General features: G+C 62.5%; 105 protein-coding genes and 1 riboswitch (2 of these 106 only partly in view). Of the genes, 59 read left to right on the top strand and 46 right to left on the bottom strand.

What is annotated here, in order from left to right; genetic code table 11:
- From D460_RS0101060 to D460_RS32375, 9 genes are all read left to right on the top strand, one after another.
- Positions 1–553, top strand: the 3' end of a protein-coding gene (locus D460_RS0101060; RefSeq protein WP_026282658.1) for a sugar ABC transporter substrate-binding protein. It extends 686 nt beyond the left edge of the window; 553 of the gene's 1239 nt are visible here — the last part of the coding sequence; the start codon falls outside the window, past its left edge; the stop codon is at positions 551–553.
- Positions 554–649: 96 nt separating this feature from the next.
- Complete coding sequence (locus D460_RS0101055) at positions 650–1564, top strand: sugar ABC transporter permease (RefSeq protein WP_018896632.1); 915 nt, start codon at positions 650–652, stop codon at positions 1562–1564.
- A complete protein-coding gene (locus tag D460_RS0101050) occupies positions 1561–2424 on the top strand; it encodes a carbohydrate ABC transporter permease (RefSeq protein ID WP_018896631.1) in 864 nt (287 codons plus the stop codon). Before D460_RS0101055 ends, D460_RS0101050 begins: the two co-directional genes overlap by 4 nt.
- Before the next feature lie 20 nt (positions 2425–2444).
- Positions 2445–4364 (top strand): glycoside hydrolase family 127 protein, encoded by a 1920-nt coding sequence (locus tag D460_RS0101045; protein ID WP_018896630.1) that lies wholly within the window; start codon positions 2445–2447, stop codon positions 4362–4364.
- Between the two features lie 13 nt (positions 4365–4377).
- The gene (ugpC, locus tag D460_RS0101040) at positions 4378–5454 is read left to right on the top strand and encodes a sn-glycerol-3-phosphate ABC transporter ATP-binding protein UgpC (protein WP_026282657.1); all 1077 of its coding nucleotides are present in this window, start codon (positions 4378–4380) and stop codon (positions 5452–5454) included.
- Positions 5455–5545: 91 nt separating this feature from the next.
- Positions 5546–6547: a LacI family DNA-binding transcriptional regulator gene (locus tag D460_RS0101035; protein WP_018896628.1), complete on the top strand. Its 1002-nt coding sequence runs from the start codon at positions 5546–5548 to the stop codon at positions 6545–6547.
- Positions 6548–6782: 235 nt separating this feature from the next.
- Positions 6783–7325 (top strand): sugar dehydrogenase complex small subunit, encoded by a 543-nt coding sequence (locus tag D460_RS0101030; protein WP_026282655.1) that lies wholly within the window; start codon positions 6783–6785, stop codon positions 7323–7325.
- 70 nt (positions 7326–7395) lie between these two features.
- Positions 7396–8991 carry a GMC family oxidoreductase gene (locus D460_RS0101025; protein WP_018896626.1) on the top strand — a complete coding sequence of 532 codons (1596 nt, stop codon included), beginning with the start codon at positions 7396–7398 and terminating at the stop codon, positions 8989–8991.
- Between the two features lies 1 nt (position 8992).
- Positions 8993–10414 (top strand): cytochrome c, encoded by a 1422-nt coding sequence (locus tag D460_RS32375; RefSeq protein ID WP_018896625.1) that lies wholly within the window; start codon positions 8993–8995, stop codon positions 10412–10414.
- Between the two features lie 52 nt (positions 10415–10466).
- Here the strand turns inward: D460_RS32375 and D460_RS0101015 are convergent, their stop codons facing one another.
- Positions 10467–11378 carry a LysR substrate-binding domain-containing protein gene (locus D460_RS0101015; protein WP_026282654.1) on the bottom strand — a complete coding sequence of 304 codons (912 nt, stop codon included), beginning with the start codon at positions 11376–11378 and terminating at the stop codon, positions 10467–10469.
- A gap of 175 nt (positions 11379–11553) precedes the next feature.
- Here D460_RS0101015 and D460_RS0101010 point away from each other — a divergent pair, with 175 nt between their 5' ends.
- Together D460_RS0101010 and D460_RS0101005 are read left to right on the top strand one after the other, a co-directional pair.
- Positions 11554–12246, top strand: a complete 693-nt coding sequence (locus tag D460_RS0101010) for a type 1 glutamine amidotransferase domain-containing protein (protein WP_018896623.1) — start codon at positions 11554–11556, stop codon at positions 12244–12246.
- 94 nt (positions 12247–12340) lie between these two features.
- Positions 12341–13081 (top strand): SDR family oxidoreductase, encoded by a 741-nt coding sequence (locus D460_RS0101005; protein WP_018896622.1) that lies wholly within the window; start codon positions 12341–12343, stop codon positions 13079–13081.
- A 562-nt stretch (positions 13082–13643) separates the two neighbouring features.
- Here the strand turns inward: D460_RS0101005 and D460_RS0101000 are convergent.
- Positions 13644–14075, bottom strand: a complete 432-nt coding sequence (locus D460_RS0101000) for an Lrp/AsnC family transcriptional regulator (RefSeq protein WP_018896621.1) — start codon at positions 14073–14075, stop codon at positions 13644–13646.
- A gap of 137 nt (positions 14076–14212) precedes the next feature.
- On the opposite strand from D460_RS0101000, the gene D460_RS0100995 reads away from it, so the two are divergent.
- Positions 14213–15316, top strand: coding sequence for a saccharopine dehydrogenase family protein (locus D460_RS0100995; protein WP_018896620.1), 1104 nt, complete (start codon positions 14213–14215; stop codon positions 15314–15316).
- Positions 15317–15351: 35 nt separating this feature from the next.
- Here D460_RS0100995 and D460_RS0100990 read toward each other — a convergent pair whose 3' ends face one another.
- The 14 genes from D460_RS0100990 to D460_RS0100925 form a co-directional block, all read right to left on the bottom strand.
- Positions 15352–16356, bottom strand: coding sequence for a C-terminal binding protein (locus tag D460_RS0100990; RefSeq protein ID WP_026282653.1), 1005 nt, complete (start codon positions 16354–16356; stop codon positions 15352–15354).
- A gap of 68 nt (positions 16357–16424) precedes the next feature.
- Positions 16425–16985, bottom strand: a complete 561-nt coding sequence (msuE, locus tag D460_RS0100985; RefSeq protein ID WP_018896618.1) for an FMN reductase — start codon at positions 16983–16985, stop codon at positions 16425–16427.
- 119 nt (positions 16986–17104) lie between these two features.
- Positions 17105–18286 (bottom strand): acyl-CoA dehydrogenase family protein, encoded by a 1182-nt coding sequence (locus D460_RS0100980; RefSeq protein WP_018896617.1) that lies wholly within the window; start codon positions 18284–18286, stop codon positions 17105–17107.
- 107 nt (positions 18287–18393) lie between these two features.
- Positions 18394–19497 carry an LLM class flavin-dependent oxidoreductase gene (locus tag D460_RS0100975; protein WP_018896616.1) on the bottom strand — a complete coding sequence of 368 codons (1104 nt, stop codon included), beginning with the start codon at positions 19495–19497 and terminating at the stop codon, positions 18394–18396.
- Between the two features lie 156 nt (positions 19498–19653).
- A complete protein-coding gene (locus D460_RS0100970; protein ID WP_018896615.1) occupies positions 19654–20736 on the bottom strand; it encodes an LLM class flavin-dependent oxidoreductase in 1083 nt (360 codons plus the stop codon).
- A complete protein-coding gene (locus D460_RS0100965; RefSeq protein ID WP_018896614.1) occupies positions 20733–22457 on the bottom strand; it encodes an ABC transporter ATP-binding protein in 1725 nt (574 codons plus the stop codon). The genes D460_RS0100970 and D460_RS0100965 overlap by 4 nt, the downstream gene beginning before the upstream one ends.
- Complete coding sequence (locus D460_RS0100960; protein WP_018896613.1) at positions 22436–23281, bottom strand: ABC transporter permease; 846 nt, start codon at positions 23279–23281, stop codon at positions 22436–22438. Before D460_RS0100960 ends, D460_RS0100965 begins: the two co-directional genes overlap by 22 nt.
- Complete coding sequence (locus D460_RS0100955) at positions 23278–24288, bottom strand: ABC transporter permease (protein ID WP_018896612.1); 1011 nt, start codon at positions 24286–24288, stop codon at positions 23278–23280. The genes D460_RS0100960 and D460_RS0100955 overlap by 4 nt, the downstream gene beginning before the upstream one ends.
- A 34-nt stretch (positions 24289–24322) precedes the next feature.
- The gene (locus D460_RS0100950) at positions 24323–25972 is read right to left on the bottom strand and encodes an ABC transporter substrate-binding protein (protein ID WP_018896611.1); all 1650 of its coding nucleotides are present in this window, start codon (positions 25970–25972) and stop codon (positions 24323–24325) included.
- A gap of 362 nt (positions 25973–26334) precedes the next feature.
- Positions 26335–28680, bottom strand: a complete 2346-nt coding sequence (locus tag D460_RS0100945) for a molybdopterin-dependent oxidoreductase (protein WP_026282652.1) — start codon at positions 28678–28680, stop codon at positions 26335–26337.
- A gap of 47 nt (positions 28681–28727) precedes the next feature.
- A complete protein-coding gene (locus tag D460_RS0100940) occupies positions 28728–30107 on the bottom strand; it encodes an FAD-linked oxidase C-terminal domain-containing protein (protein WP_018896609.1) in 1380 nt (459 codons plus the stop codon).
- 73 nt (positions 30108–30180) lie between these two features.
- Complete coding sequence (locus D460_RS0100935; RefSeq protein ID WP_018896608.1) at positions 30181–30783, bottom strand: DsbA family protein; 603 nt, start codon at positions 30781–30783, stop codon at positions 30181–30183.
- An 80-nt stretch (positions 30784–30863) separates the two neighbouring features.
- Positions 30864–31838 (bottom strand): NAD(P)-dependent oxidoreductase, encoded by a 975-nt coding sequence (locus D460_RS0100930; protein WP_018896607.1) that lies wholly within the window; start codon positions 31836–31838, stop codon positions 30864–30866.
- A gap of 226 nt (positions 31839–32064) precedes the next feature.
- Positions 32065–32610 (bottom strand): TetR/AcrR family transcriptional regulator, encoded by a 546-nt coding sequence (locus D460_RS0100925; protein ID WP_026282650.1) that lies wholly within the window; start codon positions 32608–32610, stop codon positions 32065–32067.
- Between the two features lie 228 nt (positions 32611–32838).
- Between D460_RS0100925 and D460_RS0100920 the strand changes: the two genes are divergently transcribed.
- The 6 genes from D460_RS0100920 to D460_RS32370 all read left to right on the top strand — a co-directional run bounded on the left by D460_RS0100920 (position 32839) and on the right by D460_RS32370 (position 39339).
- Positions 32839–33771, top strand: a complete 933-nt coding sequence (locus D460_RS0100920; protein WP_245267701.1) for a hypothetical protein — start codon at positions 32839–32841, stop codon at positions 33769–33771.
- 69 nt (positions 33772–33840) lie between these two features.
- Positions 33841–34812 (top strand): quinolinate synthase NadA, encoded by a 972-nt coding sequence (gene nadA, locus D460_RS0100915; protein WP_018896604.1) that lies wholly within the window; start codon positions 33841–33843, stop codon positions 34810–34812.
- Complete coding sequence (locus tag D460_RS0100910; RefSeq protein WP_018896603.1) at positions 34809–36362, top strand: L-aspartate oxidase; 1554 nt, start codon at positions 34809–34811, stop codon at positions 36360–36362. Before nadA ends, D460_RS0100910 begins: the two co-directional genes overlap by 4 nt.
- An 11-nt stretch (positions 36363–36373) precedes the next feature.
- On the top strand, positions 36374–37222 hold the full coding sequence (gene nadC / locus D460_RS0100905) for a carboxylating nicotinate-nucleotide diphosphorylase (protein ID WP_026282649.1): 849 nt from the start codon (positions 36374–36376) through the stop codon (positions 37220–37222).
- Positions 37223–37333: 111 nt separating this feature from the next.
- Positions 37334–38086 carry a metallophosphoesterase gene (locus tag D460_RS0100900; protein ID WP_018896601.1) on the top strand — a complete coding sequence of 251 codons (753 nt, stop codon included), beginning with the start codon at positions 37334–37336 and terminating at the stop codon, positions 38084–38086.
- A gap of 134 nt (positions 38087–38220) precedes the next feature.
- Complete coding sequence (locus D460_RS32370) at positions 38221–39339, top strand: OpgC domain-containing protein (RefSeq protein WP_018896600.1); 1119 nt, start codon at positions 38221–38223, stop codon at positions 39337–39339.
- A 23-nt stretch (positions 39340–39362) separates the two neighbouring features.
- Here D460_RS32370 and D460_RS0100890 read toward each other — a convergent pair whose 3' ends face one another.
- Positions 39363–39878 carry a MarR family transcriptional regulator gene (locus tag D460_RS0100890; protein ID WP_018896599.1) on the bottom strand — a complete coding sequence of 172 codons (516 nt, stop codon included), beginning with the start codon at positions 39876–39878 and terminating at the stop codon, positions 39363–39365.
- A gap of 117 nt (positions 39879–39995) precedes the next feature.
- Positions 39996–40463, bottom strand: a complete 468-nt coding sequence (locus D460_RS0100885) for a hypothetical protein (RefSeq protein ID WP_018896598.1) — start codon at positions 40461–40463, stop codon at positions 39996–39998.
- Positions 40464–40910: 447 nt separating this feature from the next.
- Here D460_RS0100885 and D460_RS32365 point away from each other — a divergent pair, with 447 nt between their 5' ends.
- Positions 40911–41354 carry a DoxX family protein gene (locus tag D460_RS32365; RefSeq protein WP_018896597.1) on the top strand — a complete coding sequence of 148 codons (444 nt, stop codon included), beginning with the start codon at positions 40911–40913 and terminating at the stop codon, positions 41352–41354.
- Positions 41355–41470: 116 nt separating this feature from the next.
- Here the strand turns inward: D460_RS32365 and D460_RS0100875 are convergent, their stop codons facing one another.
- The 3 genes from D460_RS0100875 to D460_RS0100865 form a co-directional block, all read right to left on the bottom strand.
- Positions 41471–42487: an Ldh family oxidoreductase gene (locus D460_RS0100875; RefSeq protein WP_018896596.1), complete on the bottom strand. Its 1017-nt coding sequence runs from the start codon at positions 42485–42487 to the stop codon at positions 41471–41473.
- 1 nt (position 42488) lies between these two features.
- Positions 42489–43673, bottom strand: coding sequence for a M20 aminoacylase family protein (locus D460_RS0100870; RefSeq protein WP_018896595.1), 1185 nt, complete (start codon positions 43671–43673; stop codon positions 42489–42491).
- A 175-nt stretch (positions 43674–43848) separates the two neighbouring features.
- Positions 43849–44748 carry a LysR family transcriptional regulator gene (locus D460_RS0100865; RefSeq protein WP_018896594.1) on the bottom strand — a complete coding sequence of 300 codons (900 nt, stop codon included), beginning with the start codon at positions 44746–44748 and terminating at the stop codon, positions 43849–43851.
- Between the two features lie 119 nt (positions 44749–44867).
- On the opposite strand from D460_RS0100865, the gene D460_RS0100860 reads away from it, so the two are divergent.
- The 6 genes from D460_RS0100860 to D460_RS0100835 all read left to right on the top strand — a co-directional run bounded on the left by D460_RS0100860 (position 44868) and on the right by D460_RS0100835 (position 51229).
- Positions 44868–45800, top strand: a complete 933-nt coding sequence (locus tag D460_RS0100860) for a VOC family protein (protein ID WP_018896593.1) — start codon at positions 44868–44870, stop codon at positions 45798–45800.
- Between the two features lie 143 nt (positions 45801–45943).
- A complete protein-coding gene (locus tag D460_RS0100855) occupies positions 45944–46633 on the top strand; it encodes a hydrolase (RefSeq protein WP_018896592.1) in 690 nt (229 codons plus the stop codon).
- 78 nt (positions 46634–46711) lie between these two features.
- Complete coding sequence (locus D460_RS0100850; protein WP_018896591.1) at positions 46712–46999, top strand: XapX domain-containing protein; 288 nt, start codon at positions 46712–46714, stop codon at positions 46997–46999.
- Between the two features lie 99 nt (positions 47000–47098).
- The gene (locus D460_RS0100845; protein ID WP_018896590.1) at positions 47099–48976 is read left to right on the top strand and encodes an amidohydrolase; all 1878 of its coding nucleotides are present in this window, start codon (positions 47099–47101) and stop codon (positions 48974–48976) included.
- Positions 48977–49196: 220 nt separating this feature from the next.
- Positions 49197–49634 carry a DoxX family protein gene (locus D460_RS0100840; protein WP_018896589.1) on the top strand — a complete coding sequence of 146 codons (438 nt, stop codon included), beginning with the start codon at positions 49197–49199 and terminating at the stop codon, positions 49632–49634.
- On the top strand, positions 49631–51229 hold the full coding sequence (locus D460_RS0100835; RefSeq protein WP_018896588.1) for an MFS transporter: 1599 nt from the start codon (positions 49631–49633) through the stop codon (positions 51227–51229). Before D460_RS0100840 ends, D460_RS0100835 begins: the two co-directional genes overlap by 4 nt.
- 138 nt (positions 51230–51367) lie before the next feature.
- On the opposite strand, the gene D460_RS0100830 is transcribed toward D460_RS0100835, so the two are convergent.
- The 3 genes from D460_RS0100830 to D460_RS0100820 form a co-directional block, all read right to left on the bottom strand.
- Positions 51368–52801, bottom strand: coding sequence for an NAD(P)(+) transhydrogenase (Re/Si-specific) subunit beta (locus D460_RS0100830; protein ID WP_018896587.1), 1434 nt, complete (start codon positions 52799–52801; stop codon positions 51368–51370).
- A gap of 30 nt (positions 52802–52831) precedes the next feature.
- The gene (locus D460_RS0100825) at positions 52832–54406 is read right to left on the bottom strand and encodes a Re/Si-specific NAD(P)(+) transhydrogenase subunit alpha (protein ID WP_018896586.1); all 1575 of its coding nucleotides are present in this window, start codon (positions 54404–54406) and stop codon (positions 52832–52834) included.
- A 310-nt stretch (positions 54407–54716) separates the two neighbouring features.
- Positions 54717–55199, bottom strand: a complete 483-nt coding sequence (locus D460_RS0100820) for an Lrp/AsnC family transcriptional regulator (RefSeq protein WP_026282647.1) — start codon at positions 55197–55199, stop codon at positions 54717–54719.
- A gap of 329 nt (positions 55200–55528) precedes the next feature.
- Between D460_RS0100820 and D460_RS0100815 the strand changes: the two genes are divergently transcribed.
- The 5 genes from D460_RS0100815 to ugpC (D460_RS0100795) all read left to right on the top strand — a co-directional run bounded on the left by D460_RS0100815 (position 55529) and on the right by ugpC (D460_RS0100795) (position 60930).
- Positions 55529–56686: a Gfo/Idh/MocA family oxidoreductase gene (locus D460_RS0100815; RefSeq protein ID WP_018896584.1), complete on the top strand. Its 1158-nt coding sequence runs from the start codon at positions 55529–55531 to the stop codon at positions 56684–56686.
- A gap of 13 nt (positions 56687–56699) precedes the next feature.
- Positions 56700–57584 carry a sugar ABC transporter permease gene (locus D460_RS0100810; RefSeq protein WP_018896583.1) on the top strand — a complete coding sequence of 295 codons (885 nt, stop codon included), beginning with the start codon at positions 56700–56702 and terminating at the stop codon, positions 57582–57584.
- Positions 57581–58438 carry a carbohydrate ABC transporter permease gene (locus D460_RS0100805; RefSeq protein ID WP_018896582.1) on the top strand — a complete coding sequence of 286 codons (858 nt, stop codon included), beginning with the start codon at positions 57581–57583 and terminating at the stop codon, positions 58436–58438. Before D460_RS0100810 ends, D460_RS0100805 begins: the two co-directional genes overlap by 4 nt.
- Positions 58439–58497: 59 nt before the next feature.
- A complete protein-coding gene (locus D460_RS0100800) occupies positions 58498–59703 on the top strand; it encodes an extracellular solute-binding protein (RefSeq protein ID WP_018896581.1) in 1206 nt (401 codons plus the stop codon).
- A 90-nt stretch (positions 59704–59793) separates the two neighbouring features.
- Positions 59794–60930 carry a sn-glycerol-3-phosphate ABC transporter ATP-binding protein UgpC gene (ugpC, locus tag D460_RS0100795; RefSeq protein WP_018896580.1) on the top strand — a complete coding sequence of 379 codons (1137 nt, stop codon included), beginning with the start codon at positions 59794–59796 and terminating at the stop codon, positions 60928–60930.
- Between the two features lie 21 nt (positions 60931–60951).
- Here the strand turns inward: ugpC (D460_RS0100795) and D460_RS0100790 are convergent, their stop codons facing one another.
- From D460_RS0100790 to D460_RS0100775, 4 genes are all read right to left on the bottom strand, one after another.
- Complete coding sequence (locus D460_RS0100790) at positions 60952–61254, bottom strand: hypothetical protein (RefSeq protein ID WP_026282645.1); 303 nt, start codon at positions 61252–61254, stop codon at positions 60952–60954.
- 127 nt (positions 61255–61381) lie between these two features.
- Positions 61382–62482: an alanine racemase gene (locus D460_RS0100785; RefSeq protein WP_018896578.1), complete on the bottom strand. Its 1101-nt coding sequence runs from the start codon at positions 62480–62482 to the stop codon at positions 61382–61384.
- A gap of 16 nt (positions 62483–62498) precedes the next feature.
- On the bottom strand, positions 62499–63959 hold the full coding sequence (locus tag D460_RS0100780; protein ID WP_026282644.1) for a M81 family metallopeptidase: 1461 nt from the start codon (positions 63957–63959) through the stop codon (positions 62499–62501).
- Between the two features lie 20 nt (positions 63960–63979).
- Positions 63980–64465 carry a hypothetical protein gene (locus D460_RS0100775; RefSeq protein ID WP_018896576.1) on the bottom strand — a complete coding sequence of 162 codons (486 nt, stop codon included), beginning with the start codon at positions 64463–64465 and terminating at the stop codon, positions 63980–63982.
- Between the two features lie 110 nt (positions 64466–64575).
- Between D460_RS0100775 and D460_RS0100770 the strand changes: the two genes are divergently transcribed.
- From D460_RS0100770 to yghX, 7 genes are all read left to right on the top strand, one after another.
- Positions 64576–64965: a Rid family hydrolase gene (locus tag D460_RS0100770; protein ID WP_018896575.1), complete on the top strand. Its 390-nt coding sequence runs from the start codon at positions 64576–64578 to the stop codon at positions 64963–64965.
- A 25-nt stretch (positions 64966–64990) separates the two neighbouring features.
- A complete protein-coding gene (locus D460_RS0100765) occupies positions 64991–65851 on the top strand; it encodes a MurR/RpiR family transcriptional regulator (protein ID WP_018896574.1) in 861 nt (286 codons plus the stop codon).
- A gap of 27 nt (positions 65852–65878) precedes the next feature.
- Complete coding sequence (locus tag D460_RS0100760; protein WP_018896573.1) at positions 65879–66655, top strand: SDR family oxidoreductase; 777 nt, start codon at positions 65879–65881, stop codon at positions 66653–66655.
- A gap of 29 nt (positions 66656–66684) precedes the next feature.
- A complete protein-coding gene (locus tag D460_RS0100755) occupies positions 66685–68604 on the top strand; it encodes a beta-N-acetylhexosaminidase (protein WP_018896572.1) in 1920 nt (639 codons plus the stop codon).
- A gap of 10 nt (positions 68605–68614) precedes the next feature.
- Positions 68615–70051 carry a M81 family metallopeptidase gene (locus tag D460_RS0100750; protein ID WP_018896571.1) on the top strand — a complete coding sequence of 479 codons (1437 nt, stop codon included), beginning with the start codon at positions 68615–68617 and terminating at the stop codon, positions 70049–70051.
- 35 nt (positions 70052–70086) lie between these two features.
- The gene (locus tag D460_RS0100745) at positions 70087–71352 is read left to right on the top strand and encodes an MFS transporter (protein ID WP_348625610.1); all 1266 of its coding nucleotides are present in this window, start codon (positions 70087–70089) and stop codon (positions 71350–71352) included.
- A gap of 85 nt (positions 71353–71437) precedes the next feature.
- A complete protein-coding gene (yghX, locus tag D460_RS0100740; RefSeq protein WP_018896569.1) occupies positions 71438–72325 on the top strand; it encodes a YghX family hydrolase in 888 nt (295 codons plus the stop codon).
- Between the two features lie 58 nt (positions 72326–72383).
- Here yghX and D460_RS0100735 read toward each other — a convergent pair whose 3' ends face one another.
- The 5 genes from D460_RS0100735 to D460_RS0100715 all read right to left on the bottom strand — a co-directional run bounded on the left by D460_RS0100735 (position 72384) and on the right by D460_RS0100715 (position 77342).
- On the bottom strand, positions 72384–74111 hold the full coding sequence (locus tag D460_RS0100735; RefSeq protein ID WP_018896568.1) for a penicillin-binding protein 2: 1728 nt from the start codon (positions 74109–74111) through the stop codon (positions 72384–72386).
- 224 nt (positions 74112–74335) lie between these two features.
- A complete protein-coding gene (locus tag D460_RS0100730) occupies positions 74336–75127 on the bottom strand; it encodes an amino acid ABC transporter ATP-binding protein (RefSeq protein WP_018896567.1) in 792 nt (263 codons plus the stop codon).
- A complete protein-coding gene (locus tag D460_RS0100725; RefSeq protein ID WP_018896566.1) occupies positions 75124–75792 on the bottom strand; it encodes an amino acid ABC transporter permease in 669 nt (222 codons plus the stop codon). Before D460_RS0100725 ends, D460_RS0100730 begins: the two co-directional genes overlap by 4 nt.
- Positions 75789–76430, bottom strand: a complete 642-nt coding sequence (locus D460_RS0100720) for an amino acid ABC transporter permease (protein ID WP_018896565.1) — start codon at positions 76428–76430, stop codon at positions 75789–75791. The genes D460_RS0100725 and D460_RS0100720 overlap by 4 nt, the downstream gene beginning before the upstream one ends.
- Before the next feature lie 84 nt (positions 76431–76514).
- Positions 76515–77342, bottom strand: a complete 828-nt coding sequence (locus tag D460_RS0100715; RefSeq protein ID WP_026282643.1) for a transporter substrate-binding domain-containing protein — start codon at positions 77340–77342, stop codon at positions 76515–76517.
- Positions 77343–77584: 242 nt separating this feature from the next.
- Between D460_RS0100715 and D460_RS0100710 the strand changes: the two genes are divergently transcribed.
- The 4 genes from D460_RS0100710 (at position 77585) to D460_RS0100695 (ending at position 81231) form a co-directional block, all read left to right on the top strand.
- Complete coding sequence (locus tag D460_RS0100710) at positions 77585–78310, top strand: UTRA domain-containing protein (protein WP_018896563.1); 726 nt, start codon at positions 77585–77587, stop codon at positions 78308–78310.
- A 10-nt stretch (positions 78311–78320) separates the two neighbouring features.
- Positions 78321–79259, top strand: coding sequence for a LysR family transcriptional regulator (locus tag D460_RS0100705; RefSeq protein WP_018896562.1), 939 nt, complete (start codon positions 78321–78323; stop codon positions 79257–79259).
- A gap of 97 nt (positions 79260–79356) precedes the next feature.
- Positions 79357–80697 carry an LLM class flavin-dependent oxidoreductase gene (locus D460_RS0100700; RefSeq protein WP_018896561.1) on the top strand — a complete coding sequence of 447 codons (1341 nt, stop codon included), beginning with the start codon at positions 79357–79359 and terminating at the stop codon, positions 80695–80697.
- 15 nt (positions 80698–80712) lie between these two features.
- Positions 80713–81231 (top strand): flavin reductase family protein, encoded by a 519-nt coding sequence (locus tag D460_RS0100695; protein WP_018896560.1) that lies wholly within the window; start codon positions 80713–80715, stop codon positions 81229–81231.
- A 5-nt stretch (positions 81232–81236) separates the two neighbouring features.
- Here the strand turns inward: D460_RS0100695 and speB are convergent, their stop codons facing one another.
- Both speB and putA read right to left on the bottom strand, forming a co-directional pair.
- Positions 81237–82193: an agmatinase gene (speB, locus tag D460_RS0100690; RefSeq protein WP_018896559.1), complete on the bottom strand. Its 957-nt coding sequence runs from the start codon at positions 82191–82193 to the stop codon at positions 81237–81239.
- A gap of 127 nt (positions 82194–82320) precedes the next feature.
- Positions 82321–86031 (bottom strand): trifunctional transcriptional regulator/proline dehydrogenase/L-glutamate gamma-semialdehyde dehydrogenase, encoded by a 3711-nt coding sequence (gene putA, locus D460_RS0100685; RefSeq protein WP_018896558.1) that lies wholly within the window; start codon positions 86029–86031, stop codon positions 82321–82323.
- Positions 86032–86148: 117 nt separating this feature from the next.
- On the opposite strand from putA, the gene D460_RS0100680 reads away from it, so the two are divergent.
- The 5 genes from D460_RS0100680 (at position 86149) to D460_RS0100660 (ending at position 89858) form a co-directional block, all read left to right on the top strand.
- Positions 86149–86622: an Lrp/AsnC ligand binding domain-containing protein gene (locus D460_RS0100680; protein ID WP_196809312.1), complete on the top strand. Its 474-nt coding sequence runs from the start codon at positions 86149–86151 to the stop codon at positions 86620–86622.
- 77 nt (positions 86623–86699) lie between these two features.
- A riboswitch (TPP riboswitch) is annotated at positions 86700–86795 on the top strand.
- Between the two features lie 48 nt (positions 86796–86843).
- Positions 86844–87647: a hydroxyethylthiazole kinase gene (gene thiM / locus D460_RS0100675; RefSeq protein WP_026282642.1), complete on the top strand. Its 804-nt coding sequence runs from the start codon at positions 86844–86846 to the stop codon at positions 87645–87647.
- A complete protein-coding gene (gene thiE, locus D460_RS0100670; RefSeq protein ID WP_018896555.1) occupies positions 87644–88279 on the top strand; it encodes a thiamine phosphate synthase in 636 nt (211 codons plus the stop codon). The genes thiM and thiE overlap by 4 nt, the downstream gene beginning before the upstream one ends.
- Positions 88276–89097 carry a bifunctional hydroxymethylpyrimidine kinase/phosphomethylpyrimidine kinase gene (gene thiD, locus D460_RS0100665; RefSeq protein WP_018896554.1) on the top strand — a complete coding sequence of 274 codons (822 nt, stop codon included), beginning with the start codon at positions 88276–88278 and terminating at the stop codon, positions 89095–89097. Before thiE ends, thiD begins: the two co-directional genes overlap by 4 nt.
- On the top strand, positions 89094–89858 hold the full coding sequence (locus D460_RS0100660) for a 3-oxoacyl-ACP reductase (RefSeq protein WP_018896553.1): 765 nt from the start codon (positions 89094–89096) through the stop codon (positions 89856–89858). The genes thiD and D460_RS0100660 overlap by 4 nt, the downstream gene beginning before the upstream one ends.
- Positions 89859–89887: 29 nt before the next feature.
- Here D460_RS0100660 and D460_RS0100655 read toward each other — a convergent pair whose 3' ends face one another.
- The 3 genes from D460_RS0100655 to D460_RS0100645 form a co-directional block, all read right to left on the bottom strand.
- Positions 89888–90736, bottom strand: coding sequence for a carbohydrate ABC transporter permease (locus D460_RS0100655; RefSeq protein ID WP_018896552.1), 849 nt, complete (start codon positions 90734–90736; stop codon positions 89888–89890).
- Positions 90729–91670, bottom strand: a complete 942-nt coding sequence (locus D460_RS0100650; protein WP_018896551.1) for a sugar ABC transporter permease — start codon at positions 91668–91670, stop codon at positions 90729–90731. The genes D460_RS0100655 and D460_RS0100650 overlap by 8 nt, the downstream gene beginning before the upstream one ends.
- 66 nt (positions 91671–91736) lie before the next feature.
- Positions 91737–93047: an extracellular solute-binding protein gene (locus D460_RS0100645; RefSeq protein ID WP_018896550.1), complete on the bottom strand. Its 1311-nt coding sequence runs from the start codon at positions 93045–93047 to the stop codon at positions 91737–91739.
- 210 nt (positions 93048–93257) lie between these two features.
- Between D460_RS0100645 and D460_RS0100640 the strand changes: the two genes are divergently transcribed.
- From D460_RS0100640 to D460_RS0100620, 5 genes are all read left to right on the top strand, one after another.
- Positions 93258–94457, top strand: coding sequence for an ROK family transcriptional regulator (locus D460_RS0100640; protein WP_018896549.1), 1200 nt, complete (start codon positions 93258–93260; stop codon positions 94455–94457).
- A 33-nt stretch (positions 94458–94490) separates the two neighbouring features.
- On the top strand, positions 94491–95591 hold the full coding sequence (locus D460_RS0100635) for a Gfo/Idh/MocA family oxidoreductase (RefSeq protein WP_018896548.1): 1101 nt from the start codon (positions 94491–94493) through the stop codon (positions 95589–95591).
- Positions 95592–95610: 19 nt separating this feature from the next.
- On the top strand, positions 95611–96252 hold the full coding sequence (locus D460_RS0100630; RefSeq protein WP_018896547.1) for a ThuA domain-containing protein: 642 nt from the start codon (positions 95611–95613) through the stop codon (positions 96250–96252).
- A 90-nt stretch (positions 96253–96342) separates the two neighbouring features.
- Positions 96343–96630 (top strand): hypothetical protein, encoded by a 288-nt coding sequence (locus D460_RS0100625; protein ID WP_018896546.1) that lies wholly within the window; start codon positions 96343–96345, stop codon positions 96628–96630.
- 91 nt (positions 96631–96721) lie between these two features.
- The gene (locus D460_RS0100620; protein ID WP_018896545.1) at positions 96722–97396 is read left to right on the top strand and encodes a spermidine synthase; all 675 of its coding nucleotides are present in this window, start codon (positions 96722–96724) and stop codon (positions 97394–97396) included.
- A gap of 1 nt (position 97397) precedes the next feature.
- Here the strand turns inward: D460_RS0100620 and D460_RS0100615 are convergent, their stop codons facing one another.
- From D460_RS0100615 to D460_RS0100605, 3 genes are read right to left on the bottom strand one after another with little or no spacing between them, the layout of a single operon-like run.
- Positions 97398–98195, bottom strand: coding sequence for an aldolase/citrate lyase family protein (locus D460_RS0100615; protein ID WP_018896544.1), 798 nt, complete (start codon positions 98193–98195; stop codon positions 97398–97400).
- Positions 98196–98214: 19 nt separating this feature from the next.
- Positions 98215–99072 carry a TIM barrel protein gene (locus tag D460_RS0100610; protein WP_026282641.1) on the bottom strand — a complete coding sequence of 286 codons (858 nt, stop codon included), beginning with the start codon at positions 99070–99072 and terminating at the stop codon, positions 98215–98217.
- Between the two features lie 55 nt (positions 99073–99127).
- Entirely contained in the window at positions 99128–100501 is a 1374-nt protein-coding gene (locus D460_RS0100605) for an amidase (protein ID WP_026282640.1), read from the bottom strand.
- A 223-nt stretch (positions 100502–100724) separates the two neighbouring features.
- On the opposite strand from D460_RS0100605, the gene D460_RS0100600 reads away from it, so the two are divergent.
- On the top strand, positions 100725–101036 hold the full coding sequence (locus D460_RS0100600; RefSeq protein WP_018896541.1) for a hypothetical protein: 312 nt from the start codon (positions 100725–100727) through the stop codon (positions 101034–101036).
- A 76-nt stretch (positions 101037–101112) separates the two neighbouring features.
- Entirely contained in the window at positions 101113–101550 is a 438-nt protein-coding gene (locus tag D460_RS0100595) for a DUF1810 domain-containing protein (protein ID WP_018896540.1), read from the top strand.
- 9 nt (positions 101551–101559) lie between these two features.
- Here D460_RS0100595 and D460_RS0100590 read toward each other — a convergent pair whose 3' ends face one another.
- Positions 101560–101748: a hypothetical protein gene (locus D460_RS0100590; RefSeq protein WP_026282639.1), complete on the bottom strand. Its 189-nt coding sequence runs from the start codon at positions 101746–101748 to the stop codon at positions 101560–101562.
- Between the two features lie 78 nt (positions 101749–101826).
- Entirely contained in the window at positions 101827–102450 is a 624-nt protein-coding gene (locus D460_RS0100585) for a TetR/AcrR family transcriptional regulator (protein ID WP_026282638.1), read from the bottom strand.
- Positions 102451–102581: 131 nt separating this feature from the next.
- On the opposite strand from D460_RS0100585, the gene D460_RS0100580 reads away from it, so the two are divergent.
- Positions 102582–102791, top strand: a complete 210-nt coding sequence (locus D460_RS0100580) for a hypothetical protein (RefSeq protein WP_018896537.1) — start codon at positions 102582–102584, stop codon at positions 102789–102791.
- Between the two features lie 135 nt (positions 102792–102926).
- Here D460_RS0100580 and D460_RS0100575 read toward each other — a convergent pair whose 3' ends face one another.
- Positions 102927–104873, bottom strand: coding sequence for a methyl-accepting chemotaxis protein (locus D460_RS0100575; RefSeq protein WP_018896536.1), 1947 nt, complete (start codon positions 104871–104873; stop codon positions 102927–102929).
- 451 nt (positions 104874–105324) lie between these two features.
- Between D460_RS0100575 and D460_RS0100570 the strand changes: the two genes are divergently transcribed.
- Positions 105325–106368, top strand: coding sequence for an SMP-30/gluconolactonase/LRE family protein (locus tag D460_RS0100570; RefSeq protein WP_018896535.1), 1044 nt, complete (start codon positions 105325–105327; stop codon positions 106366–106368).
- Positions 106369–106417: 49 nt separating this feature from the next.
- Here D460_RS0100570 and rhaI read toward each other — a convergent pair whose 3' ends face one another.
- Positions 106418–107710, bottom strand: a complete 1293-nt coding sequence (gene rhaI / locus D460_RS0100565; RefSeq protein ID WP_018896534.1) for an L-rhamnose catabolism isomerase — start codon at positions 107708–107710, stop codon at positions 106418–106420.
- A gap of 84 nt (positions 107711–107794) precedes the next feature.
- Here rhaI and D460_RS34740 point away from each other — a divergent pair, with 84 nt between their 5' ends.
- Positions 107795–107953 carry a YqaE/Pmp3 family membrane protein gene (locus D460_RS34740; RefSeq protein ID WP_018896533.1) on the top strand — a complete coding sequence of 53 codons (159 nt, stop codon included), beginning with the start codon at positions 107795–107797 and terminating at the stop codon, positions 107951–107953.
- Between the two features lie 3 nt (positions 107954–107956).
- On the opposite strand, the gene D460_RS0100555 is transcribed toward D460_RS34740, so the two are convergent.
- Positions 107957–110053: a bifunctional rhamnulose-1-phosphate aldolase/short-chain dehydrogenase gene (locus tag D460_RS0100555; RefSeq protein WP_018896532.1), complete on the bottom strand. Its 2097-nt coding sequence runs from the start codon at positions 110051–110053 to the stop codon at positions 107957–107959.
- 199 nt (positions 110054–110252) lie between these two features.
- On the opposite strand from D460_RS0100555, the gene D460_RS0100550 reads away from it, so the two are divergent.
- From D460_RS0100550 to D460_RS0100540, 3 genes are all read left to right on the top strand, one after another.
- Positions 110253–111062 (top strand): DeoR/GlpR family DNA-binding transcription regulator, encoded by an 810-nt coding sequence (locus tag D460_RS0100550; RefSeq protein WP_018896531.1) that lies wholly within the window; start codon positions 110253–110255, stop codon positions 111060–111062.
- A gap of 50 nt (positions 111063–111112) precedes the next feature.
- Positions 111113–112108 (top strand): rhamnose ABC transporter substrate-binding protein, encoded by a 996-nt coding sequence (rhaS, locus tag D460_RS0100545; RefSeq protein WP_018896530.1) that lies wholly within the window; start codon positions 111113–111115, stop codon positions 112106–112108.
- Between the two features lie 71 nt (positions 112109–112179).
- Positions 112180–113104: the 5' portion of a sugar ABC transporter ATP-binding protein gene (locus tag D460_RS0100540; RefSeq protein WP_018896529.1), read on the top strand. 611 nt of this gene lie beyond the right edge of the window; 925 of the gene's 1536 nt are visible here — the first part of the coding sequence; its start codon is at positions 112180–112182; its stop codon lies off the right edge, out of view.

Below are 113104 nucleotides of genomic sequence, written 5' to 3'. Positions count from 1 at the left end.
GATCGTCAAGTCGGGCGCCGTGCCTGCCAGTGCCGCGACCGATAACGGCGTGGACTTCCTGAAGTTCCTCGGCGGCAAGATCGGCCAGCAGAGCCTTGGCGCGTTTGCCATCGGCACCATGATCACGCAGCATCCGGAGCTCGACTTCGGCGTGACGATGATCCCCGGCGTCGACGGCAAGCCGTCGTCCTTTGCCGGCGGCGACAATATCGTCGTCACCAAGGGCACGCCGCATGTCAGCCAGATCCAGAAGTTCCTGGAGTTCGTCTATTCCGAGGAGGGACAGACGATCATGGCCAAGAACGGCAGCCTGCCGACGCGCACCGATATCGCCGAGCAGGTCCTGAAGGGACAGGATCCGCGCCTGCTCGTGGCCGCCGATGCGATCAAGGTCGCCAAGACGCCCTACACGCTGCAGTTCAACGATCTGATCAACAGCCCGAACAGCCCGTGGTCGCAGTTCATCAACGCCGCCATGTTCGGCGATGATGTCGACGGCGCCTTCGCCAACGGTCAGGCCGACATGCAGTCGATCATCGACAGCGCGCAATGATCTCGATGATCTGAGATTAAGGGTCGGGATCATCAGGCGGTCCCGACCCGACACATCGCAATCGCTCGCCATTTCACAAACTGAACGAGATCAACGATGACGACTGAAATCATCTCCGTCTCTCCGAAGCGCAGGCGGCGGCGGAGAGGGGGCTGGCGGGGCGTTGCCTATATCGCGCCCGCAATCGCCCTGGTGACCGTGTTCTTCGTGCTGCCGCTCCTCTTCACCGTGTGGATGAGCCTGCACCGCTGGCCCCTCATGGGATCGCCGCGCTGGATCGGCATCGGCAACTACACGCGCATGTTCAACGATCCGCGTTTCTGGACATCGCTCGGCTTTACCGCGCAATACACGCTTGTTGTCACGATTGCGATCTTCGCGCTGGCGTTTCCGCTTGCCTTCTTCGTCGACAAGCCGCGCCGCTTCGTGTCGGGCTATCGCACCATCATCTTCTTGCCCGTCGTCATCGGCCTGGCTTCTGCGTCGCTTCTGTGGGTCTGGCTCGCCAACGTCGATAGCGGCCTGTTCTCGCCCGTCTTCGAAATGCTCGGCCTTACCCAAGGGCGACGCAACCTGCTTGCGACCTTCGACAGCGCCTTCCTGACGATCATCGTCATGGTTGTGTGGAAGGTGGCCGGCTTCACGATGATCATTCTCCTGACCGGGCTGCAGGGCATTCCATCGGAGCTGACGGAGGCCGCGCGCATCGATGGCGCCGGCGCCTGGCAGCGCTTTCGCCACCTGACACTGCCCTTGATGCGCAGAACCATGGCGCTCGCACTCATCCTGTCAGTCACCGGTTCGATCCTCGCCTTCGACCAGTTCTACATCATGACATCAGGTGGACCGCAAAACCGCATGATCTCGATCGTCTACTACATCTTCAACCAGTCCTTCGTGTCGTTCAATCTCGGCTACGGCGCGGCTCTTTCCATCGCGCTGCTCGTCATCCTGGTGGCGCTCAGCATCGTGCAGCTCTGGCTGCTGAAAGTTGGGGAGGACCGTCCATGACCGGCCGCACAGCCCTTCGCGCCCGCCGCAATGCAAGGCGCGCCACGAGCTATCACGTCGCCGGTGCCGCGATCGTCGTGTTCTTCCTGGCGCCGTTTGCGATCATGTTCATGTCCTCGTTCCGCCCACGCAGCGAAACGGCGCTACCGCCATGGCCGCTCACCGGCATCAGCGAATTCAGCGTCGATGCCTACAGGACGCTCGACACGTTCGGCGCCGGCATCTGGCACCACATGTTCAACTCGCTGATCGTGTCTGTCGCGACGGTGGTGCTCACGGTGGCGATCAGCCTGCTCGCCGGCTACGGCTTCTCGCGTTATCGGTTTCCGTTCAAGAACGTGCTGTTCATCCTGATCATCGCCACCTTGATGATCCCGTTCCAGTCGATCCTGACGCCGCTCTTCATCATTCTCTCGCGGCTGGGGCTCAACAATTCGCTGTTCGGGCTGACGCTCGTCTACGTCACGTTGCAGCTGCCCTTTTCCGTCTTCATGATGCGCAATGCGTTCGACGCGGTGCCCAAGGAGATCGAGGAAGCCGCCCGCATCGATGGCGCGCGCGATCTCGGTCTGCTTGCCCGCGTGCTGTTTCCACTGGTGCTGCCGGGTGTCGTCACCGTCGCGATCTTCGCCTTCCTCAATGCCTGGAACGAGTTCTTCGCGGCACTCGTGCTTCTGTCCAGCAACGAGAAATTCACGCTGCCGGTGCTGATGACCGCCGTGCGCTCATCCAGAATGGGCGCCATCGATTGGGGCGCGGTGCAAGCCGGTGTCGTCGTCATGGTCATCCCCTGCCTGCTCGTCTTCCTGCTTCTGCAACGCTTCTACATGCGCGGCCTGATGGCCGGCGCCGTCAAGTAATTCAAAGGAGAATTTGAAACATGACTACCGAAAACAAGAGCCAGTTCCGCCCGGTCGCCGTTCCCGATGTCGAGCTCAACGGCTTCTGGGGCAAGTGGCAGGATGCGGTGTGCGATTCCACGGCGGCGATCCTGCTCGATCGCTGCGAAAAGGCCGGCATGATCCAGGCGATCGACGTGAACCAGCCGAGCCCGGGCGTCGTCATCCCGATCGACGAGAAGTGGACCGGCTCGACCCAGATGTTCTGGGATTCCGATCTCGGCAAGTCGATCGAAACCATCGCCTACTCGCTCTACCGCAAGCCGAACGCCGAGCTTGAGGCACGCGCCGATGCCATCATCGACATGTATGAAAAGCTGCAGCAGGAAGACGGCTACGTGAACGCCTGGTTCCAGCGCGTGCAGCCCGGCAAGCGCTGGACCAACCTGCGCGACCATCACGAGCTCTATTGCGCCGGCCATCTCATGGAAGCGGCCGTTGCCTATTACCAGGCAACCGGCAAGCGCAAGCTTCTCGACATCATGTGCCGTTACGCCGACCACATGATCACCGTCTTCGGCCATGGCGAAGGCCAGATCCCCGGCTATTGCGGCCACCAGGAAGTGGAACTCGCGTTGGTGAAGGTGGCGCGCGTCACAGGCGAGCAGAAATACCTCGATCTCTCCAAGTTCTTCATCGACGAGCGCGGCCGGCAGCCCCACTTCTTCACCGCCGAAGCCCTTCGCGGTGGCCGTGACCCGAAGGACTACGTGCACAAGACCTATGAATACAGCCAGGCGCATGAACCCGTGCGCGAGCAGGAGAAGGTCGTCGGCCACGCCGTGCGCGCCATGTACCAGTATTCCGGCATGGCCGACATCGCGACCGAGTATCATGACGACACGCTGACCAACGCGCTGGAGACGCTGTGGGACGACCTGACGGTGAAGCAGATGTACGTCACCGGCGGCATCGGTCCGGCGGCGATCAACGAGGGCTTCACCGATTATTACGACCTGCCCAACGACACCGCCTATGCCGAAACATGCGCCTCCGTCGGCCTCGTATTCTGGGCAAGCCGCATGCTCGGCCGAGGCCCGAACCGCCGCTATGCCGACGTCATGGAACAGGCGCTCTACAACGGCGCGCTGACCGGCCTTGCGCTCGACGGCAAGACCTTCTTCTACGACAACCCGCTCGAAAGCACCGGCAAGCATCACCGTTGGGTCTGGCATCGTTGCCCCTGCTGCCCGCCGAACATTGCCCGCCTCGTCGCCTCCGTCGGCTCCTACATGTACGCCGTCGCCGACAACGAGATCGCCGTTCACCTCTACGGTGAAAGCAGCGTCAAGGCGAAGCTCAAGGGCGGCAACGTCAAGCTGACGCAGCGCACCGATTATCCGTGGAATGGCGATATCCGCATCGACGTCGATGTTGACGGCACGGCCGAATTCGGCCTCGCGCTGCGCATCCCCGAATGGGCCGAGGGCGCCTCGCTGAAGGTGAATGGCGAGACGGTCGATCTGGCCTCGTCGGTTATCGACGGCTACGCGCGCCTTAGCCGCGCCTGGAAGAAGGGCGATGTCATCGCGCTCGATCTTCCGCTGGAGCTCCGCCCGCAATACGCCTCGCCGAAGGTCCGCCAGGACGTCGGCCGCGTCGCGCTCGCTCGCGGCCCGCTGATCTATTGCGTCGAGGAAACCGACAACGGCCACGATCTCAACGCCTTCGTCGTTCCGCAAAAGCTCGCCGGTCACCGGACGAAGACGATCGAAGGGCTGAACGGCGCGGTAGCGGTCGAGCTCGACGTCTCCAGGGAAGACGCCAGCGGCTGGAACGGTTCGCTCTATCGCACCCGTCCGGCCGAGCAGGTGCCGGCAACCGTCACGCTCGTGCCCTATCATCTCTGGGACAACCGCGAGCCGGGCGCCATGCTGGTCTGGCTCCAGACCGGGAAGTAGGCCGATGGTCCCGATGGAAACAGCGAGCGTCTCGCTCAAGGACGTGCGAAAATCCTACGGCAGCCTGCCTGTCGTGCACGGCATCGATCTCGACATCAAGGAGGGGGATTTCGTCGTTTTCGTCGGCCCCTCCGGCTGCGGAAAATCGACCCTGCTCAGGATGATCGCCGGCCTGGAGGAGGTGACCGATGGCGAGATCAGCATCAAAGGGCGGGATGTCACCGATCTCGACCCCTCCGATCGCGGCATCGCCATGGTCTTCCAGTCCTATGCGCTCTATCCGCACATGTCGGTGCGGGAAAACCTCGCATTCGGCTTGAAGATGGCAAAGACAGACGCGGCGGAAATCAAGCGCCGCGTCGATGAGGCGGCCGGCATCTTGAAGATCGACCATCTTCTCGATCGCCGTCCGGGCCAGCTCTCCGGTGGCCAGCGACAGCGCGTGGCGATCGGCCGCGCCATCGTTCGCGAGCCTGATGTCTTCCTGTTCGACGAGCCCTTGTCGAATCTCGACGCGGAGCTGCGCGTCTCGATGCGTATCGAGATCGCCAGGCTCCATCGCGAGCTCGGCAACACGATGATCTATGTGACGCATGATCAGACCGAGGCGATGACGCTGGCCGACCAGATCGTCGTGCTTCGAAACGGACGCGTCGAGCAATCGGGATCGCCACGGGAGATCTACGAAAACCCGTCCAACATGTTCGTCGCCGGCTTCATCGGCTCGCCACGGATGAATTTCCTGAAGGCCGTCGGCCAGGGGAGCGGACGTTTCGACATCGCGGCGAAGAGCTTCGAGGATCAGGGGCTGCCGGCAAGCCTTCAGCGCGGAACGGAGTTCATGATCGGCATTCGGCCGGAGCATATCGTGATCGGCGAGGCCGGCGATCGGTCGATCGCCGCGCGCGTCGAGTTCTTCGAATATCTTGGCGGTACGCGCTACATCTACTGCGCGCTTGAAGACGGGCAGAACCTCGTGGTCGAGCAGAGGGCGGGTCCCGATATCGAGCCCGGCGCGGTGATCGCGCTCGATCTGTCGTCCAGCCAGCGGCTGTTTTTCGATGCCGAGGGAGGGCGTCTGCGACATTAGGCCCGCCTTTCCAGGGCGCGCCGCCGCTTGCGCTGGTCGTTGCTATCATCCTAATACGCGGCCGCGTAAGTTTTTCGGGGCCGCGTTGAGCATGAAGTCGAAGTCCAGCCGCGCATCGCACGAGGCGATCGCACTTGCAGCTGACGTGAGCGTCAGCACGGTCGATCGCGTGCTCAACGAGCGCGGCGGCGTTACCGAGGAGAAGGCGCGTCGCGTCGTCCAAGCCGCGGCGAAACTGGGCTTCGTGCGCGTTCTTCCCGAGATCTGGCATACGACGAAGCGCATCGAAGTCATCCTGCCGAAGAACTCGACGCCCTTCTGGCAGTCGCTGGACGAGGCATTCGTGCGCCACGGCGCGGCGCTGCCACGCCACTATGTGCTGCAGCGGACCCATCTCAGGGAGAACGACGTTGCGCTCTGGCGGCGTGCGATCCTGAACCCAGCGGCACCGCGTGCGGCGTTGATCATCGCGGCCGATGCCGGGGCCGAAATGGCGCCCGCGCTGCAGGAGGTCATGGATCGGGGCGAGATCGTGGCGACCTTGACGACGGAGATCCCTGGCCTGTCCGGCCACACCCACAGCGGCATCGACAACGTGGCCGCGGGACGCACGGCCGGCAAGCTGATGGCGGGGCTGCTTCGGCGCGAGGGCGTGCTCGCCGTCCTACCGCCGCACGAGCGGCGTGTCGAGCATACACAGCGGATCGAAGGTTTTCGCCAGATGGTCGCAGACCGCTTCGAGGTACAGGTCCACCCGACCTATGATCGCAACCATCGCCTCTCCAGTCTCGTGACCAATCTGCTCGACCAACAAGGCGTCGTCGGCGTCTACGATACAGGCCATGATTCTGTAGAGATCGGCGAAACACTACGGCGACGTGCCGATCGGCCGGTCTGGATCGCGCATGAGAAGAGTAGCGTTCATCAATTATATTTGAAGACGGGCATTTTGGACTTCGTTCTCGATCAGGATCCCGATCGGCAAGCTTCCCATGCGCTTCTTGATGTTCTCAAGCGGTGCCAGGAGGAAAAATTCAGGCTTGTCCCTGTCCACAGGCCGGAATTGCGCATCTATTGCAGCGAGAATCTCTAGGCTCCGGCACGAAACCAGACAATTGACAATGAGCAAACTTGATGGACTTCCATCAAGGAACGTTGTTGCTGCATTGCGGTCGCCGCATTAGTCCTTTTGTCGCAGTGCACAAGACATCTTGTCGCGGGTGCTGCGAATTCGCCAACGGGCAAAACCAAATTCTCGGACGCGATAACGGCATCGTCGATGCAAATCGAGGTTGCCGTTGTTTCAGGCGTTCGTCGGGACACGGCATATGGAAGACAAATCACTATCAACTTTGAAGCTCGGCAGGCGCAGTGTGCTCGGCCTGGGCATCGCGGGTGTCACAGCTGCCGCGTTCGGCATCTGTCCCGGCGCGGCTTTCGCGCAGGAAGCGATCGACGAGAAGGCCTTCCTGGCGCTTTCGCAGCGCCTGACCAACCGCGCCGCACTCGATGCGCAGATCTCGGCGCGCGCATTCGCGGCCCTTTCGGCCGAGGATGCATCGTTTCCGGCAGCGGCCCTCAAGCTCAGCCAGGCGATGGAGCAAGCCGGTCTCACCGACATGCGCAACTTCAAGGAGTTCGCCGCCGCCCATCCGGATCTGTCGCCCACCGCGATGAAGATCATCTCGGCCTGGTATCTCGGCTACACCGGCACCCCCGAAGGCGAAGCCAATCATGACGATGCCCGCTTCGTCGCCTTTGCCGGCGCGCTGATGTACGAGCCGACCAAGGACGTCACCATCGTTCCCACCTATGCACGCGGACACACCAACTACTGGGTAGAACCGCCGGCAAGCCTCGCTACCGACTAACCCTCCCGCCCCCAATTCAACTCATTGATAAGCTGGCCCCGTCAGGGACCGGCCAGCCCAGGATATTGTCATGGCTACCCAATACGACGCCGACGTCATCGTCATCGGCTCCGGCGCGATCGGCAGCAACGCCGCGCATCTGCTCGCCCAACGCGGCAAGTCCGTCATCATCCTCGAAACGGGTGAGTGGATCCCGCGCTGGAAGATCGTCGAGAACTTCCGCTCCTCACCGCGCAAGAACAACCTCAACGATCCGTATCCGACATTCCCCTGGGCGATGTCGTCCTTCGACAAGGATTACATCGAAAACACCGGCAATTTTCACTACGTCCCCTATCAGTTGCAGCTGGTGGGCGGCACGACGTGGCATTGGGCGGCGGCGACCTGGCGCTTCCTGCCGAACGACATGAAGATGAAGTCGCTCTACGGCGTCAGCAATGACTGGCCGATGGAATACTCCGACCTTGAGCCCTGGTACGACTTGGCCGAGTATAATCTCGGCGTCGCTGGCAGCGATACCGACGATCAGTCCGGCCACGGCGGTGCCGCGCACCCGCCGCGTTCCAAGCCCTATCCGGTCACGGCCGAAGGCGAGACCTATTACTTCCAGCGGCTGAAGGAGCGCATCGGCGCCGAAGGTTACAACTTCATCCACGAGCCGAACGGCCGCACAAACAAGCCCTATGACGGCCGTCCGGCCTGCTCGGGCAACAACAACTGCATGCCCGTCTGTCCGATTGGGGCAATGTATTCTGGCGATGTGCATGCCCGCCACGCGCAGGACGCCGGCGCCAAGATCATCACTGATGCGACGGCCTACAAGCTGGAGAAGGGCGAGGGTGGCAAGATCGTTGCCGTCCACTACCGTTCATCGAAGGGCGCTGATGTCAGACTGACCGCGAAGGCCTTCATCGTTGCGGCAAACGGCATCGAGACGCCGAAGCTGCTGCTTCTCTCCGACGTCGCCAATTCCAACGACATGGTTGGCCGCCACCTGATGGACCACTCCGGCATCAGCCTGATCTTCACCGCCGACGAGCCGCTCTGGCCCGGTCGCGGCCAGGTGCAGCAGGGTGCGATCTTCAAGTGGCGTGACGGCGACTGGCGCGGCCAGCACTCCGCCATCAAGCATGCGCCGCACAACAACGTTCCCAACCGCGACGTCGCCGAAATGCTGATCAAGCAGGGCGTCGTCGGCCCGGAGCTCGACGAGCAGATCCGCCATCTCTCCGCCCGTTGGGTGGTGATCGAAAGCATGTTCGAGACTCTTCCGCGCGCCACCAACCGCGTGACGCTATCGACGACGAAGAAGGATGCGCTCGGTATCCCGACGCTCTCCTTCAACTACGATCTCGACGGCGACGAGTATGTCGAAAAGGCACGCGATCTGTGCATGGAAGACTACGGCACGTTCGTGCGCGCCATGGGCGGCAAGGTCATCAACGACAAGACCGGCTGGCAGAACCATGCCCACGTCATGGGCACCGTGATGATGGGCGCCGATTCCAATACCTCGGTGACCAACCACGAGGGCCGCACCTGGGATCACGACAACCTGTTCCTGTCGACGACCGGCCTCCTGCCGTCGTCGAGCGTGCTCAACCCGACGCTTGCCGGTATCGCGCTCGGCCTGCGCACCGCCGACATCATCTCCAAGGAGGTCTGAGATGCGCAACACGATCCTTTCGCTCTCGGCCGCCGCCGGCGCGCTCGTCTTCTCCGCGATGCCGACCTTCTCCCAGGATGCAGACCTCAAGGCCCTGATCGAGCGCGGACATGCCGTCTCCACCGCGTCCGACTGCATGGCCTGCCACAGGACGGCGGCGCCGGACGGCAAGCCCTTTGCCGGCGGCTACACGATCGCCTCCCCGATGGGCCCGATCGTCGCGCCGAACATCACGCCCTCCAAGGAGTTCGGCATCGGCAACTGGACGGAAGCGCAGTTCACCGATGCGGTCCGAAACGGCGTCGCGCCTCGCGGCCATCTTTATCCTGCCATGCCGTACACCGCCTATCGCGGCATGACGGATGAGGACATCCACGCGCTCTACACCTACCTCACCCACGACGTCGCGCCGGTGGACGAAGCGCCGTCGGCCAAGACGACGCTGCCCTTCCCGTTCAACCAGCGCATCGCGATGTTCGGCTGGAACCTCCTGTTCAACCGCGCCACGCCGTTCGATAGCGCCGCGGTCGCGCCGGGTGCCGCCGAGCGCGGCAAGTATCTGGTCGATGCGCTCGCCCACTGCGGCGCTTGCCACACTCCGCGCAATACCTTCATGGCCGAAGATGCCGGCCAGTATCTCGGCGGCGGCGATGTCGGTGGCTGGCATGCGCCGAACATCACGTCTGATCCGATCAGCGGTATCGGCGGCTGGAACACGCAGGAAATCGTCGCCTATCTGAAGCACGGCAATGCCGTCGGCAAATCGCAGGCGGCAGGCCCGATGGCCGAGGCTGTCGAACACAGCTTCCGCCATATGCCGGATGAGGACCTGACGGCGATGGCCGTATATTTGAAGACGGTGCCGCCGATCCGCGCCGCCGGTCAGACCGTGCCGGCCTTCGCGCACAAGGATCCGAAGCCGGATGATATCGCCAAGCTCGACTACGCGATCGACCGGTCGCCCGCCGCCATGCAGAACGGTTCGTCCGTCGATGGCCAGGAGCTCTATGTCAGCGCCTGCGCGACCTGCCACCAGCTGAACGGCTCGGGCACGGAGGACCAGTTCTATCCGTCGCTGACCAGCAACCGCGCAACCGGCGGCCTGACGGCAAGCAATCTGGTCATGGCGATCGTCGAGGGCATTCACCGCCCGACGAACGACGTCACCGTGGCGATGCCGGCCTTCAAGAACCAGCTGACCAACGCACAGATCGCCGCCGTATCGAACTATGTTCTGGCGCGCTTCGGCAATGATACGCTGAAGGTAAGCGAACAGGACGTCGTCACATTGCGCAATGGCGGGGAGACCCCGCTGCTGATCAAGGCGACCCCCTGGCTGATGTGGGGCGGCGCATGCGTGGCTGCCATTATTGTCATCCTGCTGCTTGCACTGTTCCTGCGCAGGAAGCCGGTCGCGGCCTGATCGAGAAACAAGAAAGCGCCCTTTCGACCCCGTTGAAAGGGCGCTTTCATTTCTATCGCGGCGCGGCGGCCAGTTCGCGTGCCATGTCGGCGATCAGCGTGCGCAGCCAGCGATGCGCGGGATCGTTGCGATAGCGCACATGCCAGGCCATTTCGACCGGGAAGGTTCCAAGATCGACAGGCGGCTCCACCACTCTCAGTCTTTTGTCGTCGGCGAGATGCCGGCAGATCAGGCGCGGCAAGGTCGCGCAGTAATCCGTCGCGGCGATCATCTCCGGCACGGCCAGGAAGTGCGTCACGGACACCGCCACGTCGCGCTTCAGTCCCCGCTCCTCGAGCGTGCGGAACAGGCCAGCGCGCAGCCGCCCGGGCGGCAAGACGTTGACGTGCCGCAGCTTTTCGTAGGCCGCCTTCGTCAATCGCTCTCCCACCAGCGGGTGATCGGCCCTCACCACGCAGGCAAGCCCATCGTCCATCAGATGCTGCACGACGAGATTGTCGGGCGGGTCGGTGATCCGCCCGATCACCATCGCCGTCGTCCCGGAGACCACGCCGGCCTCGGTGAGGTCGTTTCCGAAGGGCGCCAGGCGCAGGCGGATGCCCGGCGCGATTTCCCTGAGCCGTGCCACGATCGCCGGCATCAGCACGAATTCGACAAGACTGTTCGGCGCGATCAGGAACAGCCGGTCGGCCTTCGAGGGATCGAAGTTCTGCTGGCCGCGAACGGCTTCGTCGATGGCGCCCAGCGCCGCGCCGATCACCGGCGCGAGGTCCTGCGCCATCTGCGTCGGCTGCATGCCATAGCGTTCGCGCACGAAAAGCGGATCGCGCATCGTCTCGCGCAGCCGCTTCAGCGCGTTCGAAAGGGCGGGTTGCGTGATGCCGAGCTGTTCGGCCGCGCGCGTCACGTTGCGCTCCTCGAAGAGCGCCATGAAAACGGGAAGGAGGTTCAGGTCATATTGCATCCAGTTATAATCCATTGTGAATAACTGAAATCAACTAAATAAATTTCAAAAATTTCTGGAGCGGGTGCATGATCCGTTTTGTCCAGACAGGGAACAACCTGTCGGCCGGGCGTGTTGATCGCAACACGCGGTCAACCCTTTTCAAGGCTGCGCGCAACGCGGCAAGGAGATCACTATGAAGATCCTGATGGTACTCACCTCGCATGACGAACTCGGCAACACCGGCAAGAAGACCGGGTTCTGGCTCGAAGAGTTCGCCGCGCCCTACTACGCCTTCCTCGAGGCCGGCGCCGATATCACGGTCGCCTCGCCCAAGGGCGGCCAGCCGCCGCTCGATCCGAAAAGCGACGAACCGGATTTCCAGACCGCCGAGACCCGCCGCTTCAACAGCGATGCCGCGGCGCAGAAGGTGCTCGCCAACACTGTTCAGCTTTCGACGGTGAGCCAGGGCGATTTCGACGCCGTCTTCTATCCAGGCGGTCATGGTCCGCTCTGGGATCTGGCCGAGGACAGGAATTCGATCGCGCTGATCGAAAAAATGTATGCCGCCGGCAAGCCCGTCGCCTTCGTCTGCCACGCTCCCGGCGTCCTGCGCCACGTCAAATCGGCCGATGGCAAGCCGCTCGTCGCCGGAAAGAAAGTCACCGGCTTCACCAATAGCGAAGAAGACGCCGTCGGTCTCACCAACATCGTGCCCTTCCTCGTAGAGGACATGCTGAAGAACGAAGGCGGTCTCTATTCCAAGGTTGGCGACTGGCAGTCCTATGCCGTGCAGGATGGCCTTTTGATCACCGGCCAGAACCCGGGATCCTCGGTTGCCACCGCCGGCGTGCTGATCTCCAATCTGAAGGCGGCAAGCAAGGCCTGATCATAGGCCGCTTTCTTCCCCTATTTGCGCTGGCCGCGCGTTCGGCCGGCGTCTCAATTCAACGATCCCAATTCAAGGATACAAGGAGACAATCATGAGCTCGAACATTGAAGGCAAGGTCGTCCTCATCACTGGCGGCAGCTCGGGCATCGGCGCCGAAGTGGCGCGCACGCTGGCGGCCAAGGGCGCCAAGGTCGCGATCGCCGCGCGCCGGCTGGATAAGCTGGAGGCTATCGTTGGTGAAGCCACCGCACAGGGCGGCAATATCCGCGCCTATGGCATGGACGTTACCGACAGGAAGCAGGTTCAGGCCACGGTCGACGCCGTCGTCCGCGATTTCGGCAAGCTCGACGTCATCATCAACAATGCCGGTATCATGCCGATCCGGCCGATGGCCGAGGTCAACACCGACGAGTGGGACGCGATGATCGATGTCAACATCAAGGGCACGCTCTACGGCATCGCCGCCGCACTGCCGCTCTTCCTCGCGCAGAAATCCGGCCATGTCATCAACCTCAGCTCGGTTGCCGGCATCAAGGTCTTCGCACCCGGCGGCACCGTCTATTCGGGCACCAAGTTTGCGGTGCGCGCGATCTCGGAAGGCCTTCGTGCCGAAGTCGGTAGCGCGGTGCGCGTCACGTCGATAGAGCCGGGCGCCGTCGAAAGCGAACTCAAGCACGGCACGACCGGAACCGCCAAGGATGGCGTTCAGCAGTTCTACGAGATGGCGATCCCCGCATCATCGGTGGCGCGCGCGATCGCCTTTGCGATCGAACAGCCTGATGATGTCGATATCAACGAGATCGTCCTGCGCCCGACAGCGCAGGAATTCTGATCGTCCTTCCCTCGGATGATCACAGACGCCGGTTTACCCCGGCGCCTGCTGTGCTTGGGTCGTTAAAAATAGACAGCTTAAGCAAAATTACGCCCTCAATTTTCCCCGCCTCGAAAACCCCGCCCTACACTGTCGGCGTCCCGTCATTGGATACACCGGCAGGCGTGCCGGCGAGCCGGGATCGGCGCTGGGTGTTTGAGGAGGACGCAAGCTCTCTCATCCGGGGTTCGCAGAAAATGGTCTCCCTCCGGTGACGGCGGGTTCCGTCGCAAGACGGGCCCGAGTTGAGCCCGGACGTGCCTGTGAGGCACACATGGTCTCGTCGCGAAGTTGGGCGAGAAGGCAGAGAGACCGGAGTTGCGTTCATAAACCGCCGAACGGGGTGCTGGAAGGCACCATATTTTTTACTCTATCGAGGTGATTTCCAGCGCCCCGTCCGAGCGAAGTGCATGGTGGAGACACGGGCTTTCGGGCGGCGTGGGGATTTGGTGCGTCTGTTCACCGGGAGCCTGGCTGCCTCGGCGAGCGGCCTCGGTCACACAGGTCACGGCTTGCAGCCAGGTTATCGGCTGATCCGCGTCGACAGAATGATGGAGGACAGGGTTCGTTCGACACCGTTGATCGTGCCGATCTCGTCGATGAGCTGGTCGAGTTCGGTGATGGCAGGCGCCACGATGATGGCGATCAGATCGAACGAGCCGCTGACGGAGTGCAGCGTCGTCACCGCCTGGATCTTGCCGAGCGCGGCGACAACCTCGGAGAGCGCCTTTGGCGCGATGGTGATCAGGATGTGGGCCTTGATCAGGCTGGACGAATATTCCGCCGACAGCCTGACACCGTAGCCCGTAATGACCCCCTCGCGCTCCAGCCGTTCGAGCCGCGCCTGCACCGTCGTCCTTGAGAGCGACAGCTTTTTGGCGAGTGCCGCGACCGGTGTTCGGGCGTTTTCGCCAAGCAGGGCAAGCAGTTCCCGGTCCTTGATGGTCAGTTGCATCGGTTTCTCGCACTTCGTCGATCTGGTACGGCACTTTGCTAAGATACTAGCATCGAAATGACAATTTCGACGCTATGAATCAACCAAGCCAAGCCTACACTTATAAAAAACAGATAGGCAAATAGCAGGGGATTCATATGAAGGTCATCGTGGTTGTCGGCGCTGGGAAAATCGGCGGTGCCATCGCTCTGATGCTGGCGGATAGCGGCAGCTACCGGGTCGTCGTGGCCGACCGGGACGAGCAGCAGCTGGCGAAGATCGACCGTCATCCGGCAATCTCCGTCATGGCCGTCGATATCGCCGATCATGCCGCCCTCGTCGACGTGCTGAAGGGCAAGTTCGCGGTGCTTTCCGCTGCGCCGTTCCATCTGACCGGCAAGGTCGCCGAGGCCGCGGTGGATGCCGGCGTTCACTACCTGGATCTGACCGAAGACGTGGCGACGACCCGCATGGTCAAGACGCTCGCCGATGGCGCCGATACGGCCTTCATTCCGCAATGCGGCCTGGCGCCGGGCTTCATCTCCATCGTCGCCAATGATCTCGCCAAGCGCTTCGACAGCCTCGACAGTGTGCGCATGCGCGTCGGTGCCCTGCCGCAATATCCGTCCAATGCCCTGAACTATAACCTCACCTGGAGCACCGACGGGCTGATCAACGAATATATCGAGCCGTGCGAGGCGATCGTCGAAGGCAAGCTCATCAACGTTCCGGCGATGGAAGAGCGCGAGGAGTTTTCGCTCGATGGCGTGACTTACGAGGCTTTCAACACCTCGGGAGGCCTCGGCACGCTGGCGGAAACGCTGCAGGGCCGGGTTCGCACGATGAACTACCGGACGATCCGCTACCCCGGCCATCAGGCGATTATCAAGGCGCTGCTCCACGATCTCAACCTGAAGAACCGCCGTGACGTGCTGAAGGATCTGTTCGAAAACGCACTGCCCGCCACCATGCAGGACGTCGTCGTCGTCTTCGTGACCGTCTGCGGCTGGAAGGACGGCCGATACCTGCAGGAAACCTACGCCAACAAGGTCTATGCCGGCATGGTCGCGGATAAGCGCATGAGCGCGATCCAGATCACCACGGCCGCCGGCATCACGGCGGTGCTCGATCTGCTGGCCAACGGCAAGCTGCCGCAGAAGGGCTTCGTGCGACAGGAAGAGATCTCGCTCGACGACTTCCTCGCCAATCGCTTCGGCCGCGCCTACGGCGTCGAGCCGGCCAAGCGCCGCGAAAACGCCTAACGCCATCGAAGGGCATCAGGCCGTGCGGGAGTGGATTATTCCCGCACGCGATTTCTGAGATGACCTTCCTCCAGCAGGATCTTCACCGTCATCGCCGCGTTGTGGCGCATCTTGATTGCGGCGTGATCGGAGTAGAAGGCGTTGTGGGGGGTGATCACCAGGCGCCCCGCGAGCCAATCGTCCCTGTTGCGCCACGCCGTCAGAAGCGAATGGTTTTGTGGCGGCTCCTCGGCCAGTGTGTCGATCGCGGCTGCCGCCAGATGGCCGGTTCGCAGCGCGGTCTCAAGCGCGTCGAGATCATCGAGCAGCTCGCCGCGCGCCGTGTTGACGAGGATCGCTCCACGCTTCAGCCGCGACAGCGTCTCGGCGTCCAGAAGACCCCGCGTTTCGGCATTAACCGGGCAGTGGAGCGTCACGATATCCGCCTCGGCGAGGAGTTCGTCGAGCCGGTCGACGCGCTCGTAGCCGATCGCCTTTTCATGGCCGCGCGGCTGGCCGAGATCGTAGCCCAGGATGCGGAAGCCGAAAGGCTTGAGGCGGTTGACGACAGCCGTGCCGATCCGCCCGACTCCGATGACGCCGACCGTCGCACGGTTGGAGCGCGCGAGCGGCTTCAGGCTGTGAACTTGCCAGCCGGATGTGTAGCCGCGAGCGCGGGCATCGTGTTCCCACAGCCGTCGGTGCAGCGAGAGCATCATCGCGACGGCGTGGTCGGCCACTTCCTCGGTGCCGTAGTCGGGATTGTTCGCAAACGGGATGCCGGCTGCCGAAAGCGCCGGCAGATCGATCTTCTCATAGCCGACGCCATAGCGCACCACGCCCTTGCAGCGCGCAAGATGGGCGATGCTGCTCGCCCCGAGCCGCGCGCCCCAGACCATGAGCGCGTCCAGACGGGCAAGGCGCTCCGGCGAAAACTGCGTTTCATCTGTGGTCGCGAAGTAGTCGATCTCGACCTCGTCGCCCAACAGCTTCGCCTCGAGGTCAGGCGTGCCGAACATATGGTCGGTGATGCCGACCACGTATTTCCGTTGTCCCGCCATGCCTTGTCCGCCTCTGGCTCTGCCTTGACATCTCGAAGAAACGCATCGCCAGATGCGGTAACGGTCGACTATTCCGCGGCGATCGCCGTGGGTGCGGAGCGGGTGCGCACCAGGGCGGCTGCCTGGATCAGCGCCTGTTCGACGCGGCCAGTGATCGCGGGCGAGGGGGCGCCATCGGTGAAGTCCCGGCTCGAGGCATAGACGGCGGTCGGAACGACAAAGGCCTCGAAGAAGGCGAACAGCGGACGGAGCTGGTGTTCGACCATCAGCGCATGACGGTCGCCGCCGCCGGTCGCCGTCAGAATGATCGGCTTGCCGCGCAGGTCGGCCGGATCGAGCAGGTCGATCACATGCTTGAAGAGGCCGGTGTAGCTTCCCTTGTAGGTCGGTGAGCCGATGACGAGGGCGTCCGCCTCGATGATCGTGCGGATCACCGCCTGGGCCTTGGCATCGAGGTCGGCAATCGAGCGTGCGGTCGCCAGCGCCGGGCCGAAATCCTCGATGTCGAACACCACATGCTCCAGACCCGCGCGCTCAGCCAGCGACGCCGTAACGCTTTCGACGAAGCGCTTGGTGCTCGAGGGGCGGGTGATATTGCCCGAGAAGCCGACAATAAGATCGTTGCTCATCAAAGTTCCTTTCACGGGCCTTCCCGCTTATTCGAGGGGTGCGACTGGCCTGAATGCCGGTCCGCACATGCAGATGTTTCAGGTGCAGGAGGATATCGAGATGCCGCGAGGGCCTCTCGCTATGCCGTCTTGAGCACCGGTACGGCCGGGGAGCGCTCCAAGCGAGCGGCCTCCTCGGCGTCCCATTTCTGATAGGCGGCGCGGCCCAGCATCGAGATCGACGTGTCCTCCTGCGGCGCATGGACCAGCACCGATTGAACGTCCCGGAAATGCCGCTCGATGCCGAGATCGGCATTGAGACCAGGGTTTCCAAGGCCGCGCACGGCGAGCTGGACCGCCTCGGGCAGCTGGCGGCCGGCGATCAGGCGGGCCCGGATCAGTCTTTCGGCAGCGCCATCCGTCGATGCCAGTGCGCCGAAGATGAGCTCGCGGGCGCCGGAAACGAGAAGGTCGATTTCGCCCGAGAGAGTGACGAACCTCTCTGTCCGCGCGATCGGGTGGCCGAGGTTGGTGGGAATGCGTTCATGCGCAAAGCGGATGAAGGCCGATTGCGCGGCTTCGGCGGCGCCGAGATAGATCGCGGTCAGCGCGAGGTTCATCGCGGCGTGAGCGCGGTTATCCTGCTGGGCGACCGACGGGTCGACCAGTTCCAGCGCGTTTTCCGCGGGAACCTCGACATCGATATATTCGACGTCATGCGAGCCCGTTGCGCGCATGCCGAGGCTCTTCCAGTTTTCGATGATGCGAATACCCGGCAGACCGTTCGGAACAACGAATGTCCCGACGCGGGCGGAAAGCTCGTCCGTGTGCGCCCAGACGAGGAAATGGGTTAGCCCATGCGCGCCCGTCACGAAACGCTTGCGGCCGGTGATTGCCCAGCCGTTTGGCGTGCGGCGGGCGACGGTGGCGGGAAGGCCGCCGCGGGCGGGCGAGCCGAGTTCCGGCTCGACGCGTGCGGCATTGAGGAGCAGCGGACGCTCCTTCGCCTCGGCCAGCAGACGCCGATAGAGATCGTCAGGCCAGTGGCTCTTGGTCGCCTGGCCGAGATGATTGAAGATCGTCATGGCGCTGATCAAGGCAACTGATGGATCGCCCCGGCCAAGTGCCGCGAGGATATGGGCGGCATCGCTCAGCGTACCGCCTTTGCCGCCATAGCGGCTGGAAACCGTGCTTTCGAGCAGTCCGGCTTCATGGACGGCACGAATGCCGGTCCAGGGGAACTGGCCCGTCTGATCGGCTTCGGGTGCGGCTTCCGCGAGGATCCGTACAGTGTCATCAAGGGCGATCTGGTTATAGGGCATGCTGAGGCCTTCTGGCTGTCGGAGAGCATCCTCGATATCTCGTGAGGATGCTTTTAAGGCGGACGCTGAAAGAGCTGCGGTCCGGCGCTGTAGCCGGACCGCATGCATCATGCGGCGTTCTTCTTCTTGGCGTTTTCCCGCTCGCGGATGCCCTCGCGCACCAGCGGCAGGATGTAGCGCCCGTAGTCGACCGCATCGTTGAAATTGTCATAGCCACGGATCGAGATCAGGTCGGCGCCGAGGTCGATATAGTCGAGGATCGAATCCGCGATGGTGCGCGGCGAACCCACGAGCGCGGTGGTCGCGCCGCTTGCATTCGTGGCGGTCACCGTCGGATACCAGAGCGCGCGGTCATGCACGTCGCCGCGAGCAGCGATATCGAGCAGGCGCTGCGAGCCCACATTGGCTGGCGGCGTCGCGTTGATCGGCGCGCGCGCCAGGCCCTTCTGGCGGTTGGCGGTCAGCTGATCGAGAACCTTGTGGGCCTTCTCCCAGGCGAGTTCGTCGGTTTCGGCGACGATCGGGCGGAAGGTGACCCAGATGCGGGGACGATCCGTGCGGCCGGCCTTCACGGCTTCGGCGTAAATCCGGTCGATCTGTTGTTTGGTTTCCTTGAGCGGCTCTCCCCAGAGCCCGAAGATGTCGCAGAGCGAGCCGCCGATGCGATAGGCCGCATCCGAGGAACCGCCGAGCGAGATCGGGATGAGACCGTTGGTGGGACGAACGGCGCTGCGGAACTGCTTGAACTGATAGTATTTCCCGTCGAAGTCGAAGGGTTCCTTCGATGTCCAGGCAAGGCGCAAGATGCGAATATACTCTTCCTGCCGCTCATAGCGCTCTTCCTTATTGAGGAAGTCGCCTTCACGCGCCTGCTCATCGTCGCTACCGCCGGCAATGAAGTGGACGACCACGCGGCCGCCGCTCAGCTGATCGAGCGTCGCGAGCGATTTCGCCGCCACGGTCGGATAGACCGTGTTCGGCCTCAGCGCGACAATGATCTTGATGTTCTTGGTATGCGCCAGCACCGTGGCGCCGAGCGTGAAGGGATCGAAGGACGATGAGGAGTAGGGGATAAGGGTGTAGTTGAAGCCGTAGTCGTCAAGGGCGCGTGCGTAGCGTTCCAGAAAGAGCGGGTCGACGGGCGCATCCGGCAGCGGGTGCAGGTCGTTCGACGCGTTTGGAAAGCTTACGCTGATGAATTCCGCAGTCATGGGAGCTCCTTGATGGTGACGGCCAGTGCTTGGACGTTAAGCAGTGGCGAATTGAGAATGAAGAGAGGCATTTCTATTTCTATAGAAAAGATAGAATATTTTGCTGCCGTGCGGCTTTGAGTGAAGGCGGTGGTCGTGATGTGTGTTCTGCCTGGGCTAAAAGCTGGGCGTCCAGCCAAGCGCTGGCGCGACCGTGCGGGAAAGGTCGGTCAACAGCTTGATGTTGTCGGCAAGGCCGAAGGAGGGGGGAAGAAACAGCACCAGCTCATCGGCGGCCGCAAGGCCTGGGTCGTTGAAGACGGCGTCGATCACCTCGTCGGGCGAGCCTTGAAACACCGGCGAGATCCTGAGATTGGCGGGTTGGGTCGGCGGCGCGAGCGCGCCGTTGGGGCGCGATGCGGCAATGCCCTTGGTTCGCCGCTCGAGATCGTAGGCGGCGTATTTCTCGCGCAGTTCGGCGCTGGTTCCGACAAGGATCGAGGCTGCGACGGCGACCGGAGGCGGTTCGGTCTTCCAGAGCCTGCGCCAGGTCGACCGGTAGGCTTCGATGATCCGGGCCTGGTACTGGCCGAAGGTCTCGCCCTCGTCGAGATCGTGCAGCACGGTTCCCGAGATCAGGCCGATGCCGAGTTCCGCTGCCTGCACGGCCGAGCTCAGGCTCGCCGAGCCCTGGCGGATACGCGCCCGCAATGTCGGACTGTGCGGCGTCACCCGCAGCTCGGCGCCTTCAGGGGCACCCTGGCCTGCTTCGGTCACCGTATGAAGCACCTCGCCCGAGATCGCCGCGAGAAACCGTGCCTGGCGGCGCTTGGCTTCGGTGCGCGCATCGGTGTCGGTGGTCCCGAACACGGCGTCGAAGGCGGCGTTCGCGCCGGTGGAGATCGCGAGCTCCAGCCGGCCGCCGATCAGGAGATCCGTGGTGCTCGCCGCTTCGGCAAGCAGGATCGGGTCCTGGTAGCGCATCGGGATCACCGCCGAGCCTAGCGTGATGCGGCTGGTGTGCTGGCCGGCGGCGGCAAAGAACGGAAGCGGCGAGGACAGATAGTGGTCGAAGTGCCGTTGGTAGGCCCAGCCCGATTGGTAGCCGAGCGCCTCGGCCTGCCTGAACAGCTCGATACCATCCTTCAGGCCCCGCGCCGGCCCGGTGTCGTCGCTGAACGACACGCGCGTGTTGAAACCCAGCCGTTGCTTCGGCCGGAAGCCTACAGGCACAGTGTTGGCGGATGCGGCGATGGTCATGCGATTTGCTCCTGACGCTTGACTTGCCGGAGCTTGCCGCGCGGCGCGGGGGCGGCTTCGGCGATCCCCGCGGGGATCGATTCCAGCAGGGACGCGGTGTAGGGATCCTTCGGCGCGCCGAAGATCTCGGCGACCGTTCCATGCTCGACAATACGGCCCTGCCGCATGACCGAGACGGAGTGCGCGAGCTGGCGGACCAGAGCCAGATCGTGCGAGACGAAGACATAGGTCAGGCCAAGCTTTGCCTGCAGCGACAAAAGCACCTCGACGATATCGGCCTGGACGCTGACGTCGAGCGCGGAGGTGGGTTCGTCGAGCACGATGACATCAGGCCTCAGCACCAGAGATCTGGCGATCGCAACACGCTGGCGCTGGCCGCCGGACAGTGCGCCCGGCTTGCGGCCCAGCAGATGTTCGCCAAGCCCGACATCGGCCAGGGCCTCGCGAACGCGAAGGTCGCGCTCCCCAGACGTGCCGATCTTGAACCTGTCGAGCGGTTCGCGAACGAGGTGCTCGACCTTCCAGGTCGGGTCAAGCGAGGTGAACGGGTTCTGGTAGACGAGCTGCAGGTGGCGCCACACGGAGCGCAGCGCGGTCCGGCTTTGACCGGTCACCGTTTCGCCGGCGACGGTGATCGCGCCGCTGTCGGGCTCCTCCAGTCCGAGAAGCAGCCGGATGGTGGTCGTCTTGCCGGAGCCGGATTCGCCGACCAGCGCATGCGTAGTTCCAGCGGGAACCTCGAAGGAGATGTCGTCCACCGCCGTCAGCGTCTTGCCGTCGACCGTGAACCGCTTCGTCACGCCGCCGACGGTAATTTTCGGCGCGCGGCTGCTGTCCTTGAGAAGCGCGAGGCCGGGGTCGCGAAGCCTGGCGTAGCGGTTCGGATTGAGGGCCGGGACGTCGGCATGCAGCTTGCGGGCATAGTCGGATGCCGGCGCGGCGAAGACCGTCGATGTCCTGCCCGCTTCCTGCACGGTACCGTTCTTCAGGACGACCAGCGAATCCGCGCGCTCGGCGGCGATCGCCAGGTCGTGGGTGATGAGGAGGAGGCTGATGTCGAGCTCGTGCTGCAGGCGAGACAGCAGATCGAGGATCCGTTTCTGGATGGTGACGTCGAGCGCCGAGGTCGGCTCGTCGGCGACGAGAAGCGTGGGGCGGGGCAGCACCGCGAGGCCGATCAGCACACGCTGCAGCATGCCGCCGGAAAGTTGGTGCGGGTAGGATTCGTAGACGCGGGCGGGATTGTCGAGGCCGACCTGCGCGAAGGTTTCAAGGATAAGCGCCTTGCGGATTGCCGCATTGGGTTCGTCGGTCAGCGCCGCGGCCTCCATCGCTTGCACGCCGATGCTGCGAACGGGATTGAGCGCGTTGCCCGGGTCCTGCGGCACGAAACCGATCTTGCGCCCGCGAAGCGGCCGGAACTGGCGCTCGGATTGCGCGAGTATGTCCTTGCCGCCGAACACGATCTTCCCATTCGCCGCGCCGCCGCTGGGCAGCAGCCGCAACACGGCGCGCGCGATCGTCGATTTGCCCGATCCGGATTCGCCAATGAGCGCCAGGCTCTTGCCTTGCCCAAGTTCGAAATCGACGCCATGGACGACCTCCTGGCGTCCATAGGACACCGAGAGATTTTCGACGGCCAGGAGCGGTGCCGCGCTGGTCGCGACAAGGGCGTCCTGGTGGGCGATGAAGGCGGTGTTCAGTCTGTTTTGCGAAGCCATCGGCTGATCCTGTTCACAGAGAGGACGGTCGCGATCGTGACGAAAGCGGGTGCATAAACGAGCCAGGGCCATTTGAGATAATCCTTGCCGATCGAGATCAGCAGGCCCCAATCCGAAGCTGGCGGCGGGTCGCCGTAGCCGAGGAAGGCAAGGCTGGCGATGACGAGGATAGACTCGCCGAATTGCAGAACGGCGAGCGGCAGCACCGAGCGCGAGGCGTTCGGAAGCACATGGCGCAAGAGGATGTACCAGCGCGAACCGCCCGCCAGGAACGAGGCCTCGACGAAGGTCGACTGCCGGGTCTTGATGACCTCCGAGCGCGTGACGCGCGCGAAGAAGGCGACGGCCGAGACACCGGTCGCGATGGCGGCGTTGATGGTCTCGAAGCCGATGGCCGTCACCACGATGACTGCCAGCAGAAACTTGGGAATGGAGAGCAACACATCGACCAGCCGTGCGAAGACGATATCGACCCATCCGCCGAGGAAACCCGCGACCAGGCCGATCAGCCCGCCTGCCACGACGCCGATCACGACGGCGACGAGCGCGCTGGAGACCGAAGAGGCGGTGCCGAAGACGACGCGGGCATAGACATCGCGGCCGAGATGATCCGTTCCGAACCAATGCGCGAAGCTCGGGCCCAACAGCTTGTCGGCGGGCACGCCGACAACAGGGCTATGGCTGGTAAACAGCTGCGGCGCGATCGACCATCCGATAACGATCGCGATGATCGCCAATGACAGCACGACGGTGGCAGAGAGGCGCAGAGCGGCGAGCCGACCGGAGCCTGCGTTCGAGAGGGAGAGATTGGAAACGAGGCTCATGGATGCACCGCCGTTGTCGTGCCGAGCGCGCTGTCATCGGCCGTTGTCGGGCGACGCTTCGTGGCCCCGAGGAGTTTCACGCGAGGATCAAGCAGCGGGTAGAGGAGATCGGCGATCAGGTTGACGAGCACGAAGACGACAGCGCCGAGCGAGACGATCGCCTGCAGCACCGGCAAGTCCTGCGTACTCACCGATCGCTGTACCAGACTGCCGACGCCGGTGCGTCCGAACACGGTCTCGGTGATCAGCGAGCCGCCAAGCAACTCGCCTATGGTCAGCGCGACGACGGTGACGACGGGCAACGAGGCGGGCTTGAGGAGATGCCGGACGAAGAGGCGCATCTGGCCGATGCCGCGGCTGCGGGCAACGGCGGCGTATTCCTGCTCCGCTTCCTTGTCGAGATTGGCGATCAGAACTTCGGCGATCTGCGCGGAGACGGGAATGCCAAGTGCGACAGCGGCAAAGAAGGTCGCCCAGGCGCTGTCGGGGTTGATCACCCGGAAGAGGCCGAGCTGGAAGCCGAAGACGTGGATCAGCACCAGACCGATGACGAAATTCGGTACGGAGAGGAAGAGCGACGGAAAGCCGCGTAACAGCCCCTGTCCGAACCGCTTGGGCACGAAGCGGGTGCCGTAGGCGACCGCCATGGCGAGCACCAAGGCGACCGCGAGGCCGGCCGCCGCCAGGATGAGCGTCGAGGGCAGCACCTCGCTGATCAGGGTGGCGACCGGCCTGTTGGAGCGCATCGACATGCCGAGATCGCCGGTCAGGAAGCCGGAAAGCGCGTTCCAAAGCTGCACGATCACAGGCTTGTCGAGGCCCTGCGCGGCGATGATCTCGGCGATCTCTTCTTCGCTGAAGCCGTTCTGCGGGTTGCGCAGGACGCTGGTGATCGGGTCGCCAGGCAGGATGCTGACGACCACGAAGGTGAAGACATAGGCCAGCAGGATGACGACGGCAGCCTGGCCGAGCCGTTTGGCGGCGTAGGTTAGGTAGACATTGTTCATGCCGATGCCTCACATGTTTCAGGTGTCTCGCGCGTCAGCCGACGAGCGAGGCCGTGTAGTAGCTGGCATAGGCGACGCCGTTGTAGACCTCGCCCTTCAGCTTCGGCGACTGCACGTAGATGCGCTGGACGATCTGCGTGCGCGGGATGAAGTAGCCCTGGTCGAGAACATATTGCTGCAGGTCGTCGAGGAGCGGCTTGCGCTCGTCGATGGAACCGGCGCCGGCGATCTTGTCGCGCAGCTCGTTGAGCTTGGTGTCGCGGTCGTCGAGCGCGAACCAGTTCTCGCCGTTGTTCGCGTTCGTCAGGATGCTGGCCACCGTGCCGGCGTCGATGAAGCTGCGCGTCACCTCGTAGGTCGGGACGGCGGCGCCGCCGAACTTCACCTTTTCGCCGAAAGTCACGACGTCATAGGCGCGGATGGCGACCTTCCAGCCAATCTTGCCGAGCTGTTGGGCGATCAGTTCGTCGACGGACTTGGAGGTGGCGAGATAGGGATTGGAATGGATGGTCAGCACCAGCGGCTTGCCGTCCTTGCTGCGAATTCCGTCGGCACCCTTCGCCCAACCTGCCTCGTCGAGCAGCTTTTCGGCCTTCTCGGGATTGTAGCTCAAAAGATCGCTGTGGTCGGTGGCGCCCGGTACGTTGCTCTGGATGAAGGACGTCGCCAGCTTCCAGTCCGGCGTATAGACGGTGTCGATGATTTCCTGGCGGTTGATGCCGGCCTGCAGGGCCTGGCGAACCTTGACGTCGTCATAGGGCGCCAGCTTGGTGTTGACGGCCCAGCCGTTGACGAAGCCGAGATAACGCGGCGTGGCGATGGTGAAACCCTCGTCCTTCAGCGACTTCAATTCCTGGGGAGAGGCGTTGTAGGCGATGTCGGCCTGGCCGGATTGAACCGAGGCGACCCGGAGGGATGGTTCCGACACCAGCTTGTAGGTGATGGAATCGAGGAAGGCGGGGCCGGTGTGGCCGACGGCCTGCGGTCCCCAGTTGTAATCCTTGCGCTTGACCAGCGTGACGTGGTCGCCCTCTTTCCAGCTTTCCACCACAAAGGGCCCGCTGCCGGCGGTCTTGCTGAGGTCGGCCTGCTCAGCTGCCGGCAGCGCGATGCTCTTGGGAGAGATCAGGATCGAGCCGTGATAGCCGAGCGTCGGTATGAAGCCGAGCGTCGGCTTCTTGAAGAAGACCTTCACCGTGCCTGCATCAACGGCCTCGGCGTGGTCATAGGTCTTGGGGAAGAGGCCGATCGGATTGATGCCTTCGTTCTTGCGGCCTGCATACCAGATATCGAGATTGGCGACGACGGCTGCCGCATCGAGCGGCGCTCCGTCCGAGAAGGTCACGCCGCTCTTCAGATGAAGCGTGAATTCGGTTGCCTTGTCATTCTGCTCCCAACGCTCCACCAGCCAGGGGCTGACCTTGCCGTCCTGGTCGACGTAGAGCAGCTTGTCGGTGACGTGGCCCCAGATATGGCCCTGAAAACTGGAGATCGCGCTGTTGTTCGGGATCCAGGTGTCGCCGAGGGAATCGATCAGAAAGGTGATGTCGCCACCCTCGCGCGGCGCGTCGGCGGCCTGCGCGAAACGGGTTGCCGAGGCAACAAGCGCTGCGCCCGCGGCCACGGATGTGGTGATCAGCAGGCGGCGCCGGGAAAGGGAAAGCAGGGAGGAACGTTCGGTCATGGGTGATCCAGATGATGGAGTGATATCTTGGTTATGCGTCGGGTCGCGGAGACGCGCGGGCGCGAGGCCTCGGCTAAGTGCCGCGACTTGTAAGGGTGCATGGGCGATAGGCGCGGGCGTAAAGCCCGGCGTTATCGGGCCGGCATGGTGGAGCACATCGCGCGCTGACCGTGCGTTCTCGTCTTTGTGTCGGTCATCAAAAGCTCCCTCGTTTCGGCTTCAAGTTCATGACCGACAGCCTAGCAGCGCATCCCGCTGGAGAAAGACTAGTTATTCTTTTTCTATGGAATTTATAGATTAATTTGCCGGGATTCTGGATGCTGTATGGATTGGTGTTTCAGGGTGTTTTCCAAGAGCGGACCTCACGTCCGATCGTCGAGCGCGGCCCTGATCGCGGCATCGTCTTCGCGCGCCACGAAGCGCATCGGCTCGAAGATCCGCACCGGCGGCAACGGGCCGTTAAAGCGCTCAAGTTCCACCCGCGTGATCTGTCCAGTCGAGCCCTGCGCGAGCTTCGACGTGCCGATGTCGCGCGTCAGAATATTCGGGTTTCCGTGAATGCACATGGTGGTTTCCGCTTCAGGATCGGCGGGCTCGAACCAGGCGCCGGTCGCAAGCTGCATCACGCCCGGCCGCACGTCGTCGCTGAGGATGGCGGCGGCGAGGCAGCTGCCGCGCCCGTTGAACAGCCTGACGATATCGCCGTCCGAAATCCCGCGCGCGGCCGCATCGGCGGGATTGATCCGGATCGGCTCGCGACCGTCGATCTTCGTCGAGCGGCTGAAGGCGCCGTAGTCCAGCTGGCTATGCAGGCGCTGGTAGGGCTGATTGCAGATTAGGTGCAGGGGGTAGCGGGCTTCGTCCCCGGCCTCTCCTCTCGAGCCCGGGGGATACCATTGTGGATGGCCGCCGCAATCGTCGTAGCCGAAGCGCGCGACCGTCTCGGAGAAGATTTCGATCTTTCCCGACGGTGTCTGCAGCGGGGAGGCGTCTGGATCGTGCCGGAACCCGTTCGCTGGGCCGCCATCGTCGGGCTTTATGGGAAGACGCAATTCGCCCCGCTGCCAGAATGTCTCGAAATCCGGCGCCTCGTGGCCGCCGGCGGCGAGCGCCTGGCGCGTCGTCTCGAACAGAAAGGCCAGCCATTCGCGGCTCGTACGGTTTTCGGTGAAAAGCTCGAACTTGCCGAGCCGCCGCGATATCTCGGCAAAAATCGCGTAGTCGTCCCTGGCTTCGCCAACCGGCTCGATCAGGCGCTTCATCGCGATCATCAGCTGGTCGCGATCCGCAGCACCTATGTCGTCGCGCTCCAGCGTCGTGGTCGCCGGCAGCACGATGTCGGCATGTCGCGCCGTCGAGGTCCAGGCCGATTCATGCACGATGATCGTCTCCGGCCGCCGGAACGCCGCGCGCAGCCGGTTGATATCCTGGTGGTGATGAAACGGATTGCCGCCCGCCCAGTAGACAAGGCGGATATCGGGATAGCGAAGAGCCTGGCCGTTATAGTGAAACGCTTCGCCCGGGCCGAGCAGCATGTCGACGATCCGCGCGCAGGGAATGAAATCGGGCACCGGGTTCTTGAACTGGTTGAGCGTCGGCAGCGGCACGGCGAGAAGCTTCTTGCCGATATTTCCGAGGGCGCCGAGCGAATAGGAATAGCCGCAGCCATCCAGTCCGATTTGCCCGAGCATGGCCGCAAGCACGATCCCCATCCAGACCGGCTGCTCGCCGAAGTCGGCGCGTTGCAGCGAATGGCTGACGGTGATCAGTGTCCTGGATCGCGCCATGGCGTGCGCGAGGTCGCGGATGGCGTCAGCGCCGATGCCGCAGATCGAGGCCGCCCATTCGGCGGTCTTCGGCGTGCCGTCCGCGCGGCCGAGGAGATAATCCTCAAAGCGGTCGTAGCCGACGGTGTAGCGGTCGAGAAACTGGCGATCGCGCAGGTTCTCGCTGACAAGCACATGGGCGAGGCCCAGCATCAAGGCCACGTCGGTGCCGGGAACGACGGGCATCCACTCGGCGTTCACCTCTGACGGAAAATCATCGGCCAAGGGGCTGACGAGCACGAAACGCGCGCCGCGGGCGCTTGCTCCTTTCAGCTTCGGCAGCACGACATGGTTGCTGATGCCGCCGCCGTGCACATCGGCATTCTTGATCGCCATGCCTCCGAAGGCGACGACCAGCTCGCTGCTGCGCTCGATCGCATCCCAGGTAACGCTCTTGCGGTCGAAACTGTCGTAGGGGCCGAGCACATGCGGGATGATGACCATCGCCGCGCCGGAGCTGTAGGTGTTGACGGAACGCACGTAGCCGCCGAGCAGGTTGAGGAAGCGGTGGATCTGGCTCTGCGCATGATGGAAACGCCCGGCGCTCGCCCAACCGTAGGAACCACCGAAGACGGCCGTTGGGCCGAAGCTCTCGTAAACCCGGCGAAGCTCTGCCGCGACGAGATCCGCCGCCTCTGACCAGCTGACTTCGACGTAGTCGTCGGCGCCGCGCCTTTGCGCGTGGCCGGGCCTGCCCTCAAGCCAGCCCCGCCGCACGGCCGGTCGCCTGATGCGCACAGGGCTATCGGCGATCGCTGCCAGATTGCCCAGCAACGGCGACGGATGCGGATCATCAGGATGAGGCTTTATCTCCAGCCGGCCATCGGCCATTCGGCCGGAAAACGCGCCCCAGTGAGAGCTGTGAGGTTTAAACGCATTCATGTCGAAACGCCCTCGCCATCGCGGCCGGTTGAAGAAAAATGCAGGACTTATTTCGCAAGAATCTTGCCGGGGTTCATGATGTTCCGGGGATCGATGGCGCTCTTGATCACGGCCATCAGGTCGACGGCATCGCCGTGTTCCTCGCGCATATAGGCGATCTTGCCCGTGCCGACGCCGTGTTCGCCCGTCGACGTTCCGCCGACGGAAATCGCGTGTCGCACCATCTTCTTGTTGATGGCCGCGACCTCCTCGAGTTCGGCCCGGTTGTCTGGATCGACCGCGAAGACGACGTGGTAGTTGCCGTCTCCCACATGGCCGAGAATGGCCGCGGGCACGCTGCAGGTCTCAAGCAGTTCGCGGGTCTTGACGATGCAGCCGCTGAGTTCCGACACCGGCACGCAGACATCGGACGACCAGCCTTTGGCGTTCGGGCGCTGCGACACGACGGCGTAAAACGCGTTGTGGCGCGCCTTCCAGAGGCGGTTGCGATCCTCTGGCGCGTTGGCCCACTCGAAATCCCGGCCACCATTGTCCTCGACGATCGCCGCGACCATGTCGACCTGTTCCTGGACGCTGGCGGGCGAGCCGTGAAACTCGAAAGCCAGCGTGTCCTCGATCTTGAGCGACAGGCCGGAATAGGCGTTCACCGCCTGGATCAGCCCACGGTCCATCAGCTCCATGCGGGCGACGGGGATGCCGAGCTGCACGACCGCGATCGCGGCTGCGACCGCCTGCTCGACGGTTTCGAATGAGCAGAGCGCCGCGGAGATGGTTTCGGGAATGCCGTAGAGCCGCAGCGTCACTTCCGTGATGATGCCGAGCGTGCCCTCGGAGCCGACGAAGAGCCGTGTCAGGTCATAGCCGGCAGACGATTTGCGCGCCCGGCCGCCGGTGCGGATGATCTGGCCATTGGGAAGCACGACGGTGAGCGACAGCACGTTCTCGCGCATCGTGCCGTAGCGCACCGCATTGGTTCCGGACGCACGCGTCGCGGCCATGCCGCCGATCGAGGCATTGGCGCCGGGGTCGATCGGGAAGAAGAGACCCATGTCGCGGAGATGCGTGTTCAGTTGCTCGCGGGTGACGCCGGCCTCGACCGTGCAATCGAGGTCCTCCGCGCTGACCCGCGAGATATTGGCCATGCGCGAGAGATCGATCGAAACGCCGCCGCGCACCGCTGTCAGATGACCCTCAAGTGACGTTCCGGCCCCGAACGCGATGACAGGCACGCCATCCGCCGCGCAGAGCCGGACGATCTGCGCCACTTCTTCCGTGCTCTCAGCAAACACCACGGCATCCGGTATCGCCGGCGTGTGGTGGGATTCGCCCCGGCCGTGCTGTTCGCGAAGCGCCTGCGCCGTCGAGAAACGGTCGCCGAAAAGCTGCCGCAGTGTTTCGCCGAGCGACGACGGAAGGGTGGGGGACATGATCAACTCCGCAGGAACAGTCTAGGGCAAACAAGTCGGGCCGCACGTCTGTGAAGCCCGGCTTGGTATCGGGTCAGGCGACCAGCCTGTCGCCCTTGAGGTGACGCTCGAGGAAGGGAAGGCTGTCCTGGCCCCAGTAGAGCTCGCCCTCGTAGCGGTAGGTCGGCAGGCCGAAGACGCCGGCTGCCTTGGCGGTTTCGTAATTGGCCTTCCAGACCGCCTGCACGGCCTCGCTCGCCCCCTGCTCGTCCAATGCCGCGCCGTCGAAACCCTCGCCATCGGCGATAGCGCGCCGAACAGCGGCGTTGCCGATATCCTCGCCGCCGGTCCAGAAGGCCTCCTGCAGCGCGCTCGCGAGCTTCAGCCAGTCCTGGCCGTTCTCGATCGCGGCGATCAGCATGAAGCCGGCGGGCGTTGGGTCGGAAAGGGCTCCGCGGTTTTCGAAGTTCAGCACCTTGCCGCGCAGGGCCGCCCAGCGCTTCAGGTCTTTCATCCAGTAGGCGCGGCGCGCCTCCGGGCGGTTGCGCGAATAGATGCCGCCATTGTCCTCGATCAGCGGAATGACATAGGGCTTGATCACGGCATTCTGCTTTGCAGCGAGTTCGGCGAATGGGGCGAGGCCGATGAAGGCCCAGGGCGAGCCGACGCCGAAGAAGTAGTCGATGGTCTTTGTCATTTGGTGTCCTCTGGATGGTGTTGTCGCCGTTGGCCATGGGCCGTGTTGAGTTGCAAACTCATTCCTCCCGCCCTGCGATGTCAGTATCCGCGTGCGGCTACGACGACATCGGTGAGCGTCTCTCCCGCCAGATAACGGTCGAGATTGCCGTGCAGCTTGGCGGCGATGCGCTCCGCATTGTCTTCCGACGACCAGGAGATGTGCGGCGTCAGGCGAATTCTCGGATGAGCATAAAAGACGTGACCTTGTGGCAGCGGCTCGGGCGCGGTCACATCGAGCGTGGCGGCCGAGACCTGGCCGTTGTCGAGCGCTGCCAGCAGGGCCTCGTCGTCGAGCACCTCGCCGCGGCAGATATTGATGACATGCAGACCGGGCTTGGCTGCCGCAAAGATCTCCGCGTTGACCGAGCGCCGGGTGGCCTGCGTCAGCGGCACGGCCAGAACGAGGTGATCGACCGAGCTGACCATCTCTTTCAGCGATGAGAAGAAGTTGACGTTGCCGACTTCCTGCGATGCCTCGCGCTTGACGGCGGAGACGGTCATGCCGAGCGCGTTGAGCTTTTCCGCGGCCCGGCGACCGATCGCGCCGTAACCGTATATGCCGACCGATTTGCCGGAGACGAGGCCGAGCGTGCGCTTCGTCCATTCGTCGGCGGAGCGCGCGAGCAGGCCGTCGAACATCTGCTTTTCGTGGGCGAAGATAGTGGCGACCACATACTCCGCGATTGCCTCGGCCGAAATGCCGCGACCGGTGGTGACCAGCGGTACCTCGAAAACCCAATCGGGAAATGCATCGATACCGGCCGACGCGATCTGCACCCATTTCAGGTTGAACGGCCAGCCATCGGGCTTCCGCCGGGGGGCTGAGTCCCAGCCGCGAAAGAAGGTGAAAAGGAAGTCCGCATCCTTCGGCACATCCCATGCCGGAGCGGTGTCGCAATAGGTGAGAACCTTGGGCCGGCTTGTATGAGCGCTCAGCTTTTCGGCCTGCTTGGGGTCCAGGTTGCAGGCGATAACGGGCGGCCGGTTTTCGGTCCAGCCGGTCTTTGATGACATGATGTGAGCCCCATTGCGCAATTCGTCTTATCGTTCCAATCTACGATGTAGAACGATCGTTCTAGTCGGGGCTATTTATGGCATGAATCGGCTTTCTTCGAAGGAACAGCGTTCCAATTGCTGCTCGCAATCTGGAATATTTTCCGGGTGGTTAGGCTTGGGGTTGCGGCGCGCGCCCTGCGGATCAGGAGAGCGTTGCGTGCGTTTTCCTGCTGGTCGTAGCCGCTCAGGCGTCCGACATGAGATGGGCTGCGATCGACCGGGCGGTCGTGGCTGCTCCAGCCTCGCGCCGCAAGGCGGAACTTGCCAATGCGCCCTCGTAAAGCAGGAGCAGCTGCTCGGCGAGGGCCTCGTCGGGCTTCGGCATCAGGCTGAGGAAGAAGCTCTTCAGAAAGTCCTTGTGACTGCGCGCCGCGCTCTGGATTTTCGCCGATTGTGGATTCTCGATCGCCGCCAGGAAGAAGGCGCAGCCGCGGAAATTTTCCGCGCTGGTCTTCTGCTCGAGGTTGGAAAAGATTTCGAGCGCCGCCTCCGGCCCGGTTCGATCTCCCACCACCTGCGCAAGCTGGTCGCGCACCGCCTGATCGCGCTGCTGCAGATAGGCGACGATCATGTCTTCCTTGTTCGCGAAGTGCCGGTAGAAGGTGACCCTCGTCGTCTGCAGATGCTTGATCAGCTCCGCCATTCCGACGAGATAGGTGCCGTTGGCATAGAAAATGTCACCCAGCCGGGCGAGCAGATCGTCGCGGCTGGACTTTGTCTCCAAAGACATTTCATCGCCTCGCAGCTTCGTTCAATGCAAGGCAGACACTCTTGGAGGTCCAGCCCAAAACGGTCAATACCCGATATTGCCACGGTGTTGGCGGTACGCAGAACGGGGTTCGGACTTTCGCGGCCCTATCCCGATCGTTTGCATCCGGCGTGAACTTGCCTCGCATCGCCTCATCGTGAGAGAAGGGGCGCATCACACACGCCAGCAAGGATACACGCTTTGACCGTCATGCATGCCCATACCGAGCTGATCGCCGTTCTGACCGCGGTCACGGGTGCGGAGCCGCGGGTGATGACGGTTCGTTCGGGCAATGCGCTTCCGTCGGGCCCGTTCGAGCTCGGCCACCGCAGCCTGCAATCGGGGCTGCGCGAGTGGGTGGGGGATCAGACGGGGCATCCGGTGGGATATCTTGAGCAGCTTTATACCTTCGCCGACCGCGACCGGTCCTCGTTCGAAGGCCAAGGCGAAGGCCAAGGCGAGAGCCAGGGCGAGGGCGAAGGGCGCAGGACAATTTCGATCAGCTATCTCGGTCTTGTCCGCGAGCAGGCAGCGCCCGGCGCCGGCAAGCCGGGCTGGCATGGATGGTACGAGTATTTCCCCTGGGAAGACCATCGAAGCGGTAGGCCGGAGGCTCTCCTTTCCATCGCCGAGCGCCTGCGCGAATGGGCGGCGAGCGAGCCATCGCGGCGCGACAATCGCCAGCGCCGGGTCGATTTCGCCTTCGGGCTGAATGGCGCCGCCTGGAACGAGGATCTGGCGCTGCAGCGCTATGAGATGCTCTATGAGGCCGAGATCGTGGCGGAGGCCGGCGCGAAGGCGGATCACGCAACCGGGCGCGCGATGTTTGCCGATCACCGCCGGATCCTGGCGACCGGGATCGCCCGCCTGCGCGCCAAGATCAAGTACCGCCCCGTCGTCTTCGAACTCATGCCGGAGAATTTCACGCTGCTGCAGCTTCAGCGGACGATCGAGGCTTTGGCGGGGTTGACGCTCCACAAGCCGAACTTCCGCCGCCTGATCGATCAGCAGGAGCTGATCGAGGAAACCGGCGGCATGACCAGCGAGACCGGCGGCCGCCCGGCCAAGCTTTTCCGCTACCGGCATGCGGTGCTCGAGGAGCGCGCGCTATCGGGTTCGAAACTTCCTCTCTCCCGCAATTGACATAAACTCGAATCGAGAATATCTATTTGCCCGAGATATACTCATTGCGAGTATAAAGGGAGCAGTAGAATGAATTCGCCGATTTCCATGTCGTCGCTCTATGAGCGCGTTCGCCGAGTCATGCCTGAAGCCGAGTGGCATTCCCACCAGGCGGATGTCGAGGCAATCCTCGAATTGAAGCGCCGGCGCAATGCCGTGATCCTCGCCCATAACTACCAGACGCCGGAAATCTTTCACGGTGTCGCGGATATCGTCGGCGACAGTCTGGCGCTGGCGCGCAAGGCGATTGATGTCGAGGCGGATGTGATCGTGCTGGCCGGCGTCCACTTCATGGCCGAGACCGCCAAGCTCCTGAACCCGGAAAAGACCGTGCTGATCCCGGATATGGCGGCGGGCTGTTCGCTGGCGGATTCGATCACGCCCGAGGATATCGCGCTTCTTCGCCAGGCCCATCCCGGCGTTCCCGTCATCACCTATGTCAACACATCGGCGGCCGTCAAAGCCGCGTCCGACATCTGCTGCACCTCGGGCAACGCCAAGAAGGTGGTGGAATCGCTCGGCGTGCCGAAGGTGCTGATGATCCCGGACGAATATCTGGCGCAGAACGTCGCGCGCGAGACCAATGTGGAGATCATCGCCTGGCACGGCCACTGCGAGGTGCATGAGCTTTTCAACGCGCAGGATGTGCGCGACCTGCGTGAGGCGCATCCCGGCATCATCATTCTTGCGCATCCGGAATGCCCGCCGGAGGTCGTCGCGGAAGCCGATTTCGCCGGGTCGACGGCGGTCATGTCGGATTATGTCGGCGACAAGAAGCCCGCTCGCGTCGTGCTTCTGACGGAATGCTCGATGAGCGACAACGTCGCCGTCGACCACCCGGATGTGGACTTCATTCGCCCCTGCAATCTCTGCCCGCACATGAAGCGCATCACGCTCGGCAATATCCGCCAGGCGTTGGAAAACAATCTCCATGAGGTGACCGTCGATCCCGCGATCGCCGCCGACGCGCGGCGTGCGGTCGAGAGGATGCTCGCGGTATGACCGAGCATCTCGATCAATTCGCCGGACATGTCGCGGTGGTCGGCAGCGGATTGGCCGGGTTGATCACCGCGCTGATGCTCGCGCCGCAGCCGGTCGTGCTTTTGACGCGGGCCGGACTTGGCGGGGAGACATCGAGCGCCTGGGCGCAGGGCGGAATTGCGGCCAGCCTCGGCGATGACGACAGCGTCGAGCTGCATCTTGCCGATACGCTGGCAGCCGGCGACGGATTATGCGACGCCGATGCCGCAGCCGCAATCCTCGGCGATGCACCGCGGGCGATCGCGGCGCTGGAGGCATTCGGCGTGGATTTCGACCGGGGCCCCGATGGTGCCTATCTGCTCGGGCTGGAGGCCGCCCATTCGCGCCGCCGCATCGTGCATGTCGCCGGAGACGGATCGGGTGCGGCGATCGTGCGCGCGCTCGTCGAAAGGGTCCGGCAGACGCCGTCGATCACTGTGGTCGAGGGCGTCGAGGTCCGACGGTTGCTGCAGACGGATGGGAAGTTGTCCGGCCTGCTCTGCGCGACGCCAGCGGGCGCCACCATCATCCCCGCAACACGGATTGTTCTGGCGACTGGCGGGGTTGGTGGCCTCTATGAAGCGACCACGACGCCGACGGGCAATTACGGCCAGGGCATCGTGCTTGCCGCTCGCGCCGGCGCGGAACTGGCCGATATGGAATTCGTGCAATTCCATCCGACGGCCCTCAATGCCGCCAACTGGTCCGCCGGCCGTCCGCTTGGCCTGATCAGCGAGGCGGTGCGCGGCGAAGGCGCAATTCTCGTCAACGAGAAACGCGAGCGTTTCCTCGCAGATCAGCCCGGTGCCGAACTCGCGCCACGCGATATTGTCGCGCGCGCCATCAGCGCCGAGATCCGAAGAGGTGGTCGCGTGTTTCTCGATGCTCGCGAGGCGCTCGGGCAGAGATTCCCCGACCGCTTCCCGGGGATCACGCGGCTTTGCCGGCAGGCGGGGCTCGATCCGGCACGTGAGCCCATCCCGGTGCGCCCGGCCGTGCACTATCACATGGGCGGCGTGGCGACCGACCTCGATGGGCGCAGCACGGTCGAGGGCCTTTGGGTCGTGGGCGAGGCGGCATCGACCGGACTGCACGGCGCCAACCGGCTGGCCAGCAACTCGCTGCTGGAGGCGGCGGTGATGGGCATGCGGGCGGCCCGCGATATTCTCGCGACACCGGCACCGGTCGCTCGACCATGCGTCGCCGAGCGCCTGCCTGTCCCATCGGATCTCTCGGCGGTCCGCCCCATCGTCTCGCATGGCCTCGGCGTCTTGCGCAATGCCGGCGCGATCGATGGTGTGATCGCCAGCCTGCTGCCGCTTGCATTGGGCGACGGGCCGTCGGCGGATCCAGCACTCGTTGCGCTCTCGATCGCCGTCTTCGCCGCCTTGCGCGAGGAATCGCGCGGCGCCCATGCCCGCACCGATTATCCGCTGCGGCTTGCCGATGCCCGGCGGCGCACCATGACCCTCACGTCCATTCTCGAAGCCGCGCACCTGTCGGCGCCGCAATCCCTTGCTCATACCGCTTGAAGAGTGAAACCATCATGCTTGCTTCTCTTCCCCGCATCGTCATCGAACCGGCCATCCGCAACGCGCTTCTGGAAGACCTCGGCCTTGCCGGCGATATCACCTCGACGGCCGTCATTCCCGCCGATCATCGCTCGCGGCTTGCCATGGTCAGCCGCAAACATGGCGTCGTCGCCGGTCTCGATGCCGCCGAGCTCGCCTTTCAGCTCGTCGACCCCGCAGTTTCGATGATCCGCCACCTGGATGACTGCGCTGCGCTCAAGCCCGGCGATATCATCGCGACCATCGAAGGCCCGTCGCGCGCGCTTTTGACCGGTGAGCGCACTGCGCTCAATTTCCTCGGCCATCTCTCGGGTATCGCCACCGTCACCGCCGGGATCGTCGAGGCGGTATCGGCCACCAAGGCGTCGGTCGTCTGCACCCGCAAAACGACGCCGGGGCTGAGGGCGCTGGAGAAATACGCGGTCCGGGCCGGGGGCGGCATGAACCACCGCTTCGCACTCAATGACGCGGTGCTGATAAAGGACAACCACGTTGCGATCGCCGGCGGCGTTGGCGAAGCCATCCGCCGCGCCAAGGCGGGCGTCGGCCACATGGTCAAGATCGAGGTGGAAGTCGATACGCTCGAACAGCTGCGCGATGTCATGGAGATCGGCGTGGACGCCGTGCTTCTCGACAATATGACGCCGGGTGAGCTGCGTGAAGCTGTGGAGATCGTCGCGGGGCGGGCGATTACGGAGGCGTCGGGCAATATCAATCCGGCGACCGCGGCCGAGATTGCCGCCTCTGGCGTCGACCTCCTGTCGGTCGGCTGGATCACGCACAGCGCCCCGGTGCTCGATATCGGGCTCGACTATCTCTAGGGCCGCGGGACGTTATATGCGTCCCATCACCTTGCGGAGCGGCCGAGCCATGGCGTAGATGCTTGTCATCAGGCGGAGCGGTTGCGCTCCGCGCGGGAGAATCGACTCAGCATGACAGACGATGCACTGCCCTTGATCTACGCCATCGCCGACATTCATGGGCGTGCCGATCTCCTCGAAACCATGCTGCATCACATCGCAGATGTCGCGAACAAGGGTGCGACGAAGCCTATCGTGCTTTTCCTGGGAGACCTGATTGATCGCGGGCCACGCAGTCCCCAAGTACTCGATCTCGTCACTTCGACGCTCGACCTTTATCCGGGTTCGGCCCTGATCCTCGGCAATCACGACTTCTACCTGCGCGCATTGCTGCGCGAGGAGCTTGCGCCTGAGGATGCCGTCAACTGGATGGACTGGGGCGGCGTGGCAACCGTCAGCGCCTATTCCAGCCGGCCGGTACCCGACTTCAAGGGCATCGCGGCGGACATTCGCGACGCATTCCCCGGTCATATCGATCTCTTGAACAACGCGCTGACCTACCGGCAAATCGGACGCTACTGCTTCGTCCACGCGGGCATCCGCCCCGGGGTCGCGCTGGCGGAACAGACGGATTACGATCTCCGGTGGATACGGGCAGGGTTCCTCGACCATGCCGATCCCTTCGATCACATCGTGGTGCACGGCCATACGATCACCAATTCGCTGCGCCCCGAGGTTTACGACAATCGCATCGCGCTCGATACCGCAGCCTACAGGACCGGTCGCCTGACCGCCGCCGTCATCCGTCACGACAGGCTCTCGCATTTCGCCTGCACCAAGCTGATGCCATCGGGCGAGATCGCCATCGAGGATTGGCCGGCCTGATCGCCGCTTCTGTTTGCTGTGCGTCCGGCCTGTCGATGTCGGAAACGTGAACCGCTCGTTCATGTAGGCTTCATCGAGCGGTTGCTACCGTGGGTTCATCGACAACAGCAATGAATCAGCGGGACAAGTTAACCATGCAGCACCCTGCCGCTCCAACGGCCGGCCGAGATCCGCGCCTTGATTTCTTCCGTGGCCTGGCCCTGGTGATGATCTTCATCAACCACGTGCCCGGCAACATGATGGAAGGCGTCACGTCGAAGAACTTCGGTTTTTCGGATGCGGCCGAGGCTTTCGTGCTGATGTCCGGCATGTCCGCCGGTCTTGCCTATTCAAATGCCTATGCCCGCGACCGCATTCATGCGGTTGCTCGTATCCTGCGTCGCGCAGGCCGGCTTTACAGCGTTCATTTGCTGACCACGGTGCTTGCTGTCATCGTCCTGATGGCGGGTCATAACTTCCTCGGCACAACTGCGCTTTCGGAACGCGTCAACATGGTTTCCTACCTGGAAGCGCCGTGGACGACGGCGCTCGGCGTTCTCGGGATGACGCATCAGTTGGGCTATTTCAACATTCTGCCGCTTTACATGCTACTGCTCGCGGCACCGCCTGTCTTCCTCGCTTTGGCCTCACGAAGCCGCGTTCTGCTGCTCGCGGTGTCGGTATCGATCTGGGCGGTCGCCGGATGGAACAACATCAATCTCCCGAATTTCCCGACCGAAGGCACCTGGTTCCTCAATCCGTTCTCCTGGCAGCTGATCTACTGCATCGGCTTGTGCGCCGGCATTTCCGCCAAGAGAGGCGAGACCTTTGTGGGCTACAGCCCAGCCCTGATGGCCGTTGCGATCGCCTATCTCGGCTTTGCGATGTTCGTGATCCAGGGCCAGCACTATGATCTGACGGCCTGGGGTGATCATCCGGCGCTTCTGGTTGGCTTCGAAAAGGGCATCCTGCCGCTACCGCGACTGATGCATATTCTCGCGCTGGCCTACGTGATTTCGCAGATTGCCGTGTTCCGCACCATCGCGGGCAGCGCCAAGCTTGATGTCGTGTCGTTGCTTGGAAAGCAGGGCCTTGCGGTGTTTGCCTGGGGTTCGCTGGTCTGCATTTCGCTGCAGGTCCTAAGGGACGCCTATGTGTTTTCGCCCGCGGTCGATATCGCAACGCTGATTGGGGGGCTGGCGATCCAATATGCCGTCGCCCAGCGCTTGCAGACGGCAAAGGGGGCAGTCAAGAGCCAGGCGAGGATGGCCTAAAGGGCCACCAAGTGGGCGTTCTATCACTGATCGGATGACTGCCCGGGGGCTGCTGCTACATGGATCTTCTTCAGCAAGCCCTTCAGCTGCTCGAGCGCTGTGGTATCGAACTGGCGAAATTGCGCCCGGTGGACGTCGAGCAGCGGTTCGTCGATATTCGCGAGCAGCTGCTTGCCGGTATCCGACAGGATCACGCGGACGATGCGGCGGTCGCTCTTGTCGCTCCGGCGCTTGACAAGGCGGTCGCGCACGAGGCGGTCGATCAGGCGGGTGACATCGGCGCGCGGGTCTGTCATCTGGTGGCGGATCTCGTTCACCGTTGCGCCGTTCGCGCCGGCGCGCCGTATCGCGCGCAGCGCATTGTACTGCTTGCCGGATATGCCGTTGGCGGCGAAGAGATCGGCGACAGGCGCGCTCAGGATTTCCGCCGCCCTGATCAGAAAGAGATAGGCTTCCTGCTCCGCGAGGACCTTGCCTGTTTCGGCGGCGATCATCTCCGGCATGCAGAAGCTGCCGACGCTTTCAATCTCATCAGTCAATGTCGGGGCCACTTATCGTTCGCAACGGATGTTGCCTGGCGTATGCCGCAGAAAATACATCAAAATGGCGAATAGCAAAGATGCCGGTCGATCTTGCCACTGACGCGATCAAGGCCGTCAGGAACTGAGCTTCATCAGGCTTTCGCAGGCCGCCTGGTCGCCATCCATGACGGCGTTGCTGATCATCTGGTTCTTGTCCAGTGAAAGCTTGACGGTGCATGTGTGGTTGCGCGTCTTCAGCTTCAGGCTTTCGGTTTCCTCGGCGGCGCGCTGCTCGTCCTTGCCGGACACGGTGCGGATGACGCTCGGGGCCGCATAGTGTTCGGCGTAGCTCTTCTGCCAGTAGACGGTGTGACGGCCGCCAATCCGGTTCTCGCCGGTGGGCTCGCCGAGCAGGGATGTCGCCTTCGCGAGCGGCTGTCCCTGCAGCGACGTCAGTCCGCGTGACGCCGGCTCGTTCGTGGAAGAAACGCAGGCGGACGCGCCGACGAGAACGGCGCACATGGCGGCGATCCGCGGCGTTGCCGTGCGCGTGGCCTTGATCGTATCGGGGATCGTATCGGGCAGTCTAAACGAGGGCTTCATGAAGGCTCCATTGCTTGCGGCGCGAAAGACGAAGACGAGAGAGATCGCCGCCCCCGCGCGCTCGCGGGCGAAAATAGACGGTGCCGAGGGCCGATGCACTAAACGGAAATGTGATCGGCGCGAAGGGGCATGGCCTGTTGGCGCGATCTGCCTGGTTCAGTCATCGCGACGTGCTGTAAGAAATTGAAATAAATAACATATTTTTTAGACCTCTGCCGAGCCGGTGGTATCGAACGCGGCCACTCGACAACGCCTATCACTCGTTTGTTAATAACAATATCTGTTGCAAACATATATCTCATGATGCGCTAGGTCGGGATACGAAAGAGGCATCCGCCGCCACACGAAAGCTGTGACGCGGGTCTTAGAACGCAATCGGACCATCACCGGCAGATCGAACCAGTAAACGCGTCAATCCGCGTCCAGAATTCAAAAAGGAACGTCATCATGAACACCGCAGCGCTTCGTCGAATGGACATGGCAGCTCGCATCCTGATATCAATTCTCTTCCTTTACAGCGGTGTCGGCAAGCTGATGGACCCCGCGGCGGTCGCGGTACGCCTGACCGATTTCGGCTTTCCGATGCCGATGCTGATGGCCTATCTGGTGACCGCGTTCGAGCTCGGTGCGCCGATCGTCTTCATAGCGGGTTACAATCTGCTGATCGTCAGCACCCTTCTTGCCGGCTATACCGTGCTGACGGCGCTGATGTTTCATCAGTTCTGGGCGGCAGCACCTGCGCAGCAGGCAGGGCAGTCGGTCAATTTTCTGAAGAACATGGCAATCGCCGGCGGCTTCTGGTTCGTTGCCAGGAACGAACTGGTCGCTCGCCTCACATCCTCAGGCCCGACACTTCGTCTCGCCAAGGCAGGCGAGGAGAGTGGGCGCTGAGCCTGTCCGCGGCAGCCATCTGAAGGCGCCCTCTGAAATTGAAAGCCCCCGAGATCGTTTGGCGATGTCGGGGGCTTTCGGCATAGGTGGCATCCGCCCGGGTCGGTTATGGCACTTCACCCTTCGGCGAGCGCTTTGAGCTTTCCGTAGGTTTCCAAGGACAAGGGGATGCCGTCCCGCTCCGCCTTAGCGCGTGTCACATGTCTGCGGTCGCCGGGCAGCCGGTCCTGTCCGGCCTCCAGCACGAGGTCGCAGATGCCGGCAACGCGTTCGGCAAACACGTCATTGCCGCCGCGCGCGGGATCGATGACGACGAAGAACTGGCCCGTATAGGGTGTCTGCGCGCCCTTGTGGCCGCTCCAGTCGAACTCGCCGGAGAAATAGCCACCGGTGAGCGCGGCGCTGAGGATCTCGACCATCAGTGCGATCGAATTGCCCTTGTGTCCGCCGAAGGGAAGCAGCGCGCCGCCATCCAGGATTTCTTTCGGGTCGTTGGTTGGCTGGCCGTCGCGGTCGACCCCCATGCCGGGTTTCAGCTCATGGCCGGCGCGCGCGGCGATCTGCACATCGCCATGGGCGATGGCCGACGAGGCTTGATCGAACACGAAGGGAGCAGCACCGGCGCGCGGCGAGGCGAAGGCAACGGGGTTGGTGCCGAACACCGCCTTCTTGCCACCATGCGGCACAACGCAGGCCATGCTGTTGACGACGCTGAGGGCCACGAAGCCCTCTTCGGCGAACGGCTCGACATCAGGCCATAGCGCGCTGAAATGATGCGAGCGCCGGATGGCGAGAACCGCGACGCCGTTTGTCTTGACCTTCTCGATCAACAGCGGTTTGGCCGCGAAGAACGCCGGCTGCGTGAAGCCGCCCTTGGCATCGACGCGCACAAAGGCCGGCCCGACATCCTCGATCTCGGCGACTGCCTTGCCATCGACCCAGCCGCTGTTCAGCGACGAGACGTAGCCCGGCATGCGAAAGACGCCGTGGCTAAGTGAGCCGTCACGCTCGCAGCCTGCGCAATTTTCCGCAAGGATCTTGGCATTGTGCTCGGACACGCCGTTCTTGACGAAAATCTGCTCGAGCAGGGAGACGAGATCGGCATAGCTCAGACGGACAGTGTTGTCGCTCATCTCATTCTCCCGCCGCGCCGTTCAGGCGCTGATCGACCAGCGACAGCCAGTAGCGGACACCGTGGACGATGGCGCCGTCGTTGAAATCATAGGCGGGGTTGTGGAGATCGGCGCTGTCGCCGTTGCCGAGCCAGATGAGCGCGCCGGGGCGCTTTTCCAGCATGTAGGAAAAGTCTTCCGAGCCCATCGTCGCCGGCCAGTCGGTATCGACGTTCTCCGCGCCGGCTACTGCCGCGGCGGCCTTCGCCGCAAGCTTCGCCTTTGCCGGATCGTTGACCGTGACAGGATAGCCCGGGCGCCAGTCGATCACGGCCTCGGAGCCGAAGGACTTCGCGGTGCTGGAGACGACCTCGCGGAACCGTCCTTCCACCATCTTGCGGGTGTCGGCGTTCATGGTGCGGATGGTTCCGCCGATGCGGATCGCGGCCGGGATGACGTTCAGCGCGCCGGCATTGCCGCCCTCGAGATAGGTCACCGAAAGAACGACGGGATCGAACGGATTGGTGAAGCGCGATGCGATCGCCTGCAGCGCCACGATCATCTGGGCTCCTGCGAGCACCGGGTCGTGCGACAGGTGCGGGTAGGCGGCATGGCCGCCCTTGCCGTTGATCGTGATCACGAAGCGGTCGCCGCCGGCCATCATCGGGCCGCTGCGGATCGCGAAGGAGCCGATATCGAGGCCCGGCTGGTTGTGCATTCCATAGACCTCCTCGATGCCGAAGCGCTCGAGCACGCCTTCCTCGATCATCACCCGCGCGCCGGCGCCGCCTTCTTCCGCCGGCTGGAAGATCAGCACGACCTTGCCGGCGAAATCGCGATTTTCCGCGAGTTGCTTGGCGGTCGCGAGCAGCATGGCGGTGTGCCCGTCATGGCCGCAGGCATGCATCATGTTCTCCACCTTCGAGGCATAAGGCAGGTTGGTCTGCTCGGACATCGGCAGCGCGTCCATATCGGAGCGCAGCGCGATCGTGCGGCCCGGCCCCTTGTTGCCGTTGATGACGGCGACCACGCCTGTCTTGGCAAGGCCGGTCACGATCTCGTCGCAGCCGAATTCTGTGAGCTTTTCCGTCACCAGCGCCGCCGTCTTCGGCAGGTCGAACAGCAGCTCGGGATGCTGGTGGATCGTCCGGCGCCAATCCTTTGCTTCATCGGCGAGGGCGGAAAGGGAAGGGGCGTCGAAGGTCATGCTTGGCTCCAGTCACTTGGCGCATGCCGCCGCCGAAGGTGGGTGATCGCGAAGACATCCGGTATCGTCTGGAGCAGCATGCGTGAAAATCGTTTTTCGATTGCGCGAAGATAGCCGCAACTGGGCGGCTTTCAACCGACTTTCGGCGATAGATCACAACTCGATTGCCATACGGTCAATCGAGCATGACCATATGGGCCGGCAACTGCTCTTCGAAAAACTTCGAGAATGTGGCGATACGCGGCGGAAGCGTCTGATAGGGCGGGTAGTAGAGCGTCAGCCAAAGCTCCGGCGGCGCCCAGCCCGGCAGCACGTGAACCAGCCGGCCGGTGCGGATATGCTCAGCGATGTGAAAGCCCGGCAGCATTGCGACACCGACGCCATCGGCCGCCATATCGGCGAGCACTTCGCCATTGTTGGCGCTGAACGCGCGTCCGGCCGAGATTGATATGCTCGATCCGCCGTCCGACAGCGCCCACGTCTCCCGCCGGCTCTCGCCGCTATAGGCGAGGCAATCGTCGGGCGTCAGTTCGTTCGGATGCTGCATCTCCGTGAAGCGGCTGCCCGGCGCCGCCACCAGGATCCTCGGGACCGCCCTGATCTTGCGCCAGATGGTGAACTTGTCCGAAGGCGCGGATGAAATGCGGATCGCGAGATCGTAGTCGTCGTCGATGATGTTGACCAAGCCGTCCGACAGCGAAACCTCGAAGCTCATCTTCGGATAGCGCTCGCGGAAGCCTGAGAGAATCGGCGTGAGGATCGTCTTTCCGAGCCAGGTCGGCGCGCTGATCCGCAGCCGCCCCTGGTCGGATTTGTGGGCGTTCTTGACGTCCTTGCGCGCGTTCTCAAGCGCTTCGACCGCCGGCTGGATCTGCGCCGCGAAGACGGCGCCGTCAGTGGTCAGCGATACCTGGCGCGTGGTGCGCACGAAGAGCTGGACACCGAGATCGTCCTCGAGTGCCGCGATCGCGCGGGTGACGGCGGCGGGTGTCATGTCGAGCTCGCGAGCGACCTGGGCGAAGTTGCGCTTTTCGGCGGCGAGCAGGAAGGTTTTCAGGGCTTTATAGTCGTTCATCTCAATTATTTCAAAAATCGCAATTCATTCGACAGGAATATTGCAATTCCGCAATGCAATCAACCCGGTTACATCTCTGGTCATCGAAACGGCAACGCCCACAGAGAAAGGCAACGGCCATGATCAAGGATATCAAGGGACTGCACCACGTCACTTCGATGGCGTCGGATGCCCAGCAGAATAACCGGTTCTTCACAAACGCACTCGGCCTGCGCCGCGTCAAGAAGACCGTCAACTTCGACGACCCGAGCGTCTACCACCTCTACTATGGCGATGAAAACGGCACGCCCGGCACGGTCATGACCTACTTTCCTTTCCCGCACATGATGACCGGCCGCCCCGGTGTCGGTGAAGTCAGCGAGACGCAGTTCTCCATCCCGAAGGGATCGCTGGCTTTCTGGAAAGATCGCCTGACGGCCCAGGGTGTCGTCGGTCTGAAGACCGACACGGTCTTCGGCGCCAATCACCTGCGCTTCGCCGGCCCTGATGGCGACGGACTGGCGCTGATCGAAACCGCCGAAGACGTCCGCGCCCCATGGCTTGCCGACGGCATCTCGGAAGACAATGCGATCCGCGGCTTCTCCGGTGCGCGCTTCGACCTGCACGACACCGCCGCCACATCGGAATTGCTGCAGTTCATGGGCTATGAGCGCGCCGAGGTCGAAGGTGATGTCACGCGGTTCATCATTCCCGGTGGCAATGGTGCCGACACCATCGACATCGCGTCGCTGCCGAAAACGCCTTTTGCCCGCCAGGGCGCCGGCTCTGTCCACCACATCGCCTTTGCCGTCGAGAACCGTGAGAAGCAGCTCGAAGTGCGCAAGGCCTTGATGGACACGGGCTATCAGGTGACGCCGGTTATCGACCGCGATTACTTCTGGGCGATCTACTTCAGAACGCCGGGCGGGATCCTGTTCGAAATCGCAACCAACGAGCCTGGTTTCGACCGTGACGAAGATACCGCGCACCTCGGCGAAGCCTTGAAGCTGCCGACCCGGTATGAAGCCTACCGCGGCCAGATCGAAGAGAACCTCGTTCCGCTCGCAGCATAACCCCGCACGGCAAACTGCCGTGCACCTCTAACACCAACAATTTCCGCCTTCGAACGGCTGCCTGAGGCAGGCAGCCGACCGCCGGAGGCATCCCCAATCCTTAAGCGCCAGATCGGCAATCAAAACCTAAACGGAGAAATCAAATGTCCAAGCTCGAAGTTCTGACCCCTGCAAACAGCCAGCTCATCTTCATCGACCAGCAGCCGCAGATGGCTTTCGGTGTCCAGTCGATCGATCGCCAGACGCTGAAGAACAATGTCGTCGGTCTCGCCAAGGCGGCCAAGATCTTCAACATCCCGACCACGATCACCACGGTCGAGACGGAAAGCTTCTCCGGCAATACCTTCCCGGAACTGCTCGGCGTCTTCCCCGAGAACGACATTCTGGAGCGCACCTCGATGAACTCCTGGGACGACCAGAACGTTCGTGACGCCCTTGCCAAGAACGCCGCCGGCGGCCGCAAGAAGATCGTCGTCTCCGGCCTCTGGACGGAAGTGTGCAACACCACCTTCGCGCTCTCCGCCCTTCATGATGTTCCCGACTACGAAATCTACATGGTCGCCGACGCATCCGGCGGCACCTCGGTCGACGCCCACAAATATGCGATGGACCGCATGGTACAGGCCGGCGTCATCCCCGTTACCTGGCAGCAGGTCATGCTCGAATGGCAGCGCGACTGGGCCCGCAAGGAAACCTACAACGCCGTCACCTCGCTGGTGAAGGAACATTCCGGCGCCTACGGCATGGGCATCGACTATGCGGTCACGCATGTCCACGGCGGCGAAGAGCGCGTCAGCCACGGCAAGCGCATCGGCCCTAACCCGGCCAAGTAATCACCCGTCATCGCCGCTTCCGCAGGATCGAATGTCCAGATGCGGAAGCGGCTTTCATTCACAGTCGAGGATGCCCCCATGAAACTCTACCTTCTTTCCATCGGCGCCGGTCTTCTGGTCGGTATCGTCTACAGCCTGCTCAATGTTCGCTCTCCCGCGCCACCGATCGTGGCCCTTGTCGGCCTGCTCGGCATTCTGGTTGGCGAACAGCTCATTCCCTTTGCCAAGACGCTGATCGCCAAGGAGCCGGCGGCGGTGTCGTGGATCAACCAGATCAAGCCGCACATGTTCGGCCATATGCCAAAGGGCGAGAGCCGCAATGACGTCGTCGTGTCTCGCCAAGATCAGCACAAGTCTGATAGCTGAGGCGCCAAGAGGAGATTCGCTTGCGGTGGGGCCCAGCCCAGCCAATCCCGGCGCAAAGCGTTGAAATCAATCTTAATAATGAAGCCAGGAGCATTTCCCATGTTCGCCGACCTCATCCTCCACCACGGTTTGATCACCACGCTCGATCGCACCAACCCAACCGCCAGCGCCGTCGCCATCAAGGACGGTGCCTTTCTCGAAGTCGGCACCGATGCCGAGATCATCGCGCTCGCCGGTCCGGACACCAAGATCGTCGACCTCAAGGGCAAGCGCGTCCTACCCGGCCTGATCGACAACCACACCCACGTCGTGCGCGGTGGCCTGAACTACAATATGGAACTGCGCTGGGACGGCGTTCGTTCGCTGGCGGATGCCATGGACATGCTGAAGCGCCAGGTGGCGATCACGCCGGCCCCGCAATGGGTCCGCGTCGTCGGCGGCTTCACCGAACACCAGTTCGCCGAAAAGCGCCTGCCGACGATCGAGGAGATCAATGCGGTCGCGCCGGATACTCCCGTCTTCCTTCTCCATCTCTATGACCGCGCGCTTCTGAACGGCGCTGCTCTGAGAGCGGTCGGTTACACCCGCGACACGCCCAACCCGCCCGGCGGCGAGATCACCCGCGACGCGAACGGCAACCCGACCGGCATGCTGCTTGCCAAGCCGAACGCCGGTATTCTCTACTCGACGCTGGCGAAAGGCCCGAAGCTGCCCTTCGACTACCAGGTCAATTCCACCCGCCACTTCATGCGCGAGCTCAATCGTCTCGGTGTAACCGGCGTGATCGATGCCGGCGGCGGCAACCAGAACTATCCCGATGATTACGAGGTCATTCAGAAGCTCTCCGACGAAAACCAGCTGACCGTTCGACTTGCCTATAACCTCTTCACGCAGAAGCCGAAGGCCGAGAAAGAGGATTTCCTCAACTGGACGTCCTCGGTCAAATACAAGCAGGGCAACGACTACTTCCGCCACAACGGCGCCGGCGAGATGCTGGTCTTCTCCGCCGCCGACTTCGAGGACTTCCGCCAACCGCGCCCGGAAATGGCGCCGGAGATGGAAGGCGAGCTCGAGGAAGTCGTTCGGGTTCTGGCCGAAAACCGGTGGCCGTGGCGCATGCACGCCACCTATGACGAAACCATCTCGCGTTCGCTCGATGTCTTCGAGAAGGTCAACAAGGACATTCCGCTGGAGGGCCTCAACTGGTTCTTCGACCACGCCGAGACCATCTCCGAGCGTTCGATCGACCGCATCGCGGCACTCGGCGGCGGCATCGCCACGCAGCACCGCATGGCCTATCAGGGCGAATATTTCGTCGAGCGCTATGGCCACGGCGTCGCTGAAGCCACGCCGCCGATCAAGCGCATGCTCGATAAGGGCGTCAACGTCTCGGCCGGCACCGACGCCACCCGCGTCGCCTCCTATAATCCATGGGTGTCGCTCTCCTGGATGGTGACGGGCAAAACGGTCGGCGGCATGCAGCTTTATCCGCGTGCCAATTGCCTCGACCGCGAGACGGCGCTTCGGATGTGGACGGAAAAGGTCACCTGGTTCTCCAACGAAGAGGGAAAGAAGGGCCGCATCGAGAAGGGTCAGTTCGCCGATCTTGTCGTGCCGAGCAAGGACTTCTTCGCCTGCGCCGAGGACGAGATCTCGTTCCTCACCTCCGATCTGACGATGGTTGGCGGCAAGATCGTCTATGGCTCGGGTGACTTCGCCAAATACGACGAAAGCAACATCCCGCCTGCCATGCCGGACTGGTCTCCGGTGCGCAAGTTCGGCGGCTACGCCGCCTGGGGCGAGCCCGATGGCGCTGGCGCCCGCTCGCTGCGCCGCACGGCCATCTCCACCTGCGGCTGCGCCAGCGACTGCGGCGTCCACGGCCACGACCATGCCGGTGCCTGGACCTCCAAGCTGCCGATCGCTGATCTCAAGGGCTTCTTCGGCGCACTCGGCTGCTCCTGCTGGGCAGTTTGAGGCTGACGCGATAATCGAACGACGTATCGGCCTGGGCAGCGGGAGACCGCTGCCCAGGCTTATTTTGCAGGAGTGGAAGGCTCCCACGAATAATTGCATATAGCGCAATTAAATCGAAACTATTGATGCAATTGTTGGCGGCAATGGTTCCCGCCAATATGGCTCCATCAGACGAACACAACGCCGCTCGAACCGACCGGCCAAGATCGCAGGAGCAACGATGACCAGCCACTCTCCTTCAATACCGCGCAGGCTTCTGGCCGATGTCGTTTCGGCGCCTGCCGTGCGAACCGCCGCTCTGCTTGCGCTTTGCGCCGCCTATATCCAGGGCCCGCTCACCAAGATTTTCGATTTCGGCGGCGCGATCGCCGAGATGGAGCATTTCGGTCTTCACCCGGCGTCCGTCTTCGCCGTCGTTGTCATCGCATTCGAACTGACCGCATCGGCCATGGTCGTGTCGGGCAAGCTGCGCTGGATGGGCGCTCTCGCGCTCGCCGGTTTCACTGTTTTCGCGACCTTCATCGCGCTTCGTTTCTGGGAACTGCCCGCCGGCTTGGAGCGGATGATGGCGACCAACGCCTTCTTCGAACATCTCGGCCTCGCGGGCGCCTTCGTCCTCGTCACCATTTTCGATATCACCAAGGGAGCTGAACAATGAGCACCGCAAAATCCTCCGGGGGCAGCTTCGCTCCGCTCGCCCAACCCGTCTTCGCCGTCCTCTGGGCAGCCACCGTTCTCGGCAATACCGGCAGCTTCATGCGCGATGTCGCGAGCTCCTGGCTGATGACCGATCTCTCGGCCTCGCCGGCCGCGGTCGCCATGGTTCAGGCGGCGGGCACGCTGCCGATCTTTCTTCTCGCCATTCCGGCGGGCGTACTGACCGATATTCTCGACCGCCGCAAGTTCCTCATCGCAGTGCAGCTGCTGCTCGCCTCCGTCAGCATCAGCCTCATGGTTCTTGCCCAGACCGGCATGCTTTCGGTCAGCGCTCTCATCGGTCTTACCTTCCTCGGCGGCATCGGTGCTGCACTGATGGGGCCGACCTGGCAGGCGATCGTGCCTGAACTCGTCAAGCGCGAGGACGTCAAAAGCGCGGTGGCGCTGAATTCGCTCGGCATCAACATCGCCCGTTCGATCGGCCCGGCGGCAGGCGGCCTTCTGCTTGCGGCGTTCGGCGCGGGTCTCACCTATGGCGCCGACGTTGCGAGCTATATCATTGTCATTGCCGCGCTGGTCTGGTGGCCGCGCGCCAAGAACGCCAATGATGCCCTGCAGGAGAATTTCCTCGGCGCCTTCCGGGCCGGCCTTCGCTACACCCGTGCCAGCCGCCCGCTGCATGTCGTCCTGCTGCGCGCCGCGATCTTCTTCGCCTTCGCCAGTGCCGTCTGGGCCCTGCTGCCGCTCGTCGCCCGCCAGCTTCTCGGCGGTGATGCAAGCTTCTACGGTATCCTGCTCGGCGCGGTTGGCGCTGGTGCGATCGGCGGAGCGCTCGTCATGCCGAAGCTGCGTGAACGTCTGAACGCCGATGGCCTCATGCTCGGTGCCGCCATCATCACCGCTATCGTGATGGCTATCCTGTCGCTTGCTCCGCCGAAGGCCGTTGCCATCGTCGCTCTGCTCTTCCTCGGTGGCGCATGGATCACCGCTCTGACGACGCTCAATGGTGCGGCCCAGGCCGTCCTTCCGAACTGGGTGCGTGGTCGTGGTCTTGCCGTCTACCTCACGGTGTTCAACGGCGCGATGACGGCCGGCAGCCTTGGCTGGGGTGCAGTCGGTACGGCCGTCGGAATTCAGGCAACGCTCATTATCGGTGCTGTCGGCCTTCTTGTTGCAGGTCTCATCATGCATCGTGTAAAGCTGCCTGCCGGCGATGCCGATCTGGTTCCCTCGAGCCACTGGCCGGAGCCGCTTGTCGCCGAGCCCGTCGCCCACGATCGTGGACCAGTCCTGATCCTGATCGAGTACAACGTCGAAAAGCACAACCGTTCGGCCTTCCTTCGTGCCTTGAACGACATGTCGCAGGAACGCCGCCGCGATGGCGCCTATGGCTGGGGCGTGACGGAAGACTCCGCTGACCCTGAGAAGATCGTCGAGTGGTTCATGGTGGAATCCTGGGCGGAGCATCTTCGGCAGCACAAGCGGGTGTCGAACGCCGACGCCGATCTGCAGGGCAAGGTTCTTGCCTACCACTCAGGCCCGGAAAAGCCTGTCGTCCGGCACTTCCTGACGATCAATCGCCCAGGCAAAGCCTGATAGCGATACGAGGCAAAAGAGAAGGGGACCGTTTCGGTCCCCTTCTCACGTTTATTGCATATTGGCTCGGCGGAACGCCTCAAATTCCCGGGCGGGCGGCGTTGGTCTGAACCACGCCGCCTCCCAGTTCCTGTCTTGTCAGGCGACCTTTGCGAGCAGGCCGTCAATGCTCTTCTTGGCGTCGCCATAGAACATCCGCGTGTTCTCCTTGTAGAAGAGCGGGTTCTCGATGCCGGAGTAGCCGGTGCCCTGTCCACGCTTGGAGACGAACACCTGCTTAGCTTTCCAGACTTCGAGAACCGGCATGCCTGCGATCGGCGAGTTCGGATCTTCCTGGGCGGCCGGATTGACGATGTCATTGGAGCCGATGACGATGACGACGTCGGTCTCGGGGAAGTCGTCGTTGATCTCGTCCATTTCGAGGACGATGTCGTAGGGCACCTTGGCTTCGGCAAGCAGCACGTTCATGTGGCCGGGCAGACGGCCGGCGACCGGATGGATCGCGAAGCGCACAGTCTTGCCGGCTGCTCTGAGCTTGCGCGTGAGTTCGGAGACGGCCTGCTGCGCCTGCGCCACCGCCATGCCGTAGCCCGGCACGATGACGACGCTATCGGCATCGTTGAGCGCGGATGCGACGCCCTCGGCATCGATGGCGATCTGCTCGCCTTCGATTTCCATGGCGGGACCCGTGGTGCCGCCGAAGCCGCCGAGGATGACCGAGACGAAGGAGCGGTTCATCGCCTTGCACATGATGTAGGATAAGATCGCGCCCGAGGAGCCGACCAGCGCGCCGGTGACGATCAGGAGGTCGTTGCCGAGCGTGAAGCCGATGGCGGCGGCCGCCCAGCCGGAATAGCTGTTCAGCATCGAGACCACGACCGGCATGTCGGCGCCGCCGATGCCCATGATCAGGTGGTAGCCGATGAAGAAGGCAAGCAAGGTCATCAGGATCAGCGTCCAGACGCCGGCGCCGTTCACATACATGAGGAGCAGGATCAGCGACAGGATAGCAGCCGCGGCATTCAGGAAATGCCCGCCGGGCAGCTTCTTCGCCTTGCCGTCGATCTTGCCGGCGAGCTTGCCGAAAGCGACGATCGAGCCGGTGAATGTGATGGCGCCGATGAAGACGCCGAGGAACACCTCGACCTTCATGATCGCAAGCTCGACCGGCGTCTTGTGGGCGAGAATGCCGGCGAAGCCGTCAAGGGCTGCGCGCGTCGCCTCGTCCATGCCGGCAATGCGCCATGCCTCAATATGGGCGTTGTAGCCGATGAAGACGGCGGCGAGGCCGACGAAGGAGTGGAGCGCGGCCACAAGCTGCGGCATCTCCGTCATCTGCACGCGGTTTGCGACGTAGTAGCCGGCGATGGAGCCGGCCAGGATCATCGGAATAATGATGATCCAGTTACCGACACCGGGGCCGAAGATGGTCGCGACAATGGCGAGTGCCATGCCGACGATGCCGTACCAGGCGGCGCGCTTGGCGCTTTCCTGACCGGACAGGCCGCCCAGCGAGAGGATGAAAAGCACAGCCGCGGAGATATAGGCGGCCGAAACGATACCAATCGTCATATTGAAAATCCCTTGATATCCCTGGCCCGATCAGGACTTCTGGAACATGGCGAGCATGCGCCGCGTGACAAGAAAGCCGCCGACGATGTTGATCGTCGCGACCAGAACCGACAGAGCAGCGAGGATGACGACCAGCCAGTTGCCGGAGCCGATCTGCAGCAGCGCGCCGAGAATGACGATGCCCGAGATAGCGTTGGTCACCGCCATCAGCGGCGTATGCAGCGAATGCGAGACGTTCCAGATCACCTGGAAACCGATGAAGCAGGCGAGCATGAAGACCACGAAATGGTTCATGAAGCTTGCCGGGGCATAGGCGCCGACCAACAGCAGCAGCGCGGTGCCGATCAAAAGCAGGAAGCCCTGGCTCTTGGTCTGCGCCTTGAAGGCGGCTGCCTCGCGCGCGCGCTTCTCGTCAGGCGTCGGCTCCTTGGCCTTTTCCTTCGGCTTCTGAGCGGCGATCGCCTGGATCTTCGGCGGCGGCGGGGGATAGGTGATGGCGCCCTCGAAGGCGACGGTTGCGCCGCGGATGACGTCGTCTTCCATGTTGTGGACGATCTCGCCGTCCTTGGCCGGCGTCAGGTCCGTCATCATGTGGCGTATGTTGGTCGAATAGAGCGTCGACGACTGCGCGGCCATGCGGCTCGGGAAATCGGTATAGCCGACCACGGTGACGCCATTGTCGGAGACGATCTTCTGGTCGGCGACGGTCAAATCGCAGTTGCCGCCGCGTTCGGCCGCAAGATCGATGATCACGGAACCGGGCTTCATCAGAGCCACCATGTCGGTAAGCCACAGCTTCGGTGCATCGCGGCCGGGGATCAGCGCCGTGGTGATGACGATGTCGATCTCGGGGGCCAGTTCACGGAACTTTGCCAGCTGCTTCTCGCGGAACTCCGGCGAGGAGGGCGCTGCGTATCCGCCGGTGGCGGCGCCGTCCTGCTGGCTCTCGTTGAAATCGAGGAAGACGAACTCCGCACCCATCGATTCGATCTGCTCGGCCACTTCGGGGCGCACGTCGAAGGCGTAGGTGATGGCGCCGAGCGAGGTGGCGGTGCCGATCGCGGCAAGGCCGGCGACGCCGGCGCCGATGACGAGCACCTTGGCAGGCGGCACTTTGCCGGCGGCGGTCACCTGGCCGGTGAAGAAGCGGCCGAAATTGTTGCCGGCCTCGATGACGGCACGATAGCCGGCGATGTTAGCCATGGATGACAGAGCGTCCATCTTCTGCGCGCGCGAAATGCGCGGCACCATGTCCATGGCGATGATGTTGGCGCCTGTTGCCTTCGCCTGCTCGAGCAGGGCGGCGTTCTGAGCCGGATAGAAGAAGGAGATCAGCGTTTTCTTCGGGCCAAGCTTCTCGGTCTCGGCGCTTTCGGGCGGACGCACCTTGGCGATGATGTCGGCGGATGCCCAAAGGCTGTCGGCCGATGGAGCGATATCGACGCCCGCGGCCTGATAGGTGGCGTCGGAGAAGCCGGCGGCGAGACCCGCGCCGGTTTCGATGACACAGCTATAGCCGAGTTTCTGCAATTGCAGCGCGGAGTCCGGCGTCATGGCCACACGGGCCTCGCCGACGGTTATTTCTTTCGGAACGCCGATTTTCATTGCAAATAGACCTTGGTCAGGACGCTTTCGCAGCGCGCGGTTGGTAAGTGCGGCAATTTTGTTACGCGTTTGGATGAATTCTCTCAACTGCCGGCTTGGCCTTTTCCCTGCATTACCTTGGTGAGCGCGACATTTAAGCGCGGGCACCTTAGCTCGGCAAAGAATAGGCGTTGCTCTTTAGAGATAAGAGCGGCGTTGAGCTTGCTAGTAAATAGGACTGGGCCGACAAGGATTTCTGCCTTTCGTCGGCCGGCAAGCGTAAGGCGTGACCTACGTTACCGGTCGTTGACATCCGTGTGGCCGCCTGATGTCAGCGCAGCCGTGTCAAATCCACCGGACGGTTGTTGATGATTGCCTCCATCGAAAAGAAGCCTGTCACCGTGGCGAGATCGAAGTTCGTGATGAGCTTCTGGTAGAAGGCGTCGTAGCCCGACATGCCTTTGGTCACGACCTTGATCAGATAATCCCAGTCGCCGCCGATGCGATAGAAGTCTATCACCTCGGGCAATCGCTCGACATGCGCCCGAAAACCCTCGCTCCACTCTTTAGAATGATGACGCGTGCGGATCATCACGAAAACGGTCAGGTCGAACCCGAGAGCCTTCAAGTCGATATCGCTGTGCGATCCCCGGATCAGGCCGAGGGAATGCAGCCGTTGCAGTCGGCGCCAGCAGGCGTTTTGCGATAGGCCGATCTTTTCGGCCAGATCGCGCTGCGACAGGGTCGCATCGTTCTGCATGGCGCTGAGGATCTTCATGTCAAACGCATCGATTTTCGCGGTAGAATCGTTCATTTGACACGGTCCGGCAATCAGTGTTGGTATGGTTTCCACGGAATAGTGTGAGGCGGCGCGATTGGTGTCAATGCTCACGCCGCGCTCGATCGAGATGGGCACGCGCATCTTGCCACTTACCCACATGATGATGTGGGTATAGGCCATCCTATCCTCCCGTCTTGCGGTTGACGGAGGGCTTATCGATGATGAAAATCAAAATGCCTGTCAAACAAGCGTCATGAAAATTAATTTCACAGTTCCAACTTTTTCCGTGTTTCGTGTTGACGAGATCGAATTTTTGTCTCAACTTGACGAAAATAAATTACGTAAATGGGAACGAGAGCAGCATGAAAGTGGGAATTATCGGGCTAGGTTTCCGGCTCGGCTATCTGGGCTACGTCTTCAAGTCGATTGATGAAAGCTTCGAGATCGTCGGCTATGTCGATCCCGAGCCCGCTGGTCTGCCGGGTCTCGTCGAGAAGGGCGTTTCCGTCGGCAAATCCTATGCCACGCCGCAGGAGCTGATCGCCAACGAACAGCTCGATCTGTTGATGATCGGCTCGCCCAATCTCTTCCATCTCGAGCATATCCGCATCGGTCTTGAAGCCGGTCTGAAGGTGTTCTGCGAAAAGCCGATCGTCACCACGATCGCCGAAAGCATCGAGCTCGCACGCCTGATGGCCAAGTTCGGTCATGAGCGGCTGATGGTCGGCCTGGTGCTGCGCTATTCGCCGCTTTATCGCGACCTGCAGGCGGTTCAGGCTGCCGGCAATCTCGGCCAGATCGTCTCGATCGAGGCGTCCGAGCACATCGAGCCCTACCACGGCGCATTCTTCATGCGCGACTGGCGCCGATACGAGCGTTATTCCGGCAGCTTCATGCTGGAAAAATGCTGCCACGATCTCGATCTTTATAACGGCATCGCCGGCGCGCGGCCCGAGCGGGTCGCAAGCTTCGGTGGCCGCAAGAGCTTTACGCCGGCAAACGATCCGGCTCGCGAAGGCATCAATGATCTTGAGTTGTTCCATCGCAAGCCGAGCGGCTGGAAGGGCACCGACAAGGTGTTCGACAGCGACGCCGACATCATCGACTATCAGGTTGCGATCGTCGAATACGCCAATGGCGTGGGCATGAACTTCCACACCAACCTCAACGTTCCCGACCAGTTCCGTCGCTTTGCGATCATGGGCTCGCGCGGGATGGCCGAGGGCGACTTCGTGCGCGGCTATCTCGATGTGCATGAGCAGCTGACCGGCAAGAAGGTCGTCGAGAACAAGTATGCGGCTACGGAACTCTCGCAGCACTACGGTGCCGACGAGCAGATGGCGGTCGACATCCTCGACAGCGTTCGCACCGGCACGGTATTGCCCGTCTCGACCCTGAATGCGCTTGAAGCCGGCATTCTGGCGCTCTCCATGGACGAGGCCCGCATCAAGAAGACGGTTGTCGACCTGCGTCCCGTATGGGACAAGTTCGACGAGGCGCTCCACGCCAGAGCGGCTTGAGGAGGGCGGCAGGATGAACGTTCAAAGAAGCAACCTCATCTTCGCCTGGATCCTTCTCCTTCCGGCAGTCCTCTATGTCGCGGTAATCGTCGCTTATCCGCTCGTCGATACGTTCATTCTGTCCTTTACCGACGCGTCGCTCAGAAAAGTGACCAATTGGGTGGGCTGGGCGAACTATGAGAAGATCTTCAACGCGACCTTCGCAGACGTCATCGTCCGCACCTTCATCTGGACCTTCTTCTCGGTCTCGCTGAAGATGATAATCGGCACCTTCGGCGCCTCGCTGCTGAACAGCGCGGTGCCCGGCCGCTCGCTGTTTCGTCTCTTGACCATGCCGCCATGGGTGGTGCCGATGGCCATCGGCATCTTCATGTGGGGCTGGATGTATAACGGCCAGTTCGGGATGATCTCGGGCATGCTGCAGCGCATCGGCTTCGTGGACGGCCCGGTGGCCTTCCTCGCCTATGGCAACACGGCATTCTGGGCAACAATCATAACCGACGTGTGGATCGGCGTGCCGATGGTCACCATCTATTTCCTGGCGGCCATTCAGTCGATCCCGAAGGATCTCTACGAGGCGGCCTGGACCGATGGCGCGGGGCGTTTCTATCGTTTCCGCCGCATCACCCTGCCGCTGATGGTGCCGTCGATCATCACCATGTCGATGCTATCCCTCATTGCCACGTTCAACTCCTTCGATATCATCTGGATCCTGACGCAGGGCGGCCCCAGCGGACAGACCACGACGATGATCATCGATACCTACCAGACGGCCATCGGCTCGAAGAAATATGGTGAGGGTGCGGCCCGCGCGGTGCTGATCTGCATCTTCCTCTCGGCATTCTGCTTTGCCTATTTCCGTGTCACCCGTCGGCTCAACCCGGAGAAGCGCGCATGAAGAACGCGGCCATGATCGATCGCTACAGCTGGTGGGAAATCCTGCTGATCTACCTTGGTGTCCTGGTGTTCCTCACCTTCGTGCTGGCGCCGTTCGTCGAAGGCTTCCTGGTGTCGCTGAAGCCGCTCAGCCAGCTGTTTTCGTCGCCGTACCGCTTCTGGCCGGAGAACGGCTCGTTCGAGGCCTACCGCACCATGTGGATCAGCGTTCCGGGCTTCGGGCGCTATATCTTCAACTCCTTCTTCATCTCGATCATCGTCACGGTGATCGTGCTGGCGCTCGTCATCCCGGCCTCCTACGCCTTCGCGAAGTTCGAATTTCGCGGCATGGGCCTGCTGCTTGGCGCGTTCCTGACGGTCAACATGTTCTCGGGCGCCGTGCTGCTCATTCCGCTGTTCCGGCTGATGCGTACGCTCGGCGTGCTCAACACCTATTTCGCGATGATCGTGCCCGGCGTGGCATTCCTCATTCCTTCGGCGATCTGGCTGCTGCGGACCTACATGATCCGCATTCCGCAGGAGCTGAACGAGGCCGCCTACATGGATGGAGCCAGCCACTTCTATACGTTGCGCCGCGTGATCCTGCCGATTGCCATGCCGGGGATCATCGTCGTCGCCATCACCACTTTCATCGGCGCCTACGCGCAGCAATTCATCTTCGCGCTGACCTTCAACTCGAAGACCGAATACATGCCGTTGCCGGTGGGGCTCTTCGCTTACTTCGGTAAGCAGGAGGTTATCTGGAACGAGCTGATGGCAGCCTCCTTCGTCGGCATCCTGCCCGCGATGGTCATCATCTTCTTCTTGCAACGATATCTCGTCGGCGGTCTGACTGCCGGTGCGGTAAAACAATAACAAGTGAACAGCTAACTAACGGGAGTATTGACGTGAGCATCGCTTTCAAAACTAGCCTTATGGCACTGGCCTTGCTCGGCTCGACGGCGCTTGGCGCCATGACGGCCGAAGCTGCCGACAAGGAAATCAGCTGGATCTATTGCGGCGACAAGATCGACCCGATCCACGAGAAGTACATCAAGGAATGGGAAGGCAAGAATCCGGGCTGGAAGGTCGCGCCTGAAGTCGTTGGCTGGGCACAGTGCCAGGACAAGGCGACCACGCTCGCCGCCGCCGGCACGCCGGTCGCGATGGCTTACGTCGGCTCGCGCACGCTCAAGGAATTCGCCCAGAACGACCTGATCGTTCCGGTTCCGATGACCGACGACGAGAAGAAGGGTTACTACCCGCATATCGTCGACACGGTCACCTTCGAGGGCAACCAGTGGGGCGTTCCGATCGCATTCTCCACCAAGGCGCTCTACTGGAACAAGGATCTGTTCAAGCAGGCCGGTCTCGACCCCGAGAAGCCACCGACAACCTGGGCTGAAGAAATCGCGGCCGCCAAGACCATCAAGGAAAAGACGGGCATCCCGGGCTACGGCCTGTCCGCCAAGACCTTCGACAACACCATGCACCAGTTCATGCACTGGGTTTACACCAACAACGCGACCGTCATCGACGCCGATGGCAAGGTCACGCTGGATAGCCCGGGTGTTCTCGCCGCTCTCCAGGCTTACAAGGACATCACGCCTTACTCCGAAGAAGGCCCGACCGCTTACGAGCAGAACGAAGTTCGTGCGATCTTCCTCGACGGCAAGGTCGGCATGATCCAGGCCGGCTCCGGCGCTGCCGCCCGCCTCAAGGACACGAAGATCAACTGGGGCGTGACGACGCTGCCGCTCGGACCGGATGCCAAGGGCCCCGGCACGCTGCTCATCACCGACAGCCTTGCAATCTTCAAGGGTTCTGGTGTCGAGGACAAGGCGATTGAGTTCGCCAAGTACATCACCTCGTCGGATATCCAGCCTGAATACGAACTGCAGGGCGGCGCTGGCCTGACACCGATGCGTCCTTCCGCGAAGGTCGACGAATTCGTCAAGGCCGATCCGTCGTGGAAGCCGTTCATCGACGGCATCACCTATGGCGGTCCCGAGCCGCTCTTCACCGATTACAAGGGTTTCCAGAACTCTATGATCGAAATGGTCCAGTCCGTCGTGACAGGCAAGGCCGAACCGGCTGACGCCATCAAGAAGGCCGCTGGCGAGATCGAAGCGTTCAAGTAAGCCTTTGTTGGGGATCGCGGGCGCGCAACACCCGCGATCCCTTCGCTATCGAGAGTAAGCGCCGCGCGTGGCGGTGACCGGAGACAGGTTTTGGGACAGCTATTTCTCAACAAGGTTCAGAAATTTTACGGCGACTTCGAGGTTCTGAAGGGCGTTCAGCTCGAGGTGAACAATGGCGAGTTCGTCGTGTTCGTCGGCCCCTCCGGCTGCGGCAAATCCACATTGCTTCGCATGATCGCCGGCCTGGACGCGACGTCCGCGGGTGACATCGTGATCGACGGCGTCCGTGTCAACGATCTGCCGCCGGTCAAGCGCGGCATCGCCATGGTGTTCCAGTCCTACGCGCTCTATCCGCATATGAGCGTTTTCGAAAACATCGCCTTTCCGCTGCGCGTCGAAAAGATGGAAGAGCAGAAGCTCAAGGCCAGGGTCGAAAACGCGGCCCGCATCCTGCATCTCGACCAGCGCCTGCAGCAGAAGCCGGGCATGCTATCCGGGGGCCAGCGTCAGCGCGTGGCGATCGGCCGTGCGATCGTGCGCGAGCCGAAGATCTTCCTGTTCGACGAGCCGCTCTCCAACCTCGACGCCGCGCTGCGCTCCGACATGCGCATCGAGCTCGCGAAACTGCACCGCCAGCTCAAGGCGACGATGATCTACGTTACTCACGACCAGGTCGAGGCGATGACGATGGCGGACCGCATCGTCGTGCTCAACGCCGGCGAGATCGCCCAGACGGGCGCGCCGCTCGAGCTCTACCACAAGCCCGCCAATATCTTCGTCGCCGGGTTCATCGGCAATCCGAAGATGAACTTCCTGCCGGTCACATGCACCGCCGTCGGCGACAAGAGCGTGACCGTCGAATACAAGGGCCAGTCGCTCACCGTGCCGGTCACGCCGCGCGCGGGTGTCGTCGGCAAGACGCTGACGCTTGGCGTCCGCCCCGAACATATCCAGCTCGCATCCGGCGATATCTCGCTCACCATCACGCCAAGCGTCATCGAGCGTCTCGGCGCGCAGACTGTCGCTTACGCTGCGCTGAATGGCGAGGGTGAAAACTTCTGCGCCACGCTGTCAGGCAGCGTCGGCGTGCGGCCGGAGCAGCCGATGCTCGTCGGCATCAACGCCGTGGATTGCCACCTCTTCGATGAAGCCGGCATCGCGTTCGAGCGCCATGTGGCGCTGACCGATATCGATCTCAATCTGCTGAACCCGACGGCGCTCGCCTGATCGCGAGCGCCGGTCGCGCCATCAGCGATCGAGGAAGTGATAGAACAAGGTGTTGGCCGGGTACGAATAGGAGCCCCGGTCGACGATCCCGTGGCGGTACATGCAATTGCGCAGTGCCGTCACGTGCCACAGGCTGTTGATGTCGGTCGAGCCGCGGCGAAACGCTTCCTGCTCGCAATAGGGATAGGTGTGGTCGAAGCGGGCCAGAATGGTCGGGTCGGAATCGACGCGGACACCGGAATAGGTCTGCCATTGCGACGGCGCCTGCGCGGCCGAAATACACGCCAGGCTTCCCGCAATTCCCAATGCAATCAACGCTCTCATGAATGATCTCCCATGACGTCGCCGGAATATTGGCGCATCAATAAGATGCGCCGGATATGGCAAACTTCAAGGAGGACTATCCAATGGCGTTAGCGGCCGGTGAACGGCCGCCAATCCGGCGCTTCGGTTACCAGACGAGCCCGCGCGCGGCCACGTCCTCGACGCGGGTTACGACGCCATCACGATGGAAGACCATCGTGTCGAAAAGGTTCGAGACCACGCAGGTATGGTTCGGAATGATCAGCAGCTTGTCGCCGATCTGCGGCCGCGCGCCCTCGCATTTCGAGAGGTCGATCACGCCGTGCTCTTCCGACAGGCCAGTGATGGACGCCTGCGGATAGCCGACCACCTGGCCGTAATCCGTGAAACCGAGCAGGTCAGAGGTCAGCGCCTTGGAGCCCGCATCGATGACGGCCCGATCCCCCGTCGGGCGGGAAACGACAGTGACGAGAATATGCATGGCGCAGTCGTCCACTGTGCAATGTCCGGCGCGGACCATGGAGCGGTCATTATAGATGTAGGTGCCGGCCCGGTGTTCGGTTGCGGCGGGAACCAGATGGGCGTCGAACAGGCTCGGCGATCCGCCGTTGCTGACGATAGGGCAGGCGATGCCTTCGGCGTCGAGCAAGGTCAGTGTTTGCGAAAGAAATGCCTGGACCTCGGTGGCGGCGCCCGGCTTCGGATAGTTCAGCAGTCCGCCGAAGGTCAGACCCGCTGCAGCGTCGATGTGCTTGGCGAGTGCCACGGCCTGCGCGGGCTTCTGCACGCCGCAGCGCCCAGCGCCGGTATCGCACTCAACCAGCACCACAAGCGGCTTGCGCGCGGCGAAATAGGTAGACAGCCCGTCGACGGTGTAGGCGCTGTCCGCGACCACCTTGAGCCCGGATATGCGCTCGTTCAGCGCTGCGAGGCGTTCGAGTTTCGCGGTGCCGATGATGTTGAAGGTGATGAGGATGTCCTCGAAGCCCGCGTCGGCAAAAACTTCGGCCTCGGTGACCTTCTGGCAATTGATGCCCTTGGCGCCCGCCGCTACCTGCTGGGCGGCCAGAGCCGGAATCTTGTGCGTCTTGATGTGCGGGCGGAAGTCGATGCCGTGCGCGTCCATATAGGCCTGCGTGCGGGCGATATTGGCCGCCATCCGGTCTTCGTCGATGATCGGCCGAGGTGTCGAGAGTTCCGCGACCTTGTCGCCGGGCTTGGCGACGACGGCAAATGGGCTGTTGTGCATCTCAGGCTACTCCATGTTAAGCGCCGTGGGGATCGGCGATCATGGGCCAGATATCCTTGCGCGCCCGCCGATACGGCGTCTTCGCCGGATTGTTAGGATAAGGCGTGCCGGCCGCGCAATAGATGATTTCGGACGCGATCTTCGAGAACGAGGCGTAGAAGTGGTTCGTCGACTTGATGACCAGGATTTTCTTCTGCGTCGGATCGATGCCCATGACCGAGAACAGGCTCGGATCGAAGCTCTGCGCACGCGTCGAGTTCAAGATGATGTCGATGCCATCGAGCACGATGTGCGCCGCATCGCCAAACGGCGCGAAGCTTTCGCCGAAGCGCATCTCGGCATTCGGCACGATCTTGATGACCTTGACAAGACCGTCGATCGGGTTGCCCGTGCCGGGCGCCGACTTGGCACCGAAGCGCAAGGGAATCTCGGCGCCCTCACCGGCCGCCATGCAGATCTGCACCGCCATCGGGTCCCAGATCGTGCCGATCGCCGCATCGGTGACGCCGCGCGCTAGGAGTTCGCCTAGAACCACGGTCGCGTCGCCAGCCGTTCCACCGCCGGGGTTGTCCCACATATCGGCAATCACGACAGGCCACGCCGTCGCCGCCAGCGCCTGCGACACAGCCTCCTTCTCGTCGATCTGCGGCATCATGAAGGTGCCGCGCTTGGCAAACAGCTCCATGCCGAGTTTGCGCGCCAGCGCATCGCCCTTGTCCTTGCGGTCATTGGTGACGACAAGAAGCTTGGTGCCCATCTCCGGCACGTCGCCGGCCATGAAGCCGTGGACCACGGAGATAGAGAGAATGTCGGGGTCGTCCTTCTCGATCTGCATGATCTTGTCGACGAAGGAACGCATGGGATCGCGCGAGGTCGGAAACACGTCGATCATCCGGCAGTCGAAGACGGACATGACAGGCTTTACGCGGCCCTCGAGCGTATCGACGGCGATGCGCCACAGATCCTCGGCGCGATCCACGAAGTCCGTGTGCGGGAACTCCTTGAAGTAGACGAAGACATTGGCGGCGGCGAAACGCTTGGCCGTCAGATGGCTGTGCGGATCGAGCTCGGCGAAAACGGGAATATCCGGGCCGACGATCTCGCGAATGCGCGTCAGCGTATCGCCTTCCGTGTCCTCGTAACCGGCGGCGACCATGGCGCCATGCAGGCCGAGCACGACGGCGTCGACGGGCATCGCCGCGCGAAGCTGTCCGAGAATCTCATCGCGTAGGCCTTCATAGGTCGCGCGGTTGACGAGACCGGCCGGATCCGCCCAGGTCGCTGTCCCCTCGATCAGCGTCCAGCCCTTCTCCGCGCAGACGCGCCGCCCGACGGTGATCGGCGCGGAGCAGAGTGTCGGCGTTTCGGGATGTTCGCCCGGCGGCGCGTAGAGCGATGCCTCGAAAGCGCGCCGATCGACGCAGATTGGGGAGAAGGTATTGGTCTCGGTTGCGAGAGCCGCCGTGAAAATCCGCAATGTCTCGGCCTTTGTGTTGATCAACCCATCGGGTTCGGAAGATAGCCGGTGAAACCGGAGATCTTCCAACGCCCCTCGTGCAGGCGGCAATAATAAAGGGTCTGCCACTGCATGATGTCGCGGCTGCCATCGGCCTTGGCGATGCCGCCGTCGAACTTCTTGCGCACCAGCGCCATGTCGCCCTCGATCTCGATATCCTCGAGCGTGGTCGTGGTGAAGATGGCGGTACGGGTGTCCTCAGCAAAGGACTGCGTCGCGAAATCCTTGGCCTGGCGGACCCATTCGTCGCGATAGGCGGCGAGCGTCGGGAAGGCGAGGCGCCACTTGTCGGGGCTCACTTCCTTGCGGCTGTCGATGCCGATGAAGCCGTCCTCGACGAAATCGTGCTCCACCATCGACCAGTCAGCCGCCAGGAAGGCGTCGATGTCGCGGTGAACGAGCATCTCCCAGATTGAATGCCGGGCAGTATCGGAAGCAGGGAAGGGGTTCTTGAAAGGATCGCGCATGGTGTTCCCGATTGAAATTCTTTTCATGAATGACGTTTTTCTCTGGTCAAATTCCGCTTAATATGGTCACTTGTCAACTTATCACGAAAATAATTTGCAAGGATCGGTCAATGTCCATCAAGCGTTATGGCACCGTTCAGACCGGCGCAGGCGGAAAGCCGCTGCCGTTTGCTCGTGCCGTCGAAGCCGACGGCTGGCTCTATGTGTCGGGCCAGGTCGCCATGGAAAATGGCGAGATCATCGACGGCAATATCGTCGCGCAGACGCACAAGACGATCCAGAACGTGATCGCGATCCTGGAAGAGGCAGGCTATGGCCGCGAGCATGTCGTGCGCTGCGGCGTGTGGCTCGACGATCCCCGCGATTTCTGGACCTTCAACGGCATCTATCAGCAGTATTTCGGCGAGCACCCGCCGGCACGCGCCTGTGTGCAATCGTCGATGATGGTCGATTGCAAGGTCGAAATCGATTGCGTCGCTTATAAAGCGAAAGACAAATAGCGCGATAGACCAAGGGGAGCCGGGCGTGGATATTTTCTCGACATTGCAGGAAGAGAAGGCCCGGCTTTCGCCGTCGGAAACCCGTATCGCGGATATTCTGCTCAACGACTTCGAATTCGCGGTCAATGCCTCGATTATCGAACTGGCGGAAAAGGCGGATGTCTCGCCGCCGACGGTCACCCGCTTCTGTCGCCGTGTCGGCTGCGAAAGCTTTTCCGATTTCAAGGTTCAGCTCGCCCGCACAGCCTATGTCGGCATGCGCTATCTCAGGCCAGAGCCGAAGAGCCGCGATCCCGGTGACGTCGCCCAGGACATCATTACCAAGGCGCAGAACGCCCTGTTCCTGCTGCATCGCTCGCTCGACCTTGCCGCCATCGAGCAGGCTGCCGAGAAGATCGCCAAGGCCGAGATGATCTATGCCTTCGGCTCGGGCGGCAATTCGTCGATGATCGCCAGCGAGCTGCAGAACCGCCTCTTTCGTTTCGGCCTGCACGTGACCGCGAGCTCCGATCATGGAATGCAGCTGATGCTGGCGGCGGCGGCGAAGTCGACGCATGTCATCGTCGGCTCGTCATTCTCGGGCCGCAACACCGAACTCGTCCGTTCCTTCACGCTCGCCCGCGAGACCGGGGTCACGACCATCGCGCTGACGCAGGCCGACAGCCTCGTCGCCAAGGCCGCCGACATCGTCATCCCGATCGATCTTGCCGAGGGCAACAACATCTTCCGGCCGACCTCGACGCGCATCGCCTATCTGGCCGCCGTCGACATCCTGGCCAGCCTCGTCGCCTATAACATCCCGCAGGCGGCGGTCACTCTTCGACGCATCAAACAACAACTCGTTGCCCACCGTGACGGCGATGACCGTCAGCTGCTCGGGGACTGAGGATTTCATGTCAGGAAAGGACTGAGAATGACAAAATCGGTAGCGATCGTGACCGGCGCTGCGGGCGATATCGGCCGTGCCATCGCCAGCCGGCTCGCGGATGACCACGACGTCGTCCTGCTTGTCGATATCGACGGCGCCGCCGCCGAAAAGGCCGCGCGTGCGCTGGGTTCGGCCGAGCGCTTCGTCGCCGTCAGCTGCGACGTCACGAGCGAGCACAGCGTTGCCGAAATGGCGAAGACCGCCGCGTCGCTCGGCGCGCTGAAGACGCTGGTCAACAACGCCGGTGCTGCGCGCGCCGTCAGTCTGCAATCGACGAAGCCGGAGGACTGGCGCGCCGATAATGCGCTCAACCTCGAAGCGCCGTTCCTCTGCTTCAGCGCCGTCGCGGATCTCTTGAAGGCAACGCAGGGCTCGGTGGTCAACATCGCCTCGGTCAACGGCATGCACGTCTTCGGCCATCCGGCCTATAGCGCCGCCAAGGCAGGCCTCTTGCATTTCACCAAGCTGGTCGCCGTCGAATACGGCAAGTTCGGCATCCGCTCGAACGCGATTGCGCCGGGCACGGTGCGCACGCAGGCCTGGGAAGCCCGCGCCGCCGCCAATCCGAATGTCTTCGAGGAAGCCCGCCGCTGGTATCCGCTACAGCGCGTCGTCGACCCGAAGGATGTCGCCAACGCTGTCGGCTTCCTGGCGAGCGCGCAGGCCAATGGCATTACCGGTGTCTGCCTGCCCGTCGACTGCGGCCTCACCGCGGGCCAAGCGGAACTCGCCCGCACCTTCTCCCAATCCGCTGACTACTGATCAAAAAAAGAATACTGAGAGGAACAGTTATGGACACGGCCCCTTATCGTCTGGAGAGCTCCTGGCAGCCGGACGGCGGTCCGAATGGTCGCTTCACCTTTACCCTTTTCAACCTGTCGGATGCGCCGCTTGCGGATTTCAAGATCGTCTATACGTCGCTGACACGGGTGATCGACAAGAAGGCTTGCGAGAACGCGACCTTTCTGCGTCGCAACGCCAATTTCCATGAGTTCGCGCCACCTACAGGCCTTTCCATTGCGCCGGGTGAGGCCTGGACCTTTATCGTCAGCGGTCTGCACCGCCCCGCCAAACACTGCACCGATGGCGCCAAGTCGGCCTATGTGACGCTCGCCGATGGCAGCCACGTCGCGGTCGCCGTTTCCGACCTCCTGCTCGAGGGCCGCGTCAGCGAGCCGCCGCCGGTGCTGCTGCGGCAAGGCAAGCTCGACCTGCCTTTCGCGCTGCAGCCCTGGCCGGCCGAAATCGACGCCAAACCGGGCGATGGCTTCCCAGTCGTGCTTTATCCTTCGGCAGGCGCTTCCTCGGACGATCTGCGCGCCATGTCCACGGTCACCTCGCTTGTGCGCCGCCTGTTCGAAAGCGCGCACGCGCCGTTCAATCTGCAGCCGTCGCCGCAGGGCCGCGCGCTGCGATTCATTACCGACGCCGCGATTGCGGCCGAAGGCTACAAGCTCACCTTCTCGGCCGACGAAATCACGCTTGCCTATAAGGACGCCGCCGGTCGCCAGTATGGCCTGACGTCGCTTGCGCAGCTGCTCGAGGGCGCGCGCAGCCGGCCGGGCACCTTCCGTTTCCCGATTTCGGGTACCATCGTCGACAAGCCGCGCTACGGCTGGCGCGGCTGCCATCTCGACGTGTCGCGCCAGTTTTACCCGGCGGCCGATATCAAGCGGCTGGTCGATATTCTGGCCTGGCTAAAGCTCAATATCTTCCATTGGCACCTGACCGATGACGAAGCCTGGCGTTTGGAAATCAAGGCCTATCCGGAGCTCACGACCACTGGCGTGCTGCGCGGGCCGGACGCGCCGCTCTTGCCGCAGCTCGGCAATGGCGCGGAGCCGGTCGGCGGTTTCTATTCGCAGGACGATGTCCGCGAGATCGTCGCGCATGCGCTGGCGCTGAGCGTCGAGGTCGTTCCCGAAATCGATATCCCCGGCCACAGCACGGCGACCCTCGTTGCGCTCCCGGAACTGACCGATGGCCAGGAAGCACCGGACAGCTATCACTCGGTCCAGGGCTATCCGAACAATGCGCTGAACCCCGCCATTCCGCTGACCTACACCTTCCTCGAAAAGGTGCTTGACGAGATGGTCGAGCTCTTCCCGTCCAAGTATCTGCATATCGGCGGCGACGAGGTGGCGAACGGTTCCTGGCTGGCGTCGCCGCTTGCCAAGAAGCTGATGGAGCAGGAAGGCATCGAGGGCACCTTCGCGCTGCAATCCTACTTCCTGAAGCGCGTCAAGGACATGCTGACGGCGCGCGGGCGCAAGCTTGCCGGCTGGAACGAGGTCGCCCATGGCGGCGGCGTCGCGGCCAAGGACACGTTGCTGATGGCCTGGGAAAACCCGCAGGTTGGCATCGAGCTCGCCAGGGAAGGCTACGAGGTGGTCATGACCCCCGGCCAGGCCTATTATCTCGACATGGTGCAGGCTGAGGCCTTCCAGGAGCCCGGCGCCAGCTGGGCGGGCACGGTGCCGCCGGCCCACACTTATGGCTATGAAGCCGAGGGGGATTTCCCTGAAGAGCTGAAGGACAGGATGAAGGGCGTGCAGGCCTGCATCTGGTCCGAGCACTTCCTGTCGCGCGGCTATTTCAACCGTCTCGTCTTCCCTCGCCTACCGGCTATCGCCGAGGCTGCGTGGACACCAAAGGCGAAGAAGAACTGGGACCGCTTCTCGGCCATCGTGCCGCTGAGCCCGAAACTTTAAGGAGCTGACGATGCGGATCGCTGTTGGCGGAATTCATACGGAATGCAGCACCTATTCGCCGGTGCTGATGGCTGTCGAGGATTTTCGCGTCCTCAAGGGCGCGGACCTTCTGGGGGCCGAGTATTTCAACTTTCTGAAGGCCGATGGCATCGAACATCTGCCGCTGCTGCATGCGCGCGCCGTGCCTGGAGGCCCGGTCTCCCGCGTCGCCTACGAAGCCTTCAAGACCGAGTTCCTCGCCCTTCTGAAGGCGGCCTTGCCGCTTGATGGGCTCTATCTCGCCATGCATGGCGCGATGAATGTAGAGGGTATGGACGACGCCGAGGGCGATTGGATTTCGGCCGCTCGCGCGGTTGTCGGGCCCGATGTCGTCGTTGCGGCGAGCTATGACCTGCATGGCAATGTCAGCCAGAAGATCATCGATCAGCTCGATATCTTCGCCGGCTACAGGACCGCGCCGCATATCGATGTGCGCGAAACCATGGTGCGGGCGTGGTCGATGCTGATCGATGCTCTGAAGAGCGGCACACGCCCCGGCGTTGCCTGGGCTCCGGTGCCGGTTCTCTGGCCCGGCGAGCGCACATCGACCGAAGATCAGCCGGCGAAGGCGCTCTATGAGGCGCTGTCGGTCTTCGATCAGCGTGCGGGCGTTCTCGATGCCAATCTGATGGTCGGCTATGTCTGGGCCGACGAGCCGCGCGCGACCGCCTGCGCGGTCATCACCGCGACCAGCAAGGGCGCTGCTGCCAAGGCTGCGGAAGAGATCGCGCTCTCTTATTGGAACGCACGCGAGGACTTCCGCTTCGGTCCCGTCACCGGGCCGCTGGCGGAGATGCTCGACATCGCCGAGAAGGCCGAGACCTCGCCGGTTATCCTCGCCGATTCCGCCGACAACCCCACGGGTGGCGGCGTCGGCGATCGCGCCGACGTGCTGAACGCGCTGATCGCGCGCGGCTTTGACGGCGCGCTGATTGCTGGGATTACAGATCGTCCCGCCGTCGAGGCCTGCTTTGCCGCCGGCAAGGGCGCTACGCTTGCGCTGACGATCGGTGGCAGCCTCGATGGATCGAGCACGCCGGCCAAGGTGCAGGCGGAGGTCGTGCTGCTCTCCGATACCGGCGTGGCCGCCGAGCGTCAGGCGGTCGTGCGCGTTGGCGGGATCACCGTCGTGCTCGCCGCGCGCCGCCGCCCGTATCACAACATCGCCGATTTCACCCTGCTTGGGCTTGATCCGAAGGCCGTCCGCCTCCTGGTCGTCAAGTCCGGCTACCTCTCGCCGGAACTGGCGCCGATCGCTAATCCGAACCTGATGGCGCTGACGCAGGGTGTGGTGAACCAGGATATCGAGGGGCTCACCAGCAACCGCCGCGCGCGGCCTGCGTTCCCCTTCGATCGTGATTTCAGCTACATCCCGCAAGCGCGCTTCTCGGCGCGATGGACCGACTGATAGGAAATAACTGACAGCCTGGCGGTTTCGGTTTTATACCGGAGCCGCCAGGCCGCGCTCGCCCAAGACGAGCGTCTGCCGCCACCGCCACGAATTCGAACATGACCCGCTTTCTCCCTGCCGTCTTCCGCGACCCGACCATTCGGGTGAGCATGCTCGCCCTCTTTATGTTCGGCGTCGCGAGTGCCGCCACCTCTCCCTATCAATCTGTTGTCGGCATCCGCGAGCTGGGCTTGAGCAACGGGCTCTACTCCGCGCTGATTTTTTCCGCCGCGGCCGTCAACGTTACCGTCAGCATCCTGCTCGGCAATCTGGCGGACCGGCTCGGCGAATATCGCACCATGATGCTGGCGACTGCAATCTTTGGCGTGCTCGGCTATGGTGCGATCTACATTCTGCCGCATCAGGCAACCTTCGTGGTCAGCGCACTACTGCTCCTGCCGGTCTATGGCTCGCTGAATTCGCTGCTCTTCGGGAATGTTCGCCGAAGGACAACCGGCATGTCGCGCGATGACGTCGCCAGGGTCAATTCCGGTGTGCGCGCGATGATGTCGCTCTCCTGGGTCTTGGTGCCCGGCCTGACCGGCGTGTTGCTCGCCCGGTCGCCGAGCATGCTGCCGGCCTATCTGTTCGCCGGCATTGCCTGCGCCGCCTGCTTTGGCCTTATCGCCATTTTCCTTCCGCGGCAGACGGGGACCGACAAGGCCGCGAGCCGCCATTTCTCCTATCTGGCGGCGCTCGGCGAGGTCGTTTCGCCGCCGGTGCTCGTCCGGGTCATCGCCATCGCGCTCATCAGTTCGACGCTGCACATCAACGGCGCCATCCTGCCGCTGATCGTCACCGGCGCCGCGCACGGGACGGTCGCCGATCTCGGCATCCTCATCGGCATCGTCGCCTTTCTCGAGGTCGTCTTCATCATCGTCTGGGGGCGGGCGCAAAGGATCATGAGCCATGTGACGGCGCTCGCGATCGGCGCAAGCATCTATGTCGTCTATCTCACGCTGCTCGGCTTCGCTTCGGCGCCCTGGCATGTCTACGCGCTCACCTTGATCAGCGGCATTGGGGCGGCTGCGCTGATCAGCATCCCGATCACCTATCTGCAAGACCTGATCGCCGAGCGGCCAGGATTGGGCAGCGCGCTCATCTCCGTCAACATCTTCATCAGCGCCGGCCTCAGCGCATTGCTCTTCGCCATCGGCACTGCGGTCAGCAGCTATTCCGGAACCGCCTTCATCGGAGCGCTTGCCGGTGTGATCGGGCTGGCGATGCTCCTTTATTTCGACCGGCTGGGGCGTCGCTGAGCCCTGCTGGTAGCGCAATGTTGAACTGACGAGGGGAAACGGTCGTGTAGTATTGCCGCCGAAACGGATGGATGGAGGATCAATCATGAATCGGCTGACCGCGAAGGACTTCCCCCAGGAACTGCTTGAACTCTACGATTATTACGCGCATGGCAGGATCACCAAGCGTGAATTCCTCGACCGGGCGAGCAAGTTCGCTGTCGGCGGCCTGACCGCCGCTGCAATTCTATCCTCGATGAGCCCGAACTATGCTCTGGCGACGCAGGTGGAGTTCACCGATCCCGATATTATCGCCGAATACATCACCTATCCCTCGCCCAAGGGAAATGGCGACGTGCGCGGCTATCTCGTTCGCCCGGCGAAGACAGAGGGGAAGGTGCCAGGCGTGGTTGTCGTGCATGAAAACCGGGGGCTCAACCCCTATATCGAAGACGTCGCGCGGCGCGTTGCCAAGGCGGGCTTCATCGCGCTGGCGCCCGATGGCCTGACGTCCGTCGGCGGCTATCCCGGGAATGACGAGAAGGGCCGCGAGTTGCAGCAGAAAGTCGATCCGCAGAAGCTGATGAACGACTTCTTCGCCGCGATCGAGTTTCTGATGAAGAGCGACCTGACAACAGGCAAGGTCGGCATTACCGGCTTCTGCTACGGCGGCGGCGTCGCCAATGCCGCGGCAGTCGCCTATCCGGAACTCGGCGCCGCCGTGCCGTTTTACGGCCGTCAGCCGAGCGCCGACAGCGTCACGCGCATCAAGGCGCCGCTGCTTCTGCACTACGCCGAACTCGACAAGGGCATCACCGACGGCTGGCCGGCCTATGAGGCGGCGCTGAAGGCGGACAAGAAGGTCTATGAGGCCTATGTCTATCCCGGTGTGAACCATGGCTTTCACAATGACTCGACGCCGCGCTACGACGAAGCGGCCGCCAAGCTTGCCTGGGAACGGACTGTGGCCTGGTTCAAGAAGTACCTAGTCTAGGTGCTGTCAACAGGGCTTCCGACCGCCCATGCTGGCGGTCGGAGTCCGGTGCATCCGCTCAGTAGCCGACCAACAGGTTCTGTCCGAAATCCGGCTGAACGCCCAGTATCGGCCCGACCCGCTTGACGATATCGGCCACCATCGGCGCTGCGGTCTGGGCGGCGAAGTTGAGGTTGTGCAAACCCGTCAGCGGTTGATCGACGAATGACAAAACCACGTATCGCGGGTTTTGCATCGGGAAGCCCGCGAGGAAAGAGTTGAAGCTCAGCTTGTGTGAATAGACGCCGTGGATGACCTTGTTGGCCGTCCCGGTCTTGCCGCCGACATGGAAGCCGGGCACATCGGCGGTTCGCCCTGTGCCCTGCTCGCCATTCAGCTTGAAGAGATACCGGATGGTGTCACTGGTGCTCTTCTTGACGACTGGCTGTTCGGTCTCGGCAGCCTCTTCACGCGTGCGCGGCAGGAAGGTCGGCTCGATCAGTTCGCCGCCATCCAGAAGAGCCGCGCCGGCGACTGCGGTTTGCATCGGCGTCGTGGCAACGCCGTGGCCGAAGGCGGCGGTGAGGGAGTTGATCTTCTTCCAGACTCTCGGCTGGCTCGGCGCCTTCACTTCCGGCAACTCCGTCTGCATCTTCGAGAGCAGGCCGAAGCGGGTGAGGTATTCTTTCTGGATATCCATGCCGACGACATCCATCATCTTGGCGGTGCCGACGTTTGACGAATAACGGAAGATTTCCGGGATCGACAACACGCGCCTCGGAACGTCACGGTCGTCGTGGATCGTGAAGCCGCCGTAATGCAGTGGCGTGCTGGCGTCGAACGTATCGGACAGCTTGATCTTTCCGGTGTCGATCGCCATCGCGATCGAGAAGGTCTTGAAGACGGAGCCCATCTCATCGGTGCCATTCGACATCCGGTTGAGCCAGCCTTTGTCGCCATCCGCTTGCGGATCGTTCGGATCGAAGTCGGGTGCCGAGGCCATGGCGAGCACCTCGCCGGTGTAGATATCAAGGACCACGGCTCCGGCCGATTGCGCCTGATACCGGCCGATCGCGTCCGCCACCACATCGTGCACGGCGTTCTGCGCACGGATATCGATGGAAAGCTTCACCGGTTCCAGGCTGCCGGCGATAGTGAGACCCGTTGAGGCGAGGGCTGAGAGGCCCTGATCGTCAAGATATTTCTCCATGCCGCTGACGCCGTGATTGTCGATGTCGACATAACCGAGAATATGCGCGGCGGTGCGGCCGCCCGGATAGAAGCGCTTTACTTCGGGACGGAAGCCGATGGCGGGAATGCCAAGCTTCAGCACCTCGCTCTGCTGCTTCGGGCTCAGCTGACGCTTCAGCCAGGCAAAGTGCGAGCGACGGTTGGAGAGCTTCTGAAATGTCGAGCGCTTGTCGAGATCGGGAAAGACGGTTGCGAGCTTTTCGACCGCATCATCGACGTCGACGATCTTGATCGGCTCGGCGAACATCGACACGGTGCGGATGTCCGTCGCCAGCAGCTCTCCGTTGCGATCCAGGATATCCGGGCGCGATGCGACCGACGAAGGCTTGGGCAGGATGGCTGAGGTCGAGGGGTCGCCATGTACGCCGTAATAGATGAGCTTGCCGCCGATGACGCCGTAGGCAAGCACAAGCACGGTGCCTAATATTGCCAGCCGCGATCGCGGCGTGGGCGCCTTGCGGCGTGGCTTGACCAGGCGCCTGCCGCCATCGCGAGAGCCGAACTCCAGGCTGACGAGACGCCCGCTTCTGGATGCTAGGGTTTGAAGAATGGACATCGGATCCAGCTTGCTCGATAGCGCGCATACGAATTGTTAGTGCACATCAGCTAGCGCCGAGATCGTTAATGCTGTGTTAACGAATTGCCTCGGCTTGGCTCATTTCACAAAGAAGTCATTCCAACGGCTGCACTCTGCTACCGGCGGTGGCGGGCATCCGGGCCGATCCGCAACGGCAGCGTTTGCCGGCGCATGAACGAAGCACGTAGCCGACAGGAAACGCCCTACATCAGCATCGATGCGCCGCGGTCGAGATACGTGTCGAGGAACTGTTCAAGACGCGGATTGCGCGGCTTCTTGAACACGTCTTGCGGCGGGCCGGAAAACTGCACCTTGCCATGGTCGAGGAAGGTGATCTGCTGGCCGACCGTGGCCGCAAAGCCGATCTCGTGGGAGACGACCACCATGGTCATCCCCTCGGCGGCGAGATCACGCATGACGTTCAGCACTTCGCCGGTCAGTTCGGGGTCGAGCGACGAGGTCGGCTCGTCGAAGAGCATGATCTTCGGCTTCAGAGCCAGCGCCCGGGCGATCGCCACGCGCTGCTGCTGTCCGCCTGAAAGCTGCGACGGATAGTGCCCGGCGCGGCTTTCCAGCCCGACCTTGACGAGCTGCGCCATGGCCAGCTCCTCGGCTTGTTTCCTGTTCATCTTCTGCACCAGCTTCAGCGCCTCGCTGACATTGCCGAGCGCGGTCATATGGGGCCAGAGGTTGAACTGCTGGAACACCATGCCGATCTGCGCCCGGATGGCGCGGTTGGCGGCGGCCGGAATGCGCTCACGCACGCCCCGCGCATTTTCCGTGAAGCCGAGCGTTTCGCCGTTGATGGCGATCGTTCCTGATGTTGCCTCCTCGAGAAAGGCCATGCAGCGCAACAGCGTGCTCTTGCCGGAGCCCGATGGGCCGATCAGGCAGGACACCTGTCCCTGCGGGATCTCGAGGTCGATGCCGTGGAGAACGGTGGTGTCGCCGAATGTCTTGACGAGATTTTTGACTGCGATCGCGGGTAGGCTCATGCGTTGAAAAACCTGAATCGTGTGAGTTTCGTTTCGACGAGATGGCCAAGCCTGCCGGTGATCTCGACAAGGACCCAATAAAACAGCGCCAGCACCGACAGCGCTTCGACGAAGGCATATTGCTGCGCGCCGATGGCGCTCAGCGTCGCCGTCAGCTCGGGCACGGTGATGATCGATAAAACCGCCGTCTCCTTCATCAGGAGAACCGCCATGTTGAGCGAGGGCGGCAGCACCAGCATCGTCATTTCGGGCAGAAGGATGCGCCGGATGATCTGCCCTTGCGTCATGCCCACGCATTCGCCGGCCTCGATATGGCCCTTGGGAACGGCGAGAAAGCCGGAGCGGAAGATCTCGCTGTAATAGGCCGCGCCGTAGATCGAGATGCCGATCAGGCCCGCCGGGATCGGATCGAGCGAGAGGCCGATGAAGGGGCCGCCATAATAGACGAGGAAGATCTGGATCAGGAACGGCGTGCCGCGCAACACGGCGACGGCAAACCCGAGCACCTTGTCGAGCAGCATGCCGCCGAAGCGACGACCGACCGCCACGAAGAAGCCGAGTACGGCGGCGGCGATGGTGCCGACAATCCAGGTCATCAGCGTGACGCCGGCGCCGCTGACGATGGCCGGCATCTGGTCGAGAATGACGTTGATATCGAATGTCATCTTGGAACTCCCGGCAGGGAGCGCTCGATCAGGCCGCCCGCAAGCGCCACGATCCAGTTGATGACGAGATAGATGAGGCCCGCGGCCGCGAAGATCTGCAGCGGCAGGAAGGTGCTGCCGGCGAGGTCCTGCGCCATGCGGGTCAGTTCGATGATGCCGACGACCGAGACCAGGGACGATGCCTTGAGAATGAGGATCGCTTCGTTGACGAGCGCCGGGAATGTCAGGCGCAGCGCGATCGGCGCCTTGATGCGGCGGAAGATCTGGCCCGGTGTCATGCCGACCATCTCGGCCGATTCAATCAACCCGACGGGCACGCTGGCGAAACCGCCGCGAAGGTTTTCGGCCTGATAGGCTGCGGTGCAGAGCGACATGCCGGCGATCGCCGCTACAATGCTCGGAACGTTGAGGCCGATCGCGGGCAGCAAGTTATAGATCAGCAGAAGCTGGACGAGCAGAGGCACGCCGCGGAAGAAGCTGATGAAAACTTGAGCAGGAAGAACGAAAAGCGTCTTCTTCGACAGGAGCATGCCCGATAGCCCGATGGCGATCGCGAAGCCAATCAGGATAGAGACGACGCTGATCGTCACCGTGTAGATCGACGCCTGCAGAAGCAATTCGAAGAGTTTTAGGGACATATGCGGCTTTAGCCTGTCTGGCGCTCACAAAACCTGGTCGCGCTCCGGTATCGCCGGAGCGCGACGGATCACTGATTCATAAAATCAGAACGCCGGGTCCTTGACCGCGTCAGGGGTATCGAAGGTGGCGCCGAACCACTTCTTCTGCAGCTCCGCCATGCGGCCGTCAGCCTTGATCTTCAGCAGAGCGCCGTCGATCGCGTCCATCAGCGGCGCATGATCGGCATCCTTCAGGCCGATGAAGCCGAAGTAGGACTTCTTGCCGAAAGGCGGCTGAACGACTTCGAAGGTTCCCTCGCGCTGCTTGGCGACGAAGGCGATGTTCGGCAGCGAGTTTGCAACGCCGGCGATACGGCCGGCAGCGAGGTCGGCGTAGGATTCGGTGAAGGCAGGATATTCGCGGATATCAGCCTTGGTCGTCAGCGTATCGGAGAATTCCTTCAGCTGATCAAGCTGCGAAGTCGCCTTGCCGACGCCGATCTTCTTGCCGGCAATGTCTTCCGGCTTGCTGATCGAGCTGTCGCCGGCCTTCTTCAGGATCGCGATCGTTGCTTCGGCGATCGGTGGGGTGAAGCGGTAGCGTTCCATACGCTTCTTGGTGATCGTTGCCGGGCCAGCAACCACGTCGAACTTGCCGGCTTCGAGCGCCGGGAAAACGCCGTCCCAGGGAAGGGCGACCCACTCGATCTTGACGCCGAGTTCCTTGCCGATTTCGGCGAAGAGATCGACGTTGAGGCCCGCGTGCTCGCCGGCATCGATGAAGTCGAACGGCGCGAAGGCGGTCTCGGTGCCGACCTTCAGCGTGCCGGCTGCCTTGACGGCGGCAAGCGTGTCAGCGGCGTGCGCGGAAAGCGTCGCGCCAAACAGGAATGCGGCGCCGACCAGGCCCTTGAGCAATGAGTTTGCGATCATGATCTTCAATCTCTCCAGTGTTTGCTCCCCCTGTGGAGGAGCACGAGTTCCCGAACTTTTTAGTCCCTTAAGCGAACTTCTCCGGTCCGCTTTTGACTATACAAATAGATATAGGCTGGCCTAGTGTGTCAATGTCAAACTCCAGGAAAGCAATTTTTGTGCCGGGCAGGTGCGTCAGCTTTGAAGCAGCCCCCGGATCGGCGTTAGCGATTTCCGTCTCGCGCCGCAGAAAAGGTGACGTATTGGCCCCGATTCATCAAAGAATTTTCAAGGACATCGAAACGCGGATTCTAAGCGGCGAATGGCGCCCCGGAGATCGCATCCCGATCGAGCACGATCTCGTCGGGCAATATCAGTGCTCGCGGATGACGGTCAGCAAGGCGCTCTCCATCCTCGTCGAGCGCGGGCTGATCGTGCGCCGGCGCAAGGCCGGTTCCTTTGTCGCCTCGCCGCAGATCGACCGCACGGTGATGGATATCCAGGACATCAGCACCGAAGCGGCGCTTGCGGGCTACGAGCACCGGCACGAGATACTGTCGCGCAAGATCGAAAGGCTGGATACCGCCGAGGCCGCGCAGCTACAGGCGCCCGAGGGTTCTGAGGTTCTGAGGCTTCAATGCCTGCATATCGTCGACGGAAAGCCGATCGCCATCGAGCGTCGGCTGATCCTGCTCGACACCGTGCCGCTTGCAAGAGACGAGAGCTTCATGGGTGCCCCGCCGGCGAAGTGGCTGTTGTCGCAGGTGCCGTGGTCGAAGGCGAGGCATGTCATCCGGGCGGTCTCGGCCGACGCGTCGACGGCGCGCGTGCTTCTGATGGAGCGCGGCGAGCCCTGCCTCAATCTCATTCGCCAGACGTGGCAGAACGAGCGTATGGTGACGCATGTCGAGATCATGCATCCCGGCGATCGATTCCAGTTCGCGAGCGTCTTCCAGCCGGCTGAAAAACGCTCGCGGCGCCAACCCTGACGAGGCCCACTTGACCGATGAGCAACAGCTGAGGGCGCTCCCGCTGAAGGCGCTGCAGGCTTTCGAGGCAGCCGGGCGTTGCGGCAGCGTCACGGCGGCGGCGATCGAGCTCAATGTGTCGCCGGGCGCGATCAGCCAGCAGATCAGGAAGATCGAGAGCTTTCTCGGCGTCACGCTCCTGGAGCGCAGCGGCCGAACCGCGGAGTTGACGGTCTGGGGCCGGCTCTATCACCGCGAGATCACCAAGGGCTTCGAGCAGTTCGCGATCGCGCAGCAGGTGCTGGAGCGTGCGCGCAACGAGAATGCGCTGGTCCTGAGCGCCCTGTCCTCGGTGGTGAACAAGTGGATCGGACGGCGCATCTTCGACTGGCAGGCCATGCACCCGGCCGCCCACATCCGCGTCATCGGCCGCGACCGCGAGCCGCGCATGGGCTTCGACGAGGTCGATTTCCGCGTCAGCTATGGTTCAGACGTGCTGCAGCACGATCATTATACCGAGCTATTCCGCGACTGGGTCGTTCCCGCCTGCTCGCCGGCATTGATCGCGGCTGCCAAGCCCACAGCGGCGGAGTTGTTGCGCTATCCGCTGCTGCATGTCGAATGGGAGCGGCATTTCACGCCCTATCCGCGCTGGTCGGAATTCGCCGCAAAGGTCGGCGTCGATCTCAAGGAGACGACGCCGGGATTGTCCTTCACGCTGTCTAGCAGCGCCATCGATGCTGCGGTCAACAAGCGCGGCGTGGTGCTCGCTCAGATGTCGATGATATCGGACGAGCTCGAGGCGCAGACGCTGGTCATTCCCGTCGACATCAGGATCCCGTTGCGCGAGAGCTATTTTCTGGCTTGGGATCGATCGGCCCTGCAGAAAGCCTATGGGCCGGAATTTCGCGATTGGGTGGTTGCGATCTCGCGGCAGCAGGGGCAGGTCTCGGCGCAGCCCACTCTTTAGAAAAACTAAAACGGAAGATAGCTGCGCGATATTGATGAAAAAAGTCGCGTGGCGTTAGCTTGCGCAATTGATAGCGGTCAATTTTGGGGAGACGACGATGGCGCGCAGCGACAAGATGAAACTGGGCACGTTTGTCTATACGTTCGGCTTTCATCCGGCCTCGTGGCTGCATCCTGACAGCAACGTCAATGGGGCCAACGATTTCAGCCATCTTCTCGACGTCGCCAAGCGCTCTGAAGCGGCAAGGCTCGATTTCATGTTCTTGGCGGATTCGCCCGCAGCCGCGGTCGGCGATCCGGACGCGCTCTCGCGCATTCCGACCAAGATGAACCGCTTCGAGCCGCTGTCGCTGCTATCGGCGCTCGCGGTTTCGACGGAGAAGCTCGGCCTGGTGGCCACGGTATCGACAAGCTACTACGAGCCGTTCAACGTCGCACGTCTGTTTGCCTCGGTCGATCACCTGAGCGGCGGCCGCGCCTGCTGGAATGTCGTAACCTCAGACCACGACGAGACCGGCTATAACTTCAACCGCGAAGGTCTCGACCCGCATGCGCTGCGCTACGAGCGTGGCAACGAATTCGTGGATGTCGTGTTCGGCCTGTGGGACAGCTTCGAGGAAGGCGCGCTGCTGCTCGATCGGGAAAGCGGCGTCTACTACGACAAGACCAAGCACCATACGCTCAATCACAAGGGCAAGCATTTCCAGGTGCGCGGCCCGCTCAATATCGCCCGCTCCCCGCAGGGCCGGCCTGTGATCGCGCAGGCGGGTGGTTCCGAACCGGGCATGGACATGGCGGCGCGAACGGCAGAGATCGTCTTCAGCCTGGCGTCGAACATCGACCGCAACCGCGCCTTCTATCAGAACGTCAAGGCGCGGATGCCGGCCTATGGCCGCGACCCCGACGATCTGAAGATCATGCCCGGCGTCGTCCTGAATGTCGGCGAGACGGAAGCCGAGGCGAAGGCCAAGGTCGATTATCTGATCGACAAGATGCACCCGGATGTCGGCCGCTTGATGCTGTCGGAATTCCTGGAGGCAGATCTGACCGGCGTGCCGCTCGACAAGCCCTTTCCCATGGACAGGCTGCCCGAAGCGCCGAAGGGGTCGCGGGCGCTATTCGACGAACTCGTCGATTTCGTCAAGAGCGGGCGGACCGTCGGTGAACTCGTGCGCCACTATGCCGAAAAGCACACCGGTAACGGCATCACCGGCACGCCGAAGCAGATCGCCGATTTCATGGAAGAGTGGTTCGAGACCCGCGCGGCGGATGGCTTCATCCTGATGTTCCCAACGCTGCCGGCGAGCCTCGACGATTTCGTCAAGCTCGTGCTTCCGGAATTGCGTCGCCGTGGCCTGTTCCGCGAGGAGTACGAGGGCGCGACACTGCGCGAGAACCTCGGCCTGTCGATGCCTGCCAATCGTTTCGCGAAAAGCTGAGAGGGGGAACTGGCGATGCTCGACAAACCTGTCGTCGATCAAGCAGCGTTCAAGCTCTCGATGCGGCATCTGGCCGGCGCCGTCAGCGTTATAACGGTCGGAGAAGGAGACGAGCGGACGGGCTTTACCGCGACGTCGGTCTCATCGCTCTCGGCGGATGTGCCCTCGGTGATCGTCAGCGTCAACCGATCGTCCTCCTCGTGGCCCGCCGTCGATAAATATCGCCGTTTCTGCGTCAATGTTCTCGCCGCCGACCAACAGCAGGTCGCGCAATCTTTCGCCGGCTTCGATGGTCGCCGTGGTGCCGAGCGTTATGAGGGCGCGCAATGGTATGAGCTTGCAACGGGAACGCCGGCGCTGTCGGACGCGCTGACGGTGCTAGATTGCGAGCTGGACACGGTTCTCAATCACCACTCGCATGCCATCCTGATCGGCCGCGTACGGGCGATCGAGACGCGCGAGGACGTGGAGCCGCTGCTTTACTGGCGCGGCGGCTACCGGAGATTGGCGGGGAGCATCAGCGCCCGACCGTAGTGGCACTAGCGGTTATCGGCCACCTGTTTGGCGATGACGCACAGGAGTTCGAACATCATCGTCGCCCCTGCCAGTGCGGTGATGCCGCCGACATCGAATGGTGGCGCGACCTCGACGACATCGGCGCCGACAATGTTGACGCCGGCAAGCAGCCGGATCATCTGCTGCGCTTCGCGCGTCGTGAAGCCGCCCACTTCAGGCGTGCCCGTTCCCGGCGCCATCGATGGATCGATGCTGTCGATATCGAAGGTGACATAGGTGGGGTGGTTGCCGGCAATCCGCCGCGCCTCCGCCATCACGTCCTTCGCGCCACGCTCGACGAACTCCTCCATATAGATCACGCGCACACCCTGCGCTCTCGCCCAATCATGCTCCGAGGGATCGTAGACCGAACCGCGAATGCCGATCTGGACGATCCGCTTCGGGTCCAGCAAACCTTCCTCGATCGCGCGACGGAAAGGCGTGCCGTGGGTATAGGGGTTGTCGCCGAAATAGGTGTCGTTGGTGTCGGAATGGGCGTCGAAATGGATGAGCCCGACCGGCCGGGTCTTGGCGACCGCGCGCAGCACGGGCAGCGTGGTCAGATGGTCGCCGCCGACCGAAAGCGGAATGGCGCCGGCGGCCACGATCTCGGCGATCCCCGCCTCGATGCGGCTCAGACCATCCATCAGGTTGATCGGGTTGACCGAGAGATCGCCGACATCGGCGATATTGGCGATGCTGTATGGCTCGGTGCCGGAGACATGATGCACCCGGCGCATCAGGCTCGACTGGCTGCGCACTTCCCGTGGCCCGTGTCTCGCGCCGGCCCGGTTGGTCGTGCCACCGTCCCAGGGGATGCCGACGAGCGCGATATCCAGACCCTTGGCCGTTTCGGCTGTCGGCAGGCGCATGAAGGTCGCCTGACCCGCGAAACGAGGAACCTCGGCTGCATCGATGGGCTGGTTGTATGATCCGGTCATTGGTCGATCCCGTTGGTGCTTCGCTCCATTGGTAGGAACGTCGAACAGGATTGTCACGCTGTTTCGGATCATCGCGCACAAGCAATACGTCACGCCATATCGCGTGACGTATGTCAGTCGATGAGGATCAGCCGATCGACATGAGGCTCGCATTGCCGCCGGCGGCAGCGGTGTTGATCGAGGTGGAAACCTCTTCCAGCAGCCAGTTCAGGCAATAGGCCTCCGGATGGCGCTCCAGTTCCGCCGTCGAGGCCGCCTGCGTCAGGAGCAGCGGGCCGGACATGGCGGCGATTTCCTGCTGCATCGAGGCGATGCGGGCGCTGTCACCTTCGATGAGCGCGCCCGAGAGGATCTCGCTCGTGCTCCTGCCGTTGCCGAAGGCGATGCGCTGGGAAACGCTGACGGGAAGATCCTTCAGGCCGCTGCGAAGGCTGTCGCTGCATTCGATGAATGCCTTGTTGCCGGTTGCCAGAACCGAAGAGATCTGGCGATGCAGGCCGACTTCGGAGACCGGCGCGCAGAAGATGGTGCCGCGCGCGTGCAGCGCGTAGATGTTGCGCTCGCCGACGGGGCCGGTGAGCTCGCTCTCCAGTCCGAGCGCCGACTGGCTGCCGAGATTGCGGGCCATTTCGGCCTCGTCATGCAGTTCGCGCTCGTCCAGCCACTTGGCGAAATCCGACAGCGCCGGATCGCTATAGACCGAACTGTGCTGCGGCGGGATCGGTGGTGTCTTCACCAGGCGGCCGAGATAGAGCGGTCCGCCGGCCTTGGGGCCGGTGCCGGAAAGCCCGCGTCCGCCGAATGGCTGAACGCCAACCACGGCGCCGATGACATTGCGGTTGACGTACACGTTGCCGACCTCGATGCGGGAGGTTACGCGGGCGATGGTTTCGTCGAGACGCGTGTGCAGGCCGAAGGTCAGGCCATAGCCGGTGGCGTTGATCTCGTCCACGAGCCGGTCCAGATCCTGTCGGCGCCAGCGGATGACATGCAGCACCGGCCCGAACACTTCGCGCTTCAGTTCGGCGATGTTCTTGAGCTCCACGATCGTCGGGGCGACGAAGGTGCCATGCTGTGTCTCTGTCGGCAGCTCGATGCGTTCGACCTGGCGGCCAAGCGCCTGCATCGACTTCACGTGGGTCTCGATGATCTCCTTCGCATCGGCGGTGATGACGGGGCCGATATCGGCGGAGAGGCGATTGGTGTTGGCGATCGTCAGTTCGCGCAGCGCGCCCTTCAGCATCGTCAGCGTGCGGTCGGCGACGTCGTCCTGCAGGCAAAGAATGCGCAGCGCCGAGCAGCGCTGGCCGGCGCTGTCGAAGGCAGATGCGATGACATCGCCCACGACCTGTTCGGCAAGCGCCGAGGAATCGACGATCATGGCGTTCTGGCCGCCGGTTTCGGCGATGAGCGGGATCGGCTTGCCGTTGGCGGATAGCCGCTTGGCGAGTTCGGCCTGGATCAGCCGGGCAACTTCGGTCGAGCCTGTGAACATCACGGCCGCCGTCTCCGGCGCCGCGACAAGCGCCGCACCGACGCTACCTTCGCCCGGAACCAGCTGTACCACATCCTTCGGAATGCCCGCCTCATGCAGGATCCTGATGGCCTCGGCGGCAATCAGCGGCGTTTCCTCGGCGGGCTTTGCCAACACGGGATTACCGGCGACCAGGGCTGCCGCGACCTGACCGCTGAAGATCGCCAGCGGGAAGTTCCAGGGGCTAATGCAGACCACGGGTCCCAGCGGCGCGTGTGATGGCCCCAGCGTGCGGCGCGCCTGTTCGGCGTAATAGCGCAGGAAGTCGATCGCCTCGCGTACTTCGGCGATGGCGTTCTGCACCGACTTGCCGGCTTCGCGAATGATGAGGCCGAGCAGTGTTTCCATGCGCGTCTGCATGATATCGGCCGCGCTGTCGAGCAACGCGGCACGGTCTGCGGGCGAAACGCCGGCCCAGTATGCTGTTGCCGCTTGCGCCGCCTGCATTGCTGCTGCGACTTCGGATGGCGTTGCCTCACGAACCTGGCCTACGGCGTCCCGGTGGTCGGCGGGGTTGAGCACGTCGCGGGCGCCGTTGATGTCGGTCGCCTGACTTGGAAGGGCGCGCCAGCCCTTTGTTGCGCTTTCGCCGAGCAAGTGGGACAGGTGATTAAGTACCGCTTCGCTGGAGAGATCGAGGCCGGCGGAGTTGATGCGGGTTCCGTAGAGTTCGCCGGGAAGCGAGATCTTGTCGTGCTTCTGCCCGACGATCGGCATCTTCGAGACGATCTCGGCCGGGTCGGCGATCAGTTCGTCGATGGAGACGTTTGGATCCGCGATCCGGTTGACGAAGGAGGAGTTGGCGCCGTTCTCAAGCAGTCGGCGCACGAGATAGGCAAGCAGCGTCTCATGCGTGCCGACGGGGGCGTAGATGCGGCAGGGGCGGTTCAGGTTCTGTCGGCCGACCACCTCGTCGTAAAGCGGCTCGCCCATGCCATGCAGGCATTGGAACTCGTATTTGCCGACATAATAATCCGAGCCTGCCATCTGGTAGATGGTCGCCAGCGTCTGGGCGTTGTGGGTCGCGAACTGCGGGAAGACGGCATCCGTCGCAGCCAGAAGCTTCCTGGCGCAGGCGATATAGGAAACGTCGGTGTAGATCTTGCGGGTGAAGACGGGGAAGTCCGCGAGGCCATCGACTTGCGCACGCTTGATCTCCGCATCCCAGTAAGCGCCCTTGACGAGGCGCACCATGATGCGGCGGCCGGCGCGGCGCGCGAGGTCGATGATGAAATCAAGCACGAAGGGGCAGCGTTTGCCGTAAGCCTGGACGACGAAGCCCATGCCGTTCCAGCCTTCCAGATCGGGGTCGAGGCAGAGCGCTTCCAGAAGGTCGAGCGACAGTTCGAGGCGGTCGGCCTCCTCGGCGTCGATGTTGAGGCCGATGTCGTAGGACTTGGCGATCAGCGCCAGCGCCTTCACCTTCGGCAGCAACTCGTCCATGACGCGGGCGCTCTGCGCGCGCGCGTAGCGCGGATGCAGCGCCGAAAGCTTTATCGAGATGCCCGGGCCTTCGTAGATGCCACGCCGATCCGACGCCTTGCCGATGGCGTGGATCGCGGTTTCGTAATCCTTGTAGTAGCGCTTCGCGTCGGCGCCCGTGGTCGCGGCTTCGCCCAGCATGTCGTAAGAATAGCGGAAGCCGCGCTGATCGAGCGGCTTTGCCCGCTGCAGCGCTTCGTCGATGGTCTCGCCGGTGACGAACTGCTCGCCCATCATCCGCATCGCCATGTCGACGCCGCGGCGGATCACCGGTTCGCCGCAGCGGGCGATCAACCTAGTCAATGCGGCCGAAAGGCTGCGGTCGGCGACCGTCGACGTCAGCTTGCCTGTCACGACGAGACCCCAGGTCGCGGCGTTGACAAAGAGCGAGCGACCGCCGCCGAGATGGGCCTTCCAGTCACCTTCGGAAATCTTGTCGCGGATAAGAGCGTCACGCGTTGCGGTGTCGGGAATGCGCAGCAGCGCCTCGGCCAGACACATCAGCGCGATGCCCTCCTGGCTGGAGAGCGAGTATTCGTGCACCAGTCCCTCGACGCCGGTTCCCTTGTGCTTGGCGCGCAGCGCCTCGATCAGCTTGCGGGCGGTGTCGGCGGCGGCTTTTCTGACGTGATCAGGAAGGGCGGCAGCCTCAACCAGGCGTGGCACGCAGATCGTCTCCGGAGTGCGGTAGGCAGCCGTGATGGCGCGGCGCAGATCGCTTTGCTCTCGGATCGGAGGGGCAAATCCGTCAAAGGGATTTGCAGAGCCGTTGGCCTGCTCTACTGTGACTTCGACTGCTGCCGCGTCGGTGGTGATTGCCATGCTGGGCTCCTGATCCGATGATGTCGGAAAGCTAGCAGATTTCAAAAAGTCAATTTCACTTGATTTCGAGTGTTCTAGTCTTTAGTTCGCTATTCAATATTCATATTGAAGGAAATTATTGTGGCGGGCGCGGGAAATATCAGGGAAATCGACCAATTCGATCAGCGCATCCTCGACGCGCTCGTCGCCGATGGCCGGATGTCGGTGACCGACCTCGCCAAGCGCGTCGGTCTGTCCAACACGCCCTGCCAGGTCAGGCTCAAGCGACTGATCGAGGATGGCTACATTCTCGGCTTCCGCGCCATCATCGACGTTAACAAACTCGGCCGCAACCATGTGGCGTTTACCGAGGTGAAACTCTCCGACACCAGGGAGAACGCGCTGAACGCTTTCAACGTCGCGGTCCGCAAGCTGCAGGAGGTCGAGGAGTGCCACATGATCGCCGGTGCCTTCGATTATCTCCTGAAGATACGCACGTCCGATATCGCCAATTATCGCCTCGTTCTGGGCGAAAAGATCTCCAGCCTTCCCTTCGTCGCCAACACGTCGACCTTCGTTGCTATGGAAGCGATCAAGGAGAACGGCGCCTGATCGGCGGCTAATTGCCAGCTCCCGGCTGCTGTCATTTTGCGCGTGACAGCGGTCGGCTTCTCTGACAGAACATAGCCATTGAGAGACAGGGGCGTTTGCCGACGGCAGACTGAGAAGTACCCTTTGAACCTGAACCAGATAATGCTGGCGGAGGGAGTCGCTCGGACCCTTCGGCATTGCTATCAGGGTCCCCGCGTCTTGCCCCGCCCGAAAGGGGCATGATGAAAGACGACAGATCTCCCGGTTCGATGCTGGATGCCATGCGCGCGCAAAAGCCGCTCGTTCAGTGCATCACCAATTTCGTTGCGATGAACATCGCCGCCAACGTGCTGCTCGCAGCCGGCGCTTCGCCAGCCATGGTGCATGCCGAGGACGAGGCCGGCGAGTTCGCGGCCATCTCCGGCGCGCTGACTGTTAACATCGGCACGCTCTCGCCGAGCTGGATGAACGGCATGCGCGCCGCTGCCAGATCGGCGGGCGAGAGCGCCAGGCCATGGGTCCTCGACCCCGTCGCCCACTATGCGACCGCGTTTCGCAGACAGGCCGTCGCGGATCTGCTGGCGCTTCGCCCGACCATCATTCGCGGAAACGCGTCCGAGATCATCGCGCTCGCCGGTGGCGAAAGCCGGGGGCAGGGCGTCGATAGCCGCGACCCTGTGGAGCAGGCGGAAGCTGCCGCCAGCCATATCGCAGAAAAGCACCAGGCCGTGGTTGCGGTGACGGGCGAGGTCGATTTCGTCACCGATGGCACGCGCGCCTGCCGCATCGAGGGCGGTTCATCGCTGATGCCGCAGGTGACGGCGCTCGGTTGCTCGCTGACATGCCTCGTCGGCGCCTTCGCCGCCACCCGGTCCGATGCGCCGTTCGAAGCGACGATATCGGCGCTCGCCATGTTCGCCGTCGCCGGCGAAGAGGCGGCGCGCGGCGCGGAGGGCCCGGGGTCATTTTCCTGGCGGTTCCTCGACGCCCTCGCGGCGATAGACGGCGCCGCGGTCGACAACAATGCGCGGGTGCGGATGCTATGAGGACGATCGATCTCTCGCTCTATCTTGTCCTCGATCCCGAGCTCTGCGCCGGTATCGGCATGGTCGAAACAGCAAGGCGCGCCGTCGCCGGTGGCGCGACGGTCGTGCAGCTTCGCGACAAGCATGCCTCCACGGCGCGCATGATCGAGACCGGCCTTGCTCTGAAGGAAGCGCTCGCCGGGACAGGCGCGCTGCTTGTCATCAACGATGATGTCGAGGCGGCCGTGGCGATCGGCGCCGATGGGCTTCATGTCGGCCAGGACGATATGGTCGTGCGTGCCGCGCGCGGGCGGATCGGACGCGACATGATCCTTGGCCTGTCGGTGGAGACAGAGGCGTTGGCGAGGGCTGTCGATCTGGCATTGGTCGACTATGCCGGCATCGGCCCGGTCTTCGCGACGCCGACCAAGCCGGATCACAAACAGCCGATCGGCTTCGACGGCCTTGCACGTCTCGTCGCTGTCTGCCCGGTTCCATCCGTTGCGATCGGCGGGCTGAAGCTGGCGCATGTCGGCGGTGTTTTTGCTGCCGGTGCCGACGGGATCGCCGTCGTCTCGGCAATATGCGGCACAGCCGATCCTCGCGGAGCCGCCCTCGAGCTTTCGCAGGCTATTCAAGGGAGATCACGATGATCCGCAACGTTCTCTCCATCGCCGGATCCGATCCATCGGGCGGTGCCGGCATCCAGGCCGATCTCAAGGCGTTTGCCGCGCGAGGCGTCTATGGCATGGCGGTACTCACCGCGTTGACTGCCCAGAATACGCAGGGCGTATCCGGCGTTCACCTTGTCCCGCCAGGCTTCGTGGCGGATCAGATAAGGGCCGTGTTCGCGGATGTCCGCGTCGATGCCGTGAAGATCGGCATGATCGCCAATGCCGAAATCGCCGATGCAGTCGCCGACGTTCTCAGGCTTCATCCCGGCATCCCAATCGTTCTCGATCCCGTCATGGTGGCCAAGGGTGGGGCGAAGCTTCTCGATCCCGCTGCGGTCGATGTGCTTCTGCGCCGGCTGCTGCCGCTTGCGACGCTGCTGACGCCCAATCTGCCTGAGGCAGCTGCGTTGCTGCACACCGATGTGGCCGAGAGCCGCCGGGAGATGGGCGAGCAGGCCGAAGCGCTGCGCGCTTTGGGATCCGTTGCCGTGCTCGTCAAAGGCGGCCATCTCGAGGGCGACCAGAGCCCCGATGTGCTGGCAACGGAAGACGGCCTCTCTTGGTTCGAAGCCGCCAGGATCCCGACCGCAAACACCCACGGCACCGGCTGCACGCTGTCGAGCGCGCTTGCGGCCGAGCTCGCCAAGGGCGCGACGCTGCCACAGTCGGTGGCAGCCGCAAAGACCTATCTCGCCGGCGCGGTGACTGCTGCCGACACGCTCGACGTCGGCTCGGGACATGGCCCGGTCCAGCACTTTCACGAACTTTGGACGACAGAGGAAGGAGACACGAAATGACATTGCCGATCAGTGAGCAGACGGTGATCGTAACCGGCGCCGCGCGTGGGCTCGGGGCGGCGATCGCAAGCGCTTTCGCCCGCGAGGGCGCGAAGGTGGCGATCAACTATCGCAACAGCCGGGAGCAGGCCGAGGCGCTGGCGAAGAGCCTCGGCGAGCGGGCGTATGCGTTTCAGGCCGATATCCGCGACGGCGCGGCCGTGAGTGAATTGGTGGCGGATGTCACGCTCAGGCTGGGGTCGCCGACCACGGTGGTGCACAATGCGCTCGCCGATTTCAGCTTCAACGGCGATGCACGCCCGAAACTCGGCGAGCTCAGCTGGGAAGAAATGACCGCGCAACTCGATACGGCGGTGAAGGGTGCTTTGAACCTCATTCAGACAACGCGCCCCGGCATGGTCGCTGCCGGCTTTGGGCGTGTTGTCACGATCGGGACCAATCTCTTCCAGAACCCTGTCGTTCCCTATCACGACTATACGGCGGCTAAGGGGGCGCTGTTGTCGCTCACTCGCACCGCGGCGGCCGAACTCGGGCCTGATGGCATCACCGTCAACATGGTCTCCGGCGGATTGCTGCGGACCACCGATGCCAGCGCCGGGACGCCCGATGCGGTGTTCGATCTCATCGCCGGCAGCACCCCGCTGCGCCGCGTGACGACGCCGGAGGAAGCCGCCGACGCCGTGCTGTTTTTTGCCAGCCCGTGGGCGCGGGCGGTTACCGGCCAGAACCTCATCGTCGACGGCGGCCTTGTCTTTGGCTGACGTGTTTGGCTGAACTCACCGGGCTATCATCACGACTTGACCGCGCCTGCGGTCAAGCCGGCGATGATGTGCTTCTGCGCGAGGAAGAAGACAATGACGGTCGGCATGATGGTCAGCGTAATGAAGGCGAGCACCAGCTGCCAGGCGGTGCCGAATTCGCCGCGGTAGACCATGATGCCGAGCGGCCAGGGGTACATCTTCTCCGAGTTCAGCATGATCAGCGGCAGGATGTAGCTGTTCCAGCTGCCGACGAAGGAAATGATGCTGACCGTCGCGATGATCGGTCGCGAGAGCGGCAGGCAGATGTGCCAGAAGAAGCGCATGTAGCCGCAGCCATCGACGACGGCCGCCTGGAACAATTCTTCCGGAAGGTTTCGAAAATAATTCCGGAACAGGAGTATGCTCATGCCGAGCCCGAAGGCGACCTGCGGAAGCACCACGCCCCAGTATGTGTTGAGCAGCCCAAGATCGCGGATGCGGATGAAGAGCGGCAGAATGGCGGTCGCGGCGGGAAACATCAGGCCGATCAGGAAGTAATTCAGCAGGAAGTCGGCGCCGAAGAAGCGGACATGCGCGAAGGTGAAGGCCGCCATCGCCGATACCGATACGGTGAGGAAGACGGTGAGCGCCGCGATGAGCAGCGAATTGACCATCTGTCGCCAGTAGCGATCGCCGAACAGGATGTCGGTGTAATTTTCGACATGCCACTCGACCGGCAGGCCGAAGGGATTGGTGCGCAGGTCGCCCAGATCCTTGAAGCCGCCAAGCGCTGTGGTCACCAGCGGGATCAGGACGATGGCCGATATGATGACCAGCGATGTGTAGAGATAGGCTTTGGTGCCGGCGTTGAGCCGATCGGATGAAACGACGTCAGTCATGGCGCATGAATATCCGTTTGTAGCTGAAGGCGAGCGTGACGCAAATCAGGAAAAGCACGACGCCGACGGCGCTTCCGAGCCCGACCTGCATGCGGGCGACGCCGAAGTTGAAGAGGAAGGTCACCATCGTCTGCGTGGCATTGAAGGGGCCGCCGCCCGTCAGAGGCATGATGAGGTCGAACAGCTGCAGCGAGCCGACGACAGCGAAGAAGACGGACAGACGCACGGTCGATCCAAGCAGCGGCAGGGTGATGTAACGGAACCGCTGCCAGCCGCTGGCGCCATCGATCTCGGCGGCCTCCAGCACGCTCTTGTCGAGCGATTGCAGTCCGGCGATGAACAGCATCATATGGAAGCCGAAGTATTTCCAGACGATCACGCCGAGTACCGCGTACATCGCCAGATCCTTGTCGGCCAGCACATAGGGCGTCTCGACGCCGAGCAGATGAGCGATCGAGGCGAAGAACCCGTAGTCACCGTCATAGACGAAGCGCCAGATCAGGCCGGCCGCGACATCGGCGAGCACGTAGGGCAGGAAAAAAATCAGACGGAAGACAACCACGCCGGCAATGCGGTGCGCCAGCATCATCGCCAGCCAGATGGCGAGCGGAATCTGGATCGCGATCGAGATGACCATGATCATCGCGTTGTTCTTCAGCGCGGTGAGGAAAGCGCCGTTCTTGAACAGGAGTTCGAAGTTGCGCATGCCGACATATTGCGTCGGCAGGCCATAGCCGTCCCATTTGTAAAGGCTGTACCAGGCGGCCTCGCCCATCGGCAGGATCACGAAGATCGAGAACAACAGAAGCGCCGGCGGCAGGAAGAGCAGCAGCACGGGCAGGCGGCCGGCAACGGCCGGATGTTTGCGCCGGGCGGACTGGGTGGCCGGTATGTGCACGGGTCTGATTGCGGCGGCGGCGCTGACATTGGCCATGGGGACCTCACATTCCAGACATCAAATGGCGGCGCGAGAGCGTGCCTCGCGCCGCGATGGGCTTGATCAGAACTGATCCTGCTCGAAGGCGTCCTGAATCTGCTGGGCGCCATCGGCAGGCGTCATCTGTCCGGAGACGATAGCGACCGACACGTCGTTGACGACGCGGCCAACCGAGGGGCCGAGATCCTGGTCGAAGAAGTTCTGGTGCCATGTGGAATGCGCCAGCTGTTCGGCCGATTCATGCAGCAGCGGGTTGGTCACGCCGTCCTCGGCGCCGACCGCGACCGGGATGATCATGCCGGCCTTGGCCATGGTCCGTTCGTTCTCGGCATTGGTGAGATAGGCGAGGAAGTCGAGCGTTTCCGGCGGCGCCTTCTTGGTGACGGCCCAACCGTTCAGGCCACCCAGCGTATCGGTGACGGCACCGGCGCCGCCTGCGACGGCGGGGAAGGCGAAGCGTCCGATATTGTCGGGGTTCAGGCCCTTCTTGTCGCCGGCATTGGTGCGCTGGTTTGATTCGGTGTTCTGGAAGCCGAGGATCATCGCCGCCTTGCCGTCGCCGAAGACGCCGAGCGTCTGCGGCCATGTGGCGCCGAGGTAACCTGGCTGGAAGGGCTCGAGCTTGCCGAGTTCGGCGAGCTGTTCGCCGGCCTTGATCATCGCCGGGTCGTTGAAGCCTTCGCCCTGGCCATTCTTGGCGGCATCGAAGACCGTCTGGCCGCCGTTGCGCATCACCAGATAGCTCCAGTAGAAGTGGATTGGCCACTTCTCGCCGCCACCGCCTGCGATCGGCACGATGCCGGCATCCTTGATCTTCTTGACCGCGGCCAGATAGTCGTCCCAGGTCTTGATCGTCGTCGCATCGACGCCGGCCTTGGCGAACAATTCCTTGTTGTAGAAGAAGGATACGGTGCCGACCGCATAAGGGACCGCGCCGATCTTGCCGTCATAGCTGAGGCCCTTGACGGAGGCCGGGTTGTAGGTCTTCACCCACGCGCCATCCTTGGCGTTCATCGCTTCGCTGAGATCAAGCAGGGCGCCTGTCGCCAGCTGCTGTTTCAGAACGCCGCCACCCCAGCTGTAGAAAAGATCAGGCGCATCGTTGGACTGCAGAAGCGTCGGCAACTTCGCCTTGAAGGCCTCGTTTTCGAGGAACTGCATCTCCACCTTGGTGCCCGGATGCTCGGCCTCGTAATTCTTGACGATCTGCTGCCAGACGCCGAGATAGGTCGGGTCGATTTCGAGATGCATCCACTTGATGGTCGTGTCGGCAGCGGCAGTGCCGGCGGCGATCAGAAGCGCCAGAGCGGTCGCGGTCGAGCGGACAAAGGCACGACTATTGAACAGGGCTTTCGCCCTTTGATGATTGAACATAAGGTCTCCTCCTCAAGGGAAAATCGTCCTCTACAATTTTGTCCCTTATGCGGATTAAATGATCGGCAGCTTTGCCGGAATGTCAACTCCCTAGGTTGATTTTGGCAGATTAGCCTTGACAGACGGCTGAATCTCCACGTTATTTAATTCGCATTCCGACAAAAATAGCGACCTGCTTCGGCGGTCGCCAGAAGAGCCGTGCAAGAATAGATGAAGACCGCAGACCCGGAATTGATGCGCGCGATCAATCGCCTGAACGTGCTCGACACGGTTCGCCGCCATGGACCGATCGCGCGTGTCGAGATCAGCGAGCGCACGCAGCTGTCGACCACCACTGTGTCGGCCATCACCGCCTCGCTGCTGGATGATGGCCTCATCCTGCCGCGCCACGAAGGCGATATCCGCAACGAAGCGGCGCGTGGCCGGCCACGTGTCATGCTGGAGCTCAATCCCGATGCGGCGCGTGTCGTGGGCGCCAAGATCGCGGCCAGTCGCATGGTCTTCGTCGTCACCGATTTTCGCGGCGACGTGCTCTCGAATCTCACCCTGCCGATCCGGATCGATCGCCAGCCGATCGGGGTCATCGCCGATCTTGTCGAGGATGGTGTGCGGCGCTGCGTCGTCGATGCCGGCCTGTCGCTGGAGGATGTCGATACCGTCTGCCTCAGCCTGCCGGGTGTGATCGAGCATCGAACCGGCCATATCCGCAGCAGCCCGATCTTCCGGGACGTCAATGTCGATTTCGCCGCCGAGATGACCGCGCGGCTCAACACCTCGACGATCGTCGAAAGCGACGCGCATGCCATCACGCTTGCGCATCACTGGTTCGGCAAGGCGCGCGATCTGGAAGACATGGTGCTGATCTCGCTGGAGCAGACGCTGGGGCTGGGCGTGCTCCATGGCAACCAGCTGTTTCGCGGCGCCGGCGGCCTCAGCCACAATCTCGGCGATCTCGTGCTTGGCATGGGACCGCGCGGCATCGTGCGGCTGTCAAGCCAAGCGGGCGAAAGCGAAATTCTGGGCGAGCAGCCGGCGGGCGGGCGCTTTGCCGAGGCGATCCGGCTCGGGCGCGGCATGTCGCATGCGCAGGCCCTGATCAAGGCAGAAGACAACGCGCTGATCAGCGCGGCGATCCGGGCGGGGGAGGCCGTCGGTGTCGCGGTTGCCAATATCGTGACCATCTTCGCGCCGCCGCGCGTCATCCTCGTCGGCTCCAGCCTGGCGCTTGGCGAACCTTTCCTGGAAAGCCTGCGCAATGCCTATGCGCTCGCCATTCCACCCTCGCTCAAGGGGGTCGCCGAACTCGTCTTCGACGATTCCAGCGACGACTTCTGGGCACAGGGGGCTGCGGCCGTCGCCCTCTACGAACTTTACGAGTCGCCGTGGAACACCACGGGCCCGGCGCTCTGACGCTTTCAGAACCAAAATCTATGGGAGGAAATCATGGATAAAGTCGGCATAGGCATCATCGGATGCGGCAACATATCGGGCGCGTACCTGAAGGCCATGACGTCTTTCCCCATTCTCGACATCAGGGGCGTGGCGGATCTCAACAGCGAGCTCGCGCAGGCAAAGGCGGCTGAGTTCAACGTGCCGGCCAGAAGCGTCGACGAACTCTTCGCCGATCCCTCGATCGAGATCATCGTCAATCTGACCATTCCGAAGGCGCACGTCGCCGTCGGCCTGCAGGCGCTTGCCGCCGGCAAGCACACCTATTCGGAAAAGCCGCTCGGGATCAATTTCGCCGAAGGCAAGCAGCTCGCCGAAGCGGCCAAGGCGAAGGGCCTGCGCATCGGCGCGGCACCCGACACCTTCCTCGGCGGCGGCCACCAGACGGCCCGCGCGCTGATCGACCAGGGCGTGATCGGCCAGCCGGTGGGCGGCACGGCCACCTTCATGTGCCCCGGCCATGAGCGCTGGCACCCCAATCCAGCCTTCTACTATGAAGTCGGCGGCGGGCCGATGCTGGATATGGGGCCGTATTACATCACCGATCTCGTCAATCTCTTCGGGCCTGTGGCGCAGGTGGCGGGCTTTGCCGTCACGCCGCGCAAGGAGCGCGTCATCACCAGCGAGCCGCGAAACGGCGAGCATATCCCGGTGCATGTGCCGACCCATGTGTCCGGCCTGATGGCCTTTGCCAACGGCGCCGTCGTGCAGATCGGCATGAGCTTCGATGTCGCCGGTCACAAGCACGTACCGCTCGAGGTCTACGGAACCGAGGGAACGCTGATCGTGCCCGATCCCAATCACTTCGGCGGCGAGGTGGAGTTGCTGCGAAAGGGCGGTGCCTTCGAAAGCCAGCCGCTGACGGCACCCTATGCCGATGGAAACTACCGGTCGATCGGTGTCGCCGATCTCGCCTATGCGATCCGCGAGAACCGGCCGCATCGCGCCAATGGCAGCCTGGCGCTGCACGTGCTGGAGGTCATGGAAGCGTTCCAGACCGCATCGGACACCGGCCGCACCGTGGCGATATCAACGCAGACGGAAAGACCGGCGCCGATCTCGGAATCCCTCGTCGACGGACGTCTGGGCAAGTAATTATTGAGGAGGAAGTTTAATGCGTGAAGCACTGATCGTTTGGGGCGGATGGAGCGGCCACGAGCCGCAGGAATGCGCCGCCATCGTCAAGGACATACTCGAGGAAGACGGCTTCAAGGTCTATGTCGAGCATACGACCGAGGCTTTCGCCGACCCGTCCGTTCACGACCTTTCACTCGTCGTGCCGATCGTCACCATGTCGAAGATCGAGAAGGAAGAGATCAAGAACCTTGCGGCGGCAATCGAAGGCGGTGTCGGTCTGGCCGGCTATCATGGCGGTGCCGGCGACAGCTTCCGCGACTGCGTGGAATACCAGTTCATTGTCGGCGGCCAGTGGGTCGCGCATCCCGGCAACATCATCGACTACAGGGTCAATATTACCCGCCCCGATGACCCAGTCATGGAAGGCATTGCCGATTTCGACTACACGTCGGAGCAGTATTACATGCATGTCGACCCCTCCAACGAGGTGCTGGCGACGACGACCTTTACCGGCGATCACGCCTACTGGATCGATGGCGTGGTGATGCCGGTTGCCTGGAAACGGAAATACGGAAAGGGACGCGTCTTTTATTCCTCGCTCGGCCATCAGGCGAAGGAGTTTTCCGTGCCGGAAATGCGCACCATCTTCCGCCGGGGCGCCAACTGGGCGGCGCGCTGAGCTCGCGCAAAATAGGTAGTAGCACGCGGTTGGAACATTACCGGCCGCGCGCTATTTCTTCATGGTATTCAACGTGAAGGAGTTTCCAGCATGCGCAAGCTTCTCGCAGTCACCTCAATCGTCATCATGGGCTTTGCCGGCAGTGCATTCGCGCAGATGAACATGGGCACGGACAGCAGCGGTCGGTTTGATGGCTCGCCTCCACTCGGAACCGGCCCGCAGGATGAACAATCGAGCGGCCTTTCCATTCCGCTCGATTCACTTGAGACGGGAAGCACCGCAGGCACCGCCCCGGTCCAGTGGACACGCTGCCCGCCCAATCAGCGCAATGCGGCCAACCGCAAGTCCACCAATCCGGCCTGCATCAACGGACAGTGATCCGATCGATGCCTGGCTTTCAGCCTCGTGTTTGCGTTTCATCGGCGCGATCTTTTGTGCTAGTGGGGCGTCTCAACGCGAGGCCTAAGACATGCTGCCCTGGATCCAGCTCGATTCCGCTCAAATTCCCGGCGAGGCCGGCGAGTTGCGCCTGAAGCAGCGCGGCAGCGAATTCTCCATCATGCTCGGATCGAACGAGCTGATGAACAGCCGCCTCTCTGGTTCCGAAGAGGCGCTCGCGACGCTCTCCTACGACAAGCTCAAGGGCCGGCCGCGTCCGAGCATCCTGATCGGCGGCCTCGGCATGGGATTCACGCTGCGCGCAGCACTCGCCGTCGTACCCAAGGATGCATCCGTCATCGTCGCCGAACTGGTGCCCGCCGTCGTCAGCTGGGCGAGGGGGCCGATGGCCGAGGTGTTCAAGGGATGCCTCGATGACCCCCGCGTCGGCATTCACCAGGGGGATGTGTCCGAACTCATTCGTTCGAGCCGGGCAAAATTCGACGCCATTCTGCTTGATGTCGACAACGGGCCGGATGGACTGACCCGTCAATCGAACGATGGGCTCTACGACTTCGCCGGGCTGAAGGCGGCACGCGAGGCCCTGCGTCCCGGTGGCGTGCTGGCCGTGTGGTCATCCGGCCCCGACGCCAGCTTCACGCGCCGGGTGCGCGACAGTGGCTTTGCGGTCGAGGCCGTCAATTCGCGCGCCAACGGAAAACGTGGCGGCGCGCGCCACGTCATCTGGCTGGCACAGAAGAAATAGATCAGCCAGCCTGGCCTTTACGCGCTGCGGCGATGGCACTTGCGGCGCCGGCGCGAAGCTGCTGCGTGTCCGCGCCTGCAATAACCAGGTCGAAGCCCATCTTCAGCAGTTGCCCGGCGCGCTCGCCGTTGCTGCCGAAGATGCATGCGAACTTGCCATGCGCGCGGCAGCGGTCGAGCAGCTGCTTCAGCACGACATCCATCTCCGTCGTATCGGGCGCCAGCTGCGCGCCGTTCGAGAGCGCGATGGAAAGGTCCGATGGGCCGATAAAGACGCCGTCGATGCCGTCAACGCCGAGAATGTCATCAGCGGCATCGAGCGCTGCCCGGGTCTCGATCATCGCGATCGCGACGGTTTCCATATTTGCCGTCGCCAGGTAGGTCGTGGCGGCGAGGCCGGTATGGTTCATCGCCAGCGTCGGTCCCCAGCTGCGCTCGCCGAGCGGCGGATACTTGGTCGCCTTGACGAAGGCATGCGCATCCGCAACCGCATTGATCATCGGCGCGATGATCCCCGAGGCACCGGCATCGAGCAGCCGCGAGGCCGTCGAGAAATCGCCGACGGGAATACGCGCCATCACCGGCTTGCCGGCGAGCCTGCCCTGCCCAATGCCGTTTGCGGCCGACACCATGTCCCAGACGCCGTGCTGCATATCGAGCACGACGGCATCGAAGGCTTCCTGCGAGAGATGATTGACGAAGAGCGGATCGGGTATGCCGATCCAGGCCGAAATCAGGCCACCGCTTTCGCCGGACCTGAGGCGTTTCGAAAAGTCGTTGATCGCAGTTGAACCAGGCATGCCAGTCTCCTTCCGCAGCTCAGCCCGTGGCGCGCTGCTCATCTTGATGGAATTGTTCGATAAAGCCCTTCTGAAGAAGGATGCCGTCCCATTCGTCGGCGAAGAACGGCGAATCGTAGATCAGTGTGTAGGGACCGGCATATCCGGCCTGTCGGCAGGCTTCCAGGCACTTGCCGTAGTCCTCGGCATCCATCCCGGATGCAGTATAGTTGGCCTTTGCGTGGCAGATTTCGGCGCGGCGCATGATATCCGAAAGGCCGGCATATTTGTCCGGCGCCGACCAATTGCCGAGATCGCCGTTGAGGCCGACCTTTCCGGCGAGATCGTCAAGCAGCCAGTTGGTTTCTTTGGGCGACGGCAGGAGATCGAACCAGTTTTCGGTGACAACACGAATGCCGCTCTCCTCGGCCTGCTCCGCCAGCCATGAGAGATGTCCTGATGAGCGGGCGAGGTTCTCGTCGCTCGGCTGCTGCTTTCCCGCGATGACGCGCATGTTTCTCGCGCCAAGCGCGGTTGCGATCTCGATCCAGCCGGCGATCCAGCGGACATCGCGCTCGGCCGTCTCGGGGTTGCTCGGGTCGCCATCCTCGACCAGCAAGGTCTGGAGCAGGACGCCGGATTGATCGAGGGCTGCGCGCAGCCGGCGCAGATAGTCCGCGTCGAGGCTCGGCAGATGGAAGGAGCAGATCTCCAGCCTGTGGATGCCGCGATCGGCAAGTTGGCGCGGAACGTCGATCAGCTCGACGCTGCCGGCGCCATAAGGCTCTTGCGGCGCGGCGCTCTTGGCCGGATCGGGGCTATAGGGATAAACCGCACCCAGCGCCCGGTGCAGCGACCACGTAGAGACGGCGAACCGTCCGTTCTCGATATTCTCGATCATTCCATTCCTCCTCCTCGTTCCCGCCTTATCTAGGCAGCAACGCCTTGGAATTTCAAACGGAATCTCCCGTGATCACAGCTTCCGCCGAAAGGCTGGCGGCAAGCAGCGCTTCGTCGCGGCCGGCGGTTGCCGAAAGCAGCAGGCCGACCGGCATATCCGCGTCGCCGGTCCCGCAGGGGATCGACACGCCGCACCAGTCGAGGAAATTGCCGAGCATGGTGTTGCGCAATGTCTTGCCGTTGGTCGCGAAGAAAAGATCGTCGTTTGCTTCCAGGGCGGCGATCGGTGGCGCGACATGGGCGACGGACGGGTAGGCGATAATGCTATCGCCAACCATGCGGTTGACCTCCGCTATCAGTCGCTCGCGCGCTTCGAGAATGGCGATGTAGTCGGGCATGGTGATCGTCTGGCCAAGTCGGGTGCGTTGCACGACGCGGTGGTCCATTTGATCGGCCTCTGGCCCGGCGAGGCGTTCGCGATGAAGCGCGAACGCTTCCGCGGTCACCAAGCTGCCGTATTTGCCCATGAGGGCGAGAATTTCGTCGAAGGCCGGGATGTTGACGCGGGTCACCGACGCGCCTTCGGCGATCAGCCACTCCACGCTTTGCTCGAAGGCTGCGACGACGCCGGCCTCGGCACCATCGAACACGACATTATCAGGAATGACCACATCCAGCTCCCGAAGCGAGCTCGGGGTGATGGTGGGAGCGGCGGTCAGGCCGCGCATGGCAGCGTCGATCCAGATCGCATCCTGAACGGTGCGGCAAAGGGGGCCGAGCGAATCCAGGCTTTTCGCCAGCGGGAAGACGCCGCCCATTACGTAGCGTCCGCGCGTTGCCTTGTAGCCGACGACGCCATTGAAGGCGGCGGGGATGCGGACCGATCCGCCCGTGTCGGTGCCGATCGCCACGGGGACGAGACCTGCGGCCACCGCGGCACCGGCGCCCGAGGAGGAGCCGCCGGGAATACGTGGCTCATCCTTGCCGCGCGGATTGTGCGGTGTGCCGTAATGCGGGTTGATGCCGAGGCCGGAAAAAGCGAATTCGCTCATGTTGGTGCAGCCAACGGCGACCATGCCGGCCTGGGCGAGCGCGGTCACGACAGCAGCGTCGTCTTCGGCCACGGGGGCGTCCCGCAGAACCTTGGAGCCGGCGGTCGTCGCGCGCCCCTGGATGTCGAACAGGTCTTTCCAGGCAACGGGAATGCCTTCGAGCAATCCGCGCGACCGGCCAGCTTTCAGCCGCGCCGAGGACGCTTTGGCCTCTTCAAGCGCGCGGTCGGCCAGCAGTTCAGTGAAGATCGATTGATCGGTGTGCGCCTTGATGCCTTCAAGCACCGCCTCGGTGACCTCGACCGGATCGGCGGCGCCATTCTGAATGAGAACGGAAAGTTGCGCGATCGACATCGCACCAAATGATTTCGTCATGTCAGTGTCCGTGGTCTGGATGAATACCCGACCTAAGCCGAATTTCCTCGAAGTGCCAAGCCCTTGAAGCCAGATCAAACCGATTGGTTCGATTTTATGAACACTGAGTTTGCGTATCCGGCCTTCAACCGTGGCGGTTGCCACCACATATCGGGAATGCGCGAAAGACGCCACGGGTCGAGGGATGTTGTAGGCACCTCGCGCGGATTTCAGGAGCAAGACAATGAGAGATGTAGACAGCTGGAGCGCCCCTCGCGGCGACACGGTCCATCATCATGCAACGGACGAAGAGTTGGACGGTATGGGCGAGCGCGAATACGTGGAACACATCAAGGCAACCAGCCGGCCATCGGTGTCGGAGCGGTTTATGATCGTTGGAGCCCTGCTGGTTCTTGGCGCGGCGGGGTATGTCGCGCATATGAACACCTCGACGGCATCGGCTGTCGATCTCGCCCCTGTAGGAGCGATCTCGGATTCCGGCCCGTCGCTGGATTATTGCCGGGAGCATAGCCCGTATCCAGACAAGTCCTGCTGAGGACTTGTCCTGAGTTCTTCCGGCTTAAACTGGAGAAACAGCGATCGTGACATAGTTCTAGTCGGGGGAGGGCATCATGTCCGGTGATATCGACTACGATCTCGATCGCTTTATCGAAGCTCAAAACGGAGTCTACGATCGCGCGCTTGCAGAGCTCAGGAATGGCCGCAAGCACTCGCACTGGATGTGGTTCATCTTTCCGCAGATGGCAGGTCTCGGCACGTCGTCAATGGCGGAGAAATATGCCATTCGCTCGGCCGGCGAGGCTTCGGCCTATCTGGCCGATCCCATTCTCGGCGCCCGCCTTTTGCGCTGCGTCGAAGCCGTATTATCGATCGATGGAAAATCCGCGCATGAGGTCTTCGGCTCTCCCGATGATCATAAGCTGCGATCGTCGATGACGCTTTTTGCGGCGGTCAGCGACCATGGATCGCCTTTCCATCGGGTGATCGATCATTTCTACGACGGAGCGTTCGATCATCGCACGATCGAATTGCTGGATGCTGGCCGCTAGCGGGCAACTTTAGCCAACGCGGGAATGTTCGAGCGTATCGATCTCCGCCGAGATTTCCTCGATCCGAGAACGCAACTCACGATCAGTGCCGTCGTTGACATCCTCGTCACCGAAGCAATCGCGCGCGTCGTAGAGTTCAAGCTTGGACTCAAGCTCCGCCCGTTTGGCATACAGGCGATGGAGATAAATGTAGTTCATCTTCTCGCTCAACCGTGTTTCCACATCTGGTTGAAAACGAGTTTCCCTCACGAAAGTTCCAAGCTTAGGGACTGGCGCTCAGGCAAACGCCGCGACAGCGGCGTTGCACGCCTTGGAAAAGTGGCCGCAACAGTTGTCCTTGCCCATTGACTGACGGGTGACGCGGGCGCCTTCCAGAAGCAGGGTCAGCGTGTCTGCCAGCAGCTGCGGTTCACGCGCGCCGGCGGCGAGACAGAGCGCCTCGAGCCTGTCGCGTTGCTCCGCCTTGTGGCGTTCGATGACGCTATAGGCCGGGTGGCCTTCGCCCTTGAGCTCGATCGCGGCGTTTGCCAGATCGCAGCCGACCTGATCGCCGCAAAGGCTCTGCGTCCTGAGCTCGATCCAGGCAAGCAGCTGAGCGCGGGCATCGTCGGGGTGCGTGGCTTCCAGTTCACGCCAGATCGCCTCGGCCTTTTCGGAGGCGCGGCGCAGCGTTTCGCACACCAGCTCGTCCTTCGATCCGAAGTGCCGGTAGAGCGTCATCTTGTTGGTGAGAGCGCCTTCGGCGATGGCATCGACGCCGATGCCACGGATCCCGTGCTCACGGAAAAGCTCTGCCGCGGTCGAGACGATACGTTCCCGGGGAGGGATCTTTTCATCGGTTCCTGCAGGCAGAAGAGCTGTCGAAGTTTTTGATTTTTCTGCGGACAATGTCCTTGACATCCATGTGACCGATCGGTAACAAATGCATTGTTACTTACCGGTAACACCACTTTTCGCGGAAGTCAATTGCCGAGAGGGCAACGCGGCCGAAGTGGAACACGGGCGACCGCCCACGAAAGGAGGACTGAGCCATGAGAAAGACCAGAGACGACCTGACGATATCCGAAGCCCTTCGCGACCCCCTGATCGCCATGGTGATGCGCGCCGATGGCGTGAAGCTTGAAGATTTCAAGCGGCTCCTGGAGACTGCGGCGGTGAAGCGCGAACAGCGCGCCAATCCGGTCAAGAAATTTATCGACGTCATCAAGAGCAATCCGGCTGCTGTCTGCAGCTATTGCTAACGCCTTGGGCTTCCCTGCCCCCCGAAAGCCGTCGCCACATTGGCGGCGGCTTTTTTGTTTGTGGCGATCAATGGCCGTGCGTTGCGCCCAAATAAAAACGGAGCCTTCTGGGCTCCGTTTCCTAAGTGACCTAGCTCAGAATTCCGACCATTCCGGCTCTTGCTTGAGCGCGGCGTTTCCGCGAAACGCATTGGTCAACTTCTGGCCCAGCTGCCGTGCCGGCGAGGCGACGGGGCCGTGGCTGGCAGTTGTCGCCGCAGGCTTGGCGAAGCTCGGGCGCCCCTGGTTGGCAACGGCAGCGCCGTCCAGCTTGAACTGGGACATCAGCTGCGCCAGCGCCATGGCTTCATGCGCTAGGCTGTGGCTGGCCGCGGTCGTTTCCTCGACCATGGCGGCATTCTTCTGCGTGCCTTCGTCCATGGTGTTCACGGCCGTGTTGATCTCCTGCAGGCCAAGCGACTGCTCGCGCGAGGCTTCGGCGATCGCGTGAACATGGCGATTGATCTCCTGCACTTCGGCGACGATCGCATCGAGAGCCTTGCCGGCTTCGCCGACCAGCTCCACGCCGGACTCGACCTGCGAACCCGAGGCGGTGATCAGAGCCTTGATCTCCTTGGCGGCGCGCGCCGAGCGCTGTGCCAGTTCGCGCACCTCCTGAGCGACGACGGCAAAGCCCTTGCCCGCATCGCCCGCGCGGGCGGCTTCGACGCCGGCGTTGAGAGCCAGAAGGTTGGTCTGGAACGCGATATCATCGATCACGCCGATGATGTTGCTGATCTCGTTCGAGGACTGCTCGATCAGGTGCATCGCGGTGACGGCGTTGCGAACGACCTCGCCGGAGCGTTCGGCGGCTTCGCGCGTCTTGGCGACCAGCTGGCTGGCGTCGCTTGCGCGGCCGGCGGCATCCTTGACGGTCGTGGTAATCTCTTCCAGCGCCGCTGCGGTCTCTTCGACGGAAGCCGCTTGCTGCTCGGTGCGCTTGGAGAGGTCGTCGGCGGAGGCGCGAATCTGGCTCGAGCCGGCGCTGATGGCGCTCGCGTTGGCGCCAACGGCCTGCAGCGCATTGTGCAGTTTGGCGATCGCGGCGTTAAAGTCCTGACGAAGCGTGTCAAGGTCGCCGGTGAACGGCGTGTCGATCTGGCAGTTCAGGTCGCCATTGGCGAGATCGCCCAGCGCACCGCCAAGAGCCTTGACGGCCCGATGCAGGTTGGCGGCTTCGTTGGCCTTCTCGGCTTCGCGCTCGAGGCGCTCGCTTTCGCTCATCGAGCGGTTGGCCTCGGCCTGCTGTTCGATACGCATGCGGTCGATCGCATTGGTCCGGAACACGGCAACGGCGGCAGCCATCTGACCGATTTCGTCGCGGCGGTCGAGGCCATGGATTTCCTCACCGGTGTCACCGGAGGCCAGCGTTTCCATGCGCTGACGAAGCTTCGCCATCGGCGCGGTCACGCCCTTCTGTGCGATGACCATCGCGAAAGCGATTGCGGCGATAACGCCAAGGCTAAGGCCGACGATGGTGTAGAAGATAGTCGCGGAGACCGAGGCCGAGAGCGCGCTCCCGCCCTGTTCCAGTAGATCGGCCATTGCCTTGTTGTTGGCGCCAAACTTGGGCGACAGGGCAATGATCGTCTCGTCAAGCTGCGTTGAAAGCCGCTGGGTCTCGGCCGCGTTGTTTGCGGCGCGTGCGGCGAGAAGCTGGTCGCCAAGCGCCTTGAGCGCGTCGGCGCCGACAAGCAGATCATCGATAGCCGGCTTGCGGCTCGGCACAAGTTCGGAAACCTGCGCGAGACGCTGGCGCGCGCCGTTGTATTCGGTCGAGAACCGCTTGGAGATGTCGTTGAAAGCGGCCGATCCCGGCTCCTGGGCAACGGCGCGGCTCAACCATGTCGTCGATGTCCAGACACCGGCCGCAGCACGGGCGCTGAACGTCGCTGCCTGGCTCTCGTTTTGAAGAAAGCCGGTATACTGCTGATTGGCCGAACTGAACTTGTTGGTCAGATACATCAAGCCAGCCAGCGAAACGACGCCAAGCAGCGCAATTGCGATGAGGAATTTTGTCTGGATCTTCAGGTTTTTCAACATGAGGCACCTTGGAAATGATGGGAACGGCAGGGGGCGAGCCGATCGAGCGTAAAAAGAATGAAAAAAGTTTGTCGTGAACAGACGCGTCATGCGCCATAAATCGAGCGCTAATCTCGATTGGGTGATTTCAACCTAGGCGCTCACCGTTAAGAAAGCCTGACTCTCCCGGGTCGCGAAACGGAGAATCGGTCGTAGGGATACCATTTGTCAAATTCATCGCTTAAGTGCGCAAAAATGCATATTTCTACAGGCTAATTTTCCTTCGCCGCTACTCGTGACGACAGTGCTCGGCGCCCGTGATGGTGTTACGGCTCGTTAACCAGTCGGAGAATCCGTTCAAATGTGTCATTGCGGCACACGCATAGGTCGCTCTACATGGGCGCGATCATTTTTGATCATACTCCCGCGATCTCGTGGGTCCATTTGAAACAAATCATATTGAGGATGCCTAGTGGTTTACACACGCCGCAACGTCATTGCCATGTCCGGAGCTGCGCTGGTGGGTGCCGTTCTGCCGAAGGTCGCAGCCGCACAGTCGATCGGCTTCACCCCATCGCCGATCTATCCCGATCCGGCCATCCAGGTTCTCGACCCGAGCTTTGCCAAATATCGCGTCGCGAGCTCCTCCTTGGAACAGGTCGCCACCGGCGCCCGCTGGCTGGAAGGCCCGGTTTGGTTCGGTGATGGTCGTTATCTCCTTGTCAGCGACATACCGAACAACCGGGTCATGAAGTATGACGAGACGAACGAGACGTGGAGCGTCTTCAACCCGAATTCGAACTATTCGAACGGCCATGCCCGCGACATGCAGGGCAGACTTCTCTCTTGCGAGCACCTGACGCGCCGCGTCACCCGCACCGAATATGACGGCTCGATCACGGTTCTGGCCGACAACTACAAGGGCAAGAAGCTCAATTCGCCGAACGACATCGTCTGCAAGTCGGACGGCTCGATCTGGTTCACCGACCCAACCTTCGGCATCGCCGGCGAATGGGAAGGCGAAAAGGCCGAACCGGAACTGCCGCATTCTGTCTATCGCATCTCGCCTGATGGAAAGCTCAACCTCGTTACCGACGATCTGAAGGGGCCGAACGGCCTGGCGTTCTCGGAAGATGAAAAGAAGCTCTACATCGTCGAAGGCCGCGCCCAGCCCTATCGGATCATCTGGTCCTATGATGTCGGCAAGGACGGTTTCTCGCTGTCCAACAAGAAGGCGCTGATCACCGCCGACGACAATGGCGGCCTCGACGGCTTCCGCGTGGATGTCGATGGCAATCTGTGGTGCGGATGGGGCTCTTCGGGTGCTGCCGGCGCAAAGCCGGAAGACCTCAACGGCGTGAAGATCTTCAACAAGGACGGTAAAGCGATCGGCTTCATCAAGCTGCCGGAACGCTGCCCCAACCTCGTCTTCGGCGGTCCGAAGAAGAACCGCCTCTACATGGCGTCCAGCCACTCGGTCTATGCGCTCTATGTCGAGACGCGCGGAGCAGTCTGATTAAAATTCGAGCCGCCGCGATTGTCGCGGCGGCTCGAACAAGTCTGCCTCAGATGATGCCGCCACTTCCGCCGACCGATGCCGGGCGTTCTGCGGCAACCTTCTTGCGATAGCCGCTGGCACGGTAGGTGGCGACCGGATCGATCGCGCCGCCGGCACGACGGCGTGCTTCCGCCAGGATCGGCTCGACATCCGTGCGATAACCGCGCTTCAGCGTCTCTGTCGCCATCAACGCATCGTTCTCATCCTGGAAGCCGGCCAGCGCCTTGCGGTCGACGATCAGCGCCTGCGCATAGGCGCGGCGGATTTCGTTGGCGCTATTGATCAGGCTCTCGATCGGGTCGGTCACATTGTGCGACTGATCGATCATGTGGGCCGGATTGAAGTCGTTGACGCCGCGCCGCTCGGCCTCGACCAGCTCGTTGAAGACGAGGAACAGGCGGTAAGGCTCGATCGAACCGGCATCGAGGTCGTCGTCGCCATACTTCGAGTCATTGAAGTGGAAGCCGCCGAGCTTGCCGAACTGGATCAGGCGGGCGACGATCATCTCGATATTGGTGTTCGGCGCATGGTGGCCGAGGTCGACGAGGCAATGCGCCTTCGGCCCGAGCGTCTGAGCGATCAGGTAGTTGGTGCCCCAATCCTGCACGACCGTCGAGTAGAAGGCCGGCTCGTACATCTTGTGTTCGGAGAACAGCTTCCAATCGTCGGGCAGCGCCTTGTAGATGTCGGCCATCGAGGCGAGATAGCGTTCGAAGGAGCGGGTGAAGTTGCTCTGGCCCGGGAAATTCGAGCCGTCGCCAACCCAGACGGTCAGCGCCTTGGAGCCGATCGCCTTGCCGATCTCGATGCATTCGATGTTGTGCTCGACAGCCTGCGCGCGCGTTGCCGCGTCGGTGTGGCTGAGCGATCCATACTTGTAGGAGTGAGCCTGGCCGGGCGCGTCGGAGAAGGTGTTGGAGTTCATCGCGTCGAAGCCGAGGCCGAGATGATCGCCCTTCGCCTTCAATTCCTTGACGTCTGTCTTGTCCCACGGAATGTGGAGCGAGACGTTCGGCGTTGCGCGGGTCAGTTCGTTGATGACGGAGCAATCGTCCAGCTTGTCGAATATCCCGCGCGGCTCGCCGGTGCCGGGGAAGCGGGCAAAGCGCGTGCCACCGGTGCCGACACCCCAAGAGGGAACGGCTACGAAGAATTCGGAGACGCGGCGCGTGATCGCTTCAATGTCCACGCCGCGGCGCGACAGATTGGCGCCCAGCGCTTCGTAATCGGATTTGAGCGCGGATGCGCGCTTGTCGTTTTCCTGCGCAATCACATCCTGCGCGATCTTGGTTTCGGCCATCATTTCCTCCCTCTTCGCATCGAACCAAACGGCTCCTGTCCGCGTTTCGATGCGTGAAATACCTAAATCAATAACGAGGCGACCTTGGACATCATACGCATTCTTTTCGCGATCATCCTGCCACCTGTCGGCGTGTTCCTGCAGGTCGGTATCGGCCTGCAGTTTTGGCTAAACATATTGCTGACGCTGTGCGGCTACGTGCCGGGGATCATCCATGCGGTATGGGTGATCCTCCGGCGGTAGCGGTCAGCGCGGGAAGCTCTGCGCGTTGCCGGCATCGACGTTGATGATGTTGCCGGTAGACTTTGCAGAGAAATCGGACGCCAGGAAGTAGATCGCTTCGGCGATGTCCTCAGGGAATACGTTGAGCTTCAGCATGGAGCGTTTGCGGTAGTGCTCCTCCAGTTCGTTGATCTCGATCTTCGACGATGCCGCACGCTGCTCGCGCCACTCGCCGTTCCAGATTTTCGATCCACGGAGGACCGCATCCGGGTTGACGGTGTTGACCCGAATGCCGGCTTCCGCGCCCTCAAGCGCCAGGCAACGGGCGAGATGGATTTCGGCGGCCTTGGCCGTGCAATAGGCGGCAGCGTTTGGAGACGATGCCAGGCCGTTCTTGGAGGCGACGAACACGACGTTGCCGCCGAGGTTCTGCTTGCGGAACAGGCGGAAGGCTTCGCGCGAAACCAGGAAGTAACCGGTCGCCAGAATGTCGATGTTCTTGTTCCACATCGAAAGCTCGGTGCTTTCGATCGGCGCGGACGAGGCGATACCTGCGTTCGAGACGAGGATATCGACGCCGCCGAATTCGACGCAGGATTCCGCGAAGGACGAGATCACGCCGTCTTCCTTGGTCACGTCAAGCTTGACGCCGCGAACTGCATCGGCGCCGAACTGCTTGGCGAAATCGGCCTTGGTGCTGTCGAGCGCTTCCTGGTCGATATCGGCCAGAACCACGCAGGCACCTTCGCCGATCAACCGGGCCGCCGTCGCACGGCCGATGCCGCCGGCACCGCCGGTGACGAAGGCAACCTTGCCGGCGAGGCTCTTCGGCTTCGGCATACGCTGAAGCTTGGCTTCCTCGAGCAGCCAGTATTCGATATCGAAGGCTTCCTGCTCAGGCAGGCCCTGATATTCCGAAACGGTCGACGCGCCGCGCATGACGTTGATGGCGTTGACATAGAACTCGCTGGCGATACGCGCCGTTGCCTTGTCGCGGGCAAAGGACAGCATGCCGACCCCGGGAACGAGGAAGATGACCGGGTTCGCATCGCGCATGGCGGGCGAATTGTCATGCTTGCAGTCGTTGTAATAGCGCGCGTAGTCGGCGCGGTAATCTTCCAGCGCCTTGTCGAGGCCGGCAACGATCGCATCGACATCGGGCTTTGCCGGGTCGAAATCGACGATCAGCGGGCGGATCTTGGTGCGCAGGAAGTGGTCGGGGCAGCTGGTGCCGAGCGCGCCGAGCGGTGCCAAGTTCTTCGAGTTGACGAATTCGAGGACGGCGTCCTGATCGTCGAAGTGGCCGAGCTTGCGCTCTGCCTTGCCGATGCGACCACGGATTTCGGGCATCAGGCGGGCGGCGATGGCGCGGCGCTGTTCGGCGGCCAAGCTCTGCGTGGCCGCGCCACCGAAGATTGTCTTGCCTTCGGTCTTTTCGGCAAACCAGACGATCGCCTTGTTGATGATCTCAAGCGTCAGCTCGTAGCAGGCCTTGGCATCGTTGGCCCAGGTGAAGAGACCATGGCTTTCGAGGACGACGCCCTTGGAATTCGGGTTCGCCTTGACGAAGGCTTCAAGGTCGAGGCCGAGCTGGAAGCCCGGGCGGCGCCAGGGCAGCCAACCGATGTCAGCGCCGAAGATCTGCTGTGTCAGTTCCCTGGAGTTCTTCGAAGCAGCGATCGCGATGATCGCGTCGGGATGCATGTGGTCGACATGCGTGAAGGGCACGAAACCATGCAGCGGCGTGTCGATCGAAGCGGCGCGGCTGTTGAGATTGTAGGTGCAATGCGGAAGGAAGCCGACCATGCGGTCTTCGTCTTCAACGCCCTTGTAGATGCCCTTCAGCGAATCCAGCTTGTCCTGATAGAGAGTGGCGAAGCCGTCGAGCTTGATGGTGCCGACGTCGCCGCCTGAACCCTTGACCCAGAGAACCTTGACCTTTTCGCCGGTGAGCGGGTCCGTTTCCATGACCTTGGCCGATGTATTGCCGCCGCCATAGTTGGTGATGCGCTTGTCGGCACCCAGCAGGTTCGAGCGATAGAGCAGCTTTCCAGGCTCATCCAGCCCTGCAGCGTACGAGTCATCCCAACGGTTATCCAGAAGCCGGACGGTTGCCGCCATGTCATCCTCCCATGTAGAATTCTTCAGGACGCGAAAATGAGTAATACGCCCTTTGCGGTGACGGTATCGCTCATCAAAAGCGGCGCTGTCAATCGAAAACGATCAAAAACGATTATGTTGCAACGCAATATGGAAAAATGTGATCGCTTATGATTGACACATAGTCACAACTGCGAAATAAACGATGCAGGAGGAACCCATGCACGAACGCGAACGCCATCGCATCATATTGAGCGCCGTACAGGAAAAGTCGGTCGTGACGGTTCAGGATATTTCCGAGCTGACCGAGGCTTCCGAGGCGACGATCCGGCGCGATATCGCAGCGCTTCACGTGCAGGGAAAGATCCGGCGCGTGCGCGGCGGGGCGGAAGCCGTGCATCCGCCGCAGCTCGGCAATCTCGCCGGGAGGCCTTTCAGGGTTTCAGAATCAGTCAATTCCGATAAAAAGCGCGCAATTGCGCGCGCGGCTGTCGATCTCTGCGATCCTGGCGATGCCATCATCATCAATGGTGGAACGACCACCTTCCAGATGGTGCATTTCATGGCGGCGCATCGCATGCAGGTGATGACCAATTCCTTCGCGATCGCCGAGCATCTGGTCAAGCACTCGAAGAACACGGTGACGGTTCCGGGTGGCGTGATCTATCGCGAGCAGAGCCTCATCCTGTCGCCGTTCGACAATGACGCCATCCGCAATTTCTATGCGCGGCGCTTCTTCATCGGTGCGCAGGGCGTCGGTCCGCTCGGCATCATGGAAGCGGATGCGCAGATCATCCAGAGCGAGCAGAAGCTGATGCATCAGGCCGACGAGCTGATCGTCATGGTCGATTCCAGCAAGTTTCATCGCCGCTCGAGTCTCATTTTGTGTGGGCTCGATCGCGTCACGACGGTGATCACGGACGAGGGGGTCTCCGACGAGGCGGTGCGGATGATCGAGGATGCGGGCGTCAAGCTCGTCGTTGCGAGCATGGTCTCGCAGGCAAGGGAGGATTCCTCGTCGGTCGCCTGAACGGCGCCGGCAGGATGTAGTCAAGTCAATCAACGTGGGAGGAAGAAAGCATGAAACTCGCAAAGACACTGGCGGTGGGCGTCGCCTTTGCCGTCGCATTGATGGCAGGTGCTGCAAGCGCCAAGGACATCAAGATCGGCCTCGTGGTCAAGTCGCTCGGCAACGGCTTCTTTGAAGCCGCCAACAAGGGCGCCCAGGAAGCAGCCAAGGAACTCGGCGGCGTGGAAGTCATCTACACCGGCCCGACCTCGACGACGGCCGAAGGCCAGATCGAAGTCATCAACTCGCTGATCGCACAGGGCGTTGACGCCATCGCGATCTCAGCCAACGATCCTGACGCTGTCATCCCGGCCCTGAAGAAGGCCAAGCAGCGCGGCATCAAGGTCATCTCCTGGGATTCCGGCGTCAACAAGGACGGCCGCATCCTGCAGCTGAACCCATCGTCCAACGAACTGATCGGCAAGATGTGCCTGACGCTCGTCAAGGATCATCTGGAAGGCGGCAAGGGTGACTTCGCGATCCTGTCCGCAACCACGACGTCCACGAACCAGAACATCTGGATCGGTGAGATGAAGAAGCAGCTCAAGGACTTCGCCGGCATGAACCTCGTCACCACCGTTTACGGCGACGACCTCTCCGACAAGTCCTACCGTGAAGCTGAAGGCCTCCTGAAGTCCAACCCGAACGTCAAGGTCATCGTCGCTCCGACGACAGTCGGCGTTCTGGCCGCTTCCAAGGTCGTCGAAGACAAGGGTCTCGTCGGCAAGGTCTACGTCACGGGTCTCGGCCTGCCGTCCGAAATGGCCGGTGCGATCAAGTCGGGTGCTACGAAGGAATTCGCGATCTGGAACCCGATCGACCTCGGCTACTCCGCAACGCAGATCGCCTATCACCTCGTAAAGGGTGACGCGACCGGCGCACCGGGCACCGAAATCGAAGCCGGCCGCATGGGCAAGATCAAGGTAGACGACAAGGGCGAAGCCGCGATGGCCGACCCGTTCATCTACAATGCGTCGAACATCGACCAGTTCTCGAAGGTTTTCTAAGCCTTTCGTGGACAGACAAAACCCGGCGGCACTGCCGCCGGGCCCTTCCCAATGAACACTGGTAAGCGCTGATGAACAACGCCCTTCAACACCCTGTTGCAAGCGTCGCGACAAACGACGTACCCGCAATTCTCGAGATGCGCGGCATCTCGCAGATCTTCCCTGGCGTGAAGGCGCTCGATAACGTCAGCATCGCGCTCTATCCCGGCAAGGTCACCGCGCTGATCGGCGAAAACGGCGCTGGCAAGTCGACCCTCGTCAAGATCCTGACCGGTATCTACCGCCCGAACGAAGGCGAAATCCTCGTCGATGGTAAGCCGACGACATTTGCCAATGCGCAGGCAGCGATCGATGCCGGCGTCACCGCGATCCATCAGGAAACCGTGCTCTTCGACGAACTGACGGTTGCCGAAAACATCTTCCTCGGCCATGCGCCGCGCACGCGCTTCCGCACCATCGACTGGAAGCTGATGAACAGCCGCGCCAAGGCGCTGCTCACCTCGCTTGAAAGCAATATCGATCCGACGATCCGCCTGAAGGACCTCTCGATCGCGCAGCGCCACCTCGTGGCGATTTCCCGCGCACTGTCGATCGAGGCCCGCATCGTCATCATGGACGAGCCGACCGCTGCCCTGTCGCGCAAGGAGATCGACGATCTCTTCCGCATCGTCGAAGGCCTGAAGGCTCAGGGCAAGGCGATTCTCTTCATCAGCCACAAGTTCGACGAGCTCTACGAGATCGCCGATAACTTCGCCGTCTTCCGCGACGGGCGCGCCGTGGGCCACGGCAATCTGAAAGCCACACCCCAGGACGAAATCGTTCGCATGATGGTCGGCCGCGATGTGGAGAACGCATTCCCGAAGATCGACGTCGCGATCGGCGGACCGGTGCTGCAGGTTGATAAATACTGTCACCAGACCGAATTCCGCGATATCTCGCTGACGCTGCGAAAGGGCGAAATTCTCGGCATTTACGGCCTGATCGGCGCCGGCCGCT

The sequence above is a fragment of the Rhizobium sp. 2MFCol3.1 genome (assembly GCF_000377565.1).
Taxonomy (GTDB): Bacteria; Pseudomonadota; Alphaproteobacteria; order Rhizobiales; family Rhizobiaceae; genus Rhizobium.
This window is presented reverse-complemented; position numbering and strand designations above follow the sequence as displayed.

What these genes read in the sequence shown, in the direction of transcription:
- D460_RS0100865 (WP_018896594.1), bottom strand. Translation starts at nt 44,748, where the DNA reads ATGAACGACTATAAAGCCCTGAAAACCTTCCTGCTCGCCGCCGAAAAG.
- D460_RS0100920 (WP_245267701.1), top strand. Translation starts at nt 32,839, where the DNA reads ATGCATGCCCATACCGAGCTGATCGCCGTTCTGACCGCGGTCACGGGT.
- D460_RS32370 (WP_018896600.1), top strand. Translation starts at nt 38,221, where the DNA reads ATGCAGCACCCTGCCGCTCCAACGGCCGGCCGAGATCCGCGCCTTGAT.
- D460_RS0100950 (WP_018896611.1), bottom strand. Translation starts at nt 25,972, where the DNA reads ATGACCGAACGTTCCTCCCTGCTTTCCCTTTCCCGGCGCCGCCTGCTG.
- D460_RS0100625 (WP_018896546.1), top strand. Translation starts at nt 96,343, where the DNA reads ATGCGCAAGCTTCTCGCAGTCACCTCAATCGTCATCATGGGCTTTGCC.
- nadA (WP_018896604.1), top strand. Translation starts at nt 33,841, where the DNA reads ATGAATTCGCCGATTTCCATGTCGTCGCTCTATGAGCGCGTTCGCCGA.
- D460_RS32365 (WP_018896597.1), top strand. Translation starts at nt 40,911, where the DNA reads ATGAACACCGCAGCGCTTCGTCGAATGGACATGGCAGCTCGCATCCTG.
- D460_RS0100635 (WP_018896548.1), top strand. Translation starts at nt 94,491, where the DNA reads ATGGATAAAGTCGGCATAGGCATCATCGGATGCGGCAACATATCGGGC.
- D460_RS0100555 (WP_018896532.1), bottom strand. Translation starts at nt 110,053, where the DNA reads ATGGCGGCAACCGTCCGGCTTCTGGATAACCGTTGGGATGACTCGTAC.
- D460_RS0100995 (WP_018896620.1), top strand. Translation starts at nt 14,213, where the DNA reads ATGAAGGTCATCGTGGTTGTCGGCGCTGGGAAAATCGGCGGTGCCATC.
- D460_RS0100785 (WP_018896578.1), bottom strand. Translation starts at nt 62,482, where the DNA reads ATGCACAACAGCCCATTTGCCGTCGTCGCCAAGCCCGGCGACAAGGTC.
- D460_RS0100875 (WP_018896596.1), bottom strand. Translation starts at nt 42,487, where the DNA reads ATGAGCGACAACACTGTCCGTCTGAGCTATGCCGATCTCGTCTCCCTG.
- D460_RS0100660 (WP_018896553.1), top strand. Translation starts at nt 89,094, where the DNA reads ATGACATTGCCGATCAGTGAGCAGACGGTGATCGTAACCGGCGCCGCG.
- D460_RS0100935 (WP_018896608.1), bottom strand. Translation starts at nt 30,783, where the DNA reads ATGACAAAGACCATCGACTACTTCTTCGGCGTCGGCTCGCCCTGGGCC.
- D460_RS0100755 (WP_018896572.1), top strand. Translation starts at nt 66,685, where the DNA reads ATGGACACGGCCCCTTATCGTCTGGAGAGCTCCTGGCAGCCGGACGGC.
- D460_RS0100730 (WP_018896567.1), bottom strand. Translation starts at nt 75,127, where the DNA reads ATGAGCCTACCCGCGATCGCAGTCAAAAATCTCGTCAAGACATTCGGC.
- D460_RS0100910 (WP_018896603.1), top strand. Translation starts at nt 34,809, where the DNA reads ATGACCGAGCATCTCGATCAATTCGCCGGACATGTCGCGGTGGTCGGC.
- D460_RS0100550 (WP_018896531.1), top strand. Translation starts at nt 110,253, where the DNA reads ATGCACGAACGCGAACGCCATCGCATCATATTGAGCGCCGTACAGGAA.
- D460_RS0100835 (WP_018896588.1), top strand. Translation starts at nt 49,631, where the DNA reads ATGAGCACCGCAAAATCCTCCGGGGGCAGCTTCGCTCCGCTCGCCCAA.
- D460_RS0100940 (WP_018896609.1), bottom strand. Translation starts at nt 30,107, where the DNA reads ATGTCCCCCACCCTTCCGTCGTCGCTCGGCGAAACACTGCGGCAGCTT.
- D460_RS0100650 (WP_018896551.1), bottom strand. Translation starts at nt 91,670, where the DNA reads ATGGCCAATGTCAGCGCCGCCGCCGCAATCAGACCCGTGCACATACCG.
- rhaI (WP_018896534.1), bottom strand. Translation starts at nt 107,710, where the DNA reads ATGGCCGAAACCAAGATCGCGCAGGATGTGATTGCGCAGGAAAACGAC.
- D460_RS0100825 (WP_018896586.1), bottom strand. Translation starts at nt 54,406, where the DNA reads ATGAAAATCGGCGTTCCGAAAGAAATAACCGTCGGCGAGGCCCGTGTG.
- D460_RS0100885 (WP_018896598.1), bottom strand. Translation starts at nt 40,463, where the DNA reads ATGAAGCCCTCGTTTAGACTGCCCGATACGATCCCCGATACGATCAAG.
- D460_RS0100700 (WP_018896561.1), top strand. Translation starts at nt 79,357, where the DNA reads ATGGCGCGCAGCGACAAGATGAAACTGGGCACGTTTGTCTATACGTTC.
- D460_RS0100840 (WP_018896589.1), top strand. Translation starts at nt 49,197, where the DNA reads ATGACCAGCCACTCTCCTTCAATACCGCGCAGGCTTCTGGCCGATGTC.
- D460_RS0100810 (WP_018896583.1), top strand. Translation starts at nt 56,700, where the DNA reads ATGAACGTTCAAAGAAGCAACCTCATCTTCGCCTGGATCCTTCTCCTT.
- D460_RS0100790 (WP_026282645.1), bottom strand. Translation starts at nt 61,254, where the DNA reads ATGAGAGCGTTGATTGCATTGGGAATTGCGGGAAGCCTGGCGTGTATT.
- D460_RS0101000 (WP_018896621.1), bottom strand. Translation starts at nt 14,075, where the DNA reads ATGCAACTGACCATCAAGGACCGGGAACTGCTTGCCCTGCTTGGCGAA.
- D460_RS0100600 (WP_018896541.1), top strand. Translation starts at nt 100,725, where the DNA reads ATGAGAGATGTAGACAGCTGGAGCGCCCCTCGCGGCGACACGGTCCAT.
- D460_RS0100850 (WP_018896591.1), top strand. Translation starts at nt 46,712, where the DNA reads ATGAAACTCTACCTTCTTTCCATCGGCGCCGGTCTTCTGGTCGGTATC.
- rhaS (WP_018896530.1), top strand. Translation starts at nt 111,113, where the DNA reads ATGAAACTCGCAAAGACACTGGCGGTGGGCGTCGCCTTTGCCGTCGCA.
- D460_RS0101050 (WP_018896631.1), top strand. Translation starts at nt 1,561, where the DNA reads ATGACCGGCCGCACAGCCCTTCGCGCCCGCCGCAATGCAAGGCGCGCC.
- putA (WP_018896558.1), bottom strand. Translation starts at nt 86,031, where the DNA reads ATGGCAATCACCACCGACGCGGCAGCAGTCGAAGTCACAGTAGAGCAG.
- thiD (WP_018896554.1), top strand. Translation starts at nt 88,276, where the DNA reads ATGATCCGCAACGTTCTCTCCATCGCCGGATCCGATCCATCGGGCGGT.
- D460_RS0100695 (WP_018896560.1), top strand. Translation starts at nt 80,713, where the DNA reads ATGCTCGACAAACCTGTCGTCGATCAAGCAGCGTTCAAGCTCTCGATG.
- D460_RS0100800 (WP_018896581.1), top strand. Translation starts at nt 58,498, where the DNA reads ATGGCACTGGCCTTGCTCGGCTCGACGGCGCTTGGCGCCATGACGGCC.
- D460_RS0100805 (WP_018896582.1), top strand. Translation starts at nt 57,581, where the DNA reads ATGAAGAACGCGGCCATGATCGATCGCTACAGCTGGTGGGAAATCCTG.
- D460_RS0100645 (WP_018896550.1), bottom strand. Translation starts at nt 93,047, where the DNA reads ATGTTCAATCATCAAAGGGCGAAAGCCCTGTTCAATAGTCGTGCCTTT.
- D460_RS0100595 (WP_018896540.1), top strand. Translation starts at nt 101,113, where the DNA reads ATGTCCGGTGATATCGACTACGATCTCGATCGCTTTATCGAAGCTCAA.
- D460_RS0100760 (WP_018896573.1), top strand. Translation starts at nt 65,879, where the DNA reads ATGACAAAATCGGTAGCGATCGTGACCGGCGCTGCGGGCGATATCGGC.
- D460_RS0100720 (WP_018896565.1), bottom strand. Translation starts at nt 76,430, where the DNA reads ATGTCCCTAAAACTCTTCGAATTGCTTCTGCAGGCGTCGATCTACACG.
- D460_RS32375 (WP_018896625.1), top strand. Translation starts at nt 8,993, where the DNA reads ATGCGCAACACGATCCTTTCGCTCTCGGCCGCCGCCGGCGCGCTCGTC.
- D460_RS0100580 (WP_018896537.1), top strand. Translation starts at nt 102,582, where the DNA reads ATGAGAAAGACCAGAGACGACCTGACGATATCCGAAGCCCTTCGCGAC.
- D460_RS0100980 (WP_018896617.1), bottom strand. Translation starts at nt 18,286, where the DNA reads ATGCCCTATAACCAGATCGCCCTTGATGACACTGTACGGATCCTCGCG.
- D460_RS0101030 (WP_026282655.1), top strand. Translation starts at nt 6,783, where the DNA reads ATGGAAGACAAATCACTATCAACTTTGAAGCTCGGCAGGCGCAGTGTG.
- D460_RS0101010 (WP_018896623.1), top strand. Translation starts at nt 11,554, where the DNA reads ATGAAGATCCTGATGGTACTCACCTCGCATGACGAACTCGGCAACACC.
- D460_RS0100655 (WP_018896552.1), bottom strand. Translation starts at nt 90,736, where the DNA reads ATGACTGACGTCGTTTCATCCGATCGGCTCAACGCCGGCACCAAAGCC.
- D460_RS0100770 (WP_018896575.1), top strand. Translation starts at nt 64,576, where the DNA reads ATGTCCATCAAGCGTTATGGCACCGTTCAGACCGGCGCAGGCGGAAAG.
- D460_RS0100930 (WP_018896607.1), bottom strand. Translation starts at nt 31,838, where the DNA reads ATGTCATCAAAGACCGGCTGGACCGAAAACCGGCCGCCCGTTATCGCC.
- D460_RS0100590 (WP_026282639.1), bottom strand. Translation starts at nt 101,748, where the DNA reads ATGAACTACATTTATCTCCATCGCCTGTATGCCAAACGGGCGGAGCTT.
- D460_RS0100900 (WP_018896601.1), top strand. Translation starts at nt 37,334, where the DNA reads ATGACAGACGATGCACTGCCCTTGATCTACGCCATCGCCGACATTCAT.
- D460_RS0100945 (WP_026282652.1), bottom strand. Translation starts at nt 28,680, where the DNA reads ATGAATGCGTTTAAACCTCACAGCTCTCACTGGGGCGCGTTTTCCGGC.
- D460_RS0100960 (WP_018896613.1), bottom strand. Translation starts at nt 23,281, where the DNA reads ATGAGCCTCGTTTCCAATCTCTCCCTCTCGAACGCAGGCTCCGGTCGG.
- ugpC (WP_026282657.1), top strand. Translation starts at nt 4,378, where the DNA reads ATGGAAACAGCGAGCGTCTCGCTCAAGGACGTGCGAAAATCCTACGGC.
- D460_RS0100975 (WP_018896616.1), bottom strand. Translation starts at nt 19,497, where the DNA reads ATGACTGCGGAATTCATCAGCGTAAGCTTTCCAAACGCGTCGAACGAC.
- D460_RS0101035 (WP_018896628.1), top strand. Translation starts at nt 5,546, where the DNA reads ATGAAGTCGAAGTCCAGCCGCGCATCGCACGAGGCGATCGCACTTGCA.
- D460_RS0100605 (WP_026282640.1), bottom strand. Translation starts at nt 100,501, where the DNA reads ATGACGAAATCATTTGGTGCGATGTCGATCGCGCAACTTTCCGTTCTC.
- D460_RS0100615 (WP_018896544.1), bottom strand. Translation starts at nt 98,195, where the DNA reads ATGCCTGGTTCAACTGCGATCAACGACTTTTCGAAACGCCTCAGGTCC.
- D460_RS0100750 (WP_018896571.1), top strand. Translation starts at nt 68,615, where the DNA reads ATGCGGATCGCTGTTGGCGGAATTCATACGGAATGCAGCACCTATTCG.
- D460_RS0101045 (WP_018896630.1), top strand. Translation starts at nt 2,445, where the DNA reads ATGACTACCGAAAACAAGAGCCAGTTCCGCCCGGTCGCCGTTCCCGAT.
- D460_RS0100715 (WP_026282643.1), bottom strand. Translation starts at nt 77,342, where the DNA reads ATGATCGCAAACTCATTGCTCAAGGGCCTGGTCGGCGCCGCATTCCTG.
- D460_RS0100725 (WP_018896566.1), bottom strand. Translation starts at nt 75,792, where the DNA reads ATGACATTCGATATCAACGTCATTCTCGACCAGATGCCGGCCATCGTC.
- D460_RS0100925 (WP_026282650.1), bottom strand. Translation starts at nt 32,610, where the DNA reads ATGTCTTTGGAGACAAAGTCCAGCCGCGACGATCTGCTCGCCCGGCTG.
- msuE (WP_018896618.1), bottom strand. Translation starts at nt 16,985, where the DNA reads ATGAGCAACGATCTTATTGTCGGCTTCTCGGGCAATATCACCCGCCCC.
- D460_RS0101005 (WP_018896622.1), top strand. Translation starts at nt 12,341, where the DNA reads ATGAGCTCGAACATTGAAGGCAAGGTCGTCCTCATCACTGGCGGCAGC.
- D460_RS0100585 (WP_026282638.1), bottom strand. Translation starts at nt 102,450, where the DNA reads ATGTCAAGGACATTGTCCGCAGAAAAATCAAAAACTTCGACAGCTCTT.
- D460_RS0101015 (WP_026282654.1), bottom strand. Translation starts at nt 11,378, where the DNA reads ATGCAATATGACCTGAACCTCCTTCCCGTTTTCATGGCGCTCTTCGAG.
- D460_RS0100620 (WP_018896545.1), top strand. Translation starts at nt 96,722, where the DNA reads ATGCTGCCCTGGATCCAGCTCGATTCCGCTCAAATTCCCGGCGAGGCC.
- D460_RS0100870 (WP_018896595.1), bottom strand. Translation starts at nt 43,673, where the DNA reads ATGACCTTCGACGCCCCTTCCCTTTCCGCCCTCGCCGATGAAGCAAAG.
- yghX (WP_018896569.1), top strand. Translation starts at nt 71,438, where the DNA reads ATGAATCGGCTGACCGCGAAGGACTTCCCCCAGGAACTGCTTGAACTC.
- D460_RS0100955 (WP_018896612.1), bottom strand. Translation starts at nt 24,288, where the DNA reads ATGAACAATGTCTACCTAACCTACGCCGCCAAACGGCTCGGCCAGGCT.
- D460_RS0100820 (WP_026282647.1), bottom strand. Translation starts at nt 55,199, where the DNA reads ATGAACGATTCTACCGCGAAAATCGATGCGTTTGACATGAAGATCCTC.
- D460_RS0100855 (WP_018896592.1), top strand. Translation starts at nt 45,944, where the DNA reads ATGTCCAAGCTCGAAGTTCTGACCCCTGCAAACAGCCAGCTCATCTTC.
- speB (WP_018896559.1), bottom strand. Translation starts at nt 82,193, where the DNA reads ATGACCGGATCATACAACCAGCCCATCGATGCAGCCGAGGTTCCTCGT.
- D460_RS0100970 (WP_018896615.1), bottom strand. Translation starts at nt 20,736, where the DNA reads ATGACCATCGCCGCATCCGCCAACACTGTGCCTGTAGGCTTCCGGCCG.
- D460_RS0100815 (WP_018896584.1), top strand. Translation starts at nt 55,529, where the DNA reads ATGAAAGTGGGAATTATCGGGCTAGGTTTCCGGCTCGGCTATCTGGGC.
- thiM (WP_026282642.1), top strand. Translation starts at nt 86,844, where the DNA reads ATGAAAGACGACAGATCTCCCGGTTCGATGCTGGATGCCATGCGCGCG.
- D460_RS0100860 (WP_018896593.1), top strand. Translation starts at nt 44,868, where the DNA reads ATGATCAAGGATATCAAGGGACTGCACCACGTCACTTCGATGGCGTCG.
- D460_RS0100990 (WP_026282653.1), bottom strand. Translation starts at nt 16,356, where the DNA reads ATGGCGGGACAACGGAAATACGTGGTCGGCATCACCGACCATATGTTC.
- thiE (WP_018896555.1), top strand. Translation starts at nt 87,644, where the DNA reads ATGAGGACGATCGATCTCTCGCTCTATCTTGTCCTCGATCCCGAGCTC.
- D460_RS0101055 (WP_018896632.1), top strand. Translation starts at nt 650, where the DNA reads ATGACGACTGAAATCATCTCCGTCTCTCCGAAGCGCAGGCGGCGGCGG.
- D460_RS0100630 (WP_018896547.1), top strand. Translation starts at nt 95,611, where the DNA reads ATGCGTGAAGCACTGATCGTTTGGGGCGGATGGAGCGGCCACGAGCCG.
- D460_RS0100965 (WP_018896614.1), bottom strand. Translation starts at nt 22,457, where the DNA reads ATGGCTTCGCAAAACAGACTGAACACCGCCTTCATCGCCCACCAGGAC.
- D460_RS0101025 (WP_018896626.1), top strand. Translation starts at nt 7,396, where the DNA reads ATGGCTACCCAATACGACGCCGACGTCATCGTCATCGGCTCCGGCGCG.
- D460_RS0100735 (WP_018896568.1), bottom strand. Translation starts at nt 74,111, where the DNA reads ATGTCCATTCTTCAAACCCTAGCATCCAGAAGCGGGCGTCTCGTCAGC.
- D460_RS0100575 (WP_018896536.1), bottom strand. Translation starts at nt 104,873, where the DNA reads ATGTTGAAAAACCTGAAGATCCAGACAAAATTCCTCATCGCAATTGCG.
- D460_RS0100830 (WP_018896587.1), bottom strand. Translation starts at nt 52,801, where the DNA reads ATGACGATTGGTATCGTTTCGGCCGCCTATATCTCCGCGGCTGTGCTT.
- D460_RS0100775 (WP_018896576.1), bottom strand. Translation starts at nt 64,465, where the DNA reads ATGCGCGATCCTTTCAAGAACCCCTTCCCTGCTTCCGATACTGCCCGG.
- D460_RS0100845 (WP_018896590.1), top strand. Translation starts at nt 47,099, where the DNA reads ATGTTCGCCGACCTCATCCTCCACCACGGTTTGATCACCACGCTCGAT.
- D460_RS0100640 (WP_018896549.1), top strand. Translation starts at nt 93,258, where the DNA reads ATGAAGACCGCAGACCCGGAATTGATGCGCGCGATCAATCGCCTGAAC.